The 115,343-nt window shown below is 68.0% G+C and carries 111 protein-coding genes and 1 pseudogene (1 of these 112 running past the window's edge); 51 read left to right on the top strand and 61 right to left on the bottom strand.

Translation table 11 applies throughout. The features are described from left to right. Positions 1-413 precede the first annotated feature (413 nt). Positions 414-1,580 carry a glycogen synthase gene (gene glgA, locus NCO8_RS07815; RefSeq protein ID WP_067637983.1) on the bottom strand — a complete coding sequence of 389 codons (1,167 nt, stop codon included), beginning with the start codon at positions 1,578-1,580 and terminating at the stop codon, positions 414-416. A gap of 110 nt (positions 1,581-1,690) precedes the next feature. On the opposite strand from glgA, the gene glgC reads away from it, so the two are divergent. Then, positions 1,691-2,908, top strand: a complete 1,218-nt coding sequence (gene glgC / locus NCO8_RS07820) for a glucose-1-phosphate adenylyltransferase (protein WP_067637704.1) — start codon at positions 1,691-1,693, stop codon at positions 2,906-2,908. On the opposite strand, the gene NCO8_RS07825 is transcribed toward glgC, so the two are convergent. After that, positions 2,909-3,541, bottom strand: coding sequence for an O-methyltransferase (locus NCO8_RS07825; protein WP_067637706.1), 633 nt, complete (start codon positions 3,539-3,541; stop codon positions 2,909-2,911). A gap of 280 nt (positions 3,542-3,821) precedes the next feature. On the opposite strand from NCO8_RS07825, the gene sigE reads away from it, so the two are divergent. The 9 genes and pseudogenes from sigE (at position 3,822) to NCO8_RS07870 (ending at position 10,810) form a co-directional block, all read left to right on the top strand. Next, positions 3,822-4,490, top strand: coding sequence for an RNA polymerase sigma factor SigE (gene sigE / locus NCO8_RS07830; protein WP_084456750.1), 669 nt, complete (start codon positions 3,822-3,824; stop codon positions 4,488-4,490). Between the two features lie 62 nt (positions 4,491-4,552). After that, positions 4,553-4,921 (top strand): zf-HC2 domain-containing protein, encoded by a 369-nt coding sequence (locus NCO8_RS07835; protein ID WP_067485782.1) that lies wholly within the window; start codon positions 4,553-4,555, stop codon positions 4,919-4,921. Positions 4,922-4,931: 10 nt separating this feature from the next. After that, positions 4,932-6,470, top strand: a complete 1,539-nt coding sequence (locus NCO8_RS07840) for a S1C family serine protease (protein WP_067637707.1) — start codon at positions 4,932-4,934, stop codon at positions 6,468-6,470. A gap of 33 nt (positions 6,471-6,503) precedes the next feature. Then, positions 6,504-6,926: a Sec-independent protein translocase protein TatB gene (gene tatB / locus NCO8_RS07845; protein WP_067637709.1), complete on the top strand. Its 423-nt coding sequence runs from the start codon at positions 6,504-6,506 to the stop codon at positions 6,924-6,926. A gap of 182 nt (positions 6,927-7,108) precedes the next feature. Further along, positions 7,109-7,966, top strand: a complete 858-nt coding sequence (locus tag NCO8_RS07850) for a hypothetical protein (protein WP_067485776.1) — start codon at positions 7,109-7,111, stop codon at positions 7,964-7,966. Positions 7,967-8,082: 116 nt separating this feature from the next. After that, complete coding sequence (locus NCO8_RS07855; RefSeq protein WP_067637711.1) at positions 8,083-8,655, top strand: hypothetical protein; 573 nt, start codon at positions 8,083-8,085, stop codon at positions 8,653-8,655. A gap of 77 nt (positions 8,656-8,732) precedes the next feature. Beyond that, positions 8,733-9,812 (top strand): XdhC family protein, encoded by a 1,080-nt coding sequence (locus tag NCO8_RS07860; RefSeq protein WP_067637713.1) that lies wholly within the window; start codon positions 8,733-8,735, stop codon positions 9,810-9,812. A gap of 15 nt (positions 9,813-9,827) precedes the next feature. Continuing rightward, positions 9,828-10,352, top strand: a pseudogene (locus NCO8_RS07865) (transposase); the annotation flags it as partial. Positions 10,353-10,390: 38 nt separating this feature from the next. Beyond that, the gene (locus NCO8_RS07870; protein ID WP_376739941.1) at positions 10,391-10,810 is read left to right on the top strand and encodes a nuclear transport factor 2 family protein; all 420 of its coding nucleotides are present in this window, start codon (positions 10,391-10,393) and stop codon (positions 10,808-10,810) included. Positions 10,811-10,896: 86 nt separating this feature from the next. On the opposite strand, the gene NCO8_RS07875 is transcribed toward NCO8_RS07870, so the two are convergent. The 7 genes from NCO8_RS07875 to dapE all read right to left on the bottom strand — a co-directional run bounded on the left by NCO8_RS07875 (position 10,897) and on the right by dapE (position 17,733). Then, positions 10,897-11,496, bottom strand: coding sequence for a hypothetical protein (locus NCO8_RS07875; protein WP_067637717.1), 600 nt, complete (start codon positions 11,494-11,496; stop codon positions 10,897-10,899). Between the two features lie 194 nt (positions 11,497-11,690). Continuing rightward, positions 11,691-12,629 (bottom strand): glucosyl-3-phosphoglycerate synthase, encoded by a 939-nt coding sequence (locus tag NCO8_RS07880; protein WP_067485770.1) that lies wholly within the window; start codon positions 12,627-12,629, stop codon positions 11,691-11,693. Beyond that, positions 12,626-13,492 carry a dihydropteroate synthase gene (folP, locus tag NCO8_RS07885; RefSeq protein ID WP_067637719.1) on the bottom strand — a complete coding sequence of 289 codons (867 nt, stop codon included), beginning with the start codon at positions 13,490-13,492 and terminating at the stop codon, positions 12,626-12,628. Before folP ends, NCO8_RS07880 begins: the two co-directional genes overlap by 4 nt. Before the next feature lie 2 nt (positions 13,493-13,494). Next, entirely contained in the window at positions 13,495-15,261 is a 1,767-nt protein-coding gene (locus NCO8_RS07890; RefSeq protein WP_067637721.1) for a long-chain-acyl-CoA synthetase, read from the bottom strand. Positions 15,262-15,270: 9 nt separating this feature from the next. Further along, positions 15,271-15,825, bottom strand: coding sequence for an LOG family protein (locus NCO8_RS07895; protein WP_157104830.1), 555 nt, complete (start codon positions 15,823-15,825; stop codon positions 15,271-15,273). Beyond that, complete coding sequence (locus NCO8_RS07900) at positions 15,819-16,622, bottom strand: LOG family protein (protein WP_067637985.1); 804 nt, start codon at positions 16,620-16,622, stop codon at positions 15,819-15,821. Before NCO8_RS07900 ends, NCO8_RS07895 begins: the two co-directional genes overlap by 7 nt. A gap of 10 nt (positions 16,623-16,632) precedes the next feature. Continuing rightward, entirely contained in the window at positions 16,633-17,733 is a 1,101-nt protein-coding gene (dapE, locus tag NCO8_RS07905) for a succinyl-diaminopimelate desuccinylase (RefSeq protein WP_067637723.1), read from the bottom strand. Between the two features lie 118 nt (positions 17,734-17,851). On the opposite strand from dapE, the gene dapD reads away from it, so the two are divergent. The 3 genes from dapD (at position 17,852) to NCO8_RS07920 (ending at position 20,363) form a co-directional block, all read left to right on the top strand. Beyond that, positions 17,852-18,802 carry a 2,3,4,5-tetrahydropyridine-2,6-dicarboxylate N-succinyltransferase gene (gene dapD / locus NCO8_RS07910; protein ID WP_067637725.1) on the top strand — a complete coding sequence of 317 codons (951 nt, stop codon included), beginning with the start codon at positions 17,852-17,854 and terminating at the stop codon, positions 18,800-18,802. Positions 18,803-18,937: 135 nt separating this feature from the next. Then, entirely contained in the window at positions 18,938-19,555 is a 618-nt protein-coding gene (locus tag NCO8_RS07915; protein WP_067637727.1) for a DUF8020 domain-containing protein, read from the top strand. A gap of 139 nt (positions 19,556-19,694) precedes the next feature. Beyond that, a complete protein-coding gene (locus NCO8_RS07920) occupies positions 19,695-20,363 on the top strand; it encodes a molybdopterin-dependent oxidoreductase (RefSeq protein WP_067637729.1) in 669 nt (222 codons plus the stop codon). Here the strand turns inward: NCO8_RS07920 and NCO8_RS07925 are convergent. Continuing rightward, on the bottom strand, positions 20,360-21,787 hold the full coding sequence (locus NCO8_RS07925) for an acyl-CoA synthetase (RefSeq protein WP_174550304.1): 1,428 nt from the start codon (positions 21,785-21,787) through the stop codon (positions 20,360-20,362). The two genes, NCO8_RS07920 and NCO8_RS07925, sit on opposite strands and share 4 nt — an antisense overlap. 114 nt (positions 21,788-21,901) lie before the next feature. On the opposite strand from NCO8_RS07925, the gene NCO8_RS07930 reads away from it, so the two are divergent. After that, positions 21,902-22,753, top strand: coding sequence for an oxygenase MpaB family protein (locus NCO8_RS07930; RefSeq protein ID WP_067637731.1), 852 nt, complete (start codon positions 21,902-21,904; stop codon positions 22,751-22,753). A 41-nt stretch (positions 22,754-22,794) separates the two neighbouring features. On the opposite strand, the gene NCO8_RS07935 is transcribed toward NCO8_RS07930, so the two are convergent. The 8 genes from NCO8_RS07935 to NCO8_RS07970 all read right to left on the bottom strand — a co-directional run bounded on the left by NCO8_RS07935 (position 22,795) and on the right by NCO8_RS07970 (position 31,269). Beyond that, a complete protein-coding gene (locus NCO8_RS07935; RefSeq protein WP_446673923.1) occupies positions 22,795-24,327 on the bottom strand; it encodes a GMC oxidoreductase in 1,533 nt (510 codons plus the stop codon). A 335-nt stretch (positions 24,328-24,662) separates the two neighbouring features. Continuing rightward, positions 24,663-25,199, bottom strand: a complete 537-nt coding sequence (locus tag NCO8_RS32370; protein WP_067637735.1) for a hypothetical protein — start codon at positions 25,197-25,199, stop codon at positions 24,663-24,665. Positions 25,200-25,423: 224 nt separating this feature from the next. Continuing rightward, complete coding sequence (locus NCO8_RS32375; protein ID WP_067637737.1) at positions 25,424-26,272, bottom strand: serine/threonine-protein kinase; 849 nt, start codon at positions 26,270-26,272, stop codon at positions 25,424-25,426. 100 nt (positions 26,273-26,372) lie between these two features. Further along, positions 26,373-27,488: a succinyldiaminopimelate transaminase gene (gene dapC / locus NCO8_RS07950; RefSeq protein ID WP_067637739.1), complete on the bottom strand. Its 1,116-nt coding sequence runs from the start codon at positions 27,486-27,488 to the stop codon at positions 26,373-26,375. Next, the gene (fdxA, locus tag NCO8_RS07955; protein WP_022566345.1) at positions 27,485-27,808 is read right to left on the bottom strand and encodes a ferredoxin; all 324 of its coding nucleotides are present in this window, start codon (positions 27,806-27,808) and stop codon (positions 27,485-27,487) included. Before fdxA ends, dapC begins: the two co-directional genes overlap by 4 nt. A 143-nt stretch (positions 27,809-27,951) precedes the next feature. Then, positions 27,952-28,245: a helix-turn-helix domain-containing protein gene (locus NCO8_RS07960; protein ID WP_067485748.1), complete on the bottom strand. Its 294-nt coding sequence runs from the start codon at positions 28,243-28,245 to the stop codon at positions 27,952-27,954. Further along, positions 28,238-28,594, bottom strand: a complete 357-nt coding sequence (locus NCO8_RS07965; RefSeq protein ID WP_067637740.1) for a type II toxin-antitoxin system RelE/ParE family toxin — start codon at positions 28,592-28,594, stop codon at positions 28,238-28,240. The genes NCO8_RS07960 and NCO8_RS07965 overlap by 8 nt, the downstream gene beginning before the upstream one ends. A 74-nt stretch (positions 28,595-28,668) precedes the next feature. Continuing rightward, positions 28,669-31,269, bottom strand: a complete 2,601-nt coding sequence (locus NCO8_RS07970) for a bifunctional FO biosynthesis protein CofGH (protein ID WP_067637741.1) — start codon at positions 31,267-31,269, stop codon at positions 28,669-28,671. 150 nt (positions 31,270-31,419) lie between these two features. Here NCO8_RS07970 and NCO8_RS07975 point away from each other — a divergent pair, with 150 nt between their 5' ends. Further along, complete coding sequence (locus NCO8_RS07975) at positions 31,420-31,917, top strand: PH domain-containing protein (RefSeq protein WP_067637743.1); 498 nt, start codon at positions 31,420-31,422, stop codon at positions 31,915-31,917. Further along, entirely contained in the window at positions 31,914-33,434 is a 1,521-nt protein-coding gene (locus tag NCO8_RS07980; RefSeq protein WP_067637744.1) for a PH domain-containing protein, read from the top strand. Before NCO8_RS07975 ends, NCO8_RS07980 begins: the two co-directional genes overlap by 4 nt. Positions 33,435-33,612: 178 nt before the next feature. On the opposite strand, the gene NCO8_RS07985 is transcribed toward NCO8_RS07980, so the two are convergent. After that, on the bottom strand, positions 33,613-35,118 hold the full coding sequence (locus NCO8_RS07985; protein WP_067637746.1) for an MFS transporter: 1,506 nt from the start codon (positions 35,116-35,118) through the stop codon (positions 33,613-33,615). A gap of 160 nt (positions 35,119-35,278) precedes the next feature. Between NCO8_RS07985 and NCO8_RS07990 the strand changes: the two genes are divergently transcribed. Next, positions 35,279-36,013, top strand: coding sequence for a TetR/AcrR family transcriptional regulator C-terminal domain-containing protein (locus NCO8_RS07990; RefSeq protein WP_067637748.1), 735 nt, complete (start codon positions 35,279-35,281; stop codon positions 36,011-36,013). Here NCO8_RS07990 and NCO8_RS07995 read toward each other — a convergent pair whose 3' ends face one another. From NCO8_RS07995 to typA, 4 genes are all read right to left on the bottom strand, one after another. Then, on the bottom strand, positions 36,014-36,442 hold the full coding sequence (locus NCO8_RS07995; RefSeq protein WP_067637750.1) for a hypothetical protein: 429 nt from the start codon (positions 36,440-36,442) through the stop codon (positions 36,014-36,016). Positions 36,443-36,469: 27 nt separating this feature from the next. Further along, positions 36,470-37,357, bottom strand: a complete 888-nt coding sequence (gene mshB, locus NCO8_RS08000) for an N-acetyl-1-D-myo-inositol-2-amino-2-deoxy-alpha-D-glucopyranoside deacetylase (protein ID WP_067637992.1) — start codon at positions 37,355-37,357, stop codon at positions 36,470-36,472. Further along, positions 37,354-39,075 carry an ABC transporter family substrate-binding protein gene (locus NCO8_RS08005; protein WP_067637990.1) on the bottom strand — a complete coding sequence of 574 codons (1,722 nt, stop codon included), beginning with the start codon at positions 39,073-39,075 and terminating at the stop codon, positions 37,354-37,356. Before NCO8_RS08005 ends, mshB begins: the two co-directional genes overlap by 4 nt. Positions 39,076-39,232: 157 nt before the next feature. Continuing rightward, positions 39,233-41,137 (bottom strand): translational GTPase TypA, encoded by a 1,905-nt coding sequence (gene typA / locus NCO8_RS08010; RefSeq protein ID WP_067637752.1) that lies wholly within the window; start codon positions 41,135-41,137, stop codon positions 39,233-39,235. Positions 41,138-41,261: 124 nt separating this feature from the next. Between typA and NCO8_RS31780 the strand changes: the two genes are divergently transcribed. Further along, complete coding sequence (locus NCO8_RS31780) at positions 41,262-41,438, top strand: hypothetical protein (protein WP_167353256.1); 177 nt, start codon at positions 41,262-41,264, stop codon at positions 41,436-41,438. 53 nt (positions 41,439-41,491) lie between these two features. Beyond that, complete coding sequence (locus NCO8_RS08015; RefSeq protein ID WP_067637754.1) at positions 41,492-41,782, top strand: 4a-hydroxytetrahydrobiopterin dehydratase; 291 nt, start codon at positions 41,492-41,494, stop codon at positions 41,780-41,782. 1 nt (position 41,783) lies between these two features. On the opposite strand, the gene NCO8_RS08020 is transcribed toward NCO8_RS08015, so the two are convergent. After that, the gene (locus tag NCO8_RS08020) at positions 41,784-43,001 is read right to left on the bottom strand and encodes a mannosyltransferase (RefSeq protein WP_067637755.1); all 1,218 of its coding nucleotides are present in this window, start codon (positions 42,999-43,001) and stop codon (positions 41,784-41,786) included. 391 nt (positions 43,002-43,392) lie between these two features. On the opposite strand from NCO8_RS08020, the gene NCO8_RS08025 reads away from it, so the two are divergent. Continuing rightward, the gene (locus tag NCO8_RS08025) at positions 43,393-44,166 is read left to right on the top strand and encodes an Rv1157c family protein (RefSeq protein WP_067637757.1); all 774 of its coding nucleotides are present in this window, start codon (positions 43,393-43,395) and stop codon (positions 44,164-44,166) included. A gap of 65 nt (positions 44,167-44,231) precedes the next feature. Here NCO8_RS08025 and NCO8_RS08030 read toward each other — a convergent pair whose 3' ends face one another. The 3 genes from NCO8_RS08030 to NCO8_RS08040 form a co-directional block, all read right to left on the bottom strand. Beyond that, positions 44,232-44,942 carry a DUF1906 domain-containing protein gene (locus NCO8_RS08030; protein WP_067637759.1) on the bottom strand — a complete coding sequence of 237 codons (711 nt, stop codon included), beginning with the start codon at positions 44,940-44,942 and terminating at the stop codon, positions 44,232-44,234. A 156-nt stretch (positions 44,943-45,098) separates the two neighbouring features. Further along, the gene (locus NCO8_RS08035; RefSeq protein ID WP_245655276.1) at positions 45,099-46,247 is read right to left on the bottom strand and encodes a hypothetical protein; all 1,149 of its coding nucleotides are present in this window, start codon (positions 46,245-46,247) and stop codon (positions 45,099-45,101) included. A 187-nt stretch (positions 46,248-46,434) separates the two neighbouring features. Then, positions 46,435-47,019 carry a CHAP domain-containing protein gene (locus NCO8_RS08040; RefSeq protein WP_067637761.1) on the bottom strand — a complete coding sequence of 195 codons (585 nt, stop codon included), beginning with the start codon at positions 47,017-47,019 and terminating at the stop codon, positions 46,435-46,437. 345 nt (positions 47,020-47,364) lie between these two features. On the opposite strand from NCO8_RS08040, the gene NCO8_RS08045 reads away from it, so the two are divergent. Together NCO8_RS08045 and NCO8_RS08050 are read left to right on the top strand one after the other, a co-directional pair. Then, on the top strand, positions 47,365-48,126 hold the full coding sequence (locus NCO8_RS08045; protein ID WP_067637763.1) for a helix-turn-helix domain-containing protein: 762 nt from the start codon (positions 47,365-47,367) through the stop codon (positions 48,124-48,126). A 22-nt stretch (positions 48,127-48,148) separates the two neighbouring features. Continuing rightward, positions 48,149-48,472, top strand: a complete 324-nt coding sequence (locus NCO8_RS08050) for a hypothetical protein (RefSeq protein ID WP_157104831.1) — start codon at positions 48,149-48,151, stop codon at positions 48,470-48,472. A 5-nt stretch (positions 48,473-48,477) separates the two neighbouring features. Here the strand turns inward: NCO8_RS08050 and NCO8_RS08055 are convergent, their stop codons facing one another. Further along, positions 48,478-48,783 carry a hypothetical protein gene (locus NCO8_RS08055; protein WP_067485716.1) on the bottom strand — a complete coding sequence of 102 codons (306 nt, stop codon included), beginning with the start codon at positions 48,781-48,783 and terminating at the stop codon, positions 48,478-48,480. A 350-nt stretch (positions 48,784-49,133) separates the two neighbouring features. Then, complete coding sequence (locus tag NCO8_RS08060) at positions 49,134-50,333, bottom strand: DoxX family protein (protein WP_084456756.1); 1,200 nt, start codon at positions 50,331-50,333, stop codon at positions 49,134-49,136. A gap of 114 nt (positions 50,334-50,447) precedes the next feature. Between NCO8_RS08060 and NCO8_RS08065 the strand changes: the two genes are divergently transcribed. Together NCO8_RS08065 and NCO8_RS08070 are read left to right on the top strand one after the other, a co-directional pair. After that, entirely contained in the window at positions 50,448-51,050 is a 603-nt protein-coding gene (locus NCO8_RS08065; RefSeq protein ID WP_167353257.1) for a class I SAM-dependent methyltransferase, read from the top strand. A 104-nt stretch (positions 51,051-51,154) separates the two neighbouring features. Then, positions 51,155-51,613: a hypothetical protein gene (locus tag NCO8_RS08070; RefSeq protein WP_067637766.1), complete on the top strand. Its 459-nt coding sequence runs from the start codon at positions 51,155-51,157 to the stop codon at positions 51,611-51,613. 19 nt (positions 51,614-51,632) lie between these two features. On the opposite strand, the gene NCO8_RS08075 is transcribed toward NCO8_RS08070, so the two are convergent. The 6 genes from NCO8_RS08075 to NCO8_RS08105 all read right to left on the bottom strand — a co-directional run bounded on the left by NCO8_RS08075 (position 51,633) and on the right by NCO8_RS08105 (position 59,550). Next, on the bottom strand, positions 51,633-51,821 hold the full coding sequence (locus tag NCO8_RS08075; RefSeq protein WP_067637768.1) for a DUF1737 domain-containing protein: 189 nt from the start codon (positions 51,819-51,821) through the stop codon (positions 51,633-51,635). 554 nt (positions 51,822-52,375) lie between these two features. Further along, positions 52,376-53,323 (bottom strand): alpha/beta fold hydrolase, encoded by a 948-nt coding sequence (locus NCO8_RS08085; protein ID WP_067637771.1) that lies wholly within the window; start codon positions 53,321-53,323, stop codon positions 52,376-52,378. Between the two features lie 569 nt (positions 53,324-53,892). Next, positions 53,893-55,368 (bottom strand): restriction endonuclease subunit S domain-containing protein, encoded by a 1,476-nt coding sequence (locus NCO8_RS08090; RefSeq protein WP_067637773.1) that lies wholly within the window; start codon positions 55,366-55,368, stop codon positions 53,893-53,895. Continuing rightward, positions 55,350-57,314 (bottom strand): type I restriction-modification system subunit M, encoded by a 1,965-nt coding sequence (locus tag NCO8_RS08095; protein ID WP_067637775.1) that lies wholly within the window; start codon positions 57,312-57,314, stop codon positions 55,350-55,352. Before NCO8_RS08095 ends, NCO8_RS08090 begins: the two co-directional genes overlap by 19 nt. A 95-nt stretch (positions 57,315-57,409) precedes the next feature. Next, on the bottom strand, positions 57,410-58,513 hold the full coding sequence (gene ychF, locus NCO8_RS08100; protein ID WP_067637777.1) for a redox-regulated ATPase YchF: 1,104 nt from the start codon (positions 58,511-58,513) through the stop codon (positions 57,410-57,412). 125 nt (positions 58,514-58,638) lie between these two features. After that, entirely contained in the window at positions 58,639-59,550 is a 912-nt protein-coding gene (locus NCO8_RS08105) for a quinone oxidoreductase family protein (RefSeq protein WP_067637779.1), read from the bottom strand. 430 nt (positions 59,551-59,980) lie between these two features. Between NCO8_RS08105 and NCO8_RS08110 the strand changes: the two genes are divergently transcribed. The 7 genes from NCO8_RS08110 to yczE all read left to right on the top strand — a co-directional run bounded on the left by NCO8_RS08110 (position 59,981) and on the right by yczE (position 66,684). Then, a complete protein-coding gene (locus tag NCO8_RS08110; RefSeq protein ID WP_067637781.1) occupies positions 59,981-60,823 on the top strand; it encodes a helix-turn-helix domain-containing protein in 843 nt (280 codons plus the stop codon). A gap of 4 nt (positions 60,824-60,827) precedes the next feature. Continuing rightward, a complete protein-coding gene (locus NCO8_RS08115; RefSeq protein ID WP_067637783.1) occupies positions 60,828-61,241 on the top strand; it encodes a VOC family protein in 414 nt (137 codons plus the stop codon). 122 nt (positions 61,242-61,363) lie between these two features. Continuing rightward, entirely contained in the window at positions 61,364-63,619 is a 2,256-nt protein-coding gene (locus NCO8_RS08120) for a carbon starvation CstA family protein (RefSeq protein ID WP_067637785.1), read from the top strand. Further along, complete coding sequence (locus tag NCO8_RS08125) at positions 63,616-63,864, top strand: YbdD/YjiX family protein (protein ID WP_084456758.1); 249 nt, start codon at positions 63,616-63,618, stop codon at positions 63,862-63,864. Before NCO8_RS08120 ends, NCO8_RS08125 begins: the two co-directional genes overlap by 4 nt. 46 nt (positions 63,865-63,910) lie before the next feature. Further along, positions 63,911-65,398 (top strand): AlkA N-terminal domain-containing protein, encoded by a 1,488-nt coding sequence (locus tag NCO8_RS08130; RefSeq protein ID WP_067637786.1) that lies wholly within the window; start codon positions 63,911-63,913, stop codon positions 65,396-65,398. 14 nt (positions 65,399-65,412) lie between these two features. Next, positions 65,413-65,916 carry a methylated-DNA--[protein]-cysteine S-methyltransferase gene (locus NCO8_RS08135; protein ID WP_067637788.1) on the top strand — a complete coding sequence of 168 codons (504 nt, stop codon included), beginning with the start codon at positions 65,413-65,415 and terminating at the stop codon, positions 65,914-65,916. A 147-nt stretch (positions 65,917-66,063) separates the two neighbouring features. Next, a complete protein-coding gene (yczE, locus tag NCO8_RS08140) occupies positions 66,064-66,684 on the top strand; it encodes a membrane protein YczE (protein ID WP_067638000.1) in 621 nt (206 codons plus the stop codon). 27 nt (positions 66,685-66,711) lie between these two features. Here the strand turns inward: yczE and NCO8_RS08145 are convergent, their stop codons facing one another. Beyond that, a complete protein-coding gene (locus tag NCO8_RS08145) occupies positions 66,712-67,338 on the bottom strand; it encodes a TetR/AcrR family transcriptional regulator (protein WP_067638002.1) in 627 nt (208 codons plus the stop codon). 77 nt (positions 67,339-67,415) lie between these two features. Between NCO8_RS08145 and NCO8_RS08150 the strand changes: the two genes are divergently transcribed. After that, positions 67,416-68,840, top strand: a complete 1,425-nt coding sequence (locus tag NCO8_RS08150; protein WP_067638003.1) for an MFS transporter — start codon at positions 67,416-67,418, stop codon at positions 68,838-68,840. Position 68,841: 1 nt separating this feature from the next. Here the strand turns inward: NCO8_RS08150 and NCO8_RS08155 are convergent, their stop codons facing one another. Beyond that, complete coding sequence (locus tag NCO8_RS08155; protein ID WP_067637790.1) at positions 68,842-72,390, bottom strand: AAA family ATPase; 3,549 nt, start codon at positions 72,388-72,390, stop codon at positions 68,842-68,844. 13 nt (positions 72,391-72,403) lie between these two features. After that, on the bottom strand, positions 72,404-73,579 hold the full coding sequence (locus NCO8_RS08160; RefSeq protein ID WP_067637791.1) for an exonuclease SbcCD subunit D: 1,176 nt from the start codon (positions 73,577-73,579) through the stop codon (positions 72,404-72,406). A 122-nt stretch (positions 73,580-73,701) separates the two neighbouring features. On the opposite strand from NCO8_RS08160, the gene NCO8_RS08165 reads away from it, so the two are divergent. Both NCO8_RS08165 and NCO8_RS08170 read left to right on the top strand, forming a co-directional pair. Beyond that, complete coding sequence (locus NCO8_RS08165; protein ID WP_067485693.1) at positions 73,702-74,850, top strand: DNA recombination protein RmuC; 1,149 nt, start codon at positions 73,702-73,704, stop codon at positions 74,848-74,850. 51 nt (positions 74,851-74,901) lie between these two features. Beyond that, on the top strand, positions 74,902-75,720 hold the full coding sequence (locus tag NCO8_RS08170) for a DUF6542 domain-containing protein (protein ID WP_218022656.1): 819 nt from the start codon (positions 74,902-74,904) through the stop codon (positions 75,718-75,720). Between the two features lie 52 nt (positions 75,721-75,772). Here the strand turns inward: NCO8_RS08170 and NCO8_RS08175 are convergent, their stop codons facing one another. Then, positions 75,773-76,774, bottom strand: coding sequence for a 4-hydroxy-3-methylbut-2-enyl diphosphate reductase (locus tag NCO8_RS08175; protein WP_067637795.1), 1,002 nt, complete (start codon positions 76,772-76,774; stop codon positions 75,773-75,775). Positions 76,775-76,878: 104 nt separating this feature from the next. Between NCO8_RS08175 and NCO8_RS08180 the strand changes: the two genes are divergently transcribed. The 3 genes from NCO8_RS08180 to NCO8_RS08190 all read left to right on the top strand — a co-directional run bounded on the left by NCO8_RS08180 (position 76,879) and on the right by NCO8_RS08190 (position 79,091). After that, positions 76,879-77,475 carry a lipid droplet-associated protein gene (locus NCO8_RS08180; RefSeq protein ID WP_067485687.1) on the top strand — a complete coding sequence of 199 codons (597 nt, stop codon included), beginning with the start codon at positions 76,879-76,881 and terminating at the stop codon, positions 77,473-77,475. Between the two features lie 84 nt (positions 77,476-77,559). Next, positions 77,560-78,840: an exodeoxyribonuclease VII large subunit gene (xseA, locus tag NCO8_RS08185; protein ID WP_067485685.1), complete on the top strand. Its 1,281-nt coding sequence runs from the start codon at positions 77,560-77,562 to the stop codon at positions 78,838-78,840. Positions 78,841-78,842: 2 nt separating this feature from the next. Continuing rightward, on the top strand, positions 78,843-79,091 hold the full coding sequence (locus NCO8_RS08190) for an exodeoxyribonuclease VII small subunit (protein ID WP_067485990.1): 249 nt from the start codon (positions 78,843-78,845) through the stop codon (positions 79,089-79,091). Positions 79,092-79,100: 9 nt separating this feature from the next. Here the strand turns inward: NCO8_RS08190 and NCO8_RS08195 are convergent, their stop codons facing one another. Next, complete coding sequence (locus NCO8_RS08195; protein WP_067637796.1) at positions 79,101-79,667, bottom strand: DUF4245 domain-containing protein; 567 nt, start codon at positions 79,665-79,667, stop codon at positions 79,101-79,103. A 128-nt stretch (positions 79,668-79,795) separates the two neighbouring features. Between NCO8_RS08195 and glpX the strand changes: the two genes are divergently transcribed. Then, a complete protein-coding gene (gene glpX, locus NCO8_RS08200) occupies positions 79,796-80,839 on the top strand; it encodes a class II fructose-bisphosphatase (protein ID WP_067637798.1) in 1,044 nt (347 codons plus the stop codon). A gap of 288 nt (positions 80,840-81,127) precedes the next feature. Then, positions 81,128-82,534 (top strand): class II fumarate hydratase, encoded by a 1,407-nt coding sequence (locus NCO8_RS08205; RefSeq protein ID WP_067637800.1) that lies wholly within the window; start codon positions 81,128-81,130, stop codon positions 82,532-82,534. Positions 82,535-82,585: 51 nt separating this feature from the next. Here the strand turns inward: NCO8_RS08205 and NCO8_RS08210 are convergent, their stop codons facing one another. From NCO8_RS08210 to phoH2, 3 genes are all read right to left on the bottom strand, one after another. Continuing rightward, the gene (locus NCO8_RS08210) at positions 82,586-83,440 is read right to left on the bottom strand and encodes an acyl-ACP desaturase (protein WP_067637802.1); all 855 of its coding nucleotides are present in this window, start codon (positions 83,438-83,440) and stop codon (positions 82,586-82,588) included. A 72-nt stretch (positions 83,441-83,512) separates the two neighbouring features. Beyond that, positions 83,513-84,130 carry an LGFP repeat-containing protein gene (locus NCO8_RS08215; RefSeq protein WP_067638005.1) on the bottom strand — a complete coding sequence of 206 codons (618 nt, stop codon included), beginning with the start codon at positions 84,128-84,130 and terminating at the stop codon, positions 83,513-83,515. Between the two features lie 184 nt (positions 84,131-84,314). After that, positions 84,315-85,688 carry an RNA 5'-3' helicase PhoH2 gene (gene phoH2 / locus NCO8_RS08220; protein ID WP_067485988.1) on the bottom strand — a complete coding sequence of 458 codons (1,374 nt, stop codon included), beginning with the start codon at positions 85,686-85,688 and terminating at the stop codon, positions 84,315-84,317. A gap of 289 nt (positions 85,689-85,977) precedes the next feature. On the opposite strand from phoH2, the gene NCO8_RS08225 reads away from it, so the two are divergent. Then, a complete protein-coding gene (locus NCO8_RS08225; RefSeq protein ID WP_067485986.1) occupies positions 85,978-86,250 on the top strand; it encodes a hypothetical protein in 273 nt (90 codons plus the stop codon). Position 86,251: 1 nt separating this feature from the next. Here NCO8_RS08225 and NCO8_RS08230 read toward each other — a convergent pair whose 3' ends face one another. Further along, complete coding sequence (locus tag NCO8_RS08230; protein WP_067637804.1) at positions 86,252-86,665, bottom strand: limonene-1,2-epoxide hydrolase family protein; 414 nt, start codon at positions 86,663-86,665, stop codon at positions 86,252-86,254. Positions 86,666-86,674: 9 nt separating this feature from the next. Continuing rightward, positions 86,675-87,397: a TetR/AcrR family transcriptional regulator gene (locus tag NCO8_RS08235; protein WP_067637805.1), complete on the bottom strand. Its 723-nt coding sequence runs from the start codon at positions 87,395-87,397 to the stop codon at positions 86,675-86,677. A 140-nt stretch (positions 87,398-87,537) separates the two neighbouring features. Between NCO8_RS08235 and NCO8_RS08240 the strand changes: the two genes are divergently transcribed. After that, on the top strand, positions 87,538-88,725 hold the full coding sequence (locus tag NCO8_RS08240) for an FAD-dependent monooxygenase (protein ID WP_067637807.1): 1,188 nt from the start codon (positions 87,538-87,540) through the stop codon (positions 88,723-88,725). A 33-nt stretch (positions 88,726-88,758) separates the two neighbouring features. After that, complete coding sequence (locus NCO8_RS08245; RefSeq protein WP_067637809.1) at positions 88,759-89,742, top strand: LLM class F420-dependent oxidoreductase; 984 nt, start codon at positions 88,759-88,761, stop codon at positions 89,740-89,742. Positions 89,743-89,746: 4 nt separating this feature from the next. Here the strand turns inward: NCO8_RS08245 and NCO8_RS08250 are convergent, their stop codons facing one another. The 8 genes from NCO8_RS08250 to NCO8_RS08285 all read right to left on the bottom strand — a co-directional run bounded on the left by NCO8_RS08250 (position 89,747) and on the right by NCO8_RS08285 (position 97,405). Next, positions 89,747-91,045 carry a hypothetical protein gene (locus NCO8_RS08250; protein WP_067637810.1) on the bottom strand — a complete coding sequence of 433 codons (1,299 nt, stop codon included), beginning with the start codon at positions 91,043-91,045 and terminating at the stop codon, positions 89,747-89,749. After that, positions 91,042-91,257 (bottom strand): hypothetical protein, encoded by a 216-nt coding sequence (locus NCO8_RS08255; RefSeq protein ID WP_067485666.1) that lies wholly within the window; start codon positions 91,255-91,257, stop codon positions 91,042-91,044. The genes NCO8_RS08250 and NCO8_RS08255 overlap by 4 nt, the downstream gene beginning before the upstream one ends. A 205-nt stretch (positions 91,258-91,462) precedes the next feature. Next, positions 91,463-92,338 carry a hypothetical protein gene (locus NCO8_RS08260; RefSeq protein WP_157104832.1) on the bottom strand — a complete coding sequence of 292 codons (876 nt, stop codon included), beginning with the start codon at positions 92,336-92,338 and terminating at the stop codon, positions 91,463-91,465. Further along, a complete protein-coding gene (locus tag NCO8_RS31170; RefSeq protein ID WP_157104833.1) occupies positions 92,325-93,401 on the bottom strand; it encodes a hypothetical protein in 1,077 nt (358 codons plus the stop codon). Before NCO8_RS31170 ends, NCO8_RS08260 begins: the two co-directional genes overlap by 14 nt. A gap of 2 nt (positions 93,402-93,403) precedes the next feature. Then, positions 93,404-93,694 (bottom strand): hypothetical protein, encoded by a 291-nt coding sequence (locus NCO8_RS08270; RefSeq protein ID WP_067485660.1) that lies wholly within the window; start codon positions 93,692-93,694, stop codon positions 93,404-93,406. A gap of 2 nt (positions 93,695-93,696) precedes the next feature. Then, positions 93,697-94,296: an SAV_915 family protein gene (locus tag NCO8_RS32380; RefSeq protein WP_245655277.1), complete on the bottom strand. Its 600-nt coding sequence runs from the start codon at positions 94,294-94,296 to the stop codon at positions 93,697-93,699. Between the two features lie 217 nt (positions 94,297-94,513). Beyond that, positions 94,514-95,809, bottom strand: coding sequence for a serine hydroxymethyltransferase (gene glyA / locus NCO8_RS08280; protein WP_067485658.1), 1,296 nt, complete (start codon positions 95,807-95,809; stop codon positions 94,514-94,516). A 366-nt stretch (positions 95,810-96,175) separates the two neighbouring features. Beyond that, positions 96,176-97,405 (bottom strand): hypothetical protein, encoded by a 1,230-nt coding sequence (locus tag NCO8_RS08285; protein ID WP_067637815.1) that lies wholly within the window; start codon positions 97,403-97,405, stop codon positions 96,176-96,178. A 198-nt stretch (positions 97,406-97,603) separates the two neighbouring features. Between NCO8_RS08285 and coaA the strand changes: the two genes are divergently transcribed. Beyond that, complete coding sequence (coaA, locus tag NCO8_RS08290) at positions 97,604-98,536, top strand: type I pantothenate kinase (protein WP_067485654.1); 933 nt, start codon at positions 97,604-97,606, stop codon at positions 98,534-98,536. Here the strand turns inward: coaA and NCO8_RS08295 are convergent. The 4 genes from NCO8_RS08295 to NCO8_RS08310 all read right to left on the bottom strand — a co-directional run bounded on the left by NCO8_RS08295 (position 98,533) and on the right by NCO8_RS08310 (position 101,754). After that, a complete protein-coding gene (locus NCO8_RS08295; RefSeq protein WP_067637817.1) occupies positions 98,533-99,618 on the bottom strand; it encodes a hypothetical protein in 1,086 nt (361 codons plus the stop codon). The genes coaA and NCO8_RS08295 overlap by 4 nt on opposite strands. 78 nt (positions 99,619-99,696) lie before the next feature. Then, positions 99,697-100,263 carry a hypothetical protein gene (locus NCO8_RS08300; RefSeq protein ID WP_067637819.1) on the bottom strand — a complete coding sequence of 189 codons (567 nt, stop codon included), beginning with the start codon at positions 100,261-100,263 and terminating at the stop codon, positions 99,697-99,699. A 29-nt stretch (positions 100,264-100,292) separates the two neighbouring features. Further along, positions 100,293-101,072: an isoprenyl transferase gene (locus NCO8_RS08305; RefSeq protein WP_067485647.1), complete on the bottom strand. Its 780-nt coding sequence runs from the start codon at positions 101,070-101,072 to the stop codon at positions 100,293-100,295. Between the two features lie 136 nt (positions 101,073-101,208). Beyond that, on the bottom strand, positions 101,209-101,754 hold the full coding sequence (locus tag NCO8_RS08310) for a TetR/AcrR family transcriptional regulator (protein ID WP_067637821.1): 546 nt from the start codon (positions 101,752-101,754) through the stop codon (positions 101,209-101,211). A gap of 296 nt (positions 101,755-102,050) precedes the next feature. Here NCO8_RS08310 and trhA point away from each other — a divergent pair, with 296 nt between their 5' ends. Together trhA and NCO8_RS08320 are read left to right on the top strand one after the other, a co-directional pair. Then, positions 102,051-102,725 carry a PAQR family membrane homeostasis protein TrhA gene (gene trhA / locus NCO8_RS08315; RefSeq protein WP_067637823.1) on the top strand — a complete coding sequence of 225 codons (675 nt, stop codon included), beginning with the start codon at positions 102,051-102,053 and terminating at the stop codon, positions 102,723-102,725. A gap of 118 nt (positions 102,726-102,843) precedes the next feature. Then, positions 102,844-104,325, top strand: a complete 1,482-nt coding sequence (locus tag NCO8_RS08320) for an adenylate/guanylate cyclase domain-containing protein (protein WP_067638009.1) — start codon at positions 102,844-102,846, stop codon at positions 104,323-104,325. Between the two features lie 96 nt (positions 104,326-104,421). Here the strand turns inward: NCO8_RS08320 and NCO8_RS08325 are convergent, their stop codons facing one another. From NCO8_RS08325 to NCO8_RS08340, 4 genes are all read right to left on the bottom strand, one after another. Continuing rightward, positions 104,422-106,473 carry a thioredoxin domain-containing protein gene (locus tag NCO8_RS08325; protein WP_245655278.1) on the bottom strand — a complete coding sequence of 684 codons (2,052 nt, stop codon included), beginning with the start codon at positions 106,471-106,473 and terminating at the stop codon, positions 104,422-104,424. A 42-nt stretch (positions 106,474-106,515) separates the two neighbouring features. Continuing rightward, positions 106,516-107,313: a CPBP family intramembrane glutamic endopeptidase gene (locus NCO8_RS08330; RefSeq protein WP_157104834.1), complete on the bottom strand. Its 798-nt coding sequence runs from the start codon at positions 107,311-107,313 to the stop codon at positions 106,516-106,518. A 103-nt stretch (positions 107,314-107,416) separates the two neighbouring features. Then, positions 107,417-107,821, bottom strand: coding sequence for a type II toxin-antitoxin system VapC family toxin (locus NCO8_RS08335; protein WP_067638011.1), 405 nt, complete (start codon positions 107,819-107,821; stop codon positions 107,417-107,419). After that, positions 107,818-108,090 carry a type II toxin-antitoxin system Phd/YefM family antitoxin gene (locus NCO8_RS08340; protein WP_067637828.1) on the bottom strand — a complete coding sequence of 91 codons (273 nt, stop codon included), beginning with the start codon at positions 108,088-108,090 and terminating at the stop codon, positions 107,818-107,820. The genes NCO8_RS08335 and NCO8_RS08340 overlap by 4 nt, the downstream gene beginning before the upstream one ends. Before the next feature lie 185 nt (positions 108,091-108,275). Between NCO8_RS08340 and NCO8_RS08345 the strand changes: the two genes are divergently transcribed. From NCO8_RS08345 to eutC, 6 genes are all read left to right on the top strand, one after another. Continuing rightward, positions 108,276-109,487, top strand: a complete 1,212-nt coding sequence (locus tag NCO8_RS08345) for a transcriptional regulator (protein ID WP_084456765.1) — start codon at positions 108,276-108,278, stop codon at positions 109,485-109,487. A 145-nt stretch (positions 109,488-109,632) separates the two neighbouring features. After that, positions 109,633-111,150 carry an aldehyde dehydrogenase gene (gene adh, locus NCO8_RS08350; RefSeq protein ID WP_067485636.1) on the top strand — a complete coding sequence of 506 codons (1,518 nt, stop codon included), beginning with the start codon at positions 109,633-109,635 and terminating at the stop codon, positions 111,148-111,150. Between the two features lie 13 nt (positions 111,151-111,163). Further along, a complete protein-coding gene (locus tag NCO8_RS08355) occupies positions 111,164-111,559 on the top strand; it encodes a DUF779 domain-containing protein (protein WP_067637832.1) in 396 nt (131 codons plus the stop codon). A gap of 163 nt (positions 111,560-111,722) precedes the next feature. Continuing rightward, positions 111,723-113,189: an ethanolamine permease gene (gene eat / locus NCO8_RS08360; protein ID WP_084456768.1), complete on the top strand. Its 1,467-nt coding sequence runs from the start codon at positions 111,723-111,725 to the stop codon at positions 113,187-113,189. A gap of 93 nt (positions 113,190-113,282) precedes the next feature. Further along, complete coding sequence (locus NCO8_RS08365) at positions 113,283-114,695, top strand: ethanolamine ammonia-lyase subunit EutB (RefSeq protein WP_067637834.1); 1,413 nt, start codon at positions 113,283-113,285, stop codon at positions 114,693-114,695. A gap of 59 nt (positions 114,696-114,754) precedes the next feature. Continuing rightward, positions 114,755-115,343: the 5' portion of an ethanolamine ammonia-lyase subunit EutC gene (gene eutC, locus NCO8_RS08370; protein ID WP_067638013.1), read on the top strand. Its footprint extends 200 nt past the window's final position; only the first 589 of its 789 coding nucleotides appear in the window; it begins with the start codon at positions 114,755-114,757; the stop codon falls past the right edge of the window.

The raw sequence follows: 115,343 nt of genomic DNA on the forward strand, positions 1-115,343 counted from the left end.
ATGCGGTCATGGCGGACTCGAGTGGTGCCGTGCGGCTGGGTGTGCGGTAGGTGGAGGACTTAAGTGGTGCCGTGCGGCTGGGAAGGCGGCAGGTGGCGCACTTTGGGTTGAGCCGTGTGGCTGAGAACGAGGTCATGGCGGACTTAAGCGGTTCAGAATGGCTGTGAATGCGGTGAGCGGCGCACTTGGGTTATGCCGTGCGGCTAGGAACGCGGTAGGTGGCGAACCGCGGCTGGCGCCGGGCGGCCGAAAAGCACAGGCGGCGAACTAAGTCGTGCTCCCGAAACCGAGCAGACCTGGACTGTTGATCACCACTGTGATGGCGGCATCGGCCGAGTAGCTCCCGCCACCAGAGCGTGGTGATCGGCTGTCCAGGTATCCGAGGCGGGTGGGGCACGGCCAGCCGGGCCCTCTCAGCGGATGACCCCGCGGTAGACCTCCACAGTCTGCTCCGCGATCCTCGACCAGTCGAACTCCGCGATGGCTCGCGCGCGGCCTGCCTGGCCGTAGCGCGTCGCCAGTTCGGGGTCGGCCGCCACCGCGTTCACCGCGTCGGCGAGTGCGCGCTCGTAGTCGCCCGACGCGACCGGGTCGTAGTGCACCAATTGCCCTGTGACACCGTCGGCGACCACTTCCGGGATCCCGCCCACGTCCGAGGCGACGACGGCGGTGGCGCATGCCATCGCTTCCAGGTTTACGATGCCGAGGGGTTCGTATACCGATGGGCAGACGAAAACTGTTGATGCCGTGAGGATTTGACGCACTTGTTCGGTGGGGAGCATCTCCTTCACCCAGAACACATTGCCGCGCTGGTTTTGCAGCTCGTCGACCGCGCCGGCCACTTCCTGCTCGAGTTCCACCGTGTCCGCCGCACCGGCGCACAACACGAGCTGGATGTCGGGGTCGAAATCGGCTGCGGCGGCCAGCAAGTGGCCTACACCCTTCTGCCGGGTGATGCGGCCGACGAACGAGACGATCGGCAGATCGGCACGAACTTCGAGGCGGTCGAGCACCGGTTGTTCGGAGCCGGTGGGGGCGCCCGGATGCCATACGCCCGCGTCGATGCCGTTGTGCACCACGTGAACCCGGCCGGGGTCGATAGCGGGATAGGCGTCGAGGACGTCGTGGGCCATGCCCTCGCTCACCGCGATCACGGCGTCGGCCTGTTCCATGGCGTTGCGTTCCGACCACGAGGACAGGCGGTATCCGCCGCCGAGCTGTTCGGCCTTCCACGGCCTGCGCGGTTCGAGCGAATGCGCGGTGAGCACGTGTGGAATGCCGTAGAGCGCACCGGCGAGATGGCCGGCCAGGCCCGCGTACCAGGTGTGCGAATGCACCACGTCCACCGCGCCGACGGCGTCGGCCATCCGCAGCTGCGCCGACATCATCTGCAACGCGGCGTTGGCGGCGTACAGCTCGGGATCGGGCCGGTGCACCACCGCGCCCGTGCGCGGCGCGCCCATGCAGTGCACGGTCACCTCGCACAGCGCGCGCAGCCGGGCGGTGAGCTCGGTGACGTGCACGCCCGCACCGCCGTACACCTCGGGCGGATACTCCCGGGTCAGCATGGCCACCCGCAACGGATCCGCGATCGCTGATTCCCCGTCGGTGCCATCACTCACGGGTCCAAAGTTAGACGCTCGGGTCGACATGAGCCACCGGGTGGGCCCGGGGCCTGTACTTTGACAGGGTGAGGAGCCAGCCGCACGTACTCGGGATCGTGCTCGCCGGTGGCGAGGGCAAACGACTGTTTCCGCTCACGGCCGACCGCGCCAAGCCCGCGGTTCCGTTCGGTGGGGCCTACCGGCTGATCGATTTCGTGCTCAGCAACCTGGTCAACGCGGGATATCTGCGCCTGTGCGTCCTCACCCAGTACAAATCGCATTCGCTGGACCGCCACATCTCCCAGACCTGGCGGCTGTCGGGCTTCACCGGGGAGTACATCACCCCGGTGCCCGCGCAGCAGCGGCTCGGACCGCGCTGGTACACCGGCAGCGCCGACGCGATCATGCAGTCGCTCAACCTGATCTACGACGAGGACCCCGACTACATCGTGGTCTTCGGGGCCGATCACGTGTACCGGATGGACCCGGAGCAGATGGTGGCCAGCCATATCGCCTCGGGCGCGGGCGTCACCGTCGCGGGGATCCGGGTGCCGCGCAGCGAAGCGAGCGCGTTCGGGTGCATCGATTCCGACGAGTCCGGGCGCATCACCCAGTTCCTGGAGAAACCCGCCCATCCGCCCGGCACCCCGGACGACCCGAACATGACCTTCGCGTCGATGGGCAACTACGTGTTCACCACCCGCGTGCTCGTCGACGCGATCCGCGCCGACGCGGAGAACTCCGATTCCGATCACGACATGGGCGGCGACATCATCCCGTCGCTTGTCGCGGCCGGGCAGGCCGCCGTCTACGATTTCGCCGACAACGACGTACCGGGCGCCACCGATCGCGACCGGGGCTACTGGCGCGATGTCGGCACCATCGACGCCTTCTACGAGGCGCACATGGACCTGGTCTCGGTGCACCCGGTGTTCAACCTCTACAACAAGCACTGGCCCATCCGCGGCGCCGCCGAGAACCTGCCGCCCGCCAAGTTCGCGCGTGGCGGGCTCGCTCAGGAGTCCATCGTCGGCGCGGGCTCGATCCTGTCGGCCGCCACCGTGCGCAACTCGGTCCTCAGTTCCAACGTGATGATCGACGACGGCGCGACCGTGGAGGGCAGCGTGCTGATGCCCGGTGTCCGCATCGGGCGTGGCGCGGTGGTCCGCCACGCCATCCTCGACAAGAACGTGGTGGTCGGCGAGGGCGAGATCATCGGCGTGGACCTGGACCGCGACCGGGAACGATTCGCCGTGAGCAACGGTGGGGTCGTCACCGTCGGCAAGGGTATCTGGGTGGGCTGACTACCCACGCGACGCGCAGAGCAACCCGTCGCCGATGGGGATGAGCACGCTGGTGAGCTCGCGATTCTCCGCGATCGCCCTCGTCGCGGCGCGCACCGCCTGGGTGGCCGGGTCGCGCTGGGACTGATCGGGGACGCGCCCGCCGAGCAGCGCGTTGTTCAGGATGAACGCACCGCCCTCGCGCAGTAATCGCACACCCTGCTCCACGTAGAGCGGATGTTCCATGGGCGAGGCGTCGACGAACACCAGGTCGTAGGCGCCGTCGGCCAGGCGCGGCAGCACATCGAGGGCGCGGCCGTTGATGAGCCGGGTGCGCGCGGGCGCGATCTCGGCGGTGCGGAAGGCCTCCTTGGCGGCCCGCTGATGCTCGGGTTCGGAGTCGATGGTGGTGAGGGTTCCGTCCTCACGCATGCCGTCGAGCAGCCACAGTCCGCTCACACCCGCGCCGGTGCCCACCTCGACGACCGAGCGGGCGCCGAGCATCTGCGCGTACATGCTCAGCAGCGCGCCGACCGACGCGGGCACGGGCGCGGCGCCCAATTCGGTGGCCCGCTCGCGCGCGTCGAGGAGGACTTCGTCCTCGACGACGGACTCCTCCACATAGGCCAGGTTCCGCTCCACGTTCGATGCCACAGCTAAGAGGCTATGTCACCGACCGGGTCTGTGTATTCAGCGAAGGCGCCCAGGCGGGGTGAGTGTCGGGGCACATCAGGATTCTCAGGTGCCACTCAGGGTCTCCACACGTGCCCCATATCGCGACAGGAAATAGTTGCCACACCAGCCGATCGCGGCGGGTACGAGGCGCGGGAACAACCGCAGACATCCGGCGGTTGTTTCTGACAAGACAAGGTCCGCTGACCCGGACCGGTTCGGTTTCGTGCCGGCGGTCCCGAGTAGGAGGTGTCCCATCCCGATGGTAGACACGGCGCGTTCCGACGCCACACTGCCCGCCCAGACCCTTCCCACCGACTTTCCGCCGTCCGTCGAGGACGATCTCGATGCCGAACTCACCGGCACCGCGGCTTTCGACGCCACCGGTGACCGCACGGTGATGCCGTCGTGGGACGAACTGGTCCGCGAGCACGCCGACCGGGTCTACCGCCTCGCCTACCGGCTGTCCGGCGACGCCCAGGACGCCGAGGACCTCACCCAGGAAACCTTCATCCGGGTGTTCCGATCCCTGCAGAGCTACCAGCCGGGCACGTTCGAAGGCTGGTTGCACCGCATCACCACGAACCTGTTCCTCGACATGGTCCGCAGGCGCAATCGCATCCGCATGGAGGCCTTACCCGAGGACTACGACCGGGTGCCCGCCGAGGGACCGACGCCCGAGGACGCCTACCACGACTCCCGCCTCGACCCGGACCTGCAGAAGGCGCTCGACGCCCTCGCGCCGGAGTTCCGCGCGGCCGTGGTGCTGTGTGACATCGAGGGCCTGTCCTACGAGGAGATCGGCGCCACGCTCGGCGTCAAGCTGGGCACTGTGCGCAGCCGCATCCACCGCGGGCGCCAGGCACTGCGCGACTACCTTGCGCATAATGGAATAGAGCAGCGATACTCCGCTGACACCTACGCAGGGTGACGGCCGCGAGCGGCCACACCCGGCCTGGTCGGGTTGATGTCGGTCGGAAGGAAGAACTCCGCATGAGCGTGGATCCAGCATCCTCAGGTCGCACACCGCGCTTTCAGCCCACCGAGCATCTGGCCAGCGAGGCGATCGCGGCCTACGTCGACGGCGAGCTGCGCATGAACGCCTATCTGCGTGCCGCCCAGCATCTCTCGGTGTGCCCCGAATGCGCCGCCGAAGTCGACGCCCAGCAGCAGGCGCGGATCGCGCTGCGCCGGGCGGGCGAAATCGCCGTCCCACGCAGCCTGCACGACAGCCTCAGCCGCATCCCGCTGGCCGAACTGCCCGCCGCCGCGCCCGAACCTCCCCGCCGTAACGAGGCATTTCTCGGATTCCTGACCGATTCGTTCCCCGCAGCCCGGTGGACTACGTGGCGGCGCAAGTAGAGTCACGGGCGTGACAGGCGAATCGACGAATCCCGGATCGACCGACAACTCGGATTCGGCGGCGTCACGGGGGAATCTGCGGCCCTCCGACGCGCCGACCCTCGGCCCGCGTCCGGTGTACCGGCCGCACATCGACAGCCATACCGCGCACGCGTTCCGCCGCCCGAACGGCCAGGCGGGTTCGTTCGCCCCGCACGACCCGATGCGCGATGGCAAGCGTTCCGACGACGGCGAGCTGGTCGATCGCCGACCGCCGGACGGTGTGCTCGCCGAGGCGTTCGCCCGCCCCGAGGGCTCAGACGAACTGTTGCAGCGCGAACCCGATTCCGGCGAACGCAAGATCGTCGTCGCGGGTCCGGTCGACCCCTGGCGTGACCCGGCCGCGGGCGCGCGCCTCGGCGCCCCGGCGATCGAGACACCCGAACCCGCCCCGCTGCCTGTCGCTCCCAAATTGTCGGCCCGCGAGGTGCTGTTCGGCTCGCGTGTCGCGCCCAAGGCGCTGGCCTTGCTCGCCGTGATCGCGCTCGGTATCGCCGTCGTCGGTGGGCTGGTCGGGCGGATCACCGCCGAGACCGCGTCCACCCTCACCTCGCGCAAGGTCACCCTCCAGCAGAGCGAGAGCTCCGATTCCCCACACGGCAAGATCGCGGCCGTCGCCGACGCGGTGCTGCCGTCGGTGGTGTCGATCCAGGTCATCATCGGTGACGGCGGGCCGTCCGGCTCGGGTGTCGTGCTCGACGCCGAGCAGGGCTACATCGTCACCAACAACCACGTGATCTCGGCGGCGGCCACCGACAAGTCCGGCAACGCCAAGATCCAGATCGAATTCTCCGACAACACCCGGGTGCCTGCCCAGATCGTCGGGCGCGATCCCAAGACCGACCTCGCGGTACTCAAGGTCGACGCCGACAACCTCACCGAGGCGAACCTCGGCCGCTCCGACGACGTGCAGGTGGGCGACGACGTGCTCGCCATCGGTTCGCCGCTCGGCCTGGAGAAAACCGTCACCTCCGGCATCGTCAGCGCGCTGCACCGTCCGGTGAGCCTCGGTGGCGAGGGCACCGACACCAATGCCGTGATCGACGCGGTGCAGACCGACGCCTCGATCAACCCCGGTAACTCCGGTGGCGCCCTCGTCGACATGGACGGCAGGCTGATCGGCGTCAATACCGCTATCAAGAGCAACACCGGTAACTCGGTAGGTCTCGGGTTCGCTATCCCGATCGACGTGGTCACTTCGATCGCGCAGACCCTGATCCGCGATGGCAAGGTCAACCACCCGCAGCTCGGGCTCAGCGCGCGCACCAAGGCCGTCGCCAACGAGTTGCGCAGCGGTGCCGCCGTGGCCGACGTGGTAGCCGGCGGACCTGCGGCCAAGGCGGGCATCGTCGAGGGCGACGTGATCGTCAAGGTCGGTGACCGCGTCGTCGAGGGCCCCGACGAACTGGTCGTCGCGGTGCAGTCGCACAAGATCGGCGAGCGGGTGAACGTGCAGTTGATCCGCGATGGCAGGCAGGTGGACGTGCCCGTCACCCTCGAATCCGACTGAGCTGCGACGACGCGCGCCGGGTAACCTGGGATCGTGTTCAGCAACATCGGGTGGAGCGAGATGATGATCCTGCTCGTCGCCGCCCTCGTGATCCTCGGCCCGGAGCGCCTGCCCGGGGCGATCCGCTGGACCACGTCGTCGCTGCGTCAGCTGCGCGACTACGCCAGCGGGGCCACCTCCACGCTCAAGCAGGAACTCGGCCCGGAGTTCGACGAGCTGCGCAAACCGCTCGCCGAACTCAACGAGCTGCGCGGGATGACACCACGTGCCGCGGTCACCAAGCATCTGCTGGGCGGCGACGACTCGGTGCTGCGCGATCTGGAGAAGGCCGTGCCGGACCGCAAGGAGCTGTTCGGCACGAGCAGCGGAATGCCCGGCAGCGGGCCCTCGTTGTCGAAGGCGCCGAAGCCGTTGGAGCACAACGAGCGGCCGCCGATCGACTCCGACGCCACCTGACCCCGGCGAACAGACCACACGGTCGTCATTTGCCACCCGATCGCGCGTACCACCGATGTCCGCGCCGACCTCGCCGTCTTTGTGGTTGCCGACAGGCATATCGCCATCGGCGTTGTGCGCCAAGACATTCGATGTCAATCGTTATAGACACGAATCGCCGTCCAGCTGTCTAGACTTCGCACATGTCGGCCGATGACGTGGCACGAGTCTTCGCGATCGAAGACAAGGTCGAGAGACTCAAAGCAGCCACCGACGGGGTGGCGGCTGCCCAGCAGACCATCAACGAACTCACCAGGATCCGCCGCGCCGTGATCCGCGAACTCCATGCCGAGGGCTGGACGTTCGCCCGCATCGGCGCCGCAGCGGGCTTGTCGCGGGCGCGCATCCACCAGGTGAGCACCCAGGGCCCGGTGCCCGAAGGGCTGTTCTTCGGACACGGCACGCTCACCGTGCTTGCCCCGGAGGTCCGCACGGGCAGGCTGCTCGGCGCACCCGATCCGGCGGCCGCGCAACGGCTGGCCGAGCTGCTGCGCCAGCTCGGTTTCGTGGCGACGGTCGAGACGTTCCTACCGGGCAGACCCATCGATCTCAATCGCGACGGCCTGGTGGTCCTCGGCGGGCCCGAGCTGTCGCCGAGCCTGCGTCAGCTGGTGGCGGCCGATCCACGACTGCGACGCACCGTCACCCGCGCGGGCGACACCCGGCGCGGCATCGAGGACCGGGCCGCGCGCCGCGTCTACCGGCCCGGCGGCACCGAACCACACGACATCGCCTACCTGGCCCGGCTGCCCCGCCCCGACCGGCGCGGCACCGTGATGCTCATCGACGGGCTGCACCCGCCGGGTTCCCTGGGTGCGATCCGGTTGCTGGCCACCCGGCTGGCGACGCTGCACGAGCGGGCGAGCACGCATCTGTTCTCGGTTCTCATCGCCGTGCGATACGACCGCACGACCGGCGAACCGGTCGATGCGGACCTACTCACCCCGGTTTATCGGCACGAAACCGACCAAAAGTCCGCTGCGAACCGGACTCGCCCATAACTGCATCTAAACAACGGGCACTTTGTGATCTGCATCACGGTAATGTTATAGATCACAACCCGAGCCCGATGGTTAGATTGCTAGCGAGTAACCGAGTGTGAGTAGGTGAGCTTCACATGTTCTCGTCTCCCGAGGCCAATGCCTGCCGGGTCCTGCCCGTGCGCGCGGCCGGCGTCGCGGGCCCCCGGCCTGTTCCCGCGTCCGACATCGACTCCGTCGGCGGTGAGGTGGTCGTGACGACCCACCGCGTGACCTACAGCGACCGTTTGAAGGTCTTCATCGGCCCGCACGAGGACGTGGACAGCTTCCTGCGCCCGCTGCGCCGGATGGACGGTCATCAGCGCTTCGCGCTCGATCTGACGGTGCTTCCCGAGCCCATGCCCGCCACCGAGGTGACGGCATCGGTGAGCGCGGCCCGCGGCGATCTGGCGCTGCGCTGCACCGGCTCGGCCGACGCGATGACGCTGCAGCTGCGCACCACGGTCGATCATCTGCCGCGCCGCTACACCCTCGGGTTCCCCGGCAGCCGCCTCGGACTGCCCACGGTGTACGTGCCGCACGGCGACGACGACACCTACGTCTACCCGGAGGAGGTCTTCACCGCCGAGTACGCGGCGCAGATCTTCCACGAGTTCTTCCATCAGGGCGCCGTGCCCGCCGGACTCCAGCACCGCGAGATCCTCGACTGAGCTTTCACCGCGCCGGGATGCTCGCGGTTAGCTAGGCTGGACCGAAAGGTCACAGTCGGTGGAGAGGCCGGTGGGCGATGCGCGATCTGCTCGGGCAGGTGCTCGATCTGCTCGCCGAGGGGCCGGTGGCGCTGGCCCGGATCGTCGACCGGATCGGGGCGGGGCCGCGCGATACCGGGGCCGCGATGGTGGTCACCCCTGGTGGTCGGGTCGTCGGCTCGCTCTCGGGTGGATGCGTCGAGGCGGCGCTGCTGGTGACGGCCCAACAGGTGCTCGCCGACGGCTCCGCCTGTGTGGAGCGATTCGCGGCAGCCGATGAGCTCACCGTCGGACTGCCGTGTGGCGGGGAGATCGAGGTCTTCGTCGAACGGCTCGACCACGCCGATCTTCCGCTGCTGCGAGAGCTGCGGGCCGCACTCGCCGCGCACCAGCCCATCGCCTACGCCACGACTCTCGAATCCACCCCGGATCGCCGGCTGCTGCGGCCCGGGCAGGTCACGCCGTGGCGCGGCCTCGACCAGGACGCGGCCGCACTGCTCACCGCGGGCCACAACGGCATGGTCGGCGCCCAGGACTGCACGCCTGCCGCCGCGACCCGCCCCCGCACCTTCGTCCAGGTGTTCCGCTCCCCCGCCCGCATGATCCTGGCAGGGGCCAACGACTACACCCGCGCCCTCACCACGGCCGCCACTCAGCTCGGCTACCGTGTCACCGTCGTCGACGCCCGCGAAACCTTCACCACCCCGGCACTTTTCCCCACCGCCGACGAAGTGGTCGTCGACTGGCCCCACCGCTACCTGGCCGCCGAAGCCGTGGCAGACCGCATCGACGACCGCACGGTCGTCTGCGTCCTCACCCACGACCCCAAATTCGACGTCCCCATGCTGGCCACCGCCCTCGACCTGCCTGCAGTCGCCTTCATCGGTGCCCTCGGTTCCCGCCGAGCCCACCGCGACCGCACCACCCGCCTCCGCGACCACGGCCTCTCCCCCACCACCATCGCCCGCATCCACAGCCCCCTCGGCCTCGACCTGGGCGCCCACACCCCCGAGGAAACCGCCGTCTCCATCCTCGCCCAGATCCTCGCCACCCGAACCAACACCTCGGCCCGCCCCCTCACCACCCTGACCGGCCCCATCCACCCCCGAACACCCTGAGCCCCTCGTTACCTTACAGTGGTTGTTCCCGGCTCGCGCTCCGCCGAGAGCGTCCTGCCCAAGCTCGCCGATTCATTGAAAGCTGTTCTGCTGCAACGCAAGCAAATGACGGTCGATATCGAAGAGATGTTGGCCGATCACCCTCTTTCCCAGGTCCTGACCTCGATGCCGGGCATCGGAGTCAGGACCGGCGCCCGCATCCTGCTCGAAGTCGGCGACGGCACCGCATTCGCCTCGGCCCGCCAGCTGGCCTCCTACGCGGGCATCGCCCCGATCACCCACCGATCAGGCAGCTCGATCCGCGGCGAGTTCCCGTCCCGATCGGGCAACCACAAGCTCAAACGGGCGTTGTTCCTCTCCGCGTTCGCCGCCCTGCACGATCCAATCAGCCGCGCCTACTACGACCGAAAGCGCGCTGAAGGCAAGATGCACAACGCCGCTCTCATCTGCCTGGCAAGACGCCGCTGCGACGTTCTCTACGCCATGCTCAAAACCAAGACGCTCTATCGCCACCCCGCCGTCCTCAGCGCCGCCGCATAGAACTTCCGACTCTGACGGCGACTGACAAGATGATCGTCGTGGAGTACCCGACACGCGAGCCTGACCGGCCCACCGCGCCCGGTCTGCAGGACATCCTTCTCGAACTCGTACGCCGCGAGCCGATCTTCCACCGCCCCGAACTCGGCACCACCCGCGAGGACTTCGAACGGTCGACAGCACCGGATTTCTGGGAGACCGGCGCATCCGGGCAGCGCTACAGCAGGGAATACGTCTGGGCCACAATCGAACAACGGCAACTCGCCACCCCACAGGATCCGCCCCAGCGCGACCCATGGAAGACCAGCGACTTCCAACTACGCGAGATCGCCCCGAATACCTACCTGCTCACCTACACCCTCCAACAACCAGATCGACTAACCCGACGACTGACCATCTGGCAACGCACCAACAGCAACTGGACGATCCTCTACCACCAGGGAACCGTCGTCACCGAATAGCGAACATGACCGATCGCAACCACTTGCGGAAACTAAAGGGACACCCCCCGACCACGGATCCCCTCACAGACGCCGACCGCGCCCACTCAGTTCCGCGGACCGATACAGACAACGAAATCCCGCTCGGAATGGACGAACAGCGTCGTCGGCAGTCCCGCGCAGTCGAGCGCGTCCGCCTGATCTGTCGCCGACCCCGTCACCTTGCGCAACACCCGGCCCTCCGCCGCCGGATCGGAGCACGCGACCTTCTGCCACCGGATCTCGTCACGGAACCAGCCGACCGTCAATCGGCCGACACACTGCCCGGCGGTGACCCGCTGCATCGATTCCTCGATCTCGACCTGATCCTGCAGGTACGCGGTGAACACGACCCCGAGTGCGAAGAGAAGCGGGATCGTGAAACCGAGGGCGCCGACACGCCGGAACAGTGGTTTGCCCGGATCCATCGGCCGACGACCCCACGCGGTCTCGGGCGCGGGCAGGGCGGCGATACGGCGCCGGTTCCTGGCGTTGACGACGAATCCGCCGAGGTTGTAGAACAGCGATTGCACGCCCCACCACCCGAACCACGCACTGCCGATGGTGATCTCGCGGTAGGTCGCCAGCCCGCAGTCGCGGCAGAACGGGCCTTCCTCGGTGGTTTCGACCCGGAAGATCAGCAGACCCCAGTGCCCGACGAGATCCACATCGATGGCCGGCGATGCCCCACAATGCCGACACCGGACACTACCGTTGAGCTGAACCTCCAACACCACTGAACTTCTTCTCCCACAAGCTGATTCGCCAGAACCGGCAAACAGTACGGATCAGCAGCCGTGAGGGCAAGGGGTGCGCGCCTCCGACCGCCTCGTCGCGACGACGAGGCGGTCGGAGTGAGGTGTCAGGCGGCGACCTGTTCGGGGCGGAGGGTTTTCATCGGGGGGCGGTCTTCGAGGGAGACCTCGGTGGTGTGGGGGATGAATTCGCCTGCGATGAGGGGGAATTGGGTGAGGGGGGCGCCGGAGTCGGGGACGCCGCTGCGGCGCAGGGCGGTGCCGAGGATCTGGCGGCTCATCACGCCGAGGTCGGAGAGGGGGCGGTTGCGGTGGGTGCGGACGCCGAGGTTCACCTGGGTGATGGCGTCGAGGCCCAGGCGATCGTAGGTGTCGAGCAGCAGGCCGATCTCCACGCCGTAGCCGGGGGCGAAGGGGACGGCGGTGAGCAGTTCGCGGGTACCCGCGTATTCGCCGCCGAGCGGTTGCAACACCTGGACCAGTTCGGGGCGCAGCGCCGCCAGCAGGGGGCGGGCGACCAGCTCGGTGACCCGGCCACCGCCGTTGGCGTCCACGGACTCGCCCTGCCGCAGCGGGCGCCGGTAGTAGGCCTTGGACAGGTGGGTGCCGGGCATGGTCAGCAGCGGGCCGAGCAGCTTGGGCACGAACGCCGGATCGGGATCGATGAGGTCGGAGTCGACGAAGGCGATGAGGTCACCGGAGGTGCAGGCCAGCGACCGCCACAGCGCCTCGCCCTTGCCCGCGACCGGCTCGAGCTCGGGCACGGCCTCCTCGCGGGTCACCACCTCGGCGCCCGCGCGCCGCGCACGTTCGGCGGTGGCATCGGTGGATCCGGAATCGAGCACGATCAGTTCGTCGACAAGGGTGCCGAGCAGCGGCCGGATACTGGCCACCACGTCGGCGACGGTGTCCTGCTCGTCGAGGGCGGGCAGCACCACCGAAACGGTGCGACCCGCTTTGGCGGCGACCAGGTCGCCGACCGTCCAGTCAGGGGTGTCCCAGGTGTGGGTAGTGGCCCAGGCGGGCTCGCGGTGTTGGATTTTCATGCCAGACCTCGCAGAGTTCGTGCGGGGGGCCGGATGCCCTGGATTGCGGCGATCATGTCCACGACCCGCCGGGTCTCGGCGACTTCGTGAACCCGGAAGACCCGAGCGCCCGCGGCGGCCGCCCACGCGGTTGCCGCCAGTGTGCCCTCGACCCTCTCGGTCAGACCGACACCTAGAGTCTCCCCGATAAAGTCCTTGTTACTCAGGGCCATCAGCACTGGCCACCCGGTTTTTACGAGACTGTCGATTCCACGCAACAACTCGAGCCCGTGATAGGTGTTTTTTCCGAAATCGTGAGTGGGATCGATCACGATTCCGTCGCGACGCACCCCGGCGGCGGCCGCGCGTTCGGCCGCGGCGGCCACGGTGGCGGTCACTTCGGCGACCACGTCGGCGTAGCGCACCCGGTGCGGACGGGTGCGCGGCACGGCGCCACCGGTGTGGCTGCAGACGATCCCGGCACCCAGGTCGGCGGCCACGTGGACGAGCTCCGGATCGGCCCCTGCCCAGGTGTCGTTGACGAGGTCGGCACCGGCCGCAACGGCATCCCCGGCGACCTTGCCGCGCCAGGTGTCCACACTGATCAACAGCTCCGGATACTTCTCCCGGATCGCCGCGACGAACGGAACCACCCGTCGCGTTTCCTCGGCCGCGTCGACCGTGTCGCCCGGCCCGGCCTTCACCCCGCCGATGTCGACCAGATCGGCGCCTTCGTCGACGGCCCGCGTCACCCGGTCCATCGCGGCCCGGTCGGTGAAGGTGGCGCCCCGGTCGTAGAACGAGTCGGGGGTGCGGTTCACGATCGCCATCACCAGCGCGCGATCGGTCGGCACGGGCCGACCACAGAAGGTGGGTTCAGGCATCGCTATCGCGGAGCTCTACCCGCGGCGACGTCGTCGGCGTAGCCGTCGTAGGCCGGGACGTAGCCCTCGGTCGGTCCGCTGAGCACGTACAGCTGCCCCTCGGCGTCGCCGGCGTAGCCCTGCTTGCGCAGTTCCACCTTGCGGCTCTTGAAGGTGGAGGTCTGCTCGAGTTCGGCGACCACCCGGACGAACAGCGGGACCGCGTAGAGCGGCAGCCGCTCGTAGACGGTGGCGGCCAGCCCCTTGCCGTCGAATTCGGCATCGGGGTGCAGGGTGATCGCGGCCATGCCCGCCTTGCCGTCGGTGCCGGGAATGTCCACCCCGAACACCACCGCCTGCTCGACGCTCGGGTGCTGATCGAGCGCGCCCTCCACCTCGGTGGTGGCGACGTTCTCGCCCTTCCAGCGGAAGGTGTCACCGAGCCGGTCGACGAACGCGATGTGCCAGAAGTGCTGGTCGCGCACCAGGTCGCCGGTGTCGAACCAGCAGTCGCCCTTCTTGAACCCGTCGCGGACCAGCTTGGATTCGGAGGCCTTCGCATCGGTGTAACCGTCGAAGGGTTGACGGTTGTTCACCTTCGCCAGCAGCAGTCCGACGCCACCGGAACGCACCTTGCGCAGCTTCCCGTCCGGTCCACGACGCGGCTTACCGGTCTCGTCGTCGTATTCGACCACCGCGTACGGCAGCGGGCACAGCCCGGCCGTGCGGTCGACACCGAAGGCGTTGACGAAGGCGAGCGGCGCCTCGCTCGACCCGTAGAACTCCACCACCCGGTCGATGCCGAAGCGGCGCCGGAACTCGTCCCACAGCTCCGGCCGCAGCCCGTTGCCGACAACGAGCCGTACTCGGTTGTTCTTCTCCTCGGGGTGTACGGGCTGGTTGAGCAGGTAGCGGCACAGCTCACCGATGTAGATGAACGCCGTGGCCCCTTCGCGGGCGATCTCGGCCCAGAAGCCGGAGGCGGAGAATTTGCGCGCGAGCACATAGGTCGACTCACCGGCCAGCACCGCCGACAGCGCCACTGTGAGCGCGTTGTTGTGGTACAGCGGCAGGCAGCAGTACAGGGCGTCGTCGCCGCGCAACCGCACGCCGAGCCCGCCGAGCCCGGCCATGCTCTTGGTCCAGCGCAGGTGGGTCATCACGCTGGCCTTCGGCATACCGGTGGTACCGGAGGTGAAGATCAGGAACGCGCGTTCACCCGCCGTCACCTGCTCACAGACCACGGGGTCGGAAGCCGTTGCGCCACGCGCCGATTCGGCGAGTTCCTCGGACATCAGCACGTTCGCCGGTGCCTCGGGCAGCGAATCGAACGCTTCCAGGCATTCCTCACCGACCACGACCAGCACGCTGTCGAGCAGCCCGATGCTGTGGGCCAGCACCTGATCGCGCTGGTTGTAGTTGAGCAACCCGACGGTGGCGCCGAGTTTGAGCACCGCGAGCACCGTGAACAGCGTCTCGGGGCGGTTGGTCATGAGCACGCCGACCACGTCGCCGCGATCGACTCCGCGCGCGGAAAGCACTGCGGCGTACCGGTTCACCTCGCTGTTGGCGGCGCGGTAGGTGTAGGAACGGCCTTCGAAGCGCAGGAACACCCGGTCGGGCCGCCGGTGGGCGAGCCGCTGGAAGTACTTGCCGATGGAGGCTTTGTCCTTGGGCCCCACCAGCATTCCCGGTGCGTTGCGCAACATGCGCGGTGCGTCCATGGCCATGCCCGGCAGCTTCTTGGCCAGGTCGAACACGCTGACGGTGTCGCGGGCGTCGTTGCTCACGTCGATCTCCTACCCTCGGGCCGCGGCCGGTGTCAACGCGGCGAACGCGGCTGGCAGGTCGGCGGCCACAACGATGCGGTCGCGCGCCTGCTGTGTGACAATCTTGCGCTCGAACAGCTCGTCCAACCAGCCGAACAGCCCGCGGTAGAAACCGTCGGCGTCGAGCACGACCACAGGTTTGGTGTGTTCGCCCAGGTAACCGCCGGTCCAGGTTTCGAAGAATTCCTCGAGCGTCCCGACGCCGCCGGGCAGGGTGAGGAAGGCGTCGGCGCGTTCTTCCATCAGTTGTTTGCGCTGGCGCATGGTGTCGGTGACGAGCAGTTCGTCGGCGGCGGTATCGGCGACCTCGCGGTGCACCAGATGCTTGGGGATCACCCCGACGGTGTGCGCGCCGCCCGCCCGCGCGGCCGCCGCGACCGCGCCCATCATCGACACCCGGCCACCGCCGGACACCAGTTGCCAACCGCGACGGGCGATTTCGGTGCCCACCTGGGAGGCCAGGTCGATCAGTTCCGGTTCGGTTGTACTTGCCGAGCAATAAACGCAGATCGAGTAGTTCACCACTGGTCCTCGGTGCCGAGCCGTTCGATGTCGCCGCCGCGTCCGCCGGTCGCCTCCTTGACGATGCGCACCACGTCTTCGACGCTGTCGGTGACCTGGATGAGGTCGAGATCCTCCGGCGAGATCTTGCCCGACCCGGCCAGCGAATTACGCATCCACTCCACCAGCCCGGACCAGTAGGCCGTGCCGAACAGGATGATCGGGAAGCGGGTGATCTTGCGGGTCTGCACCAGGGTGAGCGCCTCGAACAGTTCGTCGAGGGTGCCGAAACCGCCGGGCAGGCAGACGAAGGCCTGCGAGTACTTCACGAACATCGTCTTGCGGACGAAGAAGTAGCGGAAGTTGATCCCCAGGTCCACCCAGTCGTTGAGCCCCTGTTCGAACGGCAGCTCGATGCCGAGGCCGATCGAGTATCCGCCCGCCTCCGAGGACCCACGGTTGGCCGCCTCCATCGCCCCGGGCCCGCCGCCGGTGATGATCGCGAAACCGGCGTCGGTGAGCGCGGACCCGATCGCCCGTGCCGCCGCGTACTCCGGGTGGTCGACCGGCGTACGCGCCGAGCCGAACACCGTGACGGCGGGCGGCACCTCGGCCAGCGCGCCGAAGCCCTCGACGAACTCGGCCTGGATCCGCAGCACCCGCCACGGGTCCGTGTGCACCCACTCGCTGTCCTGACGGGTGTCGAGAAGATTGCGGTCCGCGGTCCGTGCTCCCGGCTTGCGTTCGCGTCGGAACATCACCGGCCCACGGAACTTCGGTTTGGCCTTCCCCACCTGTTCATCCACGGATTCGCTCGACATGTCCTCCACGCTACTGGGCACCCGCGGTGAGGTAGGTGCGCAGCATGGCGGTGACGGCGGTGATCTGGCTGAGCGGGACGTGTTCGTCGCGCTTGTGGGCGAGGTTGGGGTCGCCGGGGCCGAAGTTCACGGCGGGGATGCCACGGGCGGCGAAACGCGAGACGTCGGTCCAGCCGTACTTGGCGCGCACTCCGCCGCCGCCGTGGGCGTTGACCGAGTCGATGAGGCTGCGCGCGGCCGGTGCGGTGAGACCGGGCAGGGCGCCGGGCGAGGAATCGGTGACCCGGAAACCCACGTCGAGCCCGTCGAAGACCTCGCGCACGTGGGCGATGGCCTGCTCGACCGTGCGGTCGGGGGCGTAGCGGAAGTTCACGTCCACCTCGGCCACGTCGGGCACCACATTGCCCGCGACGCCACCGGAGACGCGCACCGCCGAGAGTCCTTCGCGGTACACGCAGCCGTCGATGTCGACCTGGCGCGCCTGGTAGGCGGCCAGCCGTTCCAGCACCGGTGCCAGCGCGTGAATCGCGTTCTCCCCCAGCCAGGCCCGGGCCGAATGCGCGCGCACACCGGACGTGCTCAACCGCACGCGCAGCGTGCCCTGACAGCCCGCCTCGATCCAGCCGCCGGAGGGTTCGCCGAGCACGGCGAGGTCGCCGTCGAGCCACTCGGGCATATCGCGTTCGATGTGGTTGAGGCCGTTGAACTCGGCGGCGATCTCCTCGCCGTCGTAGAAGATGAGCGTGAGGTCGTGGGCCGGGTCGGTGATGGTGGCGGCCAGGTGCAGGAATACCGCGTCACCGGACTTCATGTCGACGGTGCCGCAGCCGAACAGCACCGGCTCCCCGTCCACCTCGGCGGGCCTGCTCGGCACGTTGTCGGCGATGGGCACCGTGTCCAGGTGCCCGGCCAGGATCACCCGGGTGGGCAGGCCGAGGTTCGTGCGCGCCAGCACCACATTGCCGTGCCGCTTGATCTCGAAACCGGTGGTCTGATCGCGCAGCGCCTGCTCGACGAGGTCCGCGATGGCGGCCTCGTCGCGGGAAACGCTCGGCACATCGACCAGGGCGGCGGTCAACTGGACGGGGTCGGCGCGCAAATCGAGAGTCACATCTCGACAGTAGTACGCGCGTACGACGCCGTGTCCGGGTGCGGGAATCGGACCGGGTGGTCCATCGCACAGCCCCCGCGCCACCTCGACCTGGATCGAGGCGGCAAAATGTGGTCCCGTGAGCACTCAAGGAGCAAGCGCAGTCGGTATCGCCACCATCACCTCGGACGGCACCGTCCTCGACACCTGGTACCCGAGCCCGGAGCTGGGCGAGTTCACCGAGACCGGCTCCCAGCGCCTCGACGCGGCCGACGCGCCGGAGTTCGCCGACCTGCTCGGCCCCGACAAGGCGCGCGGCGTGGAGGTGGTCGCGGTGCGTACCACCATCGCCGACCTGTCGGCGGCCCCCACCGACGCCCACGACGTGTACCTGCGCCTGCACCTGCTCTCGCACCGCCTGGTCCAGCCGCACGGCCTGAGCCTGGACGGCCAGTTCGGCCTGCTCAGCAATGTGGTGTGGACCAACCACGGCCCGTGCGCGGTGGAGGGTTTCGAGCAGACCCGGATCAAGCTGCGCGCCCGCGGCCCGGTGACCGTGTACAGCATCGACAAGTTCCCCCGCATGGTCGACTACGTGGTGCCCTCGGGTGTGCGCATCGGCGACGCCGATCGCGTCCGTCTCGGTGCGCACCTGGCCTCGGGCACCACCGTGATGCACGAGGGCTTCGTGAACTTCAACGCGGGCACCCTCGGCAACTCGATGGTCGAGGGCCGTATCTCGGCCGGTGTCGTGGTCGGCGACGGTTCCGACATCGGTGGCGGCGCGTCGACGATGGGCACGCTGTCGGGCGGCGGAACCACCGTCATCTCGGTCGGTGAGCGCAGTCTGCTCGGCGCCAACGCGGGTCTCGGCATTCCGCTCGGCAACGACTGCGTGCTCGAGGCGGGCCTGTACCTGACGGCCGGAACCAAGGTCACCGCGCCCGACGGCACCGTCGTCAAGGCCGCCACCCTGGCCGGGCAGAACAATCTGCTGTTCCGCCGTAATTCGACCACCGGCGCGGTGGAAGTGGTGCCCCGCAAGGGTACCGGTATCGAGCTCAATGCCGCGCTGCACGCCAACGACTGAATCCCGCATTCGGCAATATCGCATTTGTTGCGGTTTGTTGACGACGGGTATCCCGGTGCGGCAAGGCTTTTCGGGTCGGCTAGCTTGAATTCGCCCACCCGGTCGGGGGGCTTTCGAATGTGGAGGGATTCAAGTATGAAGTTCGGAAAGTTCACTACCGCTGTTGTGATGTCGGTTGTCGCGGTGGGGATTACCGCGGCCACCGCCAACGGTCAGCCCGCCGTGGCGACCGAACAGCCCGCGGTGGTGGCTGCGGGGGGCGTGACTTCGGGTGTGAGCAACGGGATCGGCTACACCACCGCGGTGTCGCCCACCGACAAGACCATCACCTGGGCGGTCGACAACGGCCGCTTCGAGCTGGCCGCCGACGGCTCGGCCGTGCTGCTGCGCAACGCCGAGGGCGTCACCGTCGACCAGACGGCGCTGCGCTCGGAGGTCGCGGGTCTGCCGATCTCGGTGACCCCGCAGATCGCCGAGGACGGCCGTAGCGTGAAACTGGCCGCCTCGATGACGCCGGAGGACACCGCCAAGCTCGGCAATATCGCCGAACTGAAGGACATCAGCTCCTACGACCGCCTGATGGCCCAGGTCAACAAGAACCTGCCGGGCATCGCGATCGGTGGCATCATCGGCGCGTTCTTCCCGTTCCTGTGGCTGTTCACCATCCCCGCCGGGATGCTGATCGGTGGTTACGTGATGGGTGGCCAGGAGTTCCTGGACGCGGTGATCGCGTTCGCGACCGGCCAGCCCTGATCCGCTGAACCAAAAAGCCCCGTACTCGCCCGAGTGCGGGGCTTTTTCGTTGCCGGGGTGACGAAGCCAATACTCGACGCGGCCACCGGCACGGAGTAGTTTCACCTGTTATACGGAGTCGTATAACAGGAGGATCGGCATGGCACTTCTTCCCCCGGGCCAACGCGCCGTCGAAGGGTTCCCCCGCTTCGGTACGCATCTGCATCACCCGCCGCCGCCGGTTCCCGAGCACCCCGTGATCGAGGTCTGCGGGGCCGTGGTCGAGCCCGTCACCATCGCGCTCACCGAGCTGGCGCAGCTGTCCCGGCGCGAACAGAAAGCCGACTTCCATTGCGTCGCAGGATGGTCGGCGACCGACCTGCTCTGGGAGGGCACACCGTTCCGCGACTTCTACCGCCTGGTGATCGAGCCCGCGCTCGCACCGGGAGCGACGATCACCCACCTCAGCTTCGAGGGCCTGGACGAGTTCCGCTCGGTCGTGCAGCTGGAAGACGCCCTCGCCGACGACGTCTTCCTCGCCGACCGCCTCGACGGCAAACCCCTCGACAGCGACCACGGCGCCCCGATCCGGCTGGTGAGCCCGAAGCAGTACGGGTTCGTCAACACAAAACACCTGTGCCGCATCGAAGTTCACACCACCGCCCCGCCGGACCCGGACAAGTGGTCGCCACTGGCGTCACACGCCAGGGCACGGGTGTGGGCCGAGGAACGGCACCGGTATCTGCCGGGGCGCGTGGTTCGTCCGGTGTATCACGCCCTGATCGGGCCGATCCGCCGGCTGAGCGCGCGGGGCAGCACGAACCGCTAGGTGAGCGACTTCTTCTGCACCTTGCCCATCGCATTGCGCGGCAGCGCGTCGACGAAGCGGATCTCGCGCGGCCGTTTGTGGGCCGAAAGCTGGTCGCCCACATGCGCGATCAGTTCGGACGCGAGGTCGTCGGAGCCGGTGTCGCGGGCGACGACGAAGGCGACGATCCGCTGTCCGAGATCGTCGTCGGGCAGTCCCACCACGGCGACCTCGGCGACCGCCGGATGCCCGAGCAAGGCGGTTTCGATCTCGCCCGCGCCGATCCGGTACCCACCGGACTTGATGAGGTCGATGGACTCGCGGCCGACGATGCGGTGGAAACCGTCGGCGTCGATGACGGCGACGTCGCCGGTGCGGAACCAGCCGTCCTCGGTCCAGTCACGGGCCGTGGCGTCGGGGCGGCCGAGGTAGCCGTCGAACAGCATCGGGCCGCGAACCTGCAGGCCGCCGATGCTCACGCCGTCGTGCGGGACGGGATTGCCCGCTTCGTCGCGCAGCCGGGTCTCGACGCCGCGCACCGGCGTACCCACCCAGCCCGGCCTGCGTTCACCATCTGCCCTGGTCGACAGCGTGATCATGGTTTCGCTCATGCCGTACCGCTCCACCGGCGCGTGCCCGGTGAGTTCGGCGAGCTTCTCGAAGACCGGAACCGGCAGCGGCGCGCTGCCCGAAACCAGGAGCCGTGCCCGGCTCAATTCCTTGGCTGCTTCCGGCTTCTCGGCGATGCGTGACCATACCGTCGGCACCCCGAAGTACAGCGTTCCCTCGGCGGCGGCGTAGGCCTCGGGGGTCGGCTTGCCGGTGTGGATCAAGCGGCTGCCGAAACGCAGGGGTCCGAGCAGACCGAGGATCAGGCCGTGCACGTGGAACAGCGGAAGTCCGTGCACGAGTGTGTCTTTGCGCGTCCAGTTCCAGGCGTCGGCGAGCGCGTCGAGCCCGGCGGCGATGGCGCCCCGGCTGAGCATCACACCCTTGGGGGCACCGGTGGTGCCCGAGGTGTAGAGGATGAAGGCGATGGCCGACGGGTCGGGCTCGGGGTAGGTGTGCCAGGACCGGGCGTGCAGGCGCACCGGAACCACCGGCAGATCGGTGTCCGTCGGCGCGGCCCCGAGCCAGGCCTGGGCGCCGGAATCACGCAGGATGTGTTCACGCTCAGCGGTTCCCGCGTCGGGCGGGACGGGGACGACCGTGACTCCGGCGATCAGGCAGCCGACCACGGCGAGCACGGTCCGCAGGGTCGGCTCGGCCAGCACCGCGACCCGTTCGGCGCGCCCGATCCGTTCGGCGACCGAGGTGGCCGCACCCAGCAGATCACCGCGCGAGACGGTGGCATCATCGATGGTGACGGCATCGGGAAGGTCGTCCCCGGCGGCGACGGCGAGCGGATTCAACGAGGCGAGCAGCAGCGGCGGACCGTAGGACATCCGTCCACGCTAGCCCGGCGCGTTCCGGCGGCACGCGCCACCGCCCGTTGACACCCCGACGACAGAATGAGACATTCAAGCTACAACTCTCTCACCGACGAATTGGGGTCAACGATGACCAGCCTCGCGCATTCGCGGTCCAGCCACACCGGACCCGCGGACTTCGACATCCGGGATCACGTCGACGGCGCCGCCGTCTTCTTCGGCGCAACGGCGAATGTGATCATGCAGCTCAGTCTGGCCCCGGTCGGCTACGGCGTCGCGGAATCGCGCGTGCACAGCGGAAGCATCATGCTGCACCCCTTCAAGCGAACCAGGACCACCATCACCTATCTGTCGGTGGCGATGATGGGTACCGACGAGGACCGGGCCGCCTACCGCACCGCGATCAACGGCGCGCACCGGCACGTGCACTCCACGCCCGAGAGCCCGGTGAAGTACAACGCCTTCGACAAGAACCTGCAGATGTGGGTGGCCGCCTGCCTGTACTGGGGCTCGGTCGACCTGATGGAGCGCCTGCACGGGCCCATCGACGACGACACCGCCGACTCCTTCTACGAGTACGCCCACCGTTTCGGCACCACCCTGCAGGTGCCGCGCGAGATGTGGCCCGCCGACCGCGCGGCCTTCGAGGCCTACTGGACGGACAACCTGGCCAAGACCACCGTCGACGACACCATCAAGGCCTATTTCGACGGCCTGCTCGACCTGCGGATGCTCTACCCACCCCTGCGCGTGGTCTTCGCCCGTTTCCATCGCTGGTTCACCACCGGCCTGCTCCCCGAGCACCTGCGCGCCGAACTCGGACTCACCTGGACCGAGCGCGACGAACGCCGCCTGGCCCGCCTGCTGCGGACCACCGGCGCGGTCTGGGGCCGCATGCCGCGCCCCATCCGCAGCTTCCCCTTCAACGCCACCCTCGCCGACATGCGGCGCAGGCGGCGCCGGGGCAAGCCGCTGATCTGAGGGCGTCGCGAGCTGCCCGGTGCCGGGCAGCTCGCGCGAGCTCAGAGGTCGTCGGCGATGATCCGTTCGATATTGCGTTCGGCGAGCGCGGTGATGGTGACGAACGGGTTCACGCTGGTATTGCCGGGGATCAGGGCACCGTCGATGACGTAGAGGCCCGGGTACCCGTGCAGGCGGCCGTAGTTGTCGGTGGCCTCGTTCAGCACGCACCCGCCGAGTGGGTGGTAGGTGAAGTCGTCACCCCAGGTCTTGGTGACACCGAACAGGTCGGTCCGGTAGATGGTGCCTTCCTTGGCATTGATCTTGTCGAAGATGCGTTTCGCCGCGTTGATCGACGACTGATTCCACGACTTCTGCCAGTTCAGGTTCACCTTTCCGGTGCCGGAGTCGAAGCTGAACGCCGCACGATTCGGGTTCTTGGTGATCGCCAGGTACAGGCTCACGTAGGTCTCCAGGCCGGCCGGGAACGGCGCGACTTCGGCGAAGGCAGGCCCGCCCGGGTCCGCCCAGTTGTCGATGCCGAGGCAGGGCATGGAGGACTGCAGGCTGCCGGTGCCGTCCCACATGTGGTTGGCGCGGCCGACCATCACATTGCCGTTGTTGCCCCACTTCTGACCGACCGCGCCCGGGAGGTCGGGCAGTTTGCCCGTCGCCCGCATCGCCACCAGCAATTTGCTCGTGCCGACACTGCCCGCCGCGAAGAAGACCCGTTGGGCCGTCACGTTCTTGACGGCGACCGTCTTGCCGCTCGAATCGAGCTGGGCCATTTCCACCCGGTACCCGCCCGCGCCGGGCGTGACCGTGGTGACCTTGTGCAGCGGACTGATCCGCACCTTGCCGGTGGCGGCGGCCGCACCGAGGTAGGTGCGGTCGAGCGAGCGTTTGCCGTAGTTGTTGCCGTAGATCACCTCACCCGCCAGGGCCGAACGGGTCGCCGTGCCCGCCTGCTCCTTTTTCATGTACTCGAAGTCGTAGACATTGGGTACGAAAGTCCAACCGAAACCGGATCTTTCGGCATGCTTGCGGCCCACGCGCGCGAATTGATAGCACTCCGCCGATTCGAACCACGTCTTGTCGATGTGATTGACGCCGAGCGCGGTATTCGCGCGCGGGTAATAGGTGGAATACATTTCCTCGGCATTCACCGACGGCAGGATCGCGGCGAAATTCTCCCGTTTCGGCGTCACCGCCATCCCACCGTTCACCAGCGATCCGCCGCCGACCCCGCGCCCCTGGTACACCCGGATCCCGCCGAAGTCCTCGGAGTCGAGAACGCCTGTGTACCTGTCGATGTCCTTGTTGTACGAGCCGCCCATGAAGTACCCGACCGGCTGATCGGTGCGCTCGCGCAACCAGTACGACCGCCCGTCCGGTTTCAGCACCGGACAGAACACCCGCCCATCGGGGCCCGGCGCATCCCACGACATCCCCATCTCGACGATCGCCACGTCCACGCCAGCCTGTGCCAATCGCAGCGCGGCGACGGCACCGCCGTACCCGCTGCCGATCACCAATGCGGGAACCGTATCCCCGTCGGCCAGCGGTGCGGCGGAGGCGAGCGCCCGACTCCCCACGGTCGCCACCGCCAAAGTGACACCTGTTGCAGCTAGGAACCGCCGCCGCGTGAACCCTCCCGCGTATCGGGTTCGACCTGGGTTTTCATACAAGAATTCACGCACTGTGCGGCTCCTCATCGAGACTGCAAATGAGAACCTGTTATACCGAGCCACTCACCCGGGTGATCGCAGAACGCCGCACCCCGCCGTCACCTCGCCGACCGCTTCGCCACCGGAAACGTCATCGCTCCAGGTTCACCGCTTACGGGACCGCTGTCCCGCGTTGAGGGGCATTGACCAACGTGTGTTTCAGATGTAGGGGCATGGCTGGTCCCCTGAGCTGATCCGCCGACTCAGAGCGGGGCTTGTTCGAACCAGGATGCGTAGGTCTCGTCGAAGGTGTGGCCGGGCCAGGAGACCTCGACGAGAATGTCGGCCGTGGCGCCGCGATCGCGTTCCCGCACCGCGAGGGTGAAGGGGGCACCCGGGTCGCTCGGACGGGCGACGGCGACGGCCGAATTTCGCGCTGGGTGGGTTCGGACGTCGTGGACGACGGTGTGCCGGGAGAAATAGTTCTCGACGTCGGCGGCGGACGGGTACGCGGTGAACCAGGTGACGACGCCGTCGGCGTCGGTGCACGAGATCTGACGAAGGGGCGCCGGGTCGCCGGGGGCGACCACGAACGTGGACGTCGGCGAACAGGCGGCATCGCGCCAGCCACGACCGGCCGGATTCGAGGCGATCAAGCTCGGGAACGCCGTGGCGATCGAAGAGTGTTCACCCCAGGTCGGCGGCGGTGGAACACGCTGCGGCCGAACGAATTTCCAGTAGACCGCGCCCGCACCGACAACGCCGACACCGGCGATCATCGCGAGTACGAGCAGAGCCACCGCCAATGCCCGCCATCGAGACGAGACAGCTTTACCCGGAACATCGGTCGCGCGCGGACGCGCCGCGCGCGCACCCGGATGAGCCGCGGCAATCGTTGGCAGGTCGGCTGGAGTGGTAGGAGTTCCGGTGGGAGTACTCGACGGTGCGGCGGAAGCGCTCATGGCCGGGTAGCGCCGCGTTTCGCCGGGCGACAGCGCCGGTCCGGTGCGCTGCGAGGCGCCGATCAGCGCCGGAGCGACAGCCGATGCCGCGGCCGCCGCCTGACCGAATTCGGCACAGCTGCCGAATCTTCAGCCGGATCCTTGGCCATGGCACGACCGATCACCGCGTCCAGGCCGGGCGCCAGACCGCTTACCTGGTCCGAGGCCCGCGGCACGGGCTTGGTCAGATGTGCGGCGACGACGGCACCGGGATTGTCTGCGGGGAACGGGCTTTCGCCGGTGAGCAGCGTGTACAGGGAACAACCGAGCGAGTATTGGTCGGATCGGTGATCCACAGTCGCACCGGACAATTGTTCGGGCGAGGCGTAGGCGAGGGTGGCGAGGAAGTCGCCGGTGCGGGTGAGCTGGCGGGCGTCGCCGCGCAGGCGGGCGATCCCGAAATCGGTGAGTAGCACGCGATCCCGGCCCCGGCCCGCGGAGAGCAGGATGTTGGCGGGTTTCACGTCTCGGTGCAGCACGTCGCGCTCGTGGGCGTAGTCGAGCGCTTCGGCGGTCTGGGCGATGATGTCGACCGCGCGGGCAGGGTCCAGCGGACGACCACGGAACACCGAGGCATCGGTGCCGTCCACGTACTGCATGGAAATCCACATCAGCCCGTTCTCGACACCGCGATCGAGCACCGACACGATGCCGGGATGATCGAGGCGGGCCGATACGTCGGCCTCACGTTCGAAACGGGCCCGCACCTCCTGGTCCGAATACAGGTCGCGATTCAGCAGTTTCAGTGCGACCCGTCGCGGCAGGCGTGGATGCGCGGCCAGGTACACGGTGCCCATTCCGCCGCGCCCGAGCACCCGCTCGATCCGATATCCGGCGAACACCGCGCCCGCGACCAAATCCACCCCGTGCATGTGTTGCGAGCCTTTCGATCCTGTTCGCGCCGATGTCGACTGTGCGGACACTAACCGATTCGCGCGCGAGACAGGATGCGGGGCAACCGGACCGGACGTCTCAGGAGAGCCGGGCGGCCGCTTCGGCGATGCGTTCGTCGGTGGCGGTGAGGGCGATCCGGACGTGCTCCGGGGAGCGTGGTCCGTAGAAGTCGCCGGGGGCGGCGAGGATGCCGCGGTCGGCGAGCCAGTCGAGAGTGACCCGGCACGCTTCACCACGGGTGGCCCACAGGTAGAGGCCGGCTTCGGAGAAGTCGATGCGGAAACCGGCCTGCTCCAAGGCTTTTCGCAGGGTGTCGCGACGGGCGCGGTACCGCTCGCGCTGGGCCGCCTCGTGGGCGTCGTCGGCGAGGGCGGCGGTCATGGCGGCCTGGATGGGGAAGGGCAGCATCATGCCGGAGTGTTTGCGCACCTCGAGCAGTTCGGCGACCAGTTCGGGGTCCCCCGCGACGAAACCGGCGCGGTAGCCGGCCAGGTTCGAGGTCTTCGACAGGGAGTGGATGGCCAGCAGGCCGGTGTGGTCGCCGTCGCAGACGCGCGGGTCGAGGATGGAGACCGCCTCGCCCTCCCAGACCAGGCCCAGGTAGCACTCGTCGGAGGCGACGACCGCGCCACGCTCGCGGGCGAAGGCAACCACCTTGCGCAGGTGCTCGACGGGCAGCACCTTGCCGGTGGGGTTGGACGGGGAGTTCACGAAGATCAGCGCCGGGTTCTGCGGGCCGATCTGGGTGAGGCCGTCGGCGCGCCACGGCTTCGCACCGGCCAGCAGGGCGCCCACTTCGTAAGTGGGGTAGGCGATCTCAGGGATGACGACAAGGTCGTCGGCGCCGATGCCGAGCAGGCGCGGCAGTCCGGCGATGAGCTCTTTGGTGCCGATCACCGGCAGCACGGCCGCCGGGTCGACACCGGTGATCCCGAACCGGCGCGCCAGCGCGGCGACGGCCGCGGCGCGCAGTTCAGGGGTGCCGTGCGTGGTCGGGTACCCGGGGACGGCCGCGACGGAGCCGAGTGCGGCCTGGATGAGCGGGTCGACCGGGTCGACCGGTGTGCCGACGGACAGGTCGACCAGCCCACCGGGATGCGCGGCGGCTTTCTGTTTGACCGCGGCGATGGTGTCCCACGGGAAGTCGGGCAGCAGGCTGCTCACCCGGCCACGGGTCGGCACCCCTGCGCTCATTCTTCGGCCATGGGGGGCAGCGCCTTGATGAAGGCCGGGTCGTAGTCGACCTTGCCCACCTTGGTCGCGCCGCCGGGCGACCCGAGTTCGTCGAAGAAGTCGACGTTGGCGTTGATGTAGCCGCTCCACTGGTCCGGAGTGTCGTCCTCGTAGAAGATCGCCTCCACGGGGCAGACCGGCTCACACGCACCACAGTCAACGCACTCGTCGGGTTGGATGTAGAGCATGCGGCCACCCTCGTAGATGCAATCCACGGGGCATTCCTCGATGCACGCCTTGTCCTTCACGTCAACGCACGGTTCAGCGATGATGTACGGCACTGCCGTTCTCCTAGTCTGTCCACAGCTGCGGGGGCCAACTCCGCCCCCCGAACCCTATCCCGAACTACACGCTACCCCCAGGTCAGCCTGCCCTAACTAGTTCATCGCAACGGCTTCGAGTGATGCCGGACTCGAATTCGAGCTCAAGCAACCCGCGGGCGTACCTGTACGACCAGGTCGGCATCGAGTGCGCGGGCCAGCCGCTCCAGCACCGGAAGGCTCGGGATCGTCCCGCCCGCCTCGAATCGGGCGACAGCCGACTGAGTCATTTCCGCGGCATCGGCCAAAACCGATTGAGTCCAGCCTCGGTCCTCGCGCATGCGCCGGATATCGCGACCGAGTTCGTAGGCGAGTTTCGCCGCGGCGTACGCCTCAGCCGCGCCAGGCTCCCGCAGACGGCGGTCGCGCATCTCGGCCCAATCGGCTCTCTCAGTCATCGCTCTCGTCCTCCTCAGCCGTGTGTCGCTCGACGACGCAACGTTGCATCGCCTTGCGAGCGCGGTCGACCTCGCGGCGCTCCCGCATCCTGGACTTCACAAATACCGTGAGCAGGATGATGCGGCGGCCGGGCGCGATCCAGTAGGACACCCGAGTCGCCTCGGATTCCAGTTGAAATCGCAGCTCGCGGAGCTTTCCATCGAGTTGTCGCGTGTGCGGCTCGCCGAGCAGGGGCCCGTACTCGGCCAACAGATCGACGTGGAACGCCGCTCGCGCGAACATCTCGGTGGACAGCTTCTCGAGCCAATCCCGCACCTCAGGTTCGAGCTCGATGGTACCCCATGACATAACAGCAATGCTATATCGACGTCCTGGGATTCATGCAATCTTCGCATAATACGACGGTCCGGCCCGATGTGGGTCTAGCTGATCGTCAGCGCGATCGGGGCAGCCTTCGGCTCGACGGTTCCGTAGGTGGTGGTTCGTTCGCGGACCGGGCGGTCGATGCCCGCCGCGATCTCGGTGAGTTCGGCGACGGTCTTGGCCGAGCCGTGCTGGGAGCCCGCCATGCGGGAGATGGTTTCCTCCATCAGCGTTCCACCGAGGTCGTTGGCGCCGCCCGAGAGCATCATCTGGGTGCCGACCGTGCCGAGCTTCACCCAGCTGGTCTGGATGTTGTGGATGCGGCCGTGCAGCATGATGCGCGCGAGGGCATGGACGGCGCGGTTGTCGCGGTTGGTCGGGCCGGGACGCGCGGCGCCCGCCAGGTACAGCGGGGCGCTCTGGTGGACGAACGGCAGCGGCACGAACTCGGTGAAACCGCCGGTGCGGTCCTGGATCTCGCGCAGCACACGCAGGTGACCGACCCAGTGCTTCGGGTTGTCGACGTGGCCGTACATCATGGTCGAACTCGACGGGATGCCCAGTTCGTGAGCGGTGGTGATCACCTCGATCCAGGCCGAGGTCGGCAGCTTGCCCTTGGTGAGCACCCAGCGCACCTCGTCGTCGAGGATCTCGGCGGCGGTGCCGGGAATCGAGCCGAGCCCGGCCTCCTTCAGCGCCGCGAGCCAGTCGCGGATGCTCTGCCCACCACGGGAAGCACCGTTGACGATCTCCATCGGGCTGAAGGCGTGCACGTGCATCGACGGGACGCGGGCCTTGATGGCACGCACCAGGTCGGCGTACCCGGTGACGGGCAGCTCGGGGTCGATGCCGCCCTGCATGCAGATCTCGGTGGCGCCGTCGACATGGGCTTCCCAGGCGCGGTCGGCCACCTCGTCGGTGCTCAGGGTGAAGGCGTCGGCATCACCCTTGCGCTGGGCGAACGCGCAGAACCGGCAGCCGGTGTAGCAGATGTTGGTGAAGTTGATATTGCGGTTCACCACGTAGGTGACCTCGTCACCGGACACCTCGCGCCGCAGCTGATCGGCAAGCGCCGCAACGGCATCCAGCGCCACACCGTCGGCGGTGGCGAGCGCGAGGTACTGGTCGTCGGTCAGGCCCGCCGGGTCGTTCTCGGCGGCACGCAGCGCGTCGAGCACCTCGGAATCGAGCCGTTCGGGTGCGGTGACGGCCAGGTCGCGGGCGTGTTCGCGAATGGTCTCCCAGTCGCCGAACGCGCCGACCACCTCCTGGCCGAGGCCGGAGTCGCTGCGGCTGTCGGTGATGCGGCCCTCGGAGTCGATGGCGGTGTTGAGGTCCACCCGGCCCGCCGAGTCCCACGACTCGTCGGGTTCCTGCCAGGCGAGCCCGACGGGCAGCGCCTCGGACCTGGCCAGCCCGGTGGCCGGATCGGTGAGTGCCGCGACGTGCGCGCCGATGCGCGGATCGATCCAGGGGTGGCCCGCGCGCACGTACTTCGGATGCGCGGAGGTGCGTTCGGCGAGGGTGAACCCGGCCGCCTCGGTGATCTCGCGCAGCGTGTCGAGATTGGGCCACGGACGTTCGGGGTTCACGTGGTCGACCGTCAACGGCGACACACCGCCCCAGTCGTCGATACCCGCGTCGATCAGGGCGCGGCAGTCGCTGTGCGAGACCAGGTTCGGCGGCGCCTGCACCGGGACATCCGGGCCGAGCAGCAGCCTGGTCACCGCGACCGTGGCCAGGAACTCGGCCACATCGGCATCGGGCGCGTCGCGCATGGCGGTGTCGGACTTGGCCCGGAAGTTCTGCACGATCACTTCCTGGATGTGCCCGAACTCGCGGTGCAGCTTGCGGATCGCCATGATCGAGTCGGCGCGTTCGGCGAGCGTCTCACCGATACCGACCAGGATGCCGGTGGTGTAGGGCACCGAGAGCCTGCCCGCGTCGGTGATGGCGCGCAGCCGCACCGCCGGGTCCTTGTCGGGGCTGCCGAAATGGCAGGCGCCCTTCTCGGTGAACAACCGGGTGGCGGTGGTCTCGAGCATCATGCCCATCGACTGGGCGACCGGCTTGAGCCGCGCGATCTCGTTCCAGCTCATCACGCCGGGGTTCAGGTGCGGCAGCAGGCCGGTCTCCTCGAGCACGAGGATCGACACCGCGCGCAGGTAGTCGAGGGTGGAGTCGTAGCCGCGCTCGTCGAGCCACTGCGCGGCCTCGGGCCAGCGGTCCTCGGGGCGGTCGCCCAGGGTGAACAGGGCTTCCTTGCAGCCGAGCGCCGCGCCTTGCCTGGCGATCTCGAGTACCTCGTCGGGTTCGAGGAACATCCCCTTGCCCTCGGCCCGCAGCTTGCCCGGCACGGTCACGAAGGTGCAGTAGTGACACTTGTCGCGACACAGGCGGGTGAGCGGGATGAACACATTGCGCGAGTAGGTGATGGTGCGTGGTCTGCCCGCGGATTCGAGCCCGGCGTCGCGGACCCGGGCGGCGCTGGCGCACAGATCGGCCAGGTCGTCGCCGGTGGCGTGCAGCAGGACGGTTGCCTCGTCGACGTTCAACGTGACGCCGTCGCGGGCCCGTCGCAGCGCCCGGCGCATGGCCGAGGCACTCGGCGGGTTCGGCGGAACGCTCGGCAGTGGAAGGTCGCTCACCCCGTCGATCATGCGCTACTTCTCTCCCGAACGTGTGGTGGGCTGGTCACGCCGCCCGTTGCGGGCGCGCGAGGGTCGTCTTCCTCGGCCACAACCTCGCCCGCGCGGGCACATATTCCCGAGCCGGGCGAACTCGTCGCACCCTCGTGCCACGATGTCAGCATGTCGTTGCCGCGTTCAACCATCCTCGCCGACCCGGCCTGGCGGCCAAGTCCCAAGGCGAAACTGTTGTGGGCGCTGGAGAACGCCGTCGGCATCGCGGTGCTCGCGGTGGCACTCGGGGTGTGGATGTTCCTCGACGACCGGCGCGGCTGGCAGCTGGTCGCCGGGCTGGCGCTGGTCGCGCTCGCGGTGCTCGGGCTGGTCGTGGTTCCGCTGTGGCGGTTCGCGGTGCACCGGTGGGAGGTCACCGACGAGGCCGTGTACACACGGGTGGGCTGGCTGGATCAGGAGTCCCGGGTGGCGCCGATCTCGCGGGTGCAGACGGTGGACACCGAGCGCGGCCCGCTCGAGCGGATACTCGGGTTGGCCACGGTGACGGTCACCACGGCATCGTCGGCCGGGGCGGTCAAGATCAGCGCGCTCGACCTGCCCGTCGCCGAGCAGACGGTGCTTCGGTTGACCGCCATCGCCGCCCAGCATCGCGGAGACGCCACATGAGCGAGACACCGTGGCAGCGGCTCGATCCACGCATGCTGCTGGTGTATCCGGTCACCGAGATCGTGAAATACATTCCGGTCCTGCTCGGTTCGGTGATCGTCGGTACCACCAGCGGCAATCCGCTGTGGAGCCTGATCCCGGTGCTGCTCGTCGCCGCGTTCGGTGTATTGCGGTGGTTCACCACGACCTATCGCATCGACGCCGATCACGTGCAGTTGCGCACCGGGGTCGTCGGCCGCCGGACGCTGTCGGTGCCACGGCCGCGGATCCGCTCGGTGGACGTGGAAGCCGATCTGCTGCACCGGGTTCTGGGTCTTGCGGTGCTGACCATCGGCACCGGGACCGATACCGCCAAGGACGAGGAATTCAAGCTCGACGCGCTCGACACGAGCCGTATTCCCGCCTTGCGTACCGAATTGCTCTCGCACACAGGACGCTCCGAAGAACGGCCGGCCGACGACGCCACGCCCGTCCACGAATCCGGTGTCGAGATCGGGCATTGGCGACCCGCGTGGGTTCGGTACGCGCCGTTGTCGCTGACGGGGCTGGCCATCGTCGCCCCGATCGCCGGGTTGGCGGCGCAGTACGGGGTGCTCGAGTGGATCGTGAAATCCGCTCCGGCACAGGAGATCGGGCACGACAGCGTCGCCGTGGTCGCCCTCGTGATCGCCGCGATGGTCGTCCTCACCCTGCTGCTGGTGAGCCTCGCCGCCTGCGGGCAGTACCTGGCCACGTGGTACGGACTGCGTGTCCTCGACAACGGTTCGACGCTGCACCTGCGACACGGGCTCTTCACCACCCGCCAGATCACCCTCGACCTGGCCCGCTTCCGTGGCGCCACGCTCAACGATCCGCTGCTGCTGCGTGCGGCCCGCGCCGCCCAGCTGGAAATGATCATGACCGGGGAGAATCCGCGTCAGAAGGTGCTCCCCCAGGCGCCGCGCGCGGCCGTCGAACGCACCCTCGACGAACTCCTGCGCACTCATCGACGACCACAGCTCACCAAGACGGACTCTGCTGTGCCGCAGGGTATTTCCGGCACCATGCTGGGAACTGTCGACTTGATCTCGCACGGTCGCGCGGCGCGTCGGCGTCGGTATGTGCGGGCGGCCTGGCCGGTGGGCATCTTGCTGGTCGCCATGATCGTGCTCGCGCTGGTCGAAGGTCCACTGCCCGTGTGGATCTGGGTCGTGCCCGTGGTGTTCGCCGGGCTGATGGCGGCGCTGGCCGAGGACAGGTACCGCAGCCTCGGCCACCGCGTCCTGCCCGCCGACACCGGCCCCACCTGGCTCATCACCCGCCGCGGCAGCCTCGACCGCAATCGCGACTGCCTCGAAGCCCCCGGCATCATCGGCTGGACCATCCGCCAGACCTTCTGGCAGCGCCGCGCCGGCCTGGCCACGGTGGTCGCCGCCACGGCCGCGGGCAAGAAGGCGTACCTGGTGGACGACATCCCCTACACCGACGCGGTCGCCCTGATCGACACCGTCACCCCCGGGCTGCAAGGGCACCGCTGAATCCAGTGACACCGCAGCGGCCGAGAACCTGAGCGCTTCGCCGCGAACACACCACTGAACACTCGAAACACCGGCAGTGGCCGGAAGTCGGAGGACTTCCGGCCACTGGACCCTCGGCTCTTCATGCATCAGGCCTCGCCACGTCCGCGGCGTCCTCGCGATGCACCGCGCCGGTGCCTCAGACGCCCACCGTCTCCGGTGCCGAATCAGTCTCGGCCGCAGGCTTCTTCACGTCCCGCATCAACACCACCGCGAGCACCGCGGCAGCGACCGAGGCGAGCGCACCCACACCGAAGGTGACCTGCATGGCGGTGCAGAAGGCGTCGCGAGCCAGGCCGATCAGCCCGGCGTCACCGGTGCCGAGCGCACCCGCGATGGACTCCCGCGCCGCGTCCGGCGCGGAGTCCGGCATGGCGCCGGCGAAGGTGCCCGCCAGGATGGCGCCGAGCACCGCGACACCGAGCGCGGCGCCCGACTGCTGGATGGTGTCGTTGAGCGCCGAACCCACCCCCGCGTGGTCCTCGGGAACCGCACTCATCAGCGCGCCGATCGCGGCGGGCATGGCCAGACCACCACCGGCACCGAGCAGCGCCATCGCCACGGCGGGCAGGGTGAAGCTCGCGCCCGCGTCGAGGGTGGCGAGGACCGCGAAACCGGCGGCGACCACCACGAGTCCAGCGATGGTGACGATCCGCGCTCCCAGCTTGCCGACCAGCACCGCTCCGATCCCGTTGGCGAGCAGCAGCGTCACCGCCATCGGGGTGAAGGCGAGCGCGGTGCGCATCGGGGTGTAGCCGAGCACGAACTGCAGGTACTGGGTGAGCACGAGCACCAGTCCGCCGTTGGCGAAGGTCACCAGCACCAGCGAGAAGCTCGACCCGGTGAAGGTGCGGTCGCGGAACAAGTGCAGCGGAACCATCGGCGAGTCGGTGCGCAGCTCACGCACGACGAAGGCGGCGAGGGCAACGACCGTCACGGCGAAGCCGGCGAGCACACCGGAATCGGTCCAGCCCGCGTGCGGCACCGAGATGATCGTCCAGACCAGCGCCGTCATGCCGACGATGGAGGTGAGCATGCCGGGGAAGTCGGGGGTGCGCCACGGGCCCTTCGATTCGGGCATGAGCACGAGCGCGGCGACGAGAGCGACGACGACGATCGGCACGTTCATGACGAAAACCGAACCCCACCAGAAGTGTTCGAGCAGCACACCACCCACCACGGGGCCGCCGACCAGGCCAACGGTCGCCACGGCACTCCACGCGCCGATGGCCTTGGGTCGTTCGTCGTCGTCGAAGACGGTGATCAGGATCGACAGCGTGCTCGGCATGATGAGCACCCCGCCGATGCCCATCAGCGCGCGCCCGGCGATCAGCAGTTCCGGACTGCCCGCGTAGGCCGCGAGCAGGGAGGCCGCGCCGAAGATCACCAGACCGATGATCATCACCAGCTTGCGGCCGAATCGGTCGGAGAGGCTGCCGGAGGTGAGCAGCAGGCCCGCGAAGACCAGCAGGTAGGCGTCGATGATCCATTGGATCTGCTGGGCGCTCGCGCCGAAGTCGGTGGCGATCTGCGGGATCGCGACCGTGAGCACCATATTGTCCACGACCAGCACCAGGCTGCTGAGGCACAGCACGATCAGGATCAGCCACCGGCGCGGATCGCGCACCTTCGTGAGCGTTGACATCTTTGCTCCCCTTTCCGAAGCTCTCCGCACACTGTGCGGCCATTGCGAACACTGTACGTCTGCGGGAACGGTGTGCGCAATAGGAACGTTGTACGGCGACCGAACACTGTTCATGAACCGGCTATGCTGGACGGAACCCGCCACAGAAGAGGAGGCAGCGATGGCAGCGAGCCCGACCGGGATCCCGTCGGTGTGGACCAGGCCGCCCCGCGAACGCCGCGACCAACCCGCGCTGAGCCGCGACCAGATCGTGGCGGAGGCGATCCGCCTGCTCGACGAGGAGGGTTTCGACGCCCTGAGCATGCGCAAACTCGGCGCCCGGCTCGGCGCGGGCGCCACCTCGCTCTACACCCACGTCGCCAACAAGGACGAGCTACTGGAACTGGTCGTCGACCAGGTGATCGGCGAGGTTCCCGTCCCGGCCCCCGACGGCGACCGCTGGCGCGAGGTGATGCACGAACAAGCCGCCGGAGTGCGTAAGACCCTGCTCGCGCACCCGTGGATCACCGTCGTGCTCAGCACCGCCGCGCTGATGTACCTCGGCCCCAACATGATGCGGCTCACCGACTCGATGATCGCGATCCTCGACGCCGCGGGCCTGCCCGACGACGTGGTCGACATCGCGGGCAACGCCGTCTTCCAGTTCGTCGTCGGCTCCTGCGGCGGCGAGGCCGCCATGCTGATGACGATCGCGCAAAGCGGCCTGTCCAGCGAACAGTGGGCCACCCAGGTGCTGGCCGCCAGCGAGGCCGCCGCCCGTCCGTTCCCCCGCTTGCACCAGCGCTACACCGACCAGCTCGCGCGGTTGCGCGACAAGCCCGATCCGGCCGTCTTCGACAAGTTCACCCGCGAACTGGACCTCATCCTCGATGGGATCGAGACCCGTCGAGGATGATCAGCCCGCTCGGCGGGCGCGGGGCGAATTCGCCCGGGAATACAGGTAACCCATGGGCGCGAGCACCCCGCAGGCCAGCAGCAGCAGGGTGCGGCCGTCGTTGCCGAGCATCACGTCACCACCCGGACCGCGCGAAGCGCACAGCAGGAAACCGAAGAGCCACAACACGATCGGCGCGAAGACGAAACCGAGCCGATCGGTGACGCTCGCCATCCCGTACACCAGACCGACATTCACCACTCCGGCCACCAGCGCCGCGATCGGCAGCGGCATCGACCCGATGTACAGCGGCAGGAACAGCACCTCGAGCGCGAGTGTGATGAGTGCGTCGACCATGAGCAACACGACGATGAGCCCGGCGACGAGGGGATCGGGCGGTGCGGGCAGACGCACGCCACGGCGCGCGGTGGACTGGTCGGAGGTCACCATGCGGGCGAGTCTATTCGGCCGGTCGGCTCATTCGAGGCCGGCGAACAGGTCGTGCTCGAACCCGTCGTCGCCGACCGGCCCACGGGTGCCACGCACCAGGGTGAAATGTTCCTCCGGCAGCACGGGCAGCGCAATGTTGTTCGACAGCGCGAACTCCCGGCCGCTCGGCGCGAGGGTCACCTGGGTGGCGTGCGCGCGCATGGCCGCACGCTTGGCGCCGAGCACGTCCGACACGTCGACCACGGTGCTCACCCCGGCGGTGGTCGACATCGCCGCCAGCTCCGCCTCCACGGGCAACCGCCACCCTTCCGGCAGCGCGCCGGGCAGCCCGTCGACGGTGCGGCGGGCGAGGGCGGCGGTGTGCTGGCGCAGCAGGTCGGCGTCGGTGACGGTCCAGTAGAACTTGGGCACGTCGTAGCCCTGTTCGGCGGCCGCGGCCACGGCGGCGGTGGTGACGTGGTGTGCCCGGATGTGGTCGGGATGGCCGTAGCCGCCGCGCGGGTCGTAGGTGACGACCACGCGCGGGCGCAGTTCCAGCAGCACCGCGACGAGTTCGTCGACCGCCGCGTCACCGGAGTTCACGAACGCGCGCGGATGCTCGGCCGACGGCGTGCCCGCCATCCCGGAATCACGCCAGCGACCCGGCCCACCGAGGAACAACGGTTCGCCCGCGTCGAGCGCGGCGAGGGCGGCGGTGAGTTCGCTGATGCGGTAGCCGCCGAGCTGGTCGGCCTCGGCGGCGATCAGGCGCGCCCAGCGTTCGCCGATGACCTCACCTTCCTCACCGAGCGTGCAGGTCACCACTGTCACCGGCACACCGCGACGGCGGTAGTGCGCGATGGTGCCACCGGTGGTGAGGGTTTCGTCGTCGGGGTGGGCGTGCACCAGGAGCAGGCCGCCGGTCTCGCGCGTCATGGGATCCTCCGCCACTGTGCCGTATCACCGAAGATGCCGACCTGGATGGCGCCCGACAGGGACGCACCGTCCACACGCGGGCCCGCCGCCGCGACGACGTTGTCCTGCACGATCGGCAGCACCGTCGACAGTTCCCACAGCTTGGGCTCGGCCTCGGCGACGATCCGGCCCACGTCGATTCCGCGCAGCGCCTCGTCGATCGACGGTTGCAAGCCCGGATCGCAGACGCCGCCGACATTGCTCGGCGCCTGCCGGTAGGCCTCGGCCGCGGCCAGCACCGGGCCGTCGGCACCCGGCGGCTCCACCGGCGGACATCCGTACCGGGAGGCGAGCACCGTCGCCGGGTCACCGCCCGCGAGTTCCCACCCGACGATCGCGTCGACCGACGACTCGGTGAGTTCGCGACCGTACAGTTCGTCGGCGGGAATGCCGCGCACGGTGGCATCGATTCCGGCACTGCGCAATTGGTCGGCGGCGGTATTGGCGACGGCCAGTGCCGCCTCGTCCTCGGCGACCGCGCCGATGCGCACCGACAAGCCCTTGCCGTTGCGCGCCACCGAACGTGGCTGCGGTGCGGGCGAAGTGGGCGAACTCGTCTGCGGCGTCTCCGGTGCCCGCCCGAAACCGGCCTCGGCCAGCAGGGCGAACGCCTCGTCGGCGCTGAGCCGAGGCGGGGCGGTCGGCAGATAGCCGGGGCTCGACGGTGGAAGTACCTGGGCGCGAGCGGGTTCCACCCAGCCACCGCTCTGCGCACCGACGGTGGCGAGCAGGGCTGGATCGAGCAGGGCGAGCAGCGCTTTGCGCACCCGCACGTCGATCAGGTCGCCGGAGCGGCCGTTGAGGGTGAGTTGCAGTTCCCGCGCCTGCGGCATGATCGTCGTGCGCACCGACGGGATGGCGGCGAGTTGCGCCTGGGTGGCGACCCCGCCGTGCACCAGCGCCATCTGCGCGTCGCCGGTGCGCAGGGATTCGGCGAGCTGGGAGGGAGAGCCACCGCGCCGCAACAGGATCTGATCGGGTGCGGCGGGGGTGCCCCAGAATCGGTCGTTGCGTTCGAGCAGGATCTCGTCGCGCCCGCGATCCACGGACTTGATCGTGAAGTTGCCGCCCGACACCGGAATTCGGTCCACGAGCCCGCTGGTGAACCCACCCGGGGAGTCCTTCACCAGATGCGAGGGCAGCAGGTTCGCGAACAGCTCACGCCATGCCGGGTACGGCTGGGTCAGCGTCACAGTGACCGTTTTGCCCCCACCCGAGGACGCCACGTCGGAGATCAGCCGGTACCCCGCCGGATCTACCACACCGGGCTGGGAGATCATCTGCTGCCACAGGAACCGGAAGTCCTCGGCGGCGATCGGCGCGCCGTCGGACCAATTCGCCTGATTGCGCAGGGTATAGGTGATGGTGAACGGTTCCTGCGAGGTCACATCGGCCGACACGATCAGCGCCGAGTCGGGCACGAAATCCACCACACCTGGGTGGGCTGGATTGGGCACCGGCCGGAACGGGCTCGGCAACACCATCGAACTCACCGCGTTGGTCGCGGGCGACTGATCCGAACGCAGATGCGGATTGAATCCGATCCCGATGTCGTCGATGGCGACGACGACGGTGTTCTTGCCCGGCTTGGCCTGGGTGGTCTTGGGCGAATCGGTGCTCTCGATCGGCGGCGGCGGATTCGCGGTGCACCCGGCCACGACCACCGTCGAGGCGATCATCGCCAGCACCGACACGCGCAACCTTGCGCACCACCCCGGACTCACCACGTCCCGCACTCTACGGGATCGGTCTTCGGCGGGCGCCCCGGGATTCGAGCACGGAAAAGGCGGTTGGACGGTACCGAGTACCGTCCAACCGCCCCGCGGCGCCAGCCGCTTATGTTCCTGCGGCGGCCTTGTCGCGGGCCTTGCGACGCGACAGGTCACGCGCCCGCTCGTTGGCACCGAGCACGACCTTGCGCACGCGGACCACCTCGGGGGTGACCTCGACGCACTCGTCGCCGGCACAGAACTCCATCGCCAGCTCGAGATCGAGCTGCAGGGGCTTGGCCATGGTCTCGAAGGTGTCCGCGGTCGCGCTGCGCATGTTGGTCAGCTTCTTCTCGCGGGTCACATTGATATCGAGATCCTCGGCACGCGGGTTGATGCCGACCACGTGGCCCTCGTAGGTCTCCGCGCCCGGCTCGACGAAGAACTGACCACGGTCGGCCAGCTGGATCATCGCGAACGGAGTGACCGAGCCCGCGCGGTCCGACACCAGCGAACCGGTGTGGCGGGCGCGGATCTCACCGGCCCACGGCGCGTACCCGTGGGACACGGCGTTGGCGATGCCGGTGCCGCGGGTCTCGGTGAGGAACACGGTGCGGAAGCCGATCAGGCCACGCGACGGGACGATGAACTCCATGCGCACCCAGCCGGCGGCGTGGTTGCTCATCTGCACCATCTTGCCCTTGCGGGCGGCCAGCAGCTGGGTGATGGCACCCAGGTACTCGTCGGGGCAGTCGATGGTCAGCTCTTCGAACGGCTCGTGCACCTTGCCGTCGACCTGCTTGGTGACCACCTGCGGCTTGCCGACGGTGAGCTCGAAGCCCTCGCGGCGCATCTGCTCGACCAGGATGGCCAGCGCCAGCTCACCACGGCCCTGCACCTCCCAGGCGTCGGGGCGGCCGATGTCGAGCACGCGCAGCGACACGTTGCCGATCAGTTCCTGATCCAGGCGCGCCTTCACCATGCGGGCGGTGAGCTTGTGGCCCTGCACCCGGCCGACCAACGGCGAGGTGTTGGTGCCGATGACCACCGAGATGGCCGGCTCGTCGACCGAGATGCGCGGCAGCGCGACCGGGTTCTCCACGTCGGCGAGGGTGTCGCCGATCATGATGTCGGAGATGCCCGCGATGGCGACGATGTCACCGGCCACGGCGACCTCACCGGGCAGACGCTCCACACCGACGGTCTGCAGCAGCTCGGTGATCTTGACGGTCTTCACGCCGTCGGCGTTGATCCAGGCCACGTTCTGGCCCTTGCGCAGCTCACCGCTGAAGATACGAACCAGCGCGAGACGGCCGAGGAAGGCCGAAGCGTCGAGGTTGGTGACGTGGGCCTGCAGCGGGCCTTCCGGGTCGCCCTTGGGCGCCGGGATGTACTCCATGAGCACGTCGAACAGCGCGTCGAGGTTCTCGGCGGCGGGCGCCTGACCGTTCTCCGGCTGCTCCTTGGACGCCTTGCCCTCACGACCCGAGGCGTAGAGCACCGGCAGGTCGAGCGCGAGCTCGGCGGCTTCGGCGGCCTCGTCGTCGAGATCCGAGGCCAGGTCGAGCAGCAGATCGTGCGACTCCTCGACGACCTCGGCGATGCGGGCGTCGGGGCGGTCGGTCTTGTTGACGACCAGGATCACCGGCAGCTTGGCCGCGAGCGCCTTGCGCAGCACGAAACGGGTCTGCGGGAGCGGACCCTCGGACGCGTCGACGAGCAGGACGACACCGTCGACCATGGAGAGGCCGCGTTCGACCTCACCACCGAAGTCGGCGTGGCCGGGGGTATCGATGACATTGATGACGGTGACGGAACCGTCGGGATGGTGCCGGTGGACGGCGGTGTTCTTCGCGAGAATGGTGATGCCCTTCTCGCGCTCGAGGTCACCGGAGTCCATGACTCGGTCGACCAGTTCGGCTCGCTCAGCGAACGCGCCCGACTGACGAAGCATGGCGTCGACCAGGGTCGTCTTGCCGTGGTCGACGTGGGCCACGATGGCGACGTTGCGGAAATCGCGTGTAGACGACACGCCTGGATCCTCCTGCTGTTGATGTATTTGGCACGCATGAATCTTGCTCGCGGCCTGTTCCAGACTACCGGTACCGAAGTGGCGGGCACGTGTCAGCCTTTGTACTTAGGGTAAGCTAACCCGCGTGGGCAAGGTAAAGGCGAAGAAGGTTTCCAGCCTCAAGCCGAAGAAAAAGTGCTGCCGGAAGAAGACGCGCTGCTTCAAATGCCCCGTCGTCATCATGCGTATGAAGAAGGCCGAAGCCGCCGGTCTGAGCGGTAAACATCTCAAAAAGGCCCTGAAACAGGCGCGCGCCGCCTGAGCATCCGACGACGGGCGATGCGCCCTGCCCGGATGAGGCGTAGAACTGCAGTTATGGGTAATTCGCTGCTCTCCGACCCCGAGATCACCATCGCCCTGGCCACGCTGCCGGACTGGTCGCGCGAAGGCGACTCCATCACCCGGACGGTGAAAGCCCCGAGTTTCCTCGACGGCATCGAACTCGTCCGCAAGGTCGCCGCCGCCGCCGAGCAGGCCGATCATCATCCCGACATCGATATCCGTTGGCGCACAATTCGTTTCACGCTCAGCACGCATTCGGCGGGTGGGCTCACCGGGCAGGACACGGCGATGGCGCACGTGATCGACGACATCGTCGCGGGCTGAGTCAGCCCGCCCGAACCTCCACCGCACGACGGCCACGCACCTGCGCGGCGAGTGTGTCGCGCCCGTGCCACACCAGCCAGCCGAGCAGCACGAACACCCCGATCACATCCACCGCGCCGAGCCAGGCCAGCACCCACGGACGCGGGATCTCCCAGATCGTCGGCTGCGCGAACGACAGCACCCACGGCACGCCGACCAGCATCGTCAGCACCCAGAAGCCCGCGAGCACGCGCGCCATCCGCTCGGCCTTCAGCGGGCCGTAGAGCAGCCACAACACAGTTGGGATCAACCACACCCAGTGGTGGGACCAGGAGATCGGCGAGATCATCAGGCCGAACAGCTGCACGAGCACCAGGGTGCCGAGCCGGTCGTCGGGGCCGAGAGTACGCCACGCCAGGAACGCCAGCACGGCGGTGACGAGCACGCCCGCGATCCACCACGGACCCGAACCCACGTCGTAGCCGAGGATGCGGCTCAACGCGCCACGCAACGACTGATTCCACACCGAACCCACCGGGCCGATCCGGTCGGCGTCACCGAGGAGCGTGCCGAAATAGCGCTTCGCCTCGTGCGCATTGATGAGAAAACTCACAGCGACCGTCAGGCCGAATGCCGCCGCCGACCACACCACCGTCGCCCACCGACGCCGCGCAACGAAATAGAGGCCGGTGATCGCAGGCGTCAATTTGATCCCCGCGATCACACCGACGAGCCCACCGGAGACCCACCACCGCGAGCTGCGCACCGCGAGCATCGCGCCGAACACCAGGAACACATTCACCTGGCCGTAATCGATGGTGGTGCGCACCGGCTCGAGCCACACACCGAGCGCGGTCCAGCCGACCGCGGCGGTGACCCACTTCGTCTCCCGCGCCGTCTCCTTACCGAGCAGCAGTTCGAAGCTGATCGCGATCACGCCGTAGAGCGCGGCGACGGTCGCCAGCATCCAGCCGACCGCGACCACCGGGAACGGCAGGTAGTGCAGGGGGAAGAAGACCAGCGCGGCGAACGGCGGATACGTGAACGGCAGCGGGAAGTCGGGTGTCTTCTCCGCGTAGGTGAAGTCGTAGAGACGATCGGTGAGCAGCGAGGCCGAACCGTCGACGTACACGTGCAGGTCGACGACGTTGAGCCCGTTGGGCGCGAACAGCATCCAGGCCAGCCGGGCGAGCACGGACAGTCCGAGCAGCGCGAGAGCCCATCGGAGGTGTCGGTTCAAGGCCGTGCTTTCGGTCGTATGAAATGGCGCGTACGCGGTGCCAGATCACAATAGTTTGGCGGCTGGCGCCGCGGGTTTTCGGCCCTGGCGGGCCTCGATTCTTCACTCCTCCGCTCAGTCGCTTCGCTCCTTCGCTCCGTCGCTCCAGAATCGAGGCGGGCCGAAAACCAGGGATCCAGTTTTCGCTGCGCGACACTGCTGGTCACAGTTGCATCAACGTCCCCACGGGTAACACCTTGCAGGGCTAACTTCGATGCAGAGTATTTTCGGCCGGGATGCCTTCACGGGCCCGGCGGCTGTACAACACGGCAGCGTTGTCCTTAGAGTGACCCCGTCATGGGGACCGACAACCCTCGCCCATCGCAACACCGAGGTAAGGACGGCTGGACAAGTGCTTCGTAGCCGAGCATCGCGGATCGCAACGACCGCTCTCGCCCTCGCGGCAGGCGCCATGCTCGCCGTGCCCGCGTCGACAACGGCCGCGCCCGCCGCGCAGGCGGCCCCGGTCAGCGTGCCGATGGTGCCCGAGGGCGTCCCGGTCGACGCGCTCGCCGCTTTCGCGCCCGCTGTGACCGGCCTGATCGCCGGTCCCGCCGATGTCGCGAGCCCGCAGACCGCCCTGCTCGATCAGGCGCGGATGCTGCTGGCGACCATGAATCTGCCGCCCGCCATCAAGGCGACGCTGGAGCGGATCATCACCTTCCTCGACGGCAGCGGCGGCGGCGGACCCGACATCCCCGAGAACGGCCCGGTCATCGCGCAGTTCCTGTACCCGACCATCGGCAAGGCGTGCATCGGTGACGGCGCCGACTCGGTCGGCACCGCGCTCGCGGTCCCCGGTCCGGCGCAGCTGCCCCCGCCCGGCCCCGCCGCCGGGCAGGCCGGTTTCGTGTTCACCGCGCTCGGCACCAAGGCGCCGACAGCCGAACAGAACCCGCCGATGACGGTGCAGTGGCTCAACCTCGACACCCGTCAGTCGGGCGTGCAGACGCTCACCGACGAGGCGAAGATCAACCCCGGTGGGCCCGCCACGCTGTCGACCATCGCGAACACCGGTCACGGCCGGGTGGTCGCGGTGATCTCCGGGTCGCTGACCACCGCCGCCGAGGGCGCCGCCCCGCGCACCTGCAACTTCATGCCGACCCTCGGTTTCTTCACCGTCTAGGCAAAGCAGCACTCGAGCCCGGCTCGTTCTCACGAACGGCGCCGGGCTCGAGTTGTTTCAGGGGGTCACCACTGGCCGTAGTCCGAGGCCAGCACGGTGTTCACGTCGACACCGACGCCGTCGATGGCGCGCTTGTCGATCTCGAACTGGTGCAGATGGGCGTTGTCGTGCACGAAACCTCTCGGGGTGCCCCAATTGTGCTGCCAGAACCAGGAACCGAGACCCGCGGCGAGGGCGCGGTCGATGGTCGGTGTGTTGGCGTAGATGCCGACCAGCTCGGGGCCGAGCACCGACTGCCAGCCCTCGATGTAGGGCGCGATCATCTCGTCGAACTCCTGCTCGGAGGGGTTGTCGTCGATCGAGGCGTAGATCGGGGCGGTGTCCGGGCCGCCTGCGGCCGTGTGCAGTTCCCAGCCGCGTTCGGCATGTTGCTTGCCCGCTTCGAGGCCACCGCGCCAATCGGCTGTCGGGCCCTTGCCGAACTGGTAGTTCGACACGATCGACAACCCGTGCGCCCACAGGTCTTCCACTTCACCGGGCAGCAGCGGTTTGCCTTCCATCCATTCCGCACCCGGCCTGCGGTCGGAGACGTAGCGGATCACACCGATGTGGCCCGCGGCCTTGATCGCCGCGGCCGAGGGGACGCCCGCGGCATAGTCGACGAGGGTGCCGTAGGACTGGGCCGCGGCAGGCGTGGCAGCCAGTCCGAGGCCGAGAGTTGTCGCGGCGGCGGCGAATCCGAAGAACTCACGCCGGGTGACCGGAACAGAACGCATGACAGGACTCCTTCGCGCAACCCGACCACAACCGGCAAGCGAGCCCGGCGCGTCAACCCCGTACGCGCCGGGAGCCTAGAACGTGCGACTCATTTCACCACAGCTCACACCGGCACCGCTAGACCCAGTAATCACAGCAGCACCATCGGTCACAGCTCAGGTCGCGCCGTCGATGGCGGCGCCGACGTCGATGGTCCGGCCCGACGGGTCGGCGAGCTCGGTACTCACCACGGCGACGACCTGGGCCATCACCTGTTTCTTGATGCCTGCCAGCCGAGCGAGCGTCGCGGCGCGCAAACCCTTCGCGGTGAATTCCATCGAGATGTCCTCGATGGCGGGCGGCGGCACCTCGATCACGATCTGCAGCGGTTCGGCGGCGCGCGCCGTGAGGACGAGGGGGATCTCGAGGTCGGCGCGGTAGTGGTTGGCCTTGAGCACGTCGACGGTGATGTCGAGGCCGACCGGCAGGGTCATGTCGAACACCCGCAGCTCGCCGGGCACGGCCGCGCCGCGCTCGACCACCCGCGGCTGCTCGATCGCGCCACGCACGGTCACCGTCGCCGCGCCGCGCGGGCCCTCCGACAGCGGTCCGATCGCGATCTCCCCGCCCGCCATCTGGGCGACCACGCTGTGCACGCGGTCGCGGGTGACGATCTGGGTGAAGAAGCGCAGACCGAATTCGCGGTGGTCGATCCAGTCGAACACGGTGTCGTTGCGGTGCGGGGAGCGGTAGCCGTCGAGGATCGCCTCGATGTCGAACACCCGCTCGGCTCGGGCCTTGGGATCGCTGATGATGGCGTTCACCCGGCCCGCGACCTCGCGCTGAACGAGGCCCGCGATGGGGTCGAGCAGCATTTCCCAGGCGGTGTCGATGGCCTCGGCACGCAGGGTGAAACTCACGTCCTTGGCCGTCACCGTGCCGACGTCCATGACGAGGAGCAGTGGTGCGGCGGTGCGGGCGTGCAGGGTGAGGGCGATCTCGACGAGGGCGGCCACGCCGAGTTTGCGGCCACCGAGAATCAGGTTCACAGCGAGTTTCAGGGGCACCTTCACGCCGAAGGTGAGCGCGTCGCCAGGATTGCGGGTGACCACCGGGGTACCGAGGGTGCCTTCGGCGGCGAAGCCTGCCAATCCCGCCGGGCCGAGGGAGAACGGACCGATCTGCACACCACGCCCGGTCATGCCCGCGACGGCGGCGGCGATCCGGTCCTCGGTCACCGCGTACCTGACGAATCGCTCGCCGAAATCGGCGTACTCGATCCGCTTCGGGTCACGACGTGCTTCTCCGGTCACCTTCACACGCACATCGAACACGGTACGGGATCGGTGTGCGCGGCCAGGTGTCGGCGCAACTCCCCCGTCCTGCCGATGAGGGGGAAGCAGGACGGAGGGGTCGGCTGCGGCGCTGCCGGGCGCCGCGTGAACCATCGTACGTGCACCGGCCCGGTCGTGCCGCGCCGGTGGGGTCGGTTACCTTGCGCGACAGTAACTTTCAGAATCGTCCGTACCCCACGAGGTCGGGCGTTTCGCTCACCTTGATGGTACGGATCCGGATGGTGCCCATCTCGTTGCCGCCGATGGTGGTGATCGCGTCACCCTCGGCCTTCAACACGATGTTGGTGTGTTGACCGAGCGGGCTGTCGGGGCCGTACAGCACCACGTCGCCGGTGCGCGGCCGGTAACCCACGTCGGGCCGGGTGAAGCGGCCGACGGTCTCGTAGTACTCCTGCAGCGTGTACACCCCGGGGATGCGCCAGGAGCCGGAGTTCGGGTTGCTCAGTGGCCTGCCCGCTTCGCGCATGGTCCAACTGACGAAGTCGGCGCACCACGCCTCTTTCACGCCCTCGGCGTACTTCGGTCCGTCACCTGGCTTCTCGTATTCGCGGCGCAACACGTCGACCAGCGCGATCTGCTGTTCGTCGAGGTGTTCGCTGTCGAGGGCCGGGAACGGCTCACCCCAGTCGTGCTGCCACCACACCAGCCCGGCGACCAGCACCGCCGTGGCCGCGAGCACCCCGGAAATACCTAGGATCCATCTGGAACCGCGCCCGGTCCGCCCGGTCTGCAGCTGCGTCATCGCCCCCCGCTTTCATCGGTCTCTGCTTCATTAGACGAATCGCGAGGGCCGGCGGTTCCCGGTATACGGAAGAATCTCGCAGCGCGGTCCCGGAGCGGACGCGGGTCGTGATCACCGGGTGGACCCCTGCGCCACCCGGGTATCGACGCCTCGACAGGCGACGGCGCTCTCGGCGCGCGCGACAACCACGCGTGCCGTCCCCTCCGGCGACCGTTCCGCTCCGGAACTACTGATGGACAGCCCGGCGCTGCCCCGCCCGGCTGTAAGAATTTTCGCGAACGCCGTACGGTCGGTCAAGCTAGACGACTGTCCCAGTTTGTCCCACCGCAGGAAAGAGGACCGGACGTGGAAGACCCGCACCTGGCGATCGCCAGGTACCTGCGCGAACGTCGCGAGGCGGCAGGCCTCACCCGCGTCGCACTCAGCGCGCGGGCGGGCATCTCCCCCGCCCTGATCCAGAAGATCGAACAGGGTTCGCGCACACCGACCCTCGAGGCGCTCACCGCACTGTTCGACGCGCTCGACGTGCCGGCCCTTTTCCGCGATCACCTGGTGTCGCTGTCGCTGGCCGACCGCTACGGCAGCCCGGCGGCCGACATCCCGAGCGACATCCCCACCGCCGATCTCGTGCTGCTCAACTCGATCTCGTATCCAGCCAGCCTGCAGATGTACACGACCTACGATGTGGTCGCCACGAATTCGGCCTGGAATCGGTACTTTCCCGGCCTCGACACCAGCACCACGCTGCTGGAATGGATGCTGCTCGACCCGCGTTCACGCGAGGTGATGCTCGACTGGGACAAGCAGGTTCACCTGTGCGTCTACGGATTCCGGGTGATGAGTCCCGGCGTCGTGCCCAAGGAGCGGATCGACCGGCTCTTCGCGGCCTGCGCGGTCGCCGAGGAATGGGAACGGTTCTGGACCACCGAGCCCGACGTGCCCTCCCACCTCGACCGGCCCGTGCAGCGGTTCCGGCACCCCGAGACCGGCGCCGCCGTAGCGATGACCATGCAGGTGCACGACTCGATCGTGCCCCGGCGGGAATGGTCGCTCGTCACCTTCTGCCCGCTTCTCGACGGCTCCGTCCGAGACGCCGCAAACCAGTAGCTGCTCGAGTTAAGCTGCGGCCGTGGCCACGCAACGGACAGCGCGCCCAGGCTGGTTGGCCTGGGACAACTACTTCGTCGGCGTCGTCGGGCTGGTACTCGGATTGTGCTTCGGTACCTGCGCGGCGTTGATCGCCGGCCCCGGCCGCAACCTCGCCGCGATCATCCTGGTCGTCCTCGCGGCACTGTGCGTGCTGCCCGCGTTGTTGCGCGCGCTCGCCGAACTCAGCGTGTGGGTGCGGCTCGCGGTGCTCGTGATCGGTTTCGCCCTGCTGCTACCCGCGATCCTGGTGAGCCCCGATGTGCGCGACTGGGCCGCCGAGCGCTGGGAAAAGGCCTGGAAGTAGGTGGCCTACCGGAGGTTTCCCTGCGGCAGCGACAGCAGGAACCGCAGGGTGTTGTTCAGGAACTGCGACGACTGCCAGGCGAAGTAGCCACCCGCGGCACCGGTATCCGAGGAGCCCGCCGCCGAACCCGTCGCCAGGTTCGCCGAACCGGTGGCCGACCCGGTCGCCAGATCGGCCGACCCGCTCGCCGAACCCGAGCCCGGTAGCGCGGCCGCCTGGCCCGCCGAACCGAGCACCCCGATCGTCACCGCCGCCGCGACCAACGCGACTCGAACGGCATACGGCTTGGACGTTTCACGACCGGACAACATCTGATGAATCCCACTCTCCGAAACAACTGCGAAAGCCCAGTATTCACACCTGAGCGCGGCATCAAACCCGATTCGCCGGGATTACCCGATCTCCCGCGCGAGTTCCATGGTCCGCCATGCGGGACCGGTCCGACAGACCACGGATATCGGGGCAGATCGTTGTGCGTTGTCCCAAAGGTTCACGGCGGCAAGGCGGTCGGATCGGGGGCAACCAACTGCCACGCGGGTTCGGTCTCCAACAGCTGGCAACACACAACCGCCGCACCGGCTCGGGGCGGTGCGGCGGTTGGGTGCTGCGGTGCGGTAGTCGAGCGGCAGCCAGCCGTCGCCGCTACGGCCTTCGCCGGATTCTAACGGCGGGCGGAGCGCTCGCGGACGGCGGATGCCGTTGTGGCGGTGGTCTTTTCGACGAGGTCGGCGAGGTCGGCGGCTGCGGAGGGAAGCGGGCGGCGCTTGCCGTTGGTCAGCTCCGAACCGCGTTCGCGGGCCAGTTCGGCGGCGTGCTTGCCACGGATCTTGGCTTCTTCACCGCGTTCACGGGCAACCTCGGCGGCGTACTTACCGCGGATCTTGGCCTCTTTGCGCGCGAGCTTGGCGGCGCGCTTGCCGCGAACCTTGGCTTCCTCGCCACGCTCACGCGCGACCTCGGCCGCCCGCGCGCCACGTTCCCGGGCGACTTCGGCCGCCTCCGCGCCACGTTCCCGGGCTACTTCGGCCGCCTCCGCGCCACGTTCGCGCGCGATCTCGGCCCGTTCCCTGGCGACCTCGGCCAACTGCGCCCCGCGCTCTCTGGCGATCTCGACCAGGTGCGAGCTTCGACCGCGCGCCTCGTCGGCCACCTCCGGCCCCCGGTCGCGGGCGACCTCCGCGAGGTGCGCACCACGTTCGCGGGCGGCTTCGGCGATCTGCGGGCCACGTTCCCTGGCCAGCTCGGCCAATTGCTCGCTGCGGGCGCGAGCCAGCTCCGCCAGCTGGGGGCCGCGTTCCTTGGCGACCTCGGCAAGCTGCGACCCGCGCGTCTTGGCGGCGTCGAGGACAACCACTCCTTCGTCGCGCACCTGCTCGGCCAGGCCAGGGCTGCGATCCATCAGCTTGTGGGCGGCACGGCGACCCCGCCAGCCCAGCGACGGCTTGCCCTCGGTGTCGGCCGCCGCGATCATCAGGCCGCCGAGCAGGCCGAGGTCCTTCAGGAACCCCGCCCGCTTCACCGCCTTGCGATCGGGGTCGGATTCGGACCAGAAGTCCTGTTCGGTGACGGTGCCCGGGACGACGGTCGCGGCGAGCAGGAAGGCGGCGGGCCGGGGTGCGCGACCGCTCGCCAGCAGCAGACCACCGGCCACCTGCACCATCGCGTTGATCTGCACCATCTTGCCGGGGTCGTCGGGGACCTTGGCGGCCAGCGCGTCGGGCAGGCTGTCGCGCCCCTTGTCGGCAAGGGCGGCGGCCGCCTCGGCACGCGGCTTCGGATTCATCAAACCGTTCACTCCGGTGGCGATGAACGTCGTCCCCAGCAGCGTGCGGGCAATGCGGCGGACAGGCCTGATCGGCATGGTCGGGTCCCTTCGTCTGGCTTGTCGGTTCCTCGCTTCCCGCCTTACCCTGTCCCCCTCCGCACAAACGAACAACAGACCGACCGCCCTGTTTCGCGTTGGTACGGTCGCATCGTGGTTGATGACACCGTCCGCGCGGCCTACAGCGACTTGCACGAGCTTTACATCGAGGTCTGCGGCTTTCCCGCCGCCGTCGATCCCGAGGACTCCGCTTTCGTCCTCCGCCACCTCACCGAGGGCCCCGTCCTCGACCTCGGCTGCGGGCCGGGGCATTTCACACACATCCTCACCGAAGCCGGTATCGCGGCCGAGGGCCTCGACATGGTCCCCGAATTCATCGAGCACGCCCGCGCGACCTACCCCGGGATTCCGTTCGAGGTCGGCTCGATCCGCGCCGTGGACGCGCCGGACGAATCCGTTGCCGGCTTGCTCTCGTGGTTTTCCCTCATCCATCTGCCGCCGCACGAAATCCCTGGCGTGCTGGCGGAACTCCGGCGAATTCTTCGCCCCGGGGGTCGGCTCGTCGTCGGCTTCTTCACCGATGAAACCGCTGTCGAACCGTTTCCACACAAGGTGACAACCGCCTACCGCTGGCCCGTCGACACCTTCGCCGCAGCCCTGTCCGCGGCAGGGTTCGCCGAACTCGACCGCCTCACCCCACCTGCTTCCGACACCTCGCGCCCCTATGGAGCCCTGGCGGTCACACCTAGGTGGTGAACGCGGACCCCCGTGTACAGCGCCGACCACCCTCGGGTCCGTATCTCCGATCGCTCCTACGACGTTGGATTGATCTACGCACAATCCACCCCGTAGGAGCCCCGATGCCGATCAAGAGTTTCGCGACGACAACCCTGTTCATCTCCGGCTTTGCCGCCCTGACAGCCCTCGCCCCCACCGCGCACGCCACTAACGGCGTCGACGGAAACATCACCAGCCCCGTCTCCGGCACCGTCACCCTCAGCTGGCAGGTCTACATCCCCGCCGGCCGGACCGCCGCCTGCGACATGTCCGTCGAGAACAGCGCCGATACCAGCGGCACCTACCGCGAATTCGACTACACGGCGATCGGCGGCTCACCCAACTATCAGGGCCGCTGGGTCAGCGACTCCTTCCAAACCTCAGCCCCTGCGGGCAGCACCGCCTACGGCAACGTGAACTGCACCTTCCTCGATCCCGGCACCGGACAGGCGACGGTCGGGTACTGGCAGGGCTCGACCCGGGTCAAACTCCCGGTGAAGACGATCGTCCCGGCGGTTCCGCCCGGCGGTGCGGTGGGCTGATTCGTCCAGAATGCTATGACTACGCGGCCGGCGTCGGCTCGTCCCTGGTCCACAGAATGGCCTGAGCCACGATCACCCGCTCACCGTTGAACGTGGCGGCCGGCCCACCGTAGAGCTCGTAGCCCAGATCCAGCGCGTCACTGACTCGCTGACAGAAAGTCGAGTCGTCCGGGCCGGTCAGCAAGCGATAACGAGGTAAGCGTTCCACAGCCCTGGCAACGCTGGATGTCGAACCGGAATTCCACGGCTACACCGCTGCTGTTGCCCGGGCGGACAGCGGTGCCGGTTCGTCGGCGGTCAGGTTCAGATCGAGTGCGGTGAGGTTCTCCTCAAGATGCCGGATGGTCGTGGTTCCGGGGACGGGGAGCACGTTGGGCCCGGGATCACGCCGATGGTCAGTTCACCGCAGACCAGACCGGTCGCGGCGGCCGGCGGCGCGGCGCGATTGCGTTCACCGAACCACCCCGACCGGCTCCTGATCGATGATCACACCTTCGTATTGGCCGAGTGGCAGACGATCGCGCGCGCCAGCCTCGACCAGTTCACGCGCTGCCTGCAGCACCCCTACGCGGGGTGGGTCTATCTCAGCCCGCCTGCTCTCCTCGAACCCGGCGAGGGCACCGGCCGCTATCGACGCGGCACCACCACATTGTTCACCGACGAGACCGGGGCCTCCCGCATCGTCGCACCGGACCTCGCGCTCGCCGTGGTAGACGAGGTGGAACGGCGGACTGAACTGGTTCGCGCGGCGGCGGGCGAGCACTATGCGGCCGACGCGAACAGGGCACTTTCAGCGTCGAACGCGCGAGCGGCCAGTCTGCCGATCGCGGCGGCTACCTGGCCGGGTTGCTCGAGGATCACCGAGTGCCCCGCACCGTCGATCAGCACCAGATCCGAGTAGTCGACGGCGGCGGCCATCGCGATCGAATGCGACGGCGGGGTCATCAGGTCGGCGGATCCGCACAGCACGAACGTCGGGATACCCGACAGGACGGCGAGCGCGTCGGTGCGGTCGAAGGCCTTGAAGGCGCCGAGGAAACTCGCCATCGTCACGATCGGGGTCGCGTTGTGCATGGCTCGAGCCAGGGTGAGCACGCGCGGGTCGACCGTTCGGTCACCGAATTCCGCGGCCCGCACGACCGGTGCGAAAACCTTGCAGGCCAGCAGTTTCGCCCGCTGCATGAGTCGCGGTGCGCGCCGAACCGAGGCCTGGAACACCGCGATGAGCGGGTTGCGCAGGAGACGGCCGAAACCGGCGTCGGCCAGTCCGCGCGCCGCGGTCGCGATGAGCCCCACACCGACGATCCGCGTGCCGATCTCCTCGCGATACCGGCTCACGTAGGTCAGCACGGTCATCCCGCCCATCGAATGGCCGACCAGCACCACAGGGCCGGTCGGGGCGACGGCTTCGAGCACGTCGTGGAGGTCGTCACCGAGCTGTTCGAGGTTGTAGGTGTGCCGCGGCGCCACACCGGAATCACCGTGCCCCCGGTGGTCGTAGCACACGACGCGAGCCCGCGGGTGCTCGCGCACCAGCGCATCCCGGACATCGGTCCACGACTCGCTGCGCAGGCAATGCCCGTGCACCAGCACGATCGTCAACTCGGCACCGGGCCGCCCGTACTCGTGAACCGCGAGCCCCACACCGTCCCCGGCCGACACCGTCCCACACCGCTCCACCGAGCTGCTGATCAAGCTGATGTTCGACATCCGAGCCTCCGGTCCACGTCAGTGACACCATCAACTCTGCGCCGCCGCGGCCCCGATCATCAGTGCCCCGAGTGCTGAGCCCGCTCCCCCGAGGGTGAACCGATCCCCACCATGGTGGGCCCGACGCTAGACGTTGAAGCGGAACTCGACGCCAAGCCGTGGGGGAACATCAGAGGCCGTCGGTTCTACTCATAAACGAGCGTTTGCGCAGATCAAGCCCGAGAATTGAGAGGTTGAACCGAAACTCCACTACCCTGGGCTGACGGAATCGCACTGCTCGATTGCGGACTTGATCTTCCCCGCAAGAGAAACGGGATCGTCCTCAGGACCGACCTCTACGGTGATATCCCCGCGGCCAGCCGACTCCACACGTACGGTAACCTCCGGCTTCTGCCATGCGACCTCTTGCACAACCGCAACCCCGCACGGATGCCTCACCCGACAATGCGAGATACTGGATGGCGAGTAGTGCGACTTTTTCGGATGTCGCTGGCTGTTGGCGAGCGCACCCCACGTCCGTGTCGCGTCGGATTCGTGTTCGGTCATGACGCCCCTCCCACATCGTGCAGTCACGCATCGGCGTGAAGCGGGCGAAGCGAGCCGTGCCGACCAGTCAGGGCGGAGACGGCGTTCTCGGCCGCCTGAACGGCTTCAGTCTCCAGACGGTCAGCATGGGCACCGAGCCGCGTGGCTTCATCGCTGAGATCGGCTATGGCCTCTTCCTGAGTCGAATCGAAGCGCGGTATCAATACTTCGCGAATGTCCGGCGGATCGAGGTGCGGCACCGAAGTACCGGAGGCAAAGCGAACCACGCGGGGCCGACCGTATTCCACGTGGTTGAGCACTGTCTGGAGGTACCCAGTTCTGGCTTTGGCCTGGTCTGGGACGATGCGGATCAGGTCTTCGCTGCCGAAGGACCCGGCGTGGTTCTCGTTGAGAACCATCGTCCTACCCAGAAGGCCGTACGTCTGCCCGGAGCGAGCCATGATCATCTCCCCTGGGCGAAGCATGTACACCTCGGCATTGTCGAGAAGCCCGGCGTATATGCGCTTGGTCACAGCCGGGTTGACGTCGAACAACTCGCCCGCCGACCTGTACGTCGTGCCTTTCGGTCCGAAGTACCGCTTGAATCTCGGCGACATCGTGACGGACTCGACCACGTCTGCCAGCGGCTGGACGCAGACAGCAGCAGCCTTGACGAGTTGCTCCACGTGCAGCACATCGGAGCGATAGAACTGGCCCTCGAAACGGCGTCTTCCCGAGGTCAGCGACGACGCACTCACTCGAGTCGAGAACGATGTTTCCAATGGAATCTGCTGCGGGTTGACGAGACGCGCGTACGCAGTGTCCGCTTCCGCCTGGAGTCGACGAGAGGACTGTCGCAGCCGCAGAGCCTCGGTCGCCTTTGCGCTGATTCGTTCTCTGACGTTCGCCTCGGGCATCGCTACGGGCATGTCGAGCACATGCCCAGGCTCCAAGTGCTTGATCATGTGGCCGTACTGCGAGCTTCGCGCGATCGCGAAGAACGTCGGGGTTTTCATATAAGCGTAGAGCCAGCCGTAGTCGGCTCGATCGAGAGGCACCACGCGCAGCAGATCGTGAGTGATTACCTTGTCGAGATGCTCATCGTAAACGGCTGTCACTCGGCCGACTTCGCCTGAGCAGGACATCATGATCCAGCCGGATTCGAGATAGCGGCTCTCGGGACGCGGAACCATCGCGGTGGCGAGCCACTTGCGCACACGCGGCTGTCCCTCGAACACCTGTCCAGCGGAGAGAAAGGGTAAGCCCTTCCCGTCCTCGACCTGGTATCCCTTCAAGCGATTCGGCTGCCATACGTGCGCCATCAGCGACATCGAAACGGTCGACGACAACACCTCGAGCCCCTGCCTGAGCCCGTATCCGTCCGTCAGAAATGTGGATGCTTCAAGACGACGACTGCCATGCCTGAGTACGCGCGAACTAACAGGTGCCCACAGGACCTCCGGGGCGAGGTCCTCGCCAACGAGAGCCGGTGTCGAGATCTTCACAGCGTTCTGAGCCATGCCCTGAACTCCTCCGCGATCTGCTGAGTGTTGTCGTCGACCACTCGCTCCTTGGCGAGGTGAGTCTTCTCCTCACCGTCGCCGTCGACCGCGGTCGTCACCGCGTCCTTGGTCTCCTGAACGATCTCGAAGCCCTGGTCGTCGCGCATGAAGATCGCGTTGCCGCGCTTGTCGTGGCCGATGTGGTCGCAGATCGCCATGAAGATGTCGTAGTCGTTGATGCGGCCGGCGGCGATCTCCTCACGCACTTGCCGCTCGGTCTTCCGCTGCAGCACAAGCACCGAGGTCTGCACGCTGGTGCCCGGCTGGAACGTGTCGGGATGCAGGTCGACCGACGCGAGGACGGTGGCGTAAGTCAGGATCCACTGCCGCACGAATCCAAGGCCAGGGCTCCCGAGGATGCCGTCCGGGAGCACCACCGCGGCGCGTCCGGTTCCCGGCTTCAGGAACTGGATGCAGCGCTCGATGAAGAGGATCTCCGGCGGGCGTGAGCTGGTCTTGGTGGTCTTCATCCAGACGTCGTGCTCGTCGTCGTACTCCCAGTGGTGGCCGAGATCGAACTGCTCGAGGATCGTGGGGTCATCAATCGGGATCTTCGACCCGAACGGCGGGTTCGTCAGGATCACGTCGACCGAGCCGATGAGATCCCGCTGCCGCAGGTCTTCGGTCCATTTGGTGGGGTTGTCGAGCGAGTTCGCCTGGAACAGCCCGCCGGACCCGTCGTTGTTCATGACCATGTTCATCTTGGTCGCGCGCACGAGGTTCGGGTTGAAGTCCAGCCCGACCAGGTTGTTCTCGAGGAAGTACTTCTTGCGGTCCCGGAGCGTCTCGTCCTGGAGCTGCTTGCTGCGGCCCGACTCCCGCACCTGCTGCTTGACGGACGCGAGGACGTGGTTCATGGCCGCGATCAGGAACCCGCCCGTGCCGCAGGCCGGGTCCAGGATGAGGTCCTTGTCGCCCGGATCGAGCATGTCGACCATCATGTTGCAGACGTTGCGCGGCGTGAAGAACTCGCCGCGGTCTCCGCGAAGGTTCGAGCCGACGATTTCCTCATAGGCCTTGCCCTTGACGTCGACGTCCGATTCGAGGAGCGAGAACATCTGGAGCTGCGTGACGATGTAAGCCAGTACCTTGGGCTCGAGCTCGATCTGCTCGGACGCCTTGAAGATCTGCGGGTACTGCTTCGTGACGGCCTCGAAGAGCTTCCCGATACGGCTCGCGCACCGCATCAGACCCGTCATGTTCTGGCGCTCCTTCGGAGTCGCGTAGAACTGAGGGGACGCCGAGTCGCGCTCGTCCTGGATCTTGCAGAAGATGAGCTTCAGCAGCTCCCAGAATGCCTCCGGCTTCTGCATGCCCTGGTTGCCGGCGATGTAGCTGTGCGCGCGGCGGAACGCGAACAGCAGCGAATCTGACGCGGCGGGGCGCAGCTGATCGAACCGAGGGGTGCCGGCCTCGGTCGTGTCCCCGCTGTGCGGGATGTCAGGGATCTCGACTTCGACCCGCTTGCCGGAGGCGTCGACCTCGAACGCGAAGCTCGCCATGTCCTCGCCGTTGGTCCACATGCCGACTTCGACGTTCGGGCAGGCGGCCATGTAGCTCAGCATCTGCTCGACGCCATCCTTCTTCATGGATGGCTTCACCTTGGCGTTCTTGCACTCGATGATGAGCCACGCGGCCGACTGGGTCTGCTCGCTAGCCCTCAGACCAGGCGGGAAGACGACGATGTCGACGCGCACCCGGCGGCTGCCAAACTTGATCGGGAACTCGACTCTGATGTCGGCCTTGTCATACCCGTACTCGCGAACGAGGGACTTCAAGATCTCCTGGCGGACGTACTCCTCCGGGGTGTCCTGACGGAGCGTGACGCCATCGATGAAGTCGAGGACCTTGCCCGGTGGGACGATGGCGAAGCCGCCATGTGGTGCGACGCTCTGAATACTCACGTTGTTCTCTTTCGTCTCCGCCGCGATCGCCTGCGATCGTCTTCGATTCAACCAGTGCGAAATGGGTACCGACGTCGGGTCGTCGGCCGAAGCCGCTACTTCTTGCCGCCGCTGCCTGATGCACCTCCGTGACGGAACTCGACGACGTCGCCGTCGGCCATGATGTAGTCCTTGCCTTCCATGCGGACCTTGCCTGCGGCTTTGGCGGCGGCCATGGAGCCTGCTTCGACCAGGTCGTCGAAGGCGACGATTTCGGCTTTGATGAAGCCGCGTTCGAAGTCGGTGTGGATGACGCCTGCGGCCTTGGGGGCCGTGTCGCCCTGGTGGATGGTCCAGGCTCGGGCTTCCTTGGGGCCTGCGGTGAGGTAGGTCTGCAGGCCGAGGGTGTGGAAGCCGGCGCGGGCGAGAGCGTGCAGGCCGGGTTCGGTCTGGCCGATGGATTCGAGGAGCTCGAGGGCGGATTCGTCGTCGAGTTCGAGGAGTTCGGCTTCGACCTTGGCGTCGAGGAAGACGGCGTCGGCGGGGGCGACGGCGGCCTTCAGTTCGGCGACCTTGGCCTCGTCGGTGAGGACGGATTCGTCGGCGTTGAAGACGTAGAGGAAGGGCTTGATGGTGAGCAGCGACAGCTCACGGAGCAGCTCGGCGTCGATCTTCTTGCCCGCCGCGAACAGGGTGGTGCCCTCGTTGAGGAATCCCTCGGCCACCTTGGCGGCGTCGAGCAGGGGCTTGCGGTCCTTCTTGACGCGGGCTTCCTTCTCGAGGCGCGGGATGGCCTTCTCGAGGGTCTGCAGGTCGGCGAGGATGAGCTCGGTCTCGATGACCTCGATGTCGGCGGCGGCGTCGACCCGGCCGTCGACGTGGATCACGTCGTCGTCGGCGAATACGCGGACCACTTGGCAGATGGCGTCGGCCTCACGGATGTTGGCGAGGAACTTGTTGCCCAGGCCCGCGCCTTCGGAGGCGCCCTTCACGATGCCCGCGATGTCGACGAACGACACGACGGCGGGCACGATCCGCTCGGAGCCGAAGATCTCGGCAAGCTTGTCGAGCCGCTTGTCCGGCAACGGGACCACGCCGACGTTGGGTTCGATGGTCGCGAACGGGTAGTTCGCGGCCAGCACGTCGTTCTTGGTCAGCGCGTTGAACAGGGTCGACTTTCCGACATTGGGCAGGCCGACGATTCCGAGGGTGAGGCTCACAAGGATCAGAGTCTACGGGTCTGCCCCTACGCCGCGACCCCGCCCCGGCAGACCTTGACTCGCCCGGACAATCTCCACGCACCTGAATCAGGCCGGAGTCGCGGGGAGGCGGAACAGCGACCAGCTCAGGGAACGAGGACGACCTTGCCCAGGTTGGTGCGCTGCTCGATGACGGCGTGGGCGGCGGCCGCGTCGTCGAGGGCGAACTCGGCGTGCACGACGGGGTGCAGCAGGCCGGACGCGTCGTGCTGCCAGACCTCCTGGCGCAGGTCTTCGTAGCGGGCGGGGTCGCGCTGGGCGAGGCGGCCGATGCGGAAACCGGTGAGGGTTTTGCCGCCCGCGAGCAGGTCTTCGGTGTCGATCGCGCCGCTGCTGCCGTAGGTGACGGCGCGGCCGCCCTCGGCGAGGCCGGTGAGGGTGTTGCCGAGGTCGCTGCCGCCGACACCGTCGAGGGCGTAGTCGGCCTGCTTGCCGCAGTGCAGCTGATCGTAGGTGTACACCTCGTCGGCGCCGAGTTCACGGACGAAGCCGGCTTTGCTCTCGTCGGAGACCGCGGCGACCACCCAGCTCGCGCCGCGCACGCGGGCCAGCTGCACCGCGAGGTGGCCGACACCACCCGCGGCGGCGGTGACCAGTGCGGTCTCGCCTTCGCGCGGGGCGACGGTGTCGAGTGCGCCGAGGGCGACGAGCCCGCTGCGCATCAGGGCGACGGCGTCGACGGCGGACGCGCCGTCGGGAATCGCGGAGGCCTGGTCGACCGAGAGCAGCACGTATTCGGCGTAGGCATCGGCGTCACAGACACCGACCACGCGATAACCGGCGCTGTACCCGTCGACCCCGTCACCGACGGCGACGACCTCACCGGCCACTTCGGCCCGCAACGGCTGCGCCACGCTGATCCGCCGGATCGCCGACAGGGTGACCCCGATCGCCTCCACCCGGACCAGCAGCTCACCGGCACCGGGCACCGGCACCTCGGCCGCGACGACCTCGAGCACCTCCGGACCACTGCTGCGCTCGTACTGAACCCGCCGCATGACACCTCCTACAGAATTGGACGAAGGCGCAAGATTAACCGGCTGACCTCGTGTTTCCACACGCCCGGAATCACCGAGTGCGATATCTCACCGCACACGCCGAGACACGGAGAGCACCTTCTCGATTCGGTTACCCCACCCAGAGCACTCAGACGCGTGCTCAACAACACACTCCGCGAGGCGAACCGCAGGCGCCTCGCATCCCACCTTTGCCGCCGCTGATTCGAGTGCACCATCTGTCGACCGGCCCCGCGGTCACCACGTCCGACATTCTGCTTCGCCGCCTGTGGACGCACGGCCCTAGCAGGTCCTCGTGCCACGGCGGCGGATGCGGCTCGCCGAGGTGAACTCGAGATCACGGGCGCCATCGGTGCGATGCCGATATCGATCGTTCTGGCCGCCACTTCGGCCTCGGCGTAGCGTGACGACTATGGAGGCGACCACGGAGGTGGTGACCGCAGCCCCCGCGCCGGTTCTGGCCGCGTTCATCGACCGGTACGTGGGCTATCGCATGACGGGCTACGAACCGGGGTTGCACCGTGGTCTGCCCTCGCGGCACATGACGTTCATCGTGGCCGCCGGCCCACCGATCCAAGTCGTCGAGCAGACCGATCGGCGTCAACCACCCGGCAGCTACCGCTGTGTCCTGAGCGGACTACAAGCCGCCCCGGCGATGATCGCGCACACCGGTTTCCAGGAAGGTGTGGCCATCGAGCTCACCCCGCTCGGCAGTCGGGTGCTGTTCGGGATGCCCGCGAGCGAGATGTGGGATGTGACGATCGAATGCTCGCAAGCGCGAAGGTCTTTGGGTGATCAGCTCGCCGATGCTGTGCACGCGCACGAGGATTGGCCGAGCAGGTTCGCCGCCTGCGACCGGGCGCTCACAGCGGCGGCCCGCACCGAATCGGTCCCCGGCGCCGAATTGACCTGGGCATGGCGCACTCTCGTTGGTACGGGCGGCACCTGCCCGATCAACCCCCTCGCCGAACGCATCGGCTGGAGCAGACAACACCTCACCCGCAAGTTCACCGCCGAATTCGGTGCGAGCCCCAAACTGGCCGCGCGGATCATCCGATTCGAACGCGCCCGCCGCATGCTCGCCAACACGCCGTCGTATGTCTCGATCGCCCAGATCGCGGCCACCTGCGGCTACTACGACCAGGCGCACCTGAATCGCGACTTCGCCGAACTGGCGGGTGTGGCGCCGACAGCATGGCTGGCCGAGGAGATTCCATCCGTCCAAGACCCGGGGGCGGCCGAAGCGCGAGGCTGAGGACATGACTACTTCCACCGACACCCGCAGCACGATCTGGCCGTGCCTGGCCTTCACCGATGCCCGCGCCATGATCGAATTCCTCACCACCGCCTTCGGTTTCGAGGCGACCGCCGTCTACGCCCGCGACGACGACCCGTCGATCGTCGAACACGGCGAACTGCGCTGGCCCGAAGGCGGCGGCGTCATGTTCGGCTCCACCGGCCGCGACGACGACTCCCCCTTCTGCACCCGACCACCCGGCGTCGCCAACATCTACCTCGTCACCGACAACCCCGACGCCCTGCACACCCGCGCCACCGCCGCGGGAGCGACCATCATCCGCGGACTCCGCGACGAGGACTACGGCTCCCGCGGCTTCAGCGCCCAAGACCCCGAAGGCAACCTCTGGAGCTTCGGCACCTACGCAGGTGAATGACTGCCTGAACAAAATTTCATCTTGGGCGCGACCGTGTGTGATCCTGTCCGGCGCGCAGAGCACATCGGCTACGTTGTCGATGCTTCACCCGAGGCTCTGCGCGTTGTACAGGAGTTGAGTCAATGGCGACGACCATCGAATATCTGCGGACCGAACCGGACTTGCCTCCGGTCGGTGTCGTCGATCGCACGCCGATCACGCCCGCCAAGAAGGCTGTGTTCGCGGGGATCGGCGTGCTCGGCGCCGGCGCGTGGACCTATCTCGCGACAGCGCGCGGAGAATCCGTGAACGCGGTGTGGATCGTGATCGCGGCGGTGTGTACCTACATCATCGCGTACCGGTTCTATGCCCGGTTCATCGAATGGAAGGTGACCAAGCCGCGCGACGACGTGGCCACCCCGGCCGAGATCTACGACAACGGCAAAGACTTCATGCCGATGGACCGGCGGGTGCTCTACGGTCACCACTTCGCCGCCATCGCCGGCGCCGGTCCCCTCGTCGGTCCGGTTCTCGCAGCTCAGATGGGCTATCTGCCGGGCACCATCTGGATCGTCGTCGGTGTGGTGTTCGCCGGTGCGGTGCAGGACTACCTGGTGCTGTGGGCCTCGACGCGCAGGCGTGGTCGCAGTCTCGGCCAGATGGCGCGCGACGAGCTGGGCGCCGTAGGTGGCGTCGCGGCGATCGTCGCGATCCTGGCCATCATGACGATCCTGCTCGCGGTGCTCGCGCTGGTCGTGGTGAACGCCCTCGGCGAGAGCCCGTGGGGCGTGTTCTCGATCGCGATGACCATCCCGATCGCGCTGTTCATGGGTGTGTACCTGCGTTATCTGCGCCCGGGCAAGGTCGGCGAGGTGTCCGCGATCGGCATCGTGCTGCTGCTGGCCGCCATCGTCGGCGGTGGCTGGGTGTCGGAAACCGAGTGGGGCGCGGACTGGTTCACCCTGTCGCGCACCACCATCGCCTGGTGCCTGATCGCCTACGGCTTCTTCGCCTCGGTGCTGCCGGTCTGGTTGCTGCTGGCGCCGCGTGACTACCTGTCGACGTTCATGAAGGTCGGCACGATCGTGCTGCTCGCCGCGGGCATTCTCATCACCATGCCGGTGCTGAAGGCGCCCGCGGTGTCGGAATTCGCCTCCAGCGGTACCGGTCCGGCGTTCGCGGGCAGCCTGTTCCCGTTCCTGTTCATCACCATCGCCTGTGGTGCGCTGTCGGGCTTCCACGCGCTGGTGTCCTCGGGGACCACGCCGAAGCTGCTGGCCAAGGAATCGAATGCCCGGATGATCGGGTACGGCGGCATGCTGATGGAGTCGTTCGTCGCGGTGATGGCCATCATCACGGCCTCGATCATCGACCAGCACCTGTACTTCGGCATGAACGCGCCCGGCTCGCTCACCGGTGGCACGCCGGAGACGGCCGCCGCCTACACCAACAAGCTCGGTCTCGACGGTCCGCCCGCGACGCCGGAGCTGTTCGCCGACGCGGCGTCGGATGTCGGTGAGCAGACGATCATCTCGCGCACCGGCGGCGCCCCCACGCTGGCGGTCGGCATCTCCGAGGTCTTCCACAAGTTCCTCGGCGGCGAATCGATGAAGGCGTTCTGGTACCACTTCGCGATCATGTTCGAGGCGCTGTTCATCCTCACCACCATCGACGCGGGCACTCGTGTCGCGCGGTTCCTGGTGTCGGACGCGCTGGGCAACTTCGGCGGCGGTTTCAAGAAGTTCCGTGACCCGTCGTGGCGGGTCGGCGCGTGGGTGTGTTCGCTGCTTGTGGTCGCCGGCTGGGGTGGCGTGCTGCTGATGGGTGTCAACGATCCGTTCGGCGGCATCAACGCGCTCTACCCGCTGTTCGGTATCGCCAACCAGCTGCTGGCCGCGATCGCACTGACGGTGGTGCTCACCATCCTCGTCAAACGCGGGCAGTGGAAGTGGGCATGGATCCCCGGTATTCCGCTGGTGTGGGACCTCGTCGTCACGATGACCGCCTCCTGGCAGAAGATCTTCTCCGCCGATCCCAAGCTCGGTTACTGGAAGCAGCACAGCCTGTGCCAGGCCGCCAAGGACGCGGGCAAGGGCTGTCTGACGGCCAAGACGCCGGAGCAGGTGGAGATCGCGATCCGAAACACTTTCATCCAGGGCACGTTGTCGATCGTGTTCGCGGTGCTCGTGCTCATCGTGACCGTCGTCGGTGCGCTGGTGTGCCTGCGCGCGATCCGCACCGGTGAGGTGACCAGCTCCGAATCCGAGGAGCAGCCGTCGAAGATCTTCTCCCCCAGCGGTTTCGTGTCGACGAAGGCGGAGAAGGACGTGCAGAAGGAGTGGGACGTGCTCATCGCCGAGGGCAAGGTGACCGCGCCCGGATCGGTGCACGTGTCGTGAGTTCGGCCGGGGATGCGGGCGGGCGGTCCATCGGATCGGCCGCCCGCGCCCTCGCGCACCGCGTCTGGACGGGCGCCCGCTCGGTGGCCCGGTGGTACAGCGCGATCAACGGCGGCCAGGACTACCAGCGGTATGTGGCCCATCTGCGCCGCAATCACCCGGACCGCCCGGTCCCGTCCGAACGCGATTACTGGCGTGAACGCTATGCCGAAGCCGAGCGGAACCCCACCAACCGCTGCTGCTGAATAGGTGGCCGATTTCCGCTAGCACCGGACCGGGCGCGCTGCCATTGTGGACAACGTGACCATCACGGCTTTGGACTTCGAGCGCTGCTACCGAGCGGTGTCGACCCGCGACTCCCGTTTCGACGGGCAGTTCTTCACCGCGGTCCGCACCACCGGCATCTACTGCCGTCCCTCGTGCCCGGCGATCACGCCCAAGCGCACCAATGTGTCGTTCCTGCCCACCGCCGCCGCGGCCCAGCAGGCGGGGTACCGGGCGTGCAGGCGCTGTCTGCCCGATGCCGCGCCCGGTTCACCGCTGTGGAACGTGCGCGCCGACCTGGCCGCCCGCGCCATGCGCCTGATCGGCGACGGGGTGATCGAGCGGGGTGGTGTGCCCGAACTCGCCGCAACACTGGGCTATTCACAACGGCAATTGACCCGGGTGCTCACCACCGAGCTCGGCGCGGGACCGCTCGCGCTGGCCAGGGCGCACCGCGCGCACACCGCACGGCTGCTGATCCAGACCACCGACATGCCCATGTCGGATATCGCGTTCGCGGCCGGCTTCGCCAGCATCCGCCAGTTCAACGACACCGTGCGCGAGGTGTTCGCGGTGAGTCCGACCACGATGCGCACCGAATCGCGCCGCTCACCACGCAACGACGTGGAGGCGCCCGCCACACCCGGCCTGCTGACATTGCGGCTGCCGTATCGCGAACCGCTCGACACCGGCTGGCTGGCCTGGTTCCTGTCCGCCCACACGGTGCCGGGGATGGAGCTGTGGGAGAACGGGGTGTACACGCGCAGCCTGCGCACGCCGCACGGGCACGCGACCATCGGGTTGTCCTTCCGGCCGGGACATGTGCGGGCCGAGCTGGCCCTGCGGGATATGCGCGATCTGGCGCCGACCGTGGCCAGGGTGCGACACCTGCTCGATCTCGACGCCGATCCGCTGGGGATCGACGAGGCATTGGGGATCACGCCGAACGTCGGCGACACGAGCCCGTTCACACCGGGCATCCGCGTGCCGGGTTGCCTCGACGGACCGGAACTCTTGCTGCGCACCATGATCGGGCAGCAGATCTCGGTGCGAGCGGCGGCAACCCACACCGCGCGCCTGGTCGAGGCGCTCGGTGAACGGATCGAGGGGCCGGTACCGCTGCTGTTCCCCACGCCGGCGGCCATCGCCGAACACGGTGCCGAGGTGTTGACCGGGCCCGCTCGCCGGATCGCCGCGATCGTGTCGGCAGCGCGGGCGATCGCCGACGGCGAACTGGTACTGCATTCGGGCCGCACCGCCGACGACCTGCGCCGCGACCTGCTCGCCCTCGACGGGGTCGGCCCGTGGACCGCCGACTACGTGACCATGCGCTCCCTGGCCGACCCCGACATCCTGCTCGACACCGACCTGGTCGTCCGCCAAGGCGCCGTCCTCGCGGACATCGACCTCACCGACACCGAACGCTGGGCGCCCTGGCGCTCCTACCTGTCCATGCACCTGTGGAAGACGGCGCTCGTGCAGCGCGGCGCCGTCCCACTGCCCACGTACTCCTGACGGAAAGAGACATCATGAGCATCACGCACGCCGACTACGCCACGGTCGGCACGCCGATCGGACCGTTCACCACCCTCGTCGACGCCGACGGCGCGGTCCTGGCTTCGGGCTGGACCGCCGACGCGACCGGGTTGGCCGGCCTCGTGCACGCGAGTCTGCGACCGGCCGAACTGCGGCAACGGGATTCGCTCGGCGAGGTCACCCGCGCGGTCATCGACTATCACGCGGGCGATCTCGCCGTGATCGACGCGGTGCCGGTGCGTCAGCAGTCGGGTGAATTCCTCACGCACGCATGGGAAGTCCTGCGCAAGGTGCCCGCGGGTGAGCCGGTCACCTACACCGAGTTCGCGGGGCTGGCCGGTCGGCCCGCGGCCACCCGGGCGGCGGCCAATGCCTGTGCGCGCAATGCGGCCGCGCTGTTCGTGCCGTGTCATCGGGTGCTGCGGATCGGCGGGGCGCTCGGTGGATTCCGGTGGGGGCTCGAGGCCAAGAGGTGGTTGCTCACGCACGAAGGGTGAGGTGCGGCTTCCGCAGCTGATGGGTGTTCCGTTCGGCGCGGCATCTTCCACCCGCCGCGCCGGAGCACAGGGTTCAAGCCCAGCGCCAAGCCAGTTTTCCCTGATTGGCTATTTATTCAGGGTCCAGTAGGGCGCACGATGGTGCGCATGCTTACTCGCCGCCTGGTCGCCCTGTATGTGGGCCTGTGGTTGTACGGGACGTCCATGGCGGTGATGATCCGCGCCGGGCTCGGGCTCGATCCGTGGGACGTCTTCCATCAGGGCGTCGCCGGGCACGTGCCGTTGAGTTTCGGGATGGTGACCGCGCTGACCGGCGTTGTCGTCCTGCTCGCCTGGATCCCGCTGCGGCAGCGCCCGGGACTCGGCACCATCAGCAATGTGGTGGTGATCGGGGTGGCGGTCGACGTCGGCCTGTGGCTCATCCCGGCGGCGGAACAGCTGTGGCTGCGCGTGCTCGCCATGATTGTCGCCGTCGTGGTGAATGCGGCCGCGACGGTTCTCTACATCGGCGCCGGAATGGGTCCAGGACCGCGCGATGGACTGATGACTGGCCTGGTAGCCCGGACCGGCTGGTCGGTGTGGACGATCCGCACCGGCATCGAAACATCAGTGCTCATCACCGGCTGGCTGCTCGGCGGCAGCGTGGGGATCGGCACCGTCGTGTACGCCTTCGGCATCGGACCACTGATCCAGCTGATGATCCCCTACCTCGACGGGCGGCTGCCCGGTTTCGAACCGACGACCCGACCCGAACCCGTTCCCGCATAACGCCGGGCCGCCTTCGGCAACCCCGGGTCAGCCCCCGAGCAACTGCGCGACGAGGACCTCCGTGGCCCATCGCTGCCACTCCTGCGATGTCCACCCGCGCTCACCGACCAGGAGCCGGTAGGTTTCCGGCGCGGTGAGCGCCAGGGCGATATCGGCCGCGCGTTCCACCGACAGTCCTTCGCGCAGTGCGGCTTTCGTGGCCAGCTCGGCGGCGAGCCGTTGCTGGACGATCAGCCGTTGCTCGACATTGGTGCGCCACATCTCGGCCAGCTCCGCATCCGTCGATGCCGCCGAACGCACCACCTCGAGCAGCGGTGCGACCCGCGCCAGAATCTCGGCCGCCGCGACGACCTGTAACCGGATCTGTTCGCGCGCTGGTGCGGCCAGCGCCTCGGCGAACCACGGACGGTCCATGGTGGCGATCGGCTCGGCATCGCCCGCGATGTCGGTGTCGAGCAATTCGACGAGGATCGCGCGCTTGTTCGCGAACGTGAAGTACAGCGACTGAACGGCCATGCCCGCCCGCTCGGCGATGGCTTTCATGGTGGTCGCCGCATACCCGCGTTCGATGAACAACTCCCTGGCCGCGCTGAGCATGCGAGTTCGGTTCGCGGTGGTCTTCGCCGCGCGGACTCCTGCGGTGCGTTCGCTCATGCCGAGCATCCTACTTGACTAGAGCGCAACTCTAGTGACACTCTCGCTAGAGTTACGCTCTAGTGAAAGGTGCGGTCATGTCCGACCCTGCTCCCACAGCCTCTCGGGATCGGTGGATCCTGCTGTTGATCACCGCCGTAGAACTCGTCGTCTTCCTCGACACCACCGTGCTCAACGTCGCGCTCCCGTCCATCGGCGCCGACCTCGGCCTCACCGAATCCGGACTCGGCTGGGTCACCAACGCCTACCTGCTCGCCTTCGGCGGTTGCCTGCTGCTCGGCGGGCGAACGACCGATCTGGTCGGGCCGCGGCGCATGTTCACCCTCGGCCTCGGGCTGTTCACCCTCGCCTCGCTGGTAGCCGGCCTCAGCCCGTCGGCCGGATTGCTGATCGGGGCGCGCGCCGCCCAGGGTGTCGGTGCCGCACTGCTGATCCCGGCCCAATTGGCGCTGCTCACAGCGATTTTCACGACACCTGCCGCCCGCAATCGGGCCTTCGGAGTGTGGAGCGCGATGGGGGCGGCGGGCGCCGCGATCGGCACGGCCGTCGGCGGCCCGCTCACCGACCTGTTCGGGTGGCCCTCGATCTTCCTGATCAATGTGCCGGTCGGTCTGCTGGCCCTGGTGGGGGTGGTGCTGTTGCCGGTCGACACTCAGCGGGTAGGCAGCGCGTTGCGTGAGCTCGATCTACCCGGTGCAGTCACCGCGACCACGGCACTGCTGTTGCTCGGGTACGGGATCGGTGCGCTCGGCGAGCCGACGCCCGGTACGGGACCGGCCCTGATGCTCGCGGCGGGCGCTGTGCTGCTGGCGATCTTCGTGCTGATCCAGGCGCGCAGCCGCCACCCGTTGATGCCGCTGGAGCTGTTCCTGGTCCGCCAGGTGAGTGGGTCGGCGGCGGTCAATTTCCTCGTCGGTGCCGCGCATGTGCCGGTGTTCGCCCTGGTCGCGCTGTATCTGCAACATACCCAGCACTACAGCCCGACCCTGTCCGGGTTGGCGGTGCTGCCGGTGGCGGTGGTCAACATCGTCATCTCGCGGACGCTGCTGCCCGCGCTGCTCGACCGGTTCGGTGCGCGCTGGGTGCTCACCGCCGGTCTGGGGCTGCAAGCACTGGCCATGCTCTGGTTCGCCAGGCTCCCCGAGCACGCCGGGTACCTCGTCGACATCCTGCCGGGAGCCGTCCTGCTCGGCATCGGGCTGCCTGCCGCGTTCGTGGGCGTCACCGCGCCCGCCGTCACCGCCGTCGGTGAATCCGCGGCGGGCACCGCGGCCGGGATCGTCAACACAGCGGGCCGGATCGGGTCGGGTATCGGCGTCACCGCCTTGCTGCTGCTCGCCCAAGAAGTGACCGAATCCTCCACTGCCGCACCGGGGAATGCCTACCGGGCGGGGTTGTCGGCAGCCTTCGTCGCGGCCGCCGCGCTGGCAACGCTCGGCGCCGTCCTCGCCGCCACCGCGCTGCGCCCGACGCCCGCGAAGGAGGTGGCGCCGGTCGGGTAGGTCAGGCGACGGTGGTTTTGAGGTGAGAGCCGTTGCGGCCGCGTAGGACGTGGAGGCGGGTGGGGATGCGTTGGCGCATTTCGTCGACGTGGCTGACCACGCCGACTACGCGGCCGCCGGCGCGCAGTTCGTCGAGGACGCCCATGACGGCATCGAGGGTATCGGCGTCGAGGCTGCCGAAACCCTCGTCGATGAACAGGGTGTCGAGGGTGACGCCACCGGCTTCGGCGGCGACCACGTCGGCCAGGCCGAGCGCCAAAGCGAGTGAGGCCATGAAGGTTTCGCCGCCGGAGAGGGTTTTCGCCGAACGGACGGAGCCGGTGTAGTCGTCGCGCACGTCGAGCCCGAGTCCGCCGCGCCTGCCGCGTGGACCGGCCTTGTCCGAGTGGACGAATTCGTAACGGCCACCCGACATCCGGCGCAACCGCACCGACCCCGCCACCGCCACTTCCTCGAGCCGCGCGGCAAGCACATAGGACCGCAACGACATTCGCCGATTGTTCTCGCCGCGCCCGGCGACCACCTCGGCCAACCCGGCCAGCTCGTCGAATTCCCGCTGTTCGGGTGCGATCCGCTCCACCTCACCCCAGAGCTGGGTACTCAGCTGTTCGAGCTGGGCGACACGCTCGGTCGCCGCCGACTGCGCGGCGACCGCCGAAGTGAGCGCATTCTGGGCCAGCGCGAACCGCTGCTCCCATTCGACCGGATCACCCGGAACACGCTCGGCCACAGCCTGAATCTCCGGCTCGGCCAACACCGCCTCGGCGTGCGCCCGCGCCCGGTCGGCGGCGGTGAGCTCGGCCTCGATCTCCGTCTGCTGCCGGGCTGTCCGAGCAGCCGCCCCGACGACCTGTGCACAGGCGGTGAGCAAGGCTATGTCGTCCCGCGGCGCGACCGGCTCGTCGGCCGGCTCTTCGTCGTCGGCCTCCTCGTCGAAAAGGTCGAACAGCGTCGGCGTCACCGGGGCAGCCGCGTTTCGGGGTGTGCGAGGCGGGGTTTCCGGTGTGTCGGACGAGTGGTTCGCGGCCGGTCCCTCGGGTGTCGGCGACGCATCTTGTGGGAGGAATCCCGCTGCCGCCGCGAGGTTTTCGACGCGGGTGGCGATGCGGGTGACGGCTGTGCGGGCGGCGGATTCCGCGGTTCGGGCGTCGCGCAGGGCGGTGGCTGCGGTGATGAGGGATTCGAGGCGAGCGGCGCGGGCGTCGACGGAGATGTCCGCCCCCGCCGCGGTGCGCAGGCGGGCGGTGAGTTCGTCGAGACGGGTGCGGGTGGTCGCGATATTGGCGGTGACGGTGCCGAGGCGGGCGTCCAGGTCGCGGGACTGCTCGTGCAGGGCCGACTCTTCGCTGCGCAGGGTTTCGAGGCGTGTGGTCAGGGCGGTCGCCTGATTCGCGGTGTCGGTGGCGTCTTCGAAGCGGTGGGTGGCGGTGCGGACGGCGTCGGCGAGGGTGACGGGATCGGCGGCGCCACCGCGCGCGGTGAGCGCTTCGATCTCGCGTTCCAGGGTGGCGATGCGCTGGGCGACTCGGTCGCGTGCGGCCTCGGCGGCCTGCTCGGCGACCACTGCGGCGTCTTCGGCGTCCTTGGACACGGCGTCGTCGGTCGGCCGGGCCGGTTCGGGGTGTTCGGCGGAACCACAGACCGTGCACGGCGCGCCATCGACCAACGCGCCCGCGAGCTCGGCAGCCATCCCCGCCAGGCGCCGCGAACGCAGGTCGAGCACCTGCTCCCGCGCATCGAGGTGGGCTCGCCGTGCCTCGTCGAGCTCGGCCTGCGCCCGGTCCAGAGCCGGTCGCTTGGTGGTCAATTCGACGGCAGCGGCCGCCGAGTCCTGCCATTTCGACAGGTCGTTGCGCAACCCCGGCAGCGCGGCGGCGGCATCGGTCGCCTCCCGCAACTGCTCCTGCGCCGAGGCGATCATCGCGGGCAGTTCCTCGCGCCGACGCGCCAGCTCCCCGGCCCGCCGCGTCAACCGTTCGGCTTCCGCCTCGTGCGCCGCGAGATCCCCCGCCAGCTGTCTTGCGGTCACCGCCTCGGCCCGCACCTCCCCGAGAACGCCGATCAGCGCGTTCCACCGACTGACAGCCCCGTCGAGATCTCCCGCGACATCCCGCACCGGACCAGCCGCGACGCCCCCTGATGACGCGTCGCGCACGCCGCCGCCGTTCGCACCATGCACGCCACGGCCGTTCGCCCCGCTGCGGTGGCCGGTCTCTCCATCGGTATCAGTCGAGCGCGGCCGGACCGACCGCACCTCCTGTTCACGCGAACCATCGAGCGAAGACGCCATCGGGTCCTCGAGGTGATGGCTCGAGCCGCCATCGGCGACACCCTCAGCTTGCCCTGACCCGTCGACCGCCGAGCGCGTATCCGCAGCGTGCGGACGACGATCGGAAGCCGTACGCGCATTCCCCGCCGCGTCCGATCGCGGGTTCCGTTGGGCCTCATCGGGCTCGTCGGTGATCACGGTCAGCAGGTCGAGACCGGGTAGGTCGGCAGCGGCTTCGGCGCGTAGTTGGGTGGCCAGTTCGGTGGCGGCGGCGCGCGTGGCGGTTTCGGCGCGGCGCAGGTCGCGGACGACGGTCCGGGCCTCGTCGATGGCCTGGACGACGGGTTCGGCGCGACGAGCCTGGTCGAGTTCGCGTTCCAGGGCAGCGCGGTGGGCAGCGGCAGCGGTGTAGGCCTCGAGTTCGGACCTGGCCGCCCGCATCCGGGCATGGAGTTCGGTGATGCGGCGCTGCTCGTCGGCTTCGGCGCGGGCGGCGTCGGATTCCTTCTGGCGCAGTTCGGTATTCGCGATGGCCTCGGCCAATTCGTGGCGAGCTGTGGAGAGCAGATCCTGTGACCAGCTCACCGCGTCGGGCAGCCCGACCGATTCCGCGCCGCCGTACCCGGCCGCCATTCCCACCTTCGTGATGAGCCGGTCGATGCCCTGTCTCAGCACCCCGAGTTCGGCTTCGGCGGTGCGTCTGCGATCGGCCAGCCACCGCTCGGCCGTGCCGAAACGCTGTGTGTCGAAGAGCTTTTCGAGCAGCTTCTCGCGATCCTCGTTCTCCGCCCGCAGGAACCGGGCGAAATCGCCCTGCGGGAGCAGCACCACCTGGAAGAACTGGTCGGCGCTCATGCCGAGCAGCCGCAGCACCTCGTCGCCGATGTCGGTGATGCGCGAGAGGTTTTCGCCGCTGCCGTCGAGCCAGGTGAGTGTGGCCTTGGGCTGGGAGACCCGGGTGCCGGATCCGTCGCGCTTGGGTCGTTCGAACTCGGGCACGCGCGTCAGTCGCAGCTTGCGACCGCCGAGGGTCGCCTCGAGGCTCACCTGTGGTGGGGTGAGCCGGTCGGCGTGGTCGGAGTGCAGGCGTTTGCTCTCACCGCGCGCACCGGGCACCTTGCCGTAGAGCGCGAAGGCGATGGCGTCGAGAACCGTGGTCTTGCCCGCGCCGGTGTGCCCGTGCAGCAGGAACAGCCCGTCGGCGCCGAGCTCGTCGAAGTCGACGACCGTGGTGTCGGCGAAGGGGCCGAACGCGGTCATCTCCAGCCGGTGCAGTCTCACGCGGCGTCCCCGGTCACGCCGAGAGCTCCGCCGCTAGTGGTTCCGGGCTCGGCGGATCGGGCTCGCTCACCGCGGCGGCCAGAGCTCGTTCCACCCATGCCAATTCCCCCTCGGTCGGTTCCCCACGCACATCGGACAGGAAGCTCGCGGCCACCTCGGTGTCGCGGCGGCCGTGCACCCGCTCGCGATACCGCAACTCCGGATTACCCTCCGGCCGAACCCATTCCACATGCACGGCATGCGGAAAACGTTCCCGCAGCTTGCGCATGGGGTCGACCGGCCGCGCGGTGTCGGTGAGCGTGGCCGACACATAATGCTCCACCGCACCGAGATGCTCGTCGGCGGTGAGTAGTTCGTCGAGGGTGCCGGTGAGCCTGCTCAGCCCCCGCACCAGCGGCAGATCGTGACGGCGCACCTCGGCCAGCCCGTTCTCGTCCAGGTCGACGATCCACACCGCCTTGCGATGTGAGCTCTCGCCGAACGAATACGGCAGCGGAGAACCGCTGTAGCGCACCGACTCCGACAGCGTCTGCGGCGAATGCAGGTGCCCCAGCGCCACGTAGTCGATGCCGTCGAAGGCCGTCATCGACACCGTCTCCACCCCACCGACCGAGATCGACCGCTCCGACCCGGTGGCCGCCCCGCCGACGACGAACGCGTGCGCGAGCACCACCGACCGAGCCCCCGACCGCCCCCTCAGATCGGCATTGATCCGCGTCATCGCCGCCTGCAGGATCTCCTCGTGCGAGCGCGCCTGCGGCACACCGAGTTCGGCACGGGTGATCTCCGGCTCCAGGTACGGAATCCCGTAGAACACCACCTCACCGTGGCTGTCGGCCAGACGGACGGGTTTGTCGACATCGGCGACCCGCGTGCACAGATGCAGCCCGCCAGCGGCCGCGAAGCTCGCGCCCGCACCGAGCCGGGCGGGCGAATCGTGGTTGCCGGAGGTGGCGATGATGGTCGCCCCCGCGGCGCGGATCGCCTCGAAACCGCGATTGCACACCGCGATCGCGTCGGCCCCGGGAATGGAGCGGTCGTAGATGTCGCCGGGAACCACCACCACGTCGACGGATTCGGCGGCGACCAGGTCGGCGACGGCCGTGAGTGCGCGCGCCTGATCCGACAGCAGGTCGACACCGTGGAAGGTGCGCCCGATGTGCCAATCGGAGGTGTGCAGGATCCGCATGCCGCGAACCGTAGGCCAGTGCACCGACAGAATTCAATCGACGCACTACAACCGTGTCATTTCGCCGACACGGTTGCCCGGGGATTGCGAACTTGTCGGTGCCCTCGGGCAGTATCGCCGCCATGACCGCTTCGATGCTCGTCGCGCTCGTCCTGGTTTTCGCCGCAGGCCTCGGTCTCGGCTGGTTGGGCCATGCGGCCCGCGGCGGGCAGCGCGCCGCGGTCGCCGAGGCCCGGCTCGCCGCCGCCGAGGACAACCAGCGGTTGCTCCAACAGTCGCTGCGTGCGGCGAACGAGGATGCCGCGCGCAGGCATTCGGCCGCCGTCGGCGCGCTGGTCGACCCGCTGCGCGACGCGGTCGGCGCGCTCGAACAGCAGATCCGGCAGGTGGAGCACCATCGCATCGACGCCTATTCGGGACTGCGCGAACAGGTCGCGGGGATGCAGCGCACCTCGCATCGGCTCTCCGATCAGACCGGGCAACTCGTCGCCGCGCTGCGCGCTCCACAAGTACGTGGACGCTGGGGTGAGATCCAGCTCGAACGGGTCGTGGAACTGGCGGGCATGACAAGGCACTGCGATTTCGACACCCAGGTCACCCGGGCGGGCGGCGACGACCGGGGCGCGGTGCGACCCGACCTGGTCGTGCGGCTGGCGGGCGGTAGGCACATCGTCGTCGACGCGAAAGTTCCCTTCACCGCCTACCTGGACGCGGCGACCAGTGAGGATCCGGGCGAGCGCACCCGATTACTGACCAGGCACGCCAAGCAGCTGCGCGCCCACGTCGACCAGCTGGCCGACAAGGCGTACTGGGCGGCCTTCGACCCGGCGCCGGAGTTCGTCGTGCTGTTCGTCCCCGGCGACCCGTTCCTCGACGCCGCCCTGACCACCGACGCCGAGCTGCTCGAGTACGCGTTCGGCCGGAACGTGATCCTCGCGACGCCGACCACGCTCATCGCCCTGCTGCGCACGGTCGCGTTCAGCTGGCGTCAGGAAGCCCTCTCGCGCGATATGGCAACGGTGCAGCAATTGGGCAAGGAGCTCTACACCCGCATCGGCAAGGTCGCCGAACACCTCGACACCCTCGGCCTGAATCTCGGTAAGGCCGTAGCGGCTTTCAACGCCGCCGTCGGCTCGGTGGAGTCGCGGGTGCTGGTCACCGCGCGCCGGATGCACGATCTCGGCATCGCCGATCAGGAGCTCCCGGCAATCCGGCTCGCCGAGACCCGGCCCCGGGTGGTGGCCTTCGCCGACGCCGAGGATCGCCGCTGAGTTCTCCGTGCCGCGACCGCAACACGGTCGTCATGCGGTTAGTGTCATAGGGTGGCTGCTTCCCAACGTGCGCGACCCCGGGTGCCCGCGCCGCAACGTTCGATCATGCCCTCGGTGCCCGGCATCGCCGCGTGGGCGGCGATCGCGCTCGCCGTCGGCGCGACGACGCTCGGCTTCCTGATCGACGCGCTGGGCGACGAAGACTTCCCGACCACCACGTTCTCGGTGTTCTATGTGCTCGGGTGTGTGCTCGCGGTCTGCGCGGTGCGGGCTCGTGGCCTGTTCGCCACCATGGTGATGCCGCCGCTGCTGCTGTTCGTCGCTGTTCCGGTGGCCTGTCAGCTGCTCGGCGGCCGGAGCACCACGTCCATCAAGGACGTGCTGATGAACCTGGTCATCCCGCTGGTCGAACGCTTCCCGACGATGGCGCTGGCCACCCTGCTCGTCGCCGTGATCGGTGGCGTCCGCATCGCCCTCGCCAAGCGCGCGCCCGCCACGGCGCGACCGGCGACGGAACGACGAAGCGCCCGCAAGACCACGAGCCGTCGCCCCGAACCGGTGGCCCGGAACCTGGCCGACGCCGCGCGAAAGCGGCCGCGGCGGACCGGCGTCCTCGACGACCCGGATACCGAGGTCGACCTGTCGAGCCCGGCGCGTCGCCCGGCCCGCGGCGCCGACCCGAAACGCGCGCCGACCGCCGCACGCACCCGCGAACCGCGTACGCCACGCGCGGCAGCCCCACGCGAACCCGAACCGGCCCGCACGAGTCGCAGGCGCGGCGACGCACCGCCGCACCCGCAGCCGAACGTGCGCTACCGCGATCGCGCCGATTCCGCCCGCACCGAACGGCGCCGCCCCGACAGCCTCTGAACACACGAAAATCCCCGCCGCGATCCTGGGAGCGGCGGGGATTTCTCGTCTGTCAGCGACGCGCGGGACGCAGCTCGCGCGGCAGGGAGAACACCAGCGTCTCGTTGGCCGTGGTCACCGGCTGCACCTCACCGAAGCCGTGCTCGGCGAGCAGGTCGAGCACACCGGTCACGAGGATCTCGGGTACCGACGCGCCCGAGGTGACGCCGACGGTCCGCACGCCGTCGAGCCAGGCCGGGTCGATCTCGCGGGCGTAGTCGATCAGATGCGCGGCCCGCGCACCCGCCCCGAGCGCCACCTCGACCAACCGCACCGAGTTCGAGGAGTTGCGCGAACCGACGACGATCACCAGATCGCATTCGGGCGCCATCGCCTTCACCGCGGTCTGGCGGTTGGAGGTGGCGTAGCAGATGTCGTCGCTCGGCGGGTCCTGCAGAGTCGGGAACCGCTGACGCAGCCGCTCGACGGTCTCCATCGTCTCGTCGACCGACAGCGTGGTCTGCGACAACCAGATCACCTTCGCCGGATCGCGCACCGTCACCCGGTCCACCGAGTCGGGGCCGTCGACGAGCTGCACGTGCTGCGGCGCCTCACCGGCGGTGCCCTCGACCTCCTCGTGCCCCTCGTGCCCGATCAGCAGGATGTCGTAGTCGTCGCGGGCGAAGCGCTTGGCCTCCTGGTGCACCTTGGTGACCAGCGGGCAGGTGGCGTCGATGGTGCGCAGGTTGCGTTCGGCGGCGGTCTCGTGCACGGTCGGCGCGACACCGTGCGCGGAGAACACCACGAGCGCGCCCTCGGGCACCTCGTCGGTCTCGTCGACGAAGATCACCCCGCGCTCACGTAAGGTCTCGACCACGTGCCGGTTGTGCACGATCTCCTTGCGCACATAGATCGGCGCGCCGTGCTGTTCCAAAGCCTTCTCGACCGTCTCGACAGCACGATCGACGCCTGCGCAGTACCCGCGCGGCTCGGCCAGCAGCACGCGCTTGGCACCGGCATCCGCCGCGCTCGCCGAGCGCGTGATACCGACGTTCAAGGGGATTGCCGAGGTCATAGTGCACAGCTTACGTGCGTGGCCAGGGGCGGCCGAAGGGGCATAGATCACATCAGGGTGGTCGGGATCTTTGCATCACAGCCGCTTTGGGGCAGGCTGGGATCATGTTTCGACCTCCGTTTCTGGCTCGGGTCGCCGCCGGCGCCGCCGTATACGCCTTAGAAGAGACCCGGCGGCTGCCCGTCGCCGCGGTCCAATTCCCGATCACCGCCATCAGTCGCGTGCTGCAGACGACCATGCACGTGCAGCAGTTCGTCACCAGCCTCGCGCTCAAGGGTGACGCCGTGTTCGAGCGGCTCGGCTCGCCCGCGCAGGAGCAGCCGGAGTGGGCGACCTTCGACGAGGATCTCGCGCCCGCCGCCACGACCAACGGTCACGCCAGCAAGTTCGACCTGTTCGCCGAGGACGCTCCCCGGTCCCAGACCAACGGTCAGGCCGTGCCCGCGTCGCTGCTGGTGCTCGAGACCGAGAACGAGACCGTCGAACCCGCCGCCGAGGAAGCGCCCGAGGAGGTCGAGGCACCCGAGGTCGCCATCCGCTACGACTACCCCTCGATGACGCTGGCCCAGCTGCGCGCCCGCCTGCGCATGCTCAGCGTCGAGGAGCTCGAGCAGCTGCTGGCCTTCGAGCAGCAGACCCGCGCCCGCGCGCCCTTCGTCACCATGCTCACCAACCGCATCGCCACCGTGCAGGCCAAGTAGCGACACTCCACTGCCGAGGCGGCCGCGATCCAACGGGACGCGGCCGCCTTTTCGTTTGTCGGTGCCCTCCCGTAGAACTGACATATGACTCAGGACGGCACCGGCACCGCGGCCGCACCGGCGAATTCGGCGGAGCAGCCGTATCCCGTGCGTTCGGTGGCGATCAAGGTCGCCCAGTGGATCGAGCGTCTCGGCAGTATCTGGGTGGAGGGGCAGGTCACCCAGATCAATCTGCGCCCCGGTACGCGCACCGCGTTCCTCGTCCTGCGCGACACCTCGGTCGACATGTCGCTGTCGATCACCTGCGACCCGGATCTGTTGCGTCGTCTGCCCGTTCCGCTCACCGAGGGCAGCCGGGTGGTGGTCTACGGCAAGCTGCAGTTCTTCACCGGGCGCGGCACGATCTCGTTGCGCGTCACCGAGATTCGCGCGGTCGGCATCGGTGAGCTGCTGGCCAGGATCGAACGGCTGAAGGCGTTGCTCACCGCGGAGGGCCTGTTCGATCCGCGGCTCAAGCGGCCGCTGCCGTTCCTGCCCGCGTCGGTCGGCCTCATCACCGGGCGGGCGAGCGCGGCCGAGCGCGATGTGCTCAGTGTCGCCCAGAAGCGTTGGCCCGCAGTACGTTTCGTCATCCGCAATACCGCGGTGCAAGGCCCGAGCGCGGTGCCGCAGATGCTCGAGGCGTTACGCGAGCTCGACGGCGAAGTGGATGTCATCGTGATCGCGCGTGGCGGCGGCAGCACCGAAGACCTGCTGCCCTTCTCCGACGAAGCCCTGTGCCGGGCCGTCGCGGCGGCGCGCACCCCGGTGGTGAGCGCGATCGGTCACGAACCCGACAACCCGCTGCTCGATCTGGTCGCCGACCTGCGCGCGGCCACTCCGACCGACGCCGCCAAACGCATCGTGCCCGACGCCGCCGCCGAACTGGCCGGGGTGCGCGAGATGCGGGCCCGCTCGGCCGCGGCGCTGCGCGGGTGGGTGCAACGCGAGGCCCATGCCCTGCAGCAATTGCGCTCGCGCCCGGTGCTGGCCGACCCGCTGCGCGAGCTCGGTCACCGCCACGACGAGGTCGAACGATTACGCACCGCCGCGCGCCGCTGCATCGACCACGCGCTGCGCACCGAGGCGACCAGGACCACGCATCTGCGTGAGAAGCTCACCGCGGTCGGCCCGGCCGCCACCCTGGCCCGTGGCTACGCTGTCGTGCAGCGCGTGGCCGGGCCCGAACGCCACGTCGTCCGGGAGATCGACGACGCACCAGCGGGTAGTCAGCTGCGGATCCGCGTCGGCGACGGCGCGATCACCGCCGCCGCGCTCGGCACCACGCGCCTGACCCCGCAATCCACCGACGAGAAGAGGAAGTGACCGTGGCCGACGCCGGTTCCGACAACACCGACACCCTGGCCGAGATCGCGACCTTCGGCTACGAACGCGCCCGCGACGAACTCGTCAATGTGGTGAAGATGCTCGAACAGGGCGGCCTCGACCTCGACGACTCCCTGGCCCTGTGGGAGCGCGGAGAAGCCTTGGCCGCGCGCTGCGAACAGCACCTGGCCGGCGCCCGCAAGCGCGTCGAGGACGCGTTGTCACGCGCCGACCTCGACGCAGACGGCTGATCCCACCGCCTACTTCGCGAGCGGCTGGGCGGCGGTGACCGCCTGCGCCAGGGTGGTGAACGCTGCCTCGTTGCCCGCACCGGTGATCAGGATCCGCACCGCTCCGAGGTCGGCGATCCAGGCCGACTCCTCGGTGGGCTCGGTGTAGACAACCCACTTCTGACCGGCGATGTCCTTGGTTCCGGTGGGATAGCGCGAGCCGAGCACGTGCCGCGACAGCGCTTCCTCGGTGGCATTGCTCTGTGAATACCGCATGTAGGTGCCCTGCGGGGTGATGTAGCCGACCGTGCTCACCGGCCCGCCACCGGCGATGCTGATGTTCTCGCGGCTGCCGGAGTTCGACACCCAACCCTCCGGCAAGGCCGGTTGACGGATCGGGAACGGCATCGATTTCGCGTCCGAACGCAGCGCGGCGCTCGCGTCGAAGAACGGGATCTGCCCCTGGGTCGGGCCGTTGGTCGCCACCGTGCACTGGCTGGCCGCACCCGCCAGCACGACCGCGATCAGCACCAACGGAATCAGCGACCAGAACAGATCGCGGTAGTCGTTGAAGATGCGGTGCTTGGTCTGGGCCACGACTACCAGTATCCACTCGGCCCCTGACCTGGCCGCTCAGGGGTCGCGCCGGGAGGTCGTGCACGACCGTGCAGGTTCGGAATGCGACAATTGCCCCCGTATCACCAACGCCAAGGAGGCACTCCGCAATGACGGCATCTTCGCCCGCCCCCAGCCGCCGCGAGGCACCCGACCGGAACCTCGCCCTCGAGCTGGTACGTGTCACCGAGGCAGGAGCGATGGCCGCGGGCCGCTGGGTCGGCCGCGGAGACAAGGAAGGCGGCGACGGTGCGGCCGTCGACGCCATGCGTCAGCTGGTCAGCTCGGTGTCCATGAAGGGCATCGTCGTGATCGGCGAGGGCGAGAAGGACGAAGCGCCGATGCTGTACAACGGCGAAGCGGTCGGTGACGGCACCGGCCCCGAGGTGGACTTCGCGGTCGACCCGATCGACGGAACCACCCTGATGTCGAAGGGCTCGCCCGGCGCCATCTCGGTGCTCGCGGTCGCCGAGCGCGGCGCCATGTTCGACCCGTCGGCCGTGTTCTACATGCACAAGATCGCCGTCGGCCCCGACGCCGCCGGCTCGATCGACATCACCGCCCCGATCGGCGAGAACATCCGTCGCGTCGCCAAGGCCAAGCAGTCCTCGGTGTCCGACCTGACCGTGTGCATCCTGGACCGTCCCCGGCACGCCGAGATCATCGAGCAGACCCGCGAGGCGGGCGCGCGTATCCGCCTGATCTCCGACGGTGACGTCGCCGGTGCCATCGCCGCGGCGCGTCCCGAGTCCGGCGTCGACATCCTGGTCGGCATCGGCGGCACCCCCGAGGGCATCATCGCCGCCGCCGCGCTGCGCTGTCTCGGCGGCGAGCTGCAGGGCATGCTCGCCCCCAAGGACGACGAGGAACGCCAGAAGGCGATCGACGCGGGCCACGACCTGGACCGCGTGCTCTCGACCACCGACCTGGTCTCCGGCGAGAACGTCTTCTTCTGCGCCACCGGCGTCACCGACGGCGACCTGCTGCGCGGTGTCCGCTACTTCGGTGGCGGCGCGTCGACCCAGTCGATCGTGATGCGTTCGAAGTCGGGCACCGTCCGCATGATCGACGCCTACCACCGCCTCACCAAACTGCGCGAGTACTCCTCGGTCGACTTCGACGGCGACGACAGCGCGAACCCCCCACTGCCGTAATTTTGGAGCTGTGTTTTTGGAGCGCTGGCGCGCTCGAGTCGGCGGCCCCGCAAGTCCCGACGATCAGGCACCGTTGCTTGCTCCTTCGTCGCCTACGCAACGGCGCCTGATCGTCGGGACGGCCGCCGACCGCCGCTTCGCGGCGATCCCTCCTCGAGGTCGGGATGTGCGGGGCTGGGAATGCGGTCATGGCGGACTGCGGGTGGTCTCGTTATTCCGCATGACAGTGTGGGATTTTGCGCGGGTGTGGGAGCCCCATTCCCCGGGTTCTCGTCCTAGTGTCGAGGTATGGCTGACGACGACGCGCAGTACCGCATCGAGCACGACACCATGGGGGAGGTTCGCGTCCCGGTCGACGCCCTGTGGCGGGCGCAGACGCAGCGGGCGGTGGAGAATTTCCCGATCAGTGGGCGCGGGCTCGAGCGGGCACAGATTCGGGCGCTCGGGCTGCTGAAAGCCGCGTGCGCCCAGGTGAACAAGGACCTCGGGCTGCTCGATCCGGTGAAGGCCGAGGCGATCATCGCGGCGGCGAACGAGATCGCGGACGGTCTGCACGACGACCAGTTTCCGATCGATGTGTTCCAGACCGGGTCGGGCACCAGTTCGAACATGAATGCCAACGAGGTGATCGCCTCGATCGCCGCGCGCAACGGTGTGACCGTGCACCCCAACGACGACGTGAACATGTCGCAGTCGTCCAACGACACCTTCCCCACCGCCACCCATCTGGCCGCCACCGAGGCCGTGATCGCGGAACTCGTTCCCGCACTGGAACATCTGCGTCTCGCGTTGCTCGACAAGTCGCAGCAGTGGCACACCGTGGTGAAGTCCGGCCGCACCCACCTGATGGACGCGGTGCCGGTGACGCTCGGCCAGGAATTCGGCGGGTACACCCGGCAGATCCAGGCCGGTATCGAGCGCATCATGGCCACCCTTCCGCGGCTGGGTGAGCTGCCCATCGGCGGCACCGCGGTCGGCACCGGCCTCAACGCGCCCGCCGGATTCGGGGCGAAGGTCGTCGCGGAACTGGTGCGCGCCACCGAGATCGACGCCCTGCGCGAGGCGCGCGATCACTTCGAGGCCCAAGCCGCCCGCGACGGACTTGTCGAAGCATCGGGCGCCTTGCGCACCATCGCGGTGAGTCTCACCAAGATCGCCAACGACATCCGCTGGATGGGTTCGGGCCCGCTCACCGGCCTCGGCGAACTCCAGCTCCCTGATTTGCAGCCGGGCAGTTCGATCATGCCCGGCAAGGTGAATCCCGTACTGCCCGAAGCGGTTACCCAGGTGGCTGTGCAGGTGGTCGGCAACGACGCGGCGATCGCCTTCGGTGGCGCGAGCGGTGCGTTCGAGCTCAATGTCTACATCCCGGTGATGGCGCGCAACCTGCTCGAATCGATTCGTTTGCTGGCCAACGTCTCCCGGCTCTTCGCCGACAAGTGCGTGGCGGGCCTGGTCGCCAACGAGGAGCATCTGCGCACGCTTGCCGAATCGTCGCCGTCGATCGTCACGCCGCTGAACTCGGCCATCGGCTACGAGGAAGCGGCCGCGGTCGCCAAACAGGCGCTGCGGGAGAAGAAGACGATCCGCCAGACCGTCATCGATCGGGGTCTGACCCCGGACAAGCTCAGCGTCGATGAGCTCGATCAGAAGCTCGACGTGCTCGCCATGACCAACGTCGACCGGAAGTCCTGAGACAGCACGACGGCCGCCACCTTGGAAGGTGGCGGCCGTCGAGTGAACAGATCAGGCCAGGTGCGCGAGTTCCGCGCGGGCCTTCTCGCCTTCTTCGCCGAGGTCGGTGCGGGTGAAGATGTTCCAGCGCTGCAGCAGCGGCTTGAACACCAGCTCACCTTCCTTGGCGGGGTCGTAGATGCCCGCTGCGGCCAGGGCTTCGTCGCTGGAACCGCCGCCGGGCAGGTCGACGTGGGGCACCCGGAAGGCCGCCACCTGGTCGGCGATCGCGCGCACACCCTGATCGGGGACCAGATCCAGCGCGGCGGAGACCAGCTCGGCGAAGAACTCGGCCTGCAGCTCGTCGTCGACGGCCAGCTTCTCGGCCATCGCGGTGACGATCGGGTTCTCACCGAGAGCGGCGGTGTTGCGGTGCCGGATGGCGGCCGCGGCCTCTTCGAAGGCGCAGGTGGCGAGCACGTCGATGAGGTGCAGCGGCGGCCGGTTGAAGCCGGCGGTCATGTGCGCCATCCGCGCCCGCTCCAGCGCGACGGGGTCGACCGCGCGGGTGAGCATCAGGTAGTTGCGGAGCATGATCTCGTGGCGGTTCTCCTCGGCCGTCCACCGGCCGACCCAGCGCCACCACGGCCCGGTGCGCAGGTACTTGCCCAGCTCCCGGTGGTAGGAGGGCAGGTTGTCGGCGACGAGCACGCTCACCGTGAGCGCCAGCTTGGCGGTCTCACTGAGATCGGACTGGTCCGGCGCCCAGTCGGTGCCGCCGAGGAAGGCGAAGTTGCGCCCGTCCGACCACGGCACGAGGTCGTGCGGTTGCCAACCCTCGGCCGCTTCGATGTGCCGGTTCAGGTTCGTTTCCACCACATCGGCGAGCGCGTCCAGCAGTTCGCGGTCGGTCAAAGTTTTCTGCACGCAGCCAACCTAGTACTTCGCCGTCGGGCGCGGGGACCTAAGGGGTGAACCGGTCCCCGCGCCGCGGCGCGATTACTTCGGGGTGACGGTGGTCTGGCCGCCGACCCAGGTGATGGTTCCGCCGGTGAAGTCGCTCTGCTTGCCGCCGGGGATGTCCTTCTCGTCACTGGTCGGGTAGCCGAGGGTGCCGTTGGCGCCGCCGTTCTCCTCCCAGGCCTCACGGATCTCGCCCCACACGATGTGGGCGCCGGTCTCGGGGCTCCAGTAGACGGTTCCGCCCTCGAAGTCCTGGTACTGGCCGCCGTTGGGGCCCGATTCCTGCGCTTCTTCCGGTGCGCCGAGCGGGCTGGCGGCGCCGCCCGCCGCGACGTACTTCTTGTAGACCTCGCCGGAGACGGTGATGTCGCCGTTGGGGCCGGAGATGGTGGTCGACTCACCCGCGGCGGTCGCGGTGGCGCTTCCGGTGCCCTCCCCGGCCCCGGTGGTGGCCGTCGCCGAGCCGTCGGTGTGATCGGCGTGGTCGGTGGTGGTCTCCGAACCCGCCCCGCCGGGCAGGGTGGTGATCACGCTGGAGACGGCCGAATCGACCTTGTCCTTGTCGTCGTCGCCGCAACCCGCGGCGAGCAGCAGTCCGGTCGCGGCGACCAAGGCGGCGCCTCCGGCGGCGGTACGTCGAGCGAAGTGGTTCATATCCATCCTCTCGCGAGTGGCCCCCCGGGGGCACCGCCCCGGACGTGGAGCCTGGCCGACATCCGCAACGGCCCGGCAGAACAGTGTTCGCCGAGCCGTTGCTGGAAAGGTGTCGCCGCGGATAATACCCACAGTTCGCCGATATCAAACGGATTCGGGCCGGTGACGCGGCCCGATTGCCCGATTACGCGTTGGGACCGTACTCCTCGAGCATTTCGGTGACGAGCGCCGCGATCGGCGACCGTTCACTGCGGGTCAGCGTGATGTGCGCGAAAAGCGGGTGCCCCTTGAGCTTTTCGATCACCGCGGCCACACCGTCGTGCCTGCCGACGCGCAGATTGTCACGCTGAGCCACATCGTGGGTGAGCACCACCCGCGATCCGGTCCCGAGCCGGCTCAACACGGTGAGCAGCACATTGCGTTCCAGCGACTGCGCCTCGTCGACGATCACGAACGAATCGTGCAGCGACCGGCCGCGGATGTGTGTCAGCGGCAGCACCTCGAGCATGTCGCGGCTGAGCACCTCGTCCATCACCTCGCGGCTGGCCAGCCCGTCGAGCGTGTCGAAAACCGCCTGGGCCCAGGGGCCCATCTTCTCGCTCTCCGAACCGGGCAGGTAGCCGAGTTCCTGCCCGCCCACCGCGTACAGCGGACGGAACACCACCACCTTGCGCTGGGTGCGCCGCTCGAGCACCGCCTCGAGCCCGGCGGTCAGCGCGAGCGCCGACTTACCCGTGCCCGCACGGCCACCCATCGACACGATGCCGATGCTCTCGTCGAGCAGCAGGTCCAGGGCGATGCGCTGTTCGGCCGAGCGACCGTGCAACCCGAAGGCCTCGCGTTCGCGCACCAGCTGCACTCGCTTGTCGGCGGTGACCCGGCCGAGCGCGCTGGAGCTGCTGCCCAGCAACCGGATTCCGGTGTGGCAGGGCAGTTCCCGTGCTTCGTCGAGGTCGATCACCGACTCGCTGTAGAGCTGGTCGATCTGGGAGCCCGCGACATCGAGTTCCACCATGCCGCTCCAGCCGGAGGTGACCACGTCCTGGGCGTGGTATTCGTCGGCCGCCAAGCCGACCGCGCTGGCCTTCACCCGCAGCGGGATGTCCTTGGAGACCAGCACCACGTCCTCCCCCTCGGCGGAGAAGTTCAGCGCGCAGGCCAGGATGCGGGAATCGTTGGTCTCGGAGCGGAATCCGGCGGGCAGGACCGAGGCATCGGTGTGGTTGAGCTCCACCTGCAGGGTGCCGCCGTCGGTGCCGATGGGCAGCGGCTGATCGAGCCTGCCGTGCTGCATGCGCAGGTCGTCGAGCATGCGCAGAGCTTCCCTGGCGAACCAGCCGAGCTCGTGGTGGTGCCGTTTGGCCTCCAGCTCGCTGATCACGACCAGCGGCAGGACCACCCGATGTTCCCCGAAGCGGGTCACCGCCCAAGGGTCGGACAGCAGGACAGAGGTGTCTACGACGAAAGTCTTCAGACCGGAACGCGCGGGGCGAGCCCCTTTCTTCGAGGCCGAGGCCGTGTGCATCGCGTGAGCGGAAACGGAGCGTGCAGCAGTCACGGTGGGCTCCTTATGTGTTCGCACGGCACCCGCACGAACGATCTCGCTGGACCGGTCCGTCCTTGTAGGTGGTTTGTCAACCACCACGAGGGCCGGGTGCCGGCCCCCTCGTACTGAGCAGCTCAGTCACGGTCAGGACCTCCCGTACGAATCACACCGACGCGATCCGCATCTTCGACGCTACCGCCGAACCCGCTACGGCGCTGCCGGTCCGGCCCACGTGTCCGTGAATTCGAGGTTAACCAGCATGGTCGCCGCCGTTCGGCGCGTCGAGCGCTACAGTCGTTGCATGGCCGATGACCAGGATCTGGAGAAGCTGTCGTCGAAGGAACTGCACGATCGCGCGGTGAAAACGGCCGTGCGGCGCGGCGATGTGAAGTTCCTGTGGGACCTGCTCAAGGCGATTCCCGCGGCCCAGGCCGAGGCGGGCGATCTGGGTGAGAGCGAGGCCGACATCAAGTACGTGCTGCCGATGCTCGACGACTACATCCACGCGGGCGACGGCAAGATCGCCGAAGTCCTGCGCCCCACCTACCTGGACTATCTACGCAAACACCAGTAGGTCAGCGGCGGGTGAGCGCCTTGGCCACCCCGACGATCGTGCCGCGCAGCACATTGCCCTTGCTGAAGTGGTCGTCCCACAACACGATCCGCCCCGCGCGGATCTCGAAGGTGCCGGTGACCCAGAACCCGATGCGCACCGGCCCGAACCGCAGATAGTCGGTGCGGTCGGTGAGCACGATGTCGCCGTCGGCGGCGATGTGGTGCATCTCGGCCCAGAAGCCGAGCGCCGGACGGTCCAGGCCGCGCAACACCATGGCGACCCGGTCCTTGCCCCGGATCGTCGGCAGCGAGGTGTTCTTCCAGACGATCTCCGGATCGAGGAGTTCCAGCGCCTCGTCGACCGCGTCGATCTCGAGTGCGGCGAAGAATTCGCGCACCACGGTGACGGCGGGTTCGGGGAGTTCCTCGGTCATGGTGTGAGCCTAGGACTTCGGCGGCTCGTGGGCCAGAGCGGCGCGGCGATCGATCAGGGCGGCGATGCCGTCGAGGATGCGGTCGATGCCGAAATCGAGGGCGTTGTCGCGGCCGTCGGCGGCCGCTTCCTCGGCGAAGGCGGCGCGGACCCGCGGGTAGCGCTCGGCGGCGGCGGTCATCATCTGGGTGAATTGGTCGGTGAAGTGATCCGCCTGCTCGCCTGCCGGGACCTGCTGGGCAAGGCCGCGAGCGTGGCTGTTGAGCAGGACGATGGTGTCGAGCTGCTCCGGGCCGCTGAGCCCGGTGTGCGCCAGCGCGGTCAGCGCCGATTCGGTCCAGGCCATCTCGTTCGGGCCGAAGGGGCGAAGACCACGGGCGAGGTCGATGGTCCAGGGATGGGCGCGGTAGCTGTCATGGATGGCGTTGGCCCAGCTTCTCAGCGCCGCTCGCCAATCCTGCTGCACAGCTGAGATCTTCGGGGGTTCGCCGATGGCTTCGTCGAGCATGAGCGCCGTCAGTTGCTCCTTGCCGGGGACGTACCGGTAGAGCGACATCTTGGTGAAGCCGAGGCGCTGCGCCAGGCGCTGCATCGACAGCGCGGCGAGCCCTTCGGCGTCGGCCAGCGCGATCGCCTCGCCGACGATCCGGTCGAGGGTGAGCGCGGGTTTGGGCCCCCGGGTCGGACGCTGAACGGTGCCCCACAGCAGCTCGACGGTGGTCGGTGACGGCATCGGCCCTCCTTTCGCGCCCAGGATACCGGCGATTTGCGTCCACCGGAAACAGATCTTGACGCAGAAACAGTGTCCTCCGTACTCTATTTTGTGTCCGGCGGAAACAGATTACGGCGGACACTGATCCCGAGGAGGCTTTCATGCCCAATCAGACCGTCCTCATCTCCGGCGCGAGCATCGCCGGGCCCGCCCTCGCCTACTGGCTGAATCGGTACGGCTTCGCCGTCACCGTTGCCGAGCGCGCCGCCGCGTTGCGGCCCGGCGGTCAGGCCGTCGACTTCAAGGACGGCGTCCACTTGGAGGTGCTGAAGCGGATGGGCATCCTCGACGCGGTGCGTGCGCGCCGCACCGGCACCACCGACCTGGTCTTCGTCGACGCCGACGACCATGAATTGGCAGTCTTGTCAGGCGATTTCACCGGAGGCGCACTCGAGATACTGCGCGGCGACTTGGCCGCTGTCTTGTACGAACAGACCAGGGACACAGTGGAATACGTTTTCGGCGATACCGTCACCGCGCTGCGTGAGACCGACTCCGGCGTGCATGTCGAGTTCGAGAGCGCTGCTGCTCGCACGTTCGATCTCGTGGTCGGCGCGGATGGAATCCATTCGCGGGTACGACGTTTGGCCTTCGGTCCGGAATCGGACTTCGTCACTCACCTCGGCTACTACTACTGCGTGGCAGGGGCGAGCCGCTGGGCCGACAAGTCGGCGCCGCGCGAGCGGGCCGAAGGGTACGCCCACAATGTGCCAGGGAAACTGGCCGTCGACGGTGGCGCGAAAGCGCAGCAGATGTACATGTTCGCCTACCCTGAACTCGACTACTCGCGCACCGACACATCGACCCAACGTCGCATCCTCCGTGCGGCTTTCGCCGATGTGGGCTGGCATGTTCCACGCATGCTCGCCGAGCTCGACGAGCTGGACGAGGTCTACCTCGACTCGATCAGCCAGGTCCGGATGAACGGCACCTACACCCGTGGCCGCGTCGCCCTGCTCGGTGACGCCGCCTACGGCAATACCCTGGCCGGCTTCGGCACCGGCCTCGCACTCGTCGGTGCCTACGTCCTCGCCGGTGAGCTCGCCTCGGCCGCAGGTGATCACGAGGCCGCGTACCGTGCCTACAACCGGATCATGAAGCGCTACGCCAAAATCGCGGGGAACTCCAACACCGGCCCATTTCTGGCCCCGAAAACCGCGGTAGGCATCAAGGCCCGCAACTGGTTCCTCGGCTCCCGCTTGTTCGGGCTGATGCTGAAGTACGGCGACAAGGCGGCCAACGACGTCGACCTCGTCGACTACTCGCGATCGGCCCGGAACAGGGCTTGACCTGGAGTGCACTCCAGGTCATAGGCTCGGCGCATGAGCATTCGTCTCGGTTACCAGATGCCCAATTTCAGCAACACCGCCTCGGTCCGCGAGCTGTTCCCCACGGTCGTCGCGCAGGCGAGGGAAGCGGAAGCGGCCGGCTTCGACGCCGCCTTCGTGATGGACCACTTCTATCAGCTGCCGTTGATCGGCCCGCCCGACGCGCCGATGCTCGAGGCGTACTCCGCGCTCTCCGCGCTGGCAACGGCTACCGACCGAATCCAATTGTCCGCCTTGGTAACCGGCAACACCTACCGCAACCCGGCGCTGCTCGCCAAGACGGTGACCACCCTCGACGTGGTCAGCGGTGGACGCGCGGTGCTCGGCATCGGGGCAGGCTGGTTCGAGCTCGAACACCAGCAGTACGGCTTCGAATTCGGCACGTTCACCGAACGTTTCGAGCGCCTCGACGAGGCATTGCAGATCATCACGCCCATGCTGCGCGGACAGCGGCCCACCTTCGACGGCAAGTGGTACCGCACCGAGAACGCGATCAACGAGCCGCGCCTGCGCGACGACCTGCCGATCCTGCTCGGCGGCGGCGGTGAGAAGAAGACCTTCGGCCTGGCCGCGCGTTTCGGCGACCACCTCAACATCATCTGCAACGCCTCGGAGCTGCCGCGCAAGGTGGACGCGTTGCGACAGCGATGCGCGGAAGTCGATCGTGACCCCGCCACCCTCGAGACCAGTTTCCTCGCGTTCGTCATCGCCGACGAGGACGGCGACCGGGCCCGCAAGATCCAGGCCGACATGATGTCGCAGGTCGGGATCGACGTGGCAGCGATGAGCGAGGCGGAGCGCCGCGAGAGCGTCGTCGACCGTCAGTTCGTCGGCACACCGGACGATGTCGCCGAACAGATCAAGGACCGGGTGCTCGATCAGGGCATCGACGGAGTCATCGTGAACATGGTCGCCAACGGCCACGAGCCGGGCATGGTCGAGGCGGTCGGCCGCGCTCTGCTTCCGCTGGTGAAATGAGCCGTCACCAGGCGGCGAACTCGCCTTCGCCGCGCTGCCGGATCTGCTGACGACGACGGAAGAAGACCTCTTCGGCGCTCGACTCGGTCAAGGCGTTCGTGATGATGCCGAGGCGGGTGTCGTAGCGGTTGGTGCGGATGTGACGGTCGATGCCCGCCTGCCATTCCGGTGGCAGGCGGGACCAGATTCCGGCCACCCGCGCCTGGGCCGCGGGCTCGGACTCGGCCAGCAGTTGCAGCAGGGCGGGCCAGTAGGTGGCGTCGGTGGCGTGGGCGGGCAGCGCCGCGATGGATGCTGGGCTGAGCTCGGCCAGCGTGGCGGCGATCCGGCGGCGGGCCGGTTCGCCGAGCCGGGCCGACAGTGCGAACAGTCCACGCCACGGGTCGGCTTCGGTCCGGCCGTCGAGGGCGCGCACCAAGCGGGTCAGCACGCCGGGGTCGGCCAGTTGTGGATTGGTCGACAATGCCCACAGCGCAACGGGATTGAGGCGTCCGATCAGAGTGAGCAATGCGATCGAGGCGCTGCGGTCGACCGCGGTCAGCAGGAAGCGGCCGATCTCGTGCGCGGCGCCGCGCCCGAAGAAGATGTCACCCAGCTTGGCCGCGACCTCGGGCTCGACCTTGCAGAACAGCGCGAGCATCGCATGGTGCAGCGGGGGTGGACCGGCCAGCACCGTCTGGAGCATGCCGGGCACCCGGCCGCGTGGGCCCGCGAGCAGTTGCCGGACGATCCGGCTGAGCGTGTGCGCGGGGTAGGCGTAGGCGGCGGTGTAGACCAGGCCCGCGTCGTCGAGGACGGTCTCTTCCAGCGCCGCGATCAACGGTTCGTTCACCACGGACAGGAACCGGGCGGCGGTCACATAGTCACGGCGGCGCAGCAATTCGTTGATGATCAGGGTGATCGGCTCCGGCCTGCCGTACCGCATCAACTGCTCGAAGACGTTCGGATCCAGATACGGCGCACCGTCGGCCGCGTACACGGCGTCGACCATGCACAGCGCCTGCGCGCACTTCTCCGGATAGTGGATGCCGACCGCACCGAGAAACCTGGCCGCGAGCACCGGCGGCACCACCCGCTCGAACAACGCCACCCCGAGACCGACCGGGAAGATCGGCACCACCGGGGTGACCCGGCGAAAGGTGTCCGCGTGCTCGGCGTGCAACGCGTACAGCATCTGCTGCTGGATCGCCGACAGGTGCGCCGCGCCGAGCCGTGTGAGTGGCGCCAGATGCTGCGGCGAAACCCCCAAAGTGCGTGCCAGCACCACCAACTGGGTCTGCGCCTCGAGCTCGGTCTCGATCATCGCTCACCGAAGATGATCCGCCGCGACGCCCCACGCAACGGCGCGGGCATCGCCGACAACGCGGCATCGATCGCCCGATGCAACGCCCGATGCTCGTTCTCCCGAGCCCCCCGGAACAGCCGCAACAACTCCCCGGCCTCGGCCTCCGTGAGCAACTCGAAGGCAGGCACCACCCCACCCACCTCGCGCGCCAACTCAGCTCGACAGTCCATACAACTCGACGATGCCCCATCCCCACCCCAATGTGTACCGTTCGGAACTTTTTCTGTGAGTGGTGACAACAGAACCGACGACCGGTTGTCCGATCAGCGCACCCGGCAGGTAGCCCGGCGCTAGGCCATGATCAAGACCTTGCCCGGCTGCCAGCCGTTGAGATCCACGGCCGGTCGCTGGTCACGGTCGCGGTGAGGACGACAGTCAGGCAGATACGTCGTCCGCAAGCGTCGACCAACGATCCAGCGAGGTGGGTGTACCGAGCTCGGTTCGTGACTCCGGGTTCTCGGCATAGAACTGCAAGTATCTATAGAGCGAGGACTTCTCCAACGCAAACCGGGGACACTCGAGAACAATCCAACCTGTGTGCGGAGGTCGATCCAGGTTCCAAGCCGGGTTCGACCGCCCCATAATGGTCGAATAGGGAATTCTGTACCTGTGCAGCCATCGCGCGCCGACCATCCCGGCGATATCTATGATAGGCAGCTTCTCAAAAGATGTGCGCACTCTGTTGACGTCGCCCCAAAGCAACTGTGTCTGGGAATTCCAACCCTCGTGAATAATCACCTCGGAGGTCAGCAATAGATCATCAGGTCGCATCGCTCCGATGAGGGACAACACGACAGGGATCGTGGCGAACGCGCCGATTCCGCCGAAAATTACGACCAGATGCCAGTATTGCCCGAATCCGGCATCCGCCACCTGGTAAGCAGCAGGAAGGAAGAGCAGCGCAAAGCACAGCCAAGTCGCCTGGAACGCCCAGAAGTATAATTTCGACCCGGGCAGCACAGTTGCCACCACGCCACCACTCTGCCGCAGTTGTGGCTTGTCCCGGAACACAATGGACAGGTAAGGGGCTGATGCCATGATCAGCAGACAGAACATGGCAGCGGCGAAAATCACCACATATTTCGCCACGGACACCGCAGTCGGATCACCGCTACGCCACATCACCACACCGAGCACTGCGGGACCCACCACGAGAACGACCATCCCCATGATCGACACGATCGGTCGACGAGCTTGCGCGGCCGACAAAACCCATGGATCCGGTTCTTTACGATGGTCAGAAGATCGCATTCCACGCCTTCGAAACTCCGCTGCCAATGGCGTCTCCAGTTGCCTCTAGTGCATCGATGCCGCCGTTCACCGCACCACCCACGCTGAGTCCATCGGTATACAGAGAATCCACTGCACCGGAGGTGAAGATACCGGCGCCGGCACCCACGACCGCGCCGGCCAGTGCTCCGACGGCGGTTCCAGGCCCCGGCACAATCGATCCGACAGCCGCTCCCACCGCGACGGAGGCCGCGAATCCCGCTGTCCCGGATACGACGGCCTGCTCGACCGGTTTCCCGTTATGGATGTCGTAGGCTATGCCCGCGACCGCCAGTGCCCCGCCGACCTTGAGGCCGATCGTCTTGCCGTTCGCTTTCGCCTTCTCAGCATCGTCCAGCGCCTTGCCTGCGTTCTGCATCTGCTCCCGCGACCAGTCCATATCGCGGTAGATCGTCTCGCGCGGCGTACCAGCTGGTGCATTTTTGGCTTCGATCAAAGCTTTCAGGGCGTCACTCGAGGCCTGGGCCGCAGTCGATCGCAGCATCGACGAATTCAAGACCGCTCGAGCAGCGGCGCCACCGCCCACGAGGTCACCGACTACAAGGAACCATTTATCCTTGATATCATTTTGCATGTTCTTCCAGGTATTTCCCCAGAACGTTTCTCGTTCCCGAACAACGTCAGCAGCTAGAGCAGCAGTATTATATGCGGCGATCATATCGGGATCATCGTCGCCGGGCTTCTCAACGATCTGTTCTCGGACCGTGAGCCCCGCGGCCGCAGCATCACGACGAATATTATCCATATCGGTCTGCGCAGTTTGAATATCGCCCGCCAAGCTGTCGAATCGGGTTGCGTAGATTCGGACCTCGTCAGCAAGACCATCAGTTTTACTGAAAGCGCCGCGAGCTTTAATCGTAAAAGCATCGCCCGCTTCTCCATCCCAGCCCGACTCTGCCAGCATTCGGACACTGTTGAGATCGGTGGCTGACATGTCCAATTGGCTCGCGAGTGTATCGCGCAGCCAACCTGCCACGGCGTGGAGGCTTGCCGGATCTCCATCGATCTTGGTATTCACCGTCATGCTTACACAACCTTCCAGTTCTCCCGGAGGATGGCGTCAGCGGTTGTGTCATCCTGTTCCTTGTATTTCGTCGCGGCCTCAGTCACCGCGGTAGCACTGGCGCCCATCCCGAGAACGAGGTTTCCCGCACTCTCCAGCAGTACAGAGAGAATGGCCAACGCAGACGGAGTGACCGTACCGGCATCAAACGAAGCAGGGACCTTATCGCTCGTACCATCGAGTTCCACACTCGAATTTGCGAGCGTCCGGGAAATCGTTTCCAACGCGTTCTGGTCGACGTAGAGCTCCGCCATGTCTACGCTGCCCCCCGATTCTCTTCCGGGATATGGAGATCCAGGATCAACAGGTCGAAAGGTTGTTCCTGCTGGAGACCGTCCAATGCCATCGTGGGCGCCCACATCCAAGGTTGGGCCGACCCGCAGCACTCATACAGCCGGTCCAAGGCCGAATAGGCCAAACAAGCAATCCTGCCGTCTCGTGTCTTGCGCAACAAAATTTGTGCGTCCTCGACTCGGTGGACAACCGACAATACCGGAAGATAGACGACGGGCGGAAACTCCTTCGGTAGCGCCATCGCTCGCGGTTTTGCCGACCTTTCGGTCTCAGCGACGGGGGCCCCACCCAGGCTCGCATGTGCCGAGCGAACGCCGGTTTCGGAAGTGGATACAGCTTCGCCGCGAACGCGGTACTCGTCGCGCTGGGTGCCGATAGCGTTCGATGCGCGGTCCAAGTGGTGCTTCGCGAGACTGAGCGCGTCCAGGATCACGTTCTCGCGGTCGGCGGTGTAACCGCCGCGGGGCTGCCCTACCTCGAGGCTTTCCGGGGCACGCAAGCTGTCCAGTAGAGCGAGAGAATCTGTGACGCTATCCATGGCTGCCTCGATCTTGGCGCGCAAGGCCCCTGAGGCTTCGGTGTCTCGCGGGGCCGGCTCGAAGCGGGGGTTTCGATATTGGGTCACTGCAATCCTTCCATCTGACGGAGTCCTGAAGCGCTCATTCAGATTGGACGCACACCCGGTCGCATCGGTTCCATGCCAGCCATATCGTTTCGTGTGAAAGACGAACGCCCTCGCAGACCGGGGGTCTGCGAGGGCGTTTCTGCTGGTCGGAGGATCAGCCGAGGAGGCGCCAGTCTTCCAGGCCCTGGTAGAGCGGGACGCTCTGGGCGAGCTTGGAGACGCGACCACGCAGGGTTTCGGTGTCGGAGGTGCCGGCGAGGGCGGCGGCGATGATGTCGGCTACCTCGGTGAACTCGGTGTCGCCGAAGCCGCGGGTGGCCAGGGCGGCGGTGCCGATGCGCAGGCCGGAGGTGACCATCGGGGGGCGCGGGTCGAAGGGGACCGCGTTGCGGTTGACGGTGATGCCGACCTCGTGCAGGAGGTCCTCGGCCTGCTGGCCGTCGAGTTCGGAGTTGCGCAGGTCGACCAGGACCAGGTGCACGTCGGTGCCGCCGGTGAGGACCGAGACGCCCTTGTCCTTGACGTCGGCGCCGGTGAGGCGCTCGGCGAGGATGCGGGCACCCGACAGGGTGCGGACCTGGCGGTCCTTGAACTCCTCGGTCGCGGCGATCTTGAAGGCGGCAGCCTTGGCGGCGATCACGTGCATGAGCGGGCCGCCCTGCTGACCGGGGAACACCGCGGAGTTGAGCTTCTTGGCGAACTCCTGCTTGGCCAGGATCAGGCCGGAGCGGGGGCCGCCGAGGGTCTTGTGCACGGTGGAGGACACCACGTCGGCGTACGGCACCGGCGAGGGGTGCAGACCGGCGGCGACGAGACCGGCGAAGTGCGCCATGTCGACCCACAGGTAGGCGCCGACCTCGTCGGCGATCTCGCGGAACTTCGCGAAGTCCTGGTGACGCGGGTAGGCCGACCAACCGGCCACGATCACCTTCGGCTTGGCGGCCTTGGCGATGTCGCGGACCTCGTCCATGTCGATGCGGTGGTCTTCCTTCGACACACCGTAGGAGTGGACGTCGTAGAGCTTGCCCGAGAAGTTCAGGCGCATGCCGTGGGTGAGGTGACCGCCGTGCGCGAGGTCCAGGCCGAGCAGGGTCTCACCGGGGTTCATGAGCGCCATCAGCACCGCGGCGTTGGCCTGGGCGCCGGAATGCGGCTGCACGTTGGCGAACTCGGCGCCGAAGAGTTCCTTGGCACGGTCGCGGGCCAGGGTCTCCACCACGTCGACGGCCTCGCAACCACCGTAGTAGCGGCGGCCCGGGTAGCCCTCGGCGTACTTGTTGGTGAGCACGGAACCCTGCGCCTGCAGGACCGCGCGCGGCACGAAGTTCTCCGAGGCGATCATCTCGAGGGTGTCGCGTTCGCGGGCGAGCTCGCCCGCCATCGCGGCGGCCAACTCGGGATCGAGCTCACCGAGAGACTGGGTATTCACCGAAGCGGTCGTCTGCGTCACGACCCTCAGTCTATGGGCCGGGTGCGCACGCCCCGGCACGGGGATAGCGCAACGGCGCCGCGCCCGCCACCCGGGAGACGCGGCTCACACCGCCCTGACCAGGTTCGATAGCCGTCGAACAGGCTTTTCCTCCGTAACACACGCGGTTCGGGTGACCGATGACACAGGTATGAACTTCGCACCTGTAGGCCCGATCGAGGCACTGCTGCTCGCGGTTCACCAGCTGGTCTGCACCCTGACCGGCGGCACGAACTGTGTGATCTACACCTAGAGAGGCCAGCCATGAACACCCTGCCCGTCACCCCGACCGTCGCGCCGTCGAACCCGGTCGAGGCCCTCCTGTTATACCTGGGCTACCTCATCTGTTCACTGACGAATCCCGGCGGTTGCGCCGTCATCCAGTAGGCGCCGGATCGCCCCCGGCGTGAGCGGTTCGTCCAGCAGGCGCCCGAACCGTTCGATGCGGTCCTGGGCGTCGACAGCGCCGTCGAGCCAGCCGCCGAGCAGGCGGTAGCCCTCCACATAGGTGCTGATGTAGGCGCGCCACAGCGGTGAGGACAGGAACCGCAGCGACTGACGGGCCCGCTCCGGCGTCGCCAGACTCCAGCGCTGCAGGAACTGCGCCACCTCGTCGTGACTGCGATGCTTGTCGTGCAGCAGCAGCGCCGCGTCCTGACGCACGCTGAGCAGTTTCGCCGACGCGGCCGAGAACCGTTCGGCGCGTTCGCCGTCGAAACGCAACCCCAGGTCGGCGTAGATCTCCTGCGCCCACACACCCCAGCCGGGCCCGACGATCGACTGCAGCGCGAGGTCGGCCAGGCCCTCGGCCATCAGGCACTGCGGTGTGTTGACCAGGAACAGCGTCTGCTCGTCCTCGCCCGCCGCGACCAGCCCGGCCTCCTTGCGGCAGTGCTCGGTGTGATGCCCGGGGTAGGACTCGTGGGCGATGAGCGCGGGCAGGTGCGCCATGTGCTGTTTGAGGTCGGAGTTGATGGCCACCGTCGAGCGGTAGTTGCCCAGGTAGTAGTTGAAACCGGACCACGGTTTGTCGCCGACCACCTCGTAGGTGACGTGTTCGTGGTCGGGCAGCGGGTACCGCGCGCGGACCCGTTCACGCAGGGCGCTGGAGAACGCTTCGACGCATTCGGGCAGCCGCTCGGGCGGGATCTCGTCGCCGCGCCGGTAAGCCGCGACCCGCTCGGCCAGCGGTCCGTCGCCGCCGAGCACCTCGTCCATCTGCCGGTGCGCCTCGCGATAGTCGTCGGGGTCGCCCGGTGTGATGTCGACGTCGAAGTACGCGCGGACCTCGTCGACGAAACCGATCTCCTCACCCGCGAACTTGCGCGCCGAACACTCCATCGCCACCAGGTGGGCGTCGAGGAACTCGGTGCGCTGGGGCGAGAGCCCGGCATCGGGCAGGGCCGCGCGCAGGTCGACGGCGCGCCGGACCAGGTCGGCGGGTACGGGCGCGGCGGCGTTGTCGATCTCGCGACGCAGCGCCGGATCGCCGGTGTAGGCGTCGACAAAGCCGGATTCGAGCCGATCGAAAGCCAGTCCGAGCCGCAGGTATTCGGTGACGAACGGATGAGACCCCATGCGCCGACCTTACGTGGTGAATTCGAAAAGCGGGCCCTACCTCGCGGTTGTTACTAGTTACCGACGGGTAGCCAAACCCCCCGTTGCGCACGGACGACCGACACGGAGCACAATCGCCGCATGCGGTCAGAGTTATCCCGGATCTCACCGAACGGGCAGCCCAGCTGTGCGTGTTTGCCCGAACGGAGCGTCGGGTAAGTGGCACGGATGAGCGAGCCGAGCCCGTACGTGGAGTTCGACCGGAAGCAGTGGCGCACCCTGCGCAAGTCGACTCCCCTGGTCTTGACCGAGGAGGAATTGACCGGACTACGCGGACTCGGCGAGCAGATCGACCTCGAGGAAGTCGCCGAGGTGTACCTGCCGCTCGCCCGCCTGATCCACCTGCAGGTCGCCGCACGTCAGCGACTGTTCGCCGCCACCGCCACGTTCCTCGGCGAGAAGCACCCCGACAAGCAGGTGCCGTTCGTGATCGGGGTCGCAGGCAGCGTGGCGGTGGGTAAGTCGACCACCGCGCGCGTGCTGCAGGCGCTGCTGTCGCGCTGGGATCACCACCCGCGCGTCGACTTGGTGACCACCGACGGATTCCTCTATCCCACAGCCGAACTCACCCGCCGCGGCATCATGCACCGCAAGGGTTTCCCGGAGAGCTACGACCGGCGCAAACTGCTGCGCTTCGTCACCGAGGTGAAATCGGGCGCCGAAGAGGTGTGCGCGCCGGTGTACTCGCACATCTCCTACGACATCGTGCCCGACGAGAAGCACTGCGTGCGCCAGCCTGACATCCTCATCGTCGAGGGCCTCAACGTGCTGCAGACCGGCCCGCGCCTGATGGTGTCGGACCTGTTCGACTTCTCCATCTACGTCGACGCGCGTATCGAGGACATCGAGAACTGGTACGTGCAGCGCTTTCTGGCGCTGCGCAAGACCGGCTTCGCCGACCCGAACGCCCACTTCCACCACTACGCCGGCTTCAGCGACGAGCAGGCCACGGCGGCCGCGCGCGACATCTGGAACTCCACCAACCGGCCCAACCTCGTCGACAACATCCTGCCGACCCGTCCCCGCGCGACCCTGGTGTTGCGCAAGGACTCCGACCACACCATCAACCGCCTGCGCCTGCGCAAGCTCTAGATCGGCGACCCCAGCGACACCACGTCGGTCGCCAGTTCCGAACGCGCACCGCCCTTTTCGACGACAAGCACGCCCTGCGGCGTGTCCCGCGCCGCGAGCGGCTCACCGCCGACCACCTGGATGACGGTCTGCTCGGAGCGGGCGAGCATGTCGATCACCGGTTGCTCGGCGACCGGCGCCCAGCCCTGGGCGGCCGAACGCAAGCGGTCGACCGTGCTGGTCGCCCCGGCCACATCGGCCCACTTGCGCACCGCGACGCTGATGACGTTGTCGCCGCTCCAGCGCGGGTTGTAGACCGTCGAGCACTCGCCGGGGACCGAGGGCAGGTCCGAGACGGCGTTGCTTCGCACGTCGATGGTCGCGACGAAACCGATGCCGCAGGAGGAACTGCGCGCGGTGGTGCCCGCGAGCACGAAGGTGTGCCCGTCGGGTCCGGCGGCGGCCGAGAGCTCGGAGTCGATGCCGGGCACCCGGCCCAGCGGCAGGATGGCATCCGAGCCGATCGCGTAGAGGTGGTTCTTCTCCCACCACAGCCCGCGGGACTCCGACCGTGCCAGCAGCACGTACTCGTCGGTGGCCGCGACCAGGCGGGCGCCGTCCCAGTTGCCACCCGAGAGCGGGCTCGGCGAATCCGGGAGCACGATGTCGCGTTCGGGCTCGGCGGGGGTGGTGCCCGCGAGGTCCTGGCTCATGATCTGGCCGGGCTCACGCCACCAGCCGACCACCGCGTCGCGCAGGGCGACCGCGTCGGTGCAGTCGCATTCGGTGCGCGTCACGGAACCGTTGTCCACGCTCAGCGCGACGAGCGTCTTGGACGCCGTCTCCACCGCGAACGCGAACGCACCGTCGCGGGTGAAATTCACCGGCGCCGCCGAATATCCGAAATTGCCCGACGCACGCACTGTTTCGGCGCCGCGGACGACAACCAGCTCACCTTCGGTTCGATACGCGAACACGCCGGAACGATCCGGCTGCTGGTTCGGGGTGATGACCGGCGCGGGCGTGCCCTCGACCCCACACCCGGCTACCAGGCCGACCGCACCGAGCGCCGCGATCCACGCACCTGCACGCGCAACTCCCACCGCTGTCCCCTACCTGTGTCGACGGGTCCGTTCCGGGCAGCAGCCTAGCCCGCGCACCACCGGAACCGGGGCGACTCGTCACAACTTCCAGGCCGCGTCCAACCTGGTCGCCACATCGATATTGCGCACCGCGGCGATCTCGGGCTTGCGGATCTCCTCGGACATGTACCGGGCCACGAACCGGCGGATCTCGTGATCGACACTGGCGAGCACCCGCAGCAACTGCCCGCGCTTGGTGGAACTGGCCACGTTCACCCGCACATCTCCCGGACGAGGCTCGGCGATGTCGATGACCACCCGCAGCGGGTCGGCCGTGCGTGCCGTCAGATGCAGGTGCACGGTGCCGTCCACCCGGAACCGCGACCGGTCGACCGCGAGATCGACAACCAGATCCACATGCAACGGGATCGTCAGCTCGAAGGAGATGAAGGCGTCGACGAAACGCAGAATGCGCGGCTGACCGAGCTCCACCTGCGCGGTGACCTTCGCCAACCGGCCCGGCCCCACCCCGATCGGGCCGAAATCGAAAGCGGCACCGGTGAGCTCACCGAACGCGTCCGCGATGCGCTGCTCGGACACGGCGTACTCGAGGAAACGCCTGCCGAACTCCTCATAGCTGATGTAAGACGCCTCATCAGGTTCCACGAACGCGACAGTACGCGAGGACTACGACATCACACCCCGAAGCGACGGTGCCGCGCCGCGTAATCCCGCAGCGCGCGAAGAAAATCGACCCGCCGGAACTCCGGCCAGTACGCCTCGGTGAACCAGATCTCCGAATACGCGCTCTGCCACAACAGGAAACCCGAAAGCCGCTGCTCCCCAGAGGTTCTGATCACCAGATCCGGGTCGGGCTGGCCCGAGGTGTACAGATGCTGGCCGATCGCGTCGACCGTGATCGACTGCACCAGATCCTCACCCGACTCCCCTGCCGCGATCTCCTGACGCACCAGCGAGCGCACCGCGTCGGTGATCTCCTGCCGACCCCCGTACCCCACAGCCACATTCACGTGCACGCCGTCGCGCCCGCTCGTGCGCTCGGCCGCCACCCGCAGCCGCTTGGCGATCAACTCGGGGAAACCGGCGAGCGAACCGACGATCCGCACACTCCAGTTCTGCTCCGGCGCCGACAACTCCTCGACCACATCGGTGATCACCTCGAACAGCGTCTCGAGCTCCTCGGGATCGCGGCGCAGGTTCTCCGTCGACAGCAGGTAGACGGTCACCATCTCGATGCCCTCGGCGGCACACCAGCCGACCAGCTCGGCGATCTTCAGCGCACCGACGCGATGACCGTGGCTTACATCGGTGAACCCGTTCTCACGCGCCCAGCGTCGATTCCCGTCGCACATCACCGCCACGTGGCGGGGGTGCTGCTTGTCGGCCAGCTGCTTGGACAGCCTGGCTTCATAGACGCGGTACGGCAACCCTCGCACCCGACCGAAAAACTCCACGCCCGCACCCTACGCCTGGGCCGCCTCCCCGTGACTTTTGCCGGTCGTGGGTGCGGGGTGAGAGGCGTGCCGGGCCGGCGGTGAGGAGGTACTCCGGTTTTGGGGTGGCTGGGGAGTTACCCATGTTCTTGCGAGATCAGGGGGCGGCTTTCTCGGGATCTTTGAGGTAGGCGCGTAGGAAGGTGTCGGTCGCGGCTTCGGCGACGGTGCGTAGTTCGGTGGGCGGGATCTTGCGTGCGCCCATGCGTGAGCGTGCCTCGAGGGGGCCGGTGAGCAGGGCCAGGTACTGCTCGGCGGCTGTGTCCGGGTCGCAGGCACGCAATCGGCCTGCCAGCGCCAGGCGGGCCAGTCGGTCGGCCAGTGCTTCGCGCAATCGGACCGAGGTGCGCTGCTGCACTTGGAGGGCCAGGTCGGCGAAGTCCTCGGCCTGCGCGTAGGCCAGCCGGTGCAGGGACCGGCCGCGCTCGCTCGCGCACACCTGCAGCAGCCGGTACGCCGAGTCGAGGAACGCCTGCCGCGGATCGTCGCCGACGTCGCGCAGGGTGTCCACGGCCGCAAGGGTTTCCGCGCTCACCACATCGGCAGCCGTCAGCAGCGCTTCCCGGAACAGGGTGCCCTTGTCGGTGAGGTGGTTGTACACGGTCGGTTTCGCGACACCGGCCTCGTCGGCGATCTCCTGCACGCAGGTCTGGGCGTACCCGCGCCGCGCGAAGACCGCGAATGCATTCCGAACTCGGCGCCGAGATCATGGCCATGCATGAGCGCAAGGCCGCCATGTACCCGGAGTGGGCCGAACTGATGGCGACCATTCCCGAGGTCCGCTTTGCCTGATCACGCCCTTCCGCGGACTGCCTCCGGTGGGGCAGGCGGGTGGATTCTGTTTGTGTGGTTGTCGGCACCTTCGGCGGTGGTGGGCAGGGGTCTCACGTACCGTTGGGGCGTAACTTACGGTTCCGTAGGTTTGACTGGGAGGTTGTCGTGGAGGCGGTCGGTAGCGATTCGGGTGTGCCTGTCGCGCTGGTGAAGCCGCGGTTTCGCGGGTGGATTCATACGTGGGCGTTCGGTGTGGCCGTGGTCGCGGTGGCGGCGCTCGCGGTGGCCGGGTTCGCGCGCTCGACCACGGCCGGGTGGGCGACGGTGGTCTACGGGGTCGCGGTGTGCGGGCTGTTCGGCGTGAGCGCGGTGTACCACCGGGTGACCTGGGCGAGCGTGCGGACCCGGGTGCGGATGAAGCGGCTGGACCACTCGATGATCTTCGTGTTCATCGCGGGCAGTTACACCCCGTTCGCGGTGCTCGGCCTCCCCGACAGCACCGGGCGGACCTTGCTGATCGTGGTGTGGGTGGGGGCGCTCGCGGGAGTCGCCCTCAAGGTGCTGTGGCCGACCGCGCCCAGATGGGTCGGCGTGCCGTTGTATCTGCTGCTCGGGTGGGCCGTGGTACCGGTCGCGCCGACCCTCCTGCACAACGTGGGGTTGTGGCCGCTGGTGTTGCTCGCCATCGGCGGGGTGATCTACAGCGTGGGGGCCGTGCTGTACGCGACGAAGTGGCCCAATCCGTGGCCGGACTTCGGACACCACGAGTTCTTCCACGCGGCGACCGTCGTCGCGGCGCTGTGCCACTACATCGCGATCTGGCTCGTCGTGCTCGGCTGAGCGGCGTGCGTGCGCGGTGTCCTCGGCCGCGCCTTCTATGCTGGACAGTTGTGTCGATCATTCGCGCGGCTCGCCCCGCCCCGGCCCCGTCACGGGGTGCGGTAGACGGGTGTGCGCGGTGAACCGGCTGGTCCGCTGGCTGCTGCGGTCGCACTGGGGGCTCGCCCTCGTAGTCATCACCGCCAACTTCGTCGGCGTCGGCGCCATCTTCCTCATCTCCTGGGCCGGTGGCGTGTTCAGCCGGGTCGGCGACGACTGGCACGACGCGGCCTGGCTCATCGCCATCTACCCCGCCTTCGGGTTCACCCTCGGCATCGGCCTCGCGATCTACGACCGCCGAAAACACCTGCGCTGGCTCGACGAAGGACGCAAACCGACACCGGACGAAGCTCGCCAGCTGATCCGGCTGCCCGCCGCGATCACCGTGCGCGCCGTGCTGATCTGGCTGCCCGGCATCATCCTCACCGTGTGGCTGGTCGACCGGTTCACCGACTACCACAACACCATCGTGATCGGGGCGGGGTTCATTCTCGGCGCCCTCGAATCGGCGGGCGTGATCTACCTGATCCTGGACCGGCTGATCCGCCCGACCGTCCCCATCGTCGCCGCCGTCCTCGGACCGACCGTGCATCCGAGTGCCACGGTGCTGGTGCGCGTGCTCGTCACCTGGGCGGTGTCCGGTGCGCTGCCGGGGCTCATCGTCATCGTCGTGCTCAGCGACCGCACCACGCCAGCGAGCGACCGGGTGCGCGCGGCCTGGATGTTTTCGATCGTCGCCCTCGCCGTCGGAATGCTGGCCACCGCACTGCTCGCGCGCTCGGTCGCGACGCCGATGCGGGCCATGTACCGGGCGCTGGACCGGATCACCCGCGGAGAGCTCGATGTGCGGGTTCCTGTCGGCAGCGCGAGTGAGATCGGGCGGCTCGAACACTCCGTCAACGAACTGGCCACCACCCTGCGCGAACAGGCGCACATGGAGGACATGTTCGGCAAGCACGTCGGCTCGACGGTCGCCGAGCGCGCGCTGGCAGGCAGCGCCGACCTCACCGGCGATGTGCGCACGGTGTCGGCCCTGTTCATCGACGTCACCGGTTCGGTGCGGCTGTCGGCCGAGATGGAGCCGGTGGAGTTCGTGCACAAGCTCAACCGGTTGCTGGCCACCGTGGTCGCGGCCACCGAGGACAACGGCGGCCTGGTCAACAAATTCCAGGGCGACGCCGCCCTGTGCATCTTCGGCGCGCCCTCGGCGCTGCGCGACAACGCCACCCCGGCCCTGCGCGCCGCCCGCCGCATCCGCGACGAAGTGGTGGCCACCGGAGAGCTCGACATCGGTATCGGCGTGGCACGGGGCAAGGTGTTCGCGGGCGACGTCGGCTCCGACACCCGCCTCGAGTTCACCGTCATCGGTGACGCCGTCAACGAGGCGGCCCGGCTCACCACCGTCGCCAAGGAAGTGACGCGGCGGGTGCTGGTCAGCGATGACGTCGTGCAGGCGTCCGCACCCGCCGAACGCGCCAAATGGAAGCGGCACAAGGACATTCGGCTGCGCGGCATCCCCGGGCGCACCCGGACCTGGACCGATATCCCACCGAACCGCTGATCGGCGGCACCTGCCGACCGGCCGAATCGAATCCGCTTGCCCCACAAGGGCGGAGGTCGGGCCTGATTGCCGACAAGACCAGGCCGAGACCCTCTGTCAGGTGCGCAGCGCCAGAGTCAGGTCCGCAGGGTCGGTGACGGGGAGGTCGCAGATCGAGCCTCGGCAGACGTAGGCGGCGGGGTGACCGTCGACGAGGGGGCGGTCGGTGAGCAGTGGGGCAGCGTCCGGGGGCGCGGCGAGCACGATCGAGCCGCCCGGTGCGGCCGTGCGGGCAGCTGCCAGGAGTTCCATGGTGGCCGAGGTCTTTTCGGTTGCGGCGATGGCAACCTGGAACGGGCCGCGGACGGCGGCTTCGGCGACGGCGAGCCAATGGCCCGCAGTGCGTGGCGCGCGGTCGAGCAGGAGTGCGCCGCGGGCGAGGGTATGGTCGGCCAGTTCGCGGTAGTGGACGGCGCGGTCGGGGTCGGCGACGGCGGAGGCGGTGAGCAGGGCCTCGGCGAGGGCGGAGGTGCCCGAGGGGGTGGCGCCGTCGATGGGGTCGCGGGGGCGGGTCACCAGGGTTTCGGCGTCGTCGGCGGTGTCGAACCAGCTGCCGGGACGGTCGGGGTCGGCGAAATGCTCGATCGCCGCGTCGAGGATCACCTGGGCGGCGGCGAGCCAATCGGGTTCGCCGGTGGCCTGGTACAGGGCGAGCAGGCCGGTGGTGAGCCAGGCATAGTCCTCGAGCACGGCGGGTGGGGCGCCCGCGACACCGTCGAGGGAGGCGCGGCGCAGGCGTCCGTCGACGAGGTGCACGTCGAGCAGGAAACGCGCGCACCGCACGGCCGCCGCCACCCAGGACGGTTCCTCCAGTGCCGCACCGGCTTCCGCGAGCGCGGTGATGGCCATCCCGTTCCACGCGGTGACCACTTTGTCGTCGCGCGCCGGTTGTGGACGCTCGGTGCGCACCTGGAACAGCTTGGCGCGCAATCGGTCGAAACGGGCCGACTGTTCGGCATCGACCGGGTCGCTGTGGCGGGTGAGCACGGAGGTGCCCTGTTCGAAGTTGCCCGCCGTGGTGACACCGAACGCGTCGGCGGCCCACATGCCGTCGAGTGGGCCGAGTTCGCCGACCAGCTCGGCGGGCGTCCACACATAGGTGGCGCCCTCCACACCCGGACCGCCCGGCTCGAGCTGGGTGTCGGCGTCGAGCGCGGAGGCGAATCCACCCTCGGCGGTACCGAGGTCGGCCAGCAGGAATTCGACCGTCTCGCGGGAAACCCTGTGCGGCAACGATTCCAAGGGGGTCGCCGGTGCGCGTCTGGCCAGGTGAGCGTAGGCGCGCAACAGCAGGGCGTTGTCGTAGAGCATCTTCTCGAAGTGCGGCACAAGCCAATTCGCGTCGACCGCGTATCTGGCGAACCCGCCGCGCAACTGGTCGTAGATACCGCCGCGCGCCATCGCCTCGGCCGCGCGCTCCACCAGGTCGAACACGGCCTGGTCGCCGGTGCGCTCCCAGTGCCGCAGCAGGCCCTCGAGCATCGCCGACGGCGGAAACTTCGGCGCCCCACCGAATCCGCCGTGTACCCGGTCCTCGTCGGCGGCGACGGCGAGGACCGCTTTGTCCAGAAGCTCGGTGGTGAGGGCGATCTCGCCGTCCGGCAGGCCGGTCGCCTGCGCACGCAATGCCTCGGTGACCTGGTCGGCGGCCTTGTCCACCTCGTCGCGGCGGTTGCGCCACGTCTCGGTGATGGCTGTGAGCAACTGGGTGAACGAGGGCATCCCGCCGCGCGGCTGCTTGGGGTAATAGGTGCCGCAGTAGAACGGCGCACCGTCGGGGGTGAGGAAGCAGGTCATCGGCCACCCGCCCTGCCCGGTCATGGCGACGGTCGCGGTCATGTACACCGCGTCCAGGTCGGGGCGTTCCTCCCGATCGACCTTCACGCACACGAAGTCGGCGTTCATCTGCTCGGCGGTCGCCGCGTCCTCGAACGACTCGTGCGCCATCACATGGCACCAGTGACACGACGCGTACCCGACCGAGAGCAGGATCGGCACATCCCGCTCGGCCGCCTCGGCCAGTGCATCGGCATCCCACTCCCGCCAATGCACCGGGTTGTCGGCGTGCTGACGCAGATACGGCGAAGTCGCGCTACCCAACCGGTTCACGCTGCCAGCGTGCCACACACGCGGAGACAGTGCCGACAACCATCAGCGGCGGGTTTCCACCGCGCGAACCGTCATGGTGGCCACGGCGACCAGCACGGCTGCCACCGCGACGAAAACGATCTGCGGCCGGTCCGTAGTCGCGTCCCCGGCCAGCAAGTATCCCGCGATATTGATCAGCCAATGCCCGATCGAGGCGACCAGCACACGCTGACCGAAACTCCCCGTGCCCAGATAGCCGAGCACCATCGCGAACGCCATCGTCGCCACGAAGAAGCACCCCGCGACCACCGGCCCGGCCGTGAAGGCCTGGACATGCCACAGCGCCCATACCGCCCCGGTCACCGCCACCGCGCCGAACCTGGCCATCCGCGCTTCGAGCATCGGCTGCATCAATCCCCGCCACCCGATCTCCTCCCCACCGGCCCCGACCAGTTGCACCACGAGAAACACCACGAAGGGCACGCTCCCGATCGCGGCAGGCCCCACGGTGGCCGTCCCCGACACAACAGCCGCCCCCATGAGCAGCAACCAGTACCCGACACACACCGCGACGATCGCCGCGACATTCCCCGCCACCCGCCGACCGGAAACCGCAGCGGGGAGCACCGCAGTCACGGTCTTCCGGAACACCAGCCATGTGACCAACGCACCGATCGCCGGGGCGAACTGAACCAGCGAAAGCACGGCCGGATCTATCCCCGAAAGTGGTTGCACCGCAAGGAAGAGCACCGAAGCGGCAAGGGTGGTCGCAACGTAGACACCGATCGCACCCCATACGTTCACCCCACCTGCTGTTCGCTCCATGTCGGCGGGTCTCGGGGAGATGTCGGCGATACGCACGTGACCACCTTGACTGTCCCGACCCAGCCACACATCACTCCGCAGTCCGATTCAGTTGTTGTACCGCAGCGGTATTGACAACTTCCCGCTCCGGCTCAGCACCTCAGAGCGCGACAACCTCGAGCATGCTCTCCAGCCCTTTGAAGTCGGCGGCGTTGCGGGTATAGAGCGGAAGCGAGTTCGCCGAGGCGATCGCCGCGATGAGCAGGTCCATCCGCCGGGGGCGTGGGTCACGGTTCGCGGCGATGGTGAGCGCGACCAACGTTCCGTACCGAGTCGCTGCGGCTTCGTCGAACGGCAGCGGGTCGAATTCGACGATCGCGGCGCCGAGGTGCTCCGAGCGCTCGGCGCGACTCACCGGATCCTCGGCCATCGCGACGCCTTGATTGAGTTCAGCCAGGGTGATGGCGGTGATCTCCGGGGTCTCCGGCAGATTGTTCGGGTCGAGCGATCCGAGGTCGAGGTAGGCGCACGTGTCGAGAACACCCGCCGGATGCCTGACGCTCACCGGCCGCTCCACGGGTCGTCGTCGCCGATCCTGTCCTCGGTGCCGAAGAATTCGTCGGCTTCCCGACGCATCGCGGCATAGTCCACCCGGGGCAGACCACGATGCCGTACGACCAGTTCTTCCGCGCTGCGGCGCCGACGCCGGCTGACCGGCCGCACCTCGGCGATCTCGACACCGTTTCGGGTGACCAGGATGGTCTCGCCCGCCTCCACGGCATCCATGACCGCCGCGGAATTGTTCCGCAGCTCGCGCTGACTGATCTGCCTCATAGGTCAAGTGTAGCCCTGCGGGCTACACCGGGCTACACCCTTGGCTCGCAGCGAGCGGGCAGCGAACTTTTCCGGAGCACCTGTGCGCAGCTCAGCGGTACCACCACCGAAACGGCTGTTGGGCGGGGCATAGGTGGGGCATTATTGGGGGCGAAGTCCCTGATAGCGACCGGACAGGAACCCCCATGGCACCGCAGCTGACGCTCTCCGCGCAGCGGGCTGCGCTGGAGCGGGAGTGGGCGCAGTGGGTGCCTGCGGGGGAATCGGCGCTCGGGCGGAGTTCCGGGGTGCGGGCCGAGGTGGCGCAGTCATGGTTGCGGTCGTTGCGGACGGTGGATCCTGGGCGCGATTGCGCGCCCGAGAGCGAGACGGATATCGGGCCGAAGTGGGCCGAGTCGCCGCTGCGTGGGCCGGTGAGCGAGTTGAAGGACCAGTTGCACAGCGTGGCCGACGACGCGGGGTATGTGGCGGCGGTGACCGATGCTTCGGGGACGATTCTGTGGACCTACGGCGGGCCGGTCATGCGGCGGCGGGCCGAGCAGGTGAACTTCGCGCCGGGTGGGCGGTGGGATGAGGCGCACATGGGGACGAACGCGCTGTCGCTGGCGTTGCGCACCGATCGGCCGCACACCGTGTTCTCGGCCGAACATCTCGTCGCCGCCCTGCACGGCTGGGTCTGCTATTGCGCGCCGATCCGCGCGGCCGACGGCACACTGCTCGGTGTGCTCGACCTGTCGACCACGTGGAAACGCTCCCACCCGCTGGCCATGGCCACCGTGCGCACCATGACCAGTGCCATCGAAGCCAAACTGCACGCGGCCACACCCGCACCGGCGGGCATGCGGCTGACCTGCCTCGGCACGGGCCGGTTGATGCGCGACGGCACTCCGATCCGGTTGCGCCCACGTCAGCTGGAGATCCTCACCCTGCTCGCCCTCAGCGACGACGGCTACAGCCACGAACGCCTGCACTACGCCGTCTACGGTGACCGCGCGGTCGGCGCGAGCACCCTGAAATCGGAGATGTCGTACCTGCGCCGCGCCACCGGCGGCGACATCACCAACCGCGTCTACCGCTTCACCACTCCCCTGTCCTGCGACGCGCTCGACGTGCTGCGCGCCCTGGAATCCGGCGACCTCGACACCGCCGTCCGGCTGTATCACGGTCCGCTGCTTCCGGATTCGGAAACACCCGGCATCACCGAATGGCGCGACTATCTCGCCGTCGCCATGCGCAACGCGGTCCTGGCCAGCCCCGACCCCCACCACGCCCTCACCTACGGCGAAGCCGCCCCCGACGACATCGCCGTCCACGAACACGCCCTCACGCTGCTCCCCGCCCGCGACCCCCGCCGAGCCGTAGCCACCGCACGCCTGCACAGCGCGCAGAGGGCATAGGCGCCGCCGCAGCGCAAGAGCCGTTTTCCGGGCCGTGATCACCGGCATCGGGCGCCACGAGATCCGCTCTCAACGTTTCATCAACCCTCGGGGTGGATAGTGATGGGCGTCACGCACTACCGGAACCAGCGAGGAGTTTCCGCACATGATCTACGCCAAGCCGGGCGCCGAGGGCAGCATCGTCAGCTACGCCCCCAGGTATGACAACTTCATCGACGGCAAGTGGGTTCCGCCGGTCGAAGGCCGGTACTTCGAGAACACCTCGCCGGTGGACGGTCAGCCGTTCTGCGAGATCGCCCGTTCCACCGCCGCCGATATCGAGCTGGCCCTCGATGCCGCGCACCGCGCCGCCGACGCCTGGGGCGCCGCCTCCGCCGCCGAGCGCGCCAATATCCTCAACAAGATCGCCGACCGCATCGAGTCGAATCTCGAGGCCCTCGCTGTCGCCGAGACCTGGGACAACGGCAAACCGGTTCGCGAAACCCTCGCCGCCGACCTGCCGCTGGCGGTGGACCACTTCCGCTACTTCGCCGGTGCGCTGCGCGCGCAGGAGGGTGGGATCAGCGAGGTCGACGGCGACACCATCGCCTACCACTTCCACGAGCCGCTCGGCGTTGTCGCCCAGATCATTCCGTGGAACTTCCCGATCCTGATGGCCACCTGGAAGCTGGCGCCCGCGCTGGCCGCCGGTAACGCGGTGGTGCTCAAGCCCGCCGAGCAGACACCGGCCTCGATCATGAAGGTCGTGGAGCTGATCGCGGATCTGCTGCCGCCGGGAGTTCTCAACGTGGTCAACGGTTTCGGGGTGGAGGCGGGCAAGCCGCTCGCGTCCAGCCCGCGCGTGGCCAAGGTCGCCTTCACCGGTGAGACCACCACCGGCCGGCTCATCATGCAGTACGCCAGCGAGAACATCATCCCGGTCACCCTGGAGCTGGGCGGCAAGAGCCCCAACATCTTCCTGCCCGATGTGATGGCCGCCGACGACGACTACCTCGACAAGGCCGTCGAGGGCTTCGTGATGTTCGCGCTGAACCAGGGCGAGGTGTGCACGTGTCCGTCGCGCGCGCTGATCGCGTCGTCGATCTACGACGAGTTCATGGAACGCTGCGTGCAGCGCACCAAGGCCATCGTCAGCGGCAACCCGCTCGACGAGGCGACCATGATCGGCGCGCAGGCCAGCAACGACCAGTTCGAGAAGATCCTGTCCTACATCGACATCGGCAAGAAGGAAGGCGCCGAGGTACTCACCGGTGGCGCGGTCCGCGCTGTCGACGGCCTGGACGGCGGCTTCTACATCGAGCCGACGATCTTCAAGGGCAGCAACGACATGCGCGTGTTCCAGGAGGAGATCTTCGGCCCGGTCGTCGCGGTGACCACCTTCGACTCCACCGACGAAGCACTGAAGATCGCCAACGACACCCTCTACGGTCTCGGCGCGGGCGTGTGGACGCGGGACATGAACACCGCCTACCGCCTCGGCCGCGGCATCAAGGCGGGCCGGGTGTGGACGAACTGCTACCACGCCTACCCGGCGCACGCGGCGTTCGGCGGCTACAAGAAGTCCGGCATCGGCCGCGAGAACCACAAGATGATGCTCGAGCACTACCAGCAGACCAAGAACCTGCTGGTCAGCTACTCGCCGCAGAAGCTCGGCTTCTTCTGATGGTGCGCCGCTGATGGTCCGACGAGTAGACCTCACCGACAAGGCGGCAACGCTGCTCCGGGACCTGACCGGGCTGCACGGCCCGGTCATGTTCCACCAGTCCGGCGGCTGCTGCGACGGCAGCTCCCCCATGTGCTACCCACGCGGTGAATTCCGCGTGGGCCGCTCGGACGTGCTGCTGGGATATCTGCCCGGCGACATCCCGTTCTGGATGAGTGCGGACCAGTTCGAATACTGGAAACACACCCATCTCACCGTCGACGTGGTGCCGGGCCGGGGCAGCGGTTTCTCGCTGGAAGCCCCCGAGGGCGTGCGGTTCCTGATCCGTTCACGCCTGCTCACCGACGAGGAGGTGGCCGAGCTGGATTCCCAGCCGCCGCCACCCACCGGTGACACCGTTTCACCGTGATGTGAAACACCAACTATCACACTGTTTCCGCAGGTCGGCGGCGCTTGATACGCGCCGCTGATCTGTGGGATCCACGGCCGTAACAGTCGTCAACCATTCTTCAACCCTCGACGATCACCGTTGCCGTCGCTACGCGCTTGCTTGTTGATGAGGAGCTTTACCTGTGAGTACCGACGCCGTTCCCGCCCCCACCGCCGATCCGCCCGCCGACGGTTACCTCGCCAAACGCACCGCCCAACCACCCGCCGACGACTATCTCGCCAAACGCACTCTCCGTTCCGGCACCGCCGGCTGGGTGCTGCTGGCTGGTCTCGGCGTGAGCTACGTGATCTCCGGCGACTATTCCGGCTGGAATTTCGGCCTGGCCGAAGGCGGATTCGGTGGCCTGCTGATCGCCTCGGTGATCATCGCCGGCATGTATCTGGCCATGGTCCTCGGCATGGCCGAACTGTCCTCGGCGCTGCCCGCCGCGGGCGGTGGCTACACCTTCGCCCGGCGCGCTCTCGGGCCGTGGGGTGGGTTCGCCACGGGCACAGCGGTTCTCATCGAGTACGCGATCGCGCCCGCCGCCATCGCCACCTTCATCGGCGCCTACGTGGAATCGCTGAACCTGTTCGGGATCACCGACGGCTGGTGGGTGTACCTGGCGGTGTACGCGCTGTTCATCGGCATCCATCTCGGCGGCGCGGGTGAGGCGCTCAAGGCGATGTTCGTGATCACCGCGATCGCACTTGTCGGCCTGGTCGTGTTCGCGATCGCGGCGGTCGGCCGGTTCGACGCCGCCAACCTGACGAACATCGCGCCGGACGCGGCGGCCACCGGCTCCTCGGCGTTCCTCCCGTTCGGCTACCTGGGCATCTGGGCAGCGATCCCGTTCGCCATCTGGTTCTTCCTCGCCGTCGAAGGCGTGCCGCTGGCCGCCGAGGAAGCCCGTGAACCGGAGAAGAACGTGCCCAAGGGCATCATCGTGGCGATGCTGATGCTGATGGTCACCGGCGCGGTGGTGCTGTTCCTGGTGACCGGTGCGCTCGGCGCCCAAGACGCCTCCGTCTCGGGCAACCCGCTGGTCGAGGCGCTCGGCGACAGCGCGGCGGCCAAGGTCGTCAACTACATCGGCCTGGCCGGACTGGTCGCCAGCTTCTTCTCCATCGTCTACGCCTACTCGCGCCAGACCTTCGCGCTCTCCCGTGCCGGGTACCTGCCGACCAGCCTGTCGGTGACCAACTCCCGCAAGGCGCCGATGCTCGCGCTCGTCGTGCCCGGCATCATCGGCTTCGCCCTCTCGCTCACCGGCGAGGGAGCCATGCTGCTCAACATGGCCGTGTTCGGCGCGGCCGTGAGCTACGTGCTGATGATGGTGAGCCACATCGTGCTTCGCCTCCGTGAACCGAACATGCCCCGCCCCTACCGGACCCCCGGCGGCATCGCCACCACCTCGTTCGCGCTGGTGATCGCGGCCGCCTCGGTGGCGGCGACCTTCCTGGTCGACCCGAAGGCGGCGCTGTTCACCCTCGGCGTGTTCTGCGCCTTCATGGCGTACTTCGGCCTCTACAGTCGCCACCACCTGGTCGCCAAGTCACCCGACGAGGAATTCGCCGCGCTGGCGAAAGCCGAAGAGGAACTCGAGTGATCCGCTGACCGTTGTCCCCCGCTCGGCCGTGTCTGCCGAGCGTCAACCACGCACTCGCGAGAGGAGGACGGCGCCGACCGGCGCCGCACTTCGATGACGAAGTACCGCAGCACCATCGACGTCACCACCTACACCTTCGACGGACTGGTCGACCTGCTGGCCAAGGCCACCCCGCTGCGCAGCGGTGACCAGCTCGCCGGCTGTGCGGCCGACACGGACGCCGAGCGCGCGGCCGCGCAGTGGGCGCTGGCGGAAGTGCCGCTGCGGACCTTCCTCACCGAGGTGGTCGTGCCCTACGAGTCCGACGAGGTCACCCGGCTGATCATCGAGAGCCACGATCGCGCGGCCTTCGCGCCGATCGCGCATCTCACCGTCGGTGGGCTGCGCGACTGGTTGCTCGCCGTCGCCGCGACCGACGACGCGGCGACGACCCTGACCGCCGTCTCGCCCGGTCTCACCCCGGAAATGGTTGCCGCGGTCAGCAAGATCATGCGCAACCAGGACCTGATCGCGGTGGCCAGGGCCGCCACGGTGACGTCGGCGTTCCGCACGACGATCGGCCTGCCCGGCCGGTTGAGCACCCGCCTGCAACCCAACCATCCCACCGACGACCCGCGTGGGATCGCCGCCGCCACCCTCGACGGCCTGCTGCTCGGTTGCGGTGACGCGGTGATCGGCATCAACCCAGCCACCGATTCACCGCAGGCCACCGCCGACCTGCTGCACCTGCTCGACGAGGTGCGCCTGCGATTCGACATCCCCACCCAGTCGTGCGTGCTCTCCCACGTCACCACCACCATCGGCCTGGTCGAGGCGGGTGCTCCGGTGGACCTGGTCTTCCAGTCCATCGCGGGCACCGAGGGCGCCAATTCCGGGTTCGGCGTGAACATCTCGCTGCTGCGCGAGGGGAACGAGGCGGGTCGATCGCTGCGGCGCGGCACGGTCGGCGACAACGTGATGTACCTGGAGACCGGGCAGGGTTCGGCGCTGAGCGCGAATGCCCATCTGGGCGTGGGGAATCGGCCGGTCGACCAGCAGACGCTGGAAGCGCGCGCCTACGCCGTGGCCCGCGATCTCGAGCCGCTGCTGGTCAACACGGTGGTCGGCTTCATCGGGCCCGAGTACCTCTACGACGGCAAGCAGATCATCCGCGCCGGGCTCGAGGACCACTTCTGCGGGAAGCTGCTCGGACTGCCGATGGGCGTCGATGTCTGCTACACCAACCACGCCGAAGCCGACGCCGACGACATGGACACCCTGCTCACCCTGCTCGGCGCGGCGGGCTGCGCGTTCGTCATCGCGGTGCCCGGTGCCGACGACGTCATGCTCGGCTACCAGAGTCTGAGCTTCCACGACGCCCTCTATGCTCGCAAGGTCCTCGACCTGCGCCCCGCACCGGAATTCGAGGCATGGCTGTCGGGACTCGGCATGCTCGACGCGAAAGGCGGACTGCGCCGAGTGGAACCGCTGTCCTCTCCCCTGCGCGCACTGGCAGGCACCCGATGAGCGGCTCGAACTCGCCGCGCGAAGCCGAGATCATGCGGGATACGGCGGCCGTGCCGGAGATGAGCAATGGTTCCGAAACTGATGTTTCCCAAGACTTCTGGGCTCAGCTGCGCAGCACCACTCAGTCCAGGATCGGACTCGGCCGCACCGGCAACGCCCTGCCGACCAGCGAAGTGCTCGCCCTGCGCGCAGCACACGCCGCCGCCCGGGACGCCGTGCACGAACCGCTTGCTATCGACGAATTCGCCACCCGCATAGCCGAACTCGGGCTCGGCGAGCCGGTGACGGTGACGAGTAAGGCCGCCTCCCGCTCGGAGTACCTGCGTCGCCCCGATCTCGGCAGGCTCCCCGCCGACCTGTCACCGATCACCCACGGCGACTTCGATATCGGCATCGTCCTCGCCGACGGCCTGTCTCCCCGCGCACTCACCGACCACGGCGCGGGCCTGCTGTCCGCGCTGGCAGGCGAACTCGGCGGCTACACCGTCGCCCCACCCGTGATCGCCACCCAGGCGCGGGTGGCGCTAGGCGACCACATCGCCGAGGCCATGGGCGTGCGGACCCTGCTCGTCGTGATCGGGGAACGGCCCGGTCTGTCCGTGGCCGACAGCCTCGGCATCTATCTCACCCACGCGCCACGCCCCGGCC

It is taken from the genome of Nocardia coubleae NBRC 108252, assembly GCF_001612805.1.
Classification (GTDB): domain Bacteria; phylum Actinomycetota; class Actinomycetes; order Mycobacteriales; family Mycobacteriaceae; genus Nocardia; species Nocardia coubleae.

Bases quoted from the DNA above. Each gene is read 5' to 3' on its own strand.
- sigE (WP_084456750.1), top strand. From the start codon at position 3,822: ATGGTAGACACGGCGCGTTCCGACGCCACACTGCCCGCCCAGACCCTT.
- NCO8_RS07835 (WP_067485782.1), top strand. From the start codon at position 4,553: ATGAGCGTGGATCCAGCATCCTCAGGTCGCACACCGCGCTTTCAGCCC.
- NCO8_RS07850 (WP_067485776.1), top strand. From the start codon at position 7,109: ATGTCGGCCGATGACGTGGCACGAGTCTTCGCGATCGAAGACAAGGTC.
- NCO8_RS07855 (WP_067637711.1), top strand. From the start codon at position 8,083: ATGTTCTCGTCTCCCGAGGCCAATGCCTGCCGGGTCCTGCCCGTGCGC.
- NCO8_RS07860 (WP_067637713.1), top strand. From the start codon at position 8,733: ATGCGCGATCTGCTCGGGCAGGTGCTCGATCTGCTCGCCGAGGGGCCG.
- NCO8_RS07880 (WP_067485770.1), bottom strand. From the start codon at position 12,629: ATGAAAATCCAACACCGCGAGCCCGCCTGGGCCACTACCCACACCTGG.
- folP (WP_067637719.1), bottom strand. From the start codon at position 13,492: ATGCCTGAACCCACCTTCTGTGGTCGGCCCGTGCCGACCGATCGCGCG.
- NCO8_RS07900 (WP_067637985.1), bottom strand. From the start codon at position 16,622: ATGTCGAGCGAATCCGTGGATGAACAGGTGGGGAAGGCCAAACCGAAG.
- NCO8_RS07915 (WP_067637727.1), top strand. From the start codon at position 18,938: ATGAAGTTCGGAAAGTTCACTACCGCTGTTGTGATGTCGGTTGTCGCG.
- NCO8_RS07920 (WP_067637729.1), top strand. From the start codon at position 19,695: ATGGCACTTCTTCCCCCGGGCCAACGCGCCGTCGAAGGGTTCCCCCGC.
- NCO8_RS07925 (WP_174550304.1), bottom strand. From the start codon at position 21,787: ATGTCCTACGGTCCGCCGCTGCTGCTCGCCTCGTTGAATCCGCTCGCC.
- NCO8_RS07930 (WP_067637731.1), top strand. From the start codon at position 21,902: ATGACCAGCCTCGCGCATTCGCGGTCCAGCCACACCGGACCCGCGGAC.
- NCO8_RS32375 (WP_067637737.1), bottom strand. From the start codon at position 26,272: ATGCACGGGGTGGATTTGGTCGCGGGCGCGGTGTTCGCCGGATATCGG.
- dapC (WP_067637739.1), bottom strand. From the start codon at position 27,488: ATGAGCGCAGGGGTGCCGACCCGTGGCCGGGTGAGCAGCCTGCTGCCC.
- NCO8_RS07960 (WP_067485748.1), bottom strand. From the start codon at position 28,245: ATGACTGAGAGAGCCGATTGGGCCGAGATGCGCGACCGCCGTCTGCGG.
- NCO8_RS07965 (WP_067637740.1), bottom strand. From the start codon at position 28,594: ATGTCATGGGGTACCATCGAGCTCGAACCTGAGGTGCGGGATTGGCTC.
- NCO8_RS07970 (WP_067637741.1), bottom strand. From the start codon at position 31,269: ATGATCGACGGGGTGAGCGACCTTCCACTGCCGAGCGTTCCGCCGAAC.
- NCO8_RS07975 (WP_067637743.1), top strand. From the start codon at position 31,420: ATGTCGTTGCCGCGTTCAACCATCCTCGCCGACCCGGCCTGGCGGCCA.
- NCO8_RS07980 (WP_067637744.1), top strand. From the start codon at position 31,914: ATGAGCGAGACACCGTGGCAGCGGCTCGATCCACGCATGCTGCTGGTG.
- NCO8_RS07985 (WP_067637746.1), bottom strand. From the start codon at position 35,118: ATGTCAACGCTCACGAAGGTGCGCGATCCGCGCCGGTGGCTGATCCTG.
- NCO8_RS07990 (WP_067637748.1), top strand. From the start codon at position 35,279: ATGGCAGCGAGCCCGACCGGGATCCCGTCGGTGTGGACCAGGCCGCCC.
- NCO8_RS07995 (WP_067637750.1), bottom strand. From the start codon at position 36,442: ATGGTGACCTCCGACCAGTCCACCGCGCGCCGTGGCGTGCGTCTGCCC.
- mshB (WP_067637992.1), bottom strand. From the start codon at position 37,357: ATGACGCGCGAGACCGGCGGCCTGCTCCTGGTGCACGCCCACCCCGAC.
- NCO8_RS08005 (WP_067637990.1), bottom strand. From the start codon at position 39,075: ATGATCGCCTCGACGGTGGTCGTGGCCGGGTGCACCGCGAATCCGCCG.
- NCO8_RS08015 (WP_067637754.1), top strand. From the start codon at position 41,492: ATGGGTAATTCGCTGCTCTCCGACCCCGAGATCACCATCGCCCTGGCC.
- NCO8_RS08030 (WP_067637759.1), bottom strand. From the start codon at position 44,942: ATGCGTTCTGTTCCGGTCACCCGGCGTGAGTTCTTCGGATTCGCCGCC.
- NCO8_RS08040 (WP_067637761.1), bottom strand. From the start codon at position 47,019: ATGACGCAGCTGCAGACCGGGCGGACCGGGCGCGGTTCCAGATGGATC.
- NCO8_RS08055 (WP_067485716.1), bottom strand. From the start codon at position 48,783: ATGTTGTCCGGTCGTGAAACGTCCAAGCCGTATGCCGTTCGAGTCGCG.
- NCO8_RS08060 (WP_084456756.1), bottom strand. From the start codon at position 50,333: ATGCCGATCAGGCCTGTCCGCCGCATTGCCCGCACGCTGCTGGGGACG.
- NCO8_RS08070 (WP_067637766.1), top strand. From the start codon at position 51,155: ATGCCGATCAAGAGTTTCGCGACGACAACCCTGTTCATCTCCGGCTTT.
- NCO8_RS08085 (WP_067637771.1), bottom strand. From the start codon at position 53,323: ATGTCGAACATCAGCTTGATCAGCAGCTCGGTGGAGCGGTGTGGGACG.
- NCO8_RS08090 (WP_067637773.1), bottom strand. From the start codon at position 55,368: ATGGCTCAGAACGCTGTGAAGATCTCGACACCGGCTCTCGTTGGCGAG.
- NCO8_RS08105 (WP_067637779.1), bottom strand. From the start codon at position 59,550: ATGCGGCGGGTTCAGTACGAGCGCAGCAGTGGTCCGGAGGTGCTCGAG.
- NCO8_RS08110 (WP_067637781.1), top strand. From the start codon at position 59,981: ATGGAGGCGACCACGGAGGTGGTGACCGCAGCCCCCGCGCCGGTTCTG.
- NCO8_RS08115 (WP_067637783.1), top strand. From the start codon at position 60,828: ATGACTACTTCCACCGACACCCGCAGCACGATCTGGCCGTGCCTGGCC.
- NCO8_RS08120 (WP_067637785.1), top strand. From the start codon at position 61,364: ATGGCGACGACCATCGAATATCTGCGGACCGAACCGGACTTGCCTCCG.
- NCO8_RS08135 (WP_067637788.1), top strand. From the start codon at position 65,413: ATGAGCATCACGCACGCCGACTACGCCACGGTCGGCACGCCGATCGGA.
- yczE (WP_067638000.1), top strand. From the start codon at position 66,064: ATGCTTACTCGCCGCCTGGTCGCCCTGTATGTGGGCCTGTGGTTGTAC.
- NCO8_RS08145 (WP_067638002.1), bottom strand. From the start codon at position 67,338: ATGAGCGAACGCACCGCAGGAGTCCGCGCGGCGAAGACCACCGCGAAC.
- NCO8_RS08150 (WP_067638003.1), top strand. From the start codon at position 67,416: ATGTCCGACCCTGCTCCCACAGCCTCTCGGGATCGGTGGATCCTGCTG.
- NCO8_RS08160 (WP_067637791.1), bottom strand. From the start codon at position 73,579: ATGCGGATCCTGCACACCTCCGATTGGCACATCGGGCGCACCTTCCAC.
- NCO8_RS08165 (WP_067485693.1), top strand. From the start codon at position 73,702: ATGACCGCTTCGATGCTCGTCGCGCTCGTCCTGGTTTTCGCCGCAGGC.
- NCO8_RS08175 (WP_067637795.1), bottom strand. From the start codon at position 76,774: ATGACCTCGGCAATCCCCTTGAACGTCGGTATCACGCGCTCGGCGAGC.
- NCO8_RS08180 (WP_067485687.1), top strand. From the start codon at position 76,879: ATGTTTCGACCTCCGTTTCTGGCTCGGGTCGCCGCCGGCGCCGCCGTA.
- xseA (WP_067485685.1), top strand. From the start codon at position 77,560: ATGACTCAGGACGGCACCGGCACCGCGGCCGCACCGGCGAATTCGGCG.
- glpX (WP_067637798.1), top strand. From the start codon at position 79,796: ATGACGGCATCTTCGCCCGCCCCCAGCCGCCGCGAGGCACCCGACCGG.
- NCO8_RS08205 (WP_067637800.1), top strand. From the start codon at position 81,128: ATGGCTGACGACGACGCGCAGTACCGCATCGAGCACGACACCATGGGG.
- NCO8_RS08215 (WP_067638005.1), bottom strand. From the start codon at position 84,130: ATGAACCACTTCGCTCGACGTACCGCCGCCGGAGGCGCCGCCTTGGTC.
- NCO8_RS08225 (WP_067485986.1), top strand. From the start codon at position 85,978: ATGGCCGATGACCAGGATCTGGAGAAGCTGTCGTCGAAGGAACTGCAC.
- NCO8_RS08230 (WP_067637804.1), bottom strand. From the start codon at position 86,665: ATGACCGAGGAACTCCCCGAACCCGCCGTCACCGTGGTGCGCGAATTC.
- NCO8_RS08235 (WP_067637805.1), bottom strand. From the start codon at position 87,397: ATGCCGTCACCGACCACCGTCGAGCTGCTGTGGGGCACCGTTCAGCGT.
- NCO8_RS08240 (WP_067637807.1), top strand. From the start codon at position 87,538: ATGCCCAATCAGACCGTCCTCATCTCCGGCGCGAGCATCGCCGGGCCC.
- NCO8_RS08245 (WP_067637809.1), top strand. From the start codon at position 88,759: ATGAGCATTCGTCTCGGTTACCAGATGCCCAATTTCAGCAACACCGCC.
- NCO8_RS08250 (WP_067637810.1), bottom strand. From the start codon at position 91,045: ATGATCGAGACCGAGCTCGAGGCGCAGACCCAGTTGGTGGTGCTGGCA.
- NCO8_RS08255 (WP_067485666.1), bottom strand. From the start codon at position 91,257: ATGGACTGTCGAGCTGAGTTGGCGCGCGAGGTGGGTGGGGTGGTGCCT.
- NCO8_RS08260 (WP_157104832.1), bottom strand. From the start codon at position 92,338: ATGCGATCTTCTGACCATCGTAAAGAACCGGATCCATGGGTTTTGTCG.
- NCO8_RS31170 (WP_157104833.1), bottom strand. From the start codon at position 93,401: ATGACGGTGAATACCAAGATCGATGGAGATCCGGCAAGCCTCCACGCC.
- NCO8_RS08270 (WP_067485660.1), bottom strand. From the start codon at position 93,694: ATGGCGGAGCTCTACGTCGACCAGAACGCGTTGGAAACGATTTCCCGG.
- NCO8_RS08285 (WP_067637815.1), bottom strand. From the start codon at position 97,405: ATGGGGTCTCATCCGTTCGTCACCGAATACCTGCGGCTCGGACTGGCT.
- NCO8_RS08340 (WP_067637828.1), bottom strand. From the start codon at position 108,090: ATGAGGCAGATCAGTCAGCGCGAGCTGCGGAACAATTCCGCGGCGGTC.
- NCO8_RS08345 (WP_084456765.1), top strand. From the start codon at position 108,276: ATGGCACCGCAGCTGACGCTCTCCGCGCAGCGGGCTGCGCTGGAGCGG.
- adh (WP_067485636.1), top strand. From the start codon at position 109,633: ATGATCTACGCCAAGCCGGGCGCCGAGGGCAGCATCGTCAGCTACGCC.
- NCO8_RS08355 (WP_067637832.1), top strand. From the start codon at position 111,164: ATGGTCCGACGAGTAGACCTCACCGACAAGGCGGCAACGCTGCTCCGG.
- NCO8_RS08365 (WP_067637834.1), top strand. From the start codon at position 113,283: ATGACGAAGTACCGCAGCACCATCGACGTCACCACCTACACCTTCGAC.